Source organism: Streptomyces tateyamensis, assembly GCF_003205575.1.
Classification (GTDB): Bacteria; Actinomycetota; Actinomycetes; order Streptomycetales; family Streptomycetaceae; genus Kitasatospora; species Kitasatospora tateyamensis.
Genome location: NZ_PYBW01000011.1, coordinates 67,320 through 156,022 on the forward strand (window position 1 = coordinate 67,320; position 88,703 = coordinate 156,022).

General features: G+C 73.4%; 79 protein-coding genes, 1 pseudogene and 2 riboswitches (1 of these 82 only partly in view). Of the genes and pseudogenes, 27 read left to right on the plus strand and 53 right to left on the minus strand.

All coding sequences use genetic code 11. The features are described from left to right. Both C7C46_RS03065 and C7C46_RS03070 read right to left on the minus strand, forming a co-directional pair. Window positions 1–722, minus strand: partial view of an aspartate-semialdehyde dehydrogenase gene (locus C7C46_RS03065; protein ID WP_110665359.1) — the 5' portion only. The gene continues 307 nt to the left of window position 1, outside the view; only the first 722 of its 1,029 coding nucleotides appear in the window; its start codon is at window positions 720–722; its stop codon lies off the left edge, out of view. A 97-nt stretch (window positions 723–819) separates the two neighbouring features. After that, on the minus strand, window positions 820–1,782 hold the full coding sequence (locus tag C7C46_RS03070) for a dihydrodipicolinate synthase family protein (protein ID WP_110665361.1): 963 nt from the start codon (window positions 1,780–1,782) through the stop codon (window positions 820–822). A 72-nt stretch (window positions 1,783–1,854) separates the two neighbouring features. Here C7C46_RS03070 and C7C46_RS03075 point away from each other — a divergent pair, with 72 nt between their 5' ends. From C7C46_RS03075 to C7C46_RS03105, 7 genes are all read left to right on the plus strand, one after another. Further along, a complete protein-coding gene (locus C7C46_RS03075) occupies window positions 1,855–2,823 on the plus strand; it encodes a LysR family transcriptional regulator (RefSeq protein WP_110665364.1) in 969 nt (322 codons plus the stop codon). Window positions 2,824–2,910: 87 nt separating this feature from the next. After that, window positions 2,911–3,654, plus strand: a complete 744-nt coding sequence (locus tag C7C46_RS03080; protein WP_110665366.1) for an RDD family protein — start codon at window positions 2,911–2,913, stop codon at window positions 3,652–3,654. Window positions 3,655–3,770: 116 nt separating this feature from the next. Continuing rightward, entirely contained in the window at window positions 3,771–4,259 is a 489-nt protein-coding gene (locus C7C46_RS03085; RefSeq protein ID WP_110665369.1) for an ATP-binding protein, read from the plus strand. A gap of 96 nt (window positions 4,260–4,355) precedes the next feature. Further along, a complete protein-coding gene (locus C7C46_RS03090; RefSeq protein ID WP_110665372.1) occupies window positions 4,356–4,595 on the plus strand; it encodes a DUF397 domain-containing protein in 240 nt (79 codons plus the stop codon). Window positions 4,596–4,690: 95 nt separating this feature from the next. Continuing rightward, window positions 4,691–5,581, plus strand: a complete 891-nt coding sequence (locus C7C46_RS03095) for a JmjC domain-containing protein (RefSeq protein WP_110665374.1) — start codon at window positions 4,691–4,693, stop codon at window positions 5,579–5,581. A 150-nt stretch (window positions 5,582–5,731) separates the two neighbouring features. Beyond that, complete coding sequence (gene dnaE / locus C7C46_RS03100; protein WP_110665376.1) at window positions 5,732–9,280, plus strand: DNA polymerase III subunit alpha; 3,549 nt, start codon at window positions 5,732–5,734, stop codon at window positions 9,278–9,280. Window positions 9,281–9,395: 115 nt separating this feature from the next. Next, entirely contained in the window at window positions 9,396–10,112 is a 717-nt protein-coding gene (locus C7C46_RS03105) for a hypothetical protein (RefSeq protein WP_110665378.1), read from the plus strand. Window positions 10,113–10,119: 7 nt separating this feature from the next. On the opposite strand, the gene C7C46_RS03110 is transcribed toward C7C46_RS03105, so the two are convergent. The 4 genes from C7C46_RS03110 to C7C46_RS03125 form a co-directional block, all read right to left on the minus strand. Continuing rightward, entirely contained in the window at window positions 10,120–10,707 is a 588-nt protein-coding gene (locus C7C46_RS03110; protein WP_110665381.1) for a dienelactone hydrolase family protein, read from the minus strand. A gap of 115 nt (window positions 10,708–10,822) precedes the next feature. Continuing rightward, window positions 10,823–11,677 (minus strand): ABC transporter permease, encoded by an 855-nt coding sequence (locus tag C7C46_RS03115; protein WP_110665383.1) that lies wholly within the window; start codon window positions 11,675–11,677, stop codon window positions 10,823–10,825. Continuing rightward, window positions 11,674–14,400 (minus strand): alpha/beta fold hydrolase, encoded by a 2,727-nt coding sequence (locus C7C46_RS03120; RefSeq protein ID WP_110665385.1) that lies wholly within the window; start codon window positions 14,398–14,400, stop codon window positions 11,674–11,676. Before C7C46_RS03120 ends, C7C46_RS03115 begins: the two co-directional genes overlap by 4 nt. A gap of 72 nt (window positions 14,401–14,472) precedes the next feature. Continuing rightward, window positions 14,473–15,843: a helix-turn-helix domain-containing protein gene (locus C7C46_RS03125; RefSeq protein WP_110665388.1), complete on the minus strand. Its 1,371-nt coding sequence runs from the start codon at window positions 15,841–15,843 to the stop codon at window positions 14,473–14,475. Window positions 15,844–15,964: 121 nt separating this feature from the next. On the opposite strand from C7C46_RS03125, the gene C7C46_RS03130 reads away from it, so the two are divergent. Further along, window positions 15,965–16,972: a mechanosensitive ion channel family protein gene (locus tag C7C46_RS03130; RefSeq protein WP_245984071.1), complete on the plus strand. Its 1,008-nt coding sequence runs from the start codon at window positions 15,965–15,967 to the stop codon at window positions 16,970–16,972. Here the strand turns inward: C7C46_RS03130 and C7C46_RS03135 are convergent. The 5 genes from C7C46_RS03135 to C7C46_RS03155 form a co-directional block, all read right to left on the minus strand. Further along, window positions 16,969–17,457, minus strand: a complete 489-nt coding sequence (locus C7C46_RS03135) for an LURP-one-related/scramblase family protein (RefSeq protein WP_110665391.1) — start codon at window positions 17,455–17,457, stop codon at window positions 16,969–16,971. The two genes, C7C46_RS03130 and C7C46_RS03135, sit on opposite strands and share 4 nt — an antisense overlap. Before the next feature lie 80 nt (window positions 17,458–17,537). Beyond that, window positions 17,538–17,990, minus strand: coding sequence for a GNAT family N-acetyltransferase (locus tag C7C46_RS03140; RefSeq protein WP_110665393.1), 453 nt, complete (start codon window positions 17,988–17,990; stop codon window positions 17,538–17,540). Further along, window positions 17,990–18,928, minus strand: coding sequence for an RluA family pseudouridine synthase (locus C7C46_RS03145; RefSeq protein WP_110665396.1), 939 nt, complete (start codon window positions 18,926–18,928; stop codon window positions 17,990–17,992). Before C7C46_RS03145 ends, C7C46_RS03140 begins: the two co-directional genes overlap by 1 nt. A gap of 49 nt (window positions 18,929–18,977) precedes the next feature. Further along, complete coding sequence (gene lspA, locus C7C46_RS03150; RefSeq protein ID WP_425470013.1) at window positions 18,978–19,634, minus strand: signal peptidase II; 657 nt, start codon at window positions 19,632–19,634, stop codon at window positions 18,978–18,980. A 131-nt stretch (window positions 19,635–19,765) separates the two neighbouring features. Further along, window positions 19,766–20,287 (minus strand): TraR/DksA family transcriptional regulator, encoded by a 522-nt coding sequence (locus tag C7C46_RS03155; RefSeq protein ID WP_245984076.1) that lies wholly within the window; start codon window positions 20,285–20,287, stop codon window positions 19,766–19,768. Between the two features lie 570 nt (window positions 20,288–20,857). On the opposite strand from C7C46_RS03155, the gene ileS reads away from it, so the two are divergent. Next, window positions 20,858–24,034 carry an isoleucine--tRNA ligase gene (gene ileS / locus C7C46_RS03160; RefSeq protein WP_110665397.1) on the plus strand — a complete coding sequence of 1,059 codons (3,177 nt, stop codon included), beginning with the start codon at window positions 20,858–20,860 and terminating at the stop codon, window positions 24,032–24,034. A gap of 126 nt (window positions 24,035–24,160) precedes the next feature. Here the strand turns inward: ileS and C7C46_RS03165 are convergent, their stop codons facing one another. The 15 genes from C7C46_RS03165 to rsmH form a co-directional block, all read right to left on the minus strand. Beyond that, the gene (locus C7C46_RS03165) at window positions 24,161–25,465 is read right to left on the minus strand and encodes a DivIVA domain-containing protein (protein WP_110665399.1); all 1,305 of its coding nucleotides are present in this window, start codon (window positions 25,463–25,465) and stop codon (window positions 24,161–24,163) included. A gap of 49 nt (window positions 25,466–25,514) precedes the next feature. Continuing rightward, a complete protein-coding gene (locus C7C46_RS03170) occupies window positions 25,515–25,805 on the minus strand; it encodes a YggT family protein (protein WP_110665401.1) in 291 nt (96 codons plus the stop codon). 86 nt (window positions 25,806–25,891) lie between these two features. Next, complete coding sequence (locus C7C46_RS03175; RefSeq protein ID WP_110665403.1) at window positions 25,892–26,497, minus strand: cell division protein SepF; 606 nt, start codon at window positions 26,495–26,497, stop codon at window positions 25,892–25,894. Window positions 26,498–26,780: 283 nt separating this feature from the next. Further along, window positions 26,781–27,521: a YggS family pyridoxal phosphate-dependent enzyme gene (locus C7C46_RS03180; protein ID WP_110665406.1), complete on the minus strand. Its 741-nt coding sequence runs from the start codon at window positions 27,519–27,521 to the stop codon at window positions 26,781–26,783. Between the two features lie 87 nt (window positions 27,522–27,608). Continuing rightward, on the minus strand, window positions 27,609–28,805 hold the full coding sequence (gene ftsZ, locus C7C46_RS03185) for a cell division protein FtsZ (protein WP_110665408.1): 1,197 nt from the start codon (window positions 28,803–28,805) through the stop codon (window positions 27,609–27,611). Window positions 28,806–29,214: 409 nt separating this feature from the next. Continuing rightward, the gene (locus C7C46_RS03190) at window positions 29,215–29,994 is read right to left on the minus strand and encodes a cell division protein FtsQ/DivIB (RefSeq protein ID WP_110665411.1); all 780 of its coding nucleotides are present in this window, start codon (window positions 29,992–29,994) and stop codon (window positions 29,215–29,217) included. Next, a complete protein-coding gene (murG, locus tag C7C46_RS03195) occupies window positions 29,987–31,093 on the minus strand; it encodes an undecaprenyldiphospho-muramoylpentapeptide beta-N-acetylglucosaminyltransferase (RefSeq protein WP_110665413.1) in 1,107 nt (368 codons plus the stop codon). Before murG ends, C7C46_RS03190 begins: the two co-directional genes overlap by 8 nt. Window positions 31,094–31,099: 6 nt before the next feature. Then, complete coding sequence (gene ftsW, locus C7C46_RS03200) at window positions 31,100–32,461, minus strand: putative lipid II flippase FtsW (protein WP_110665416.1); 1,362 nt, start codon at window positions 32,459–32,461, stop codon at window positions 31,100–31,102. Window positions 32,462–32,489: 28 nt separating this feature from the next. Further along, window positions 32,490–33,905, minus strand: a complete 1,416-nt coding sequence (gene murD, locus C7C46_RS03205) for a UDP-N-acetylmuramoyl-L-alanine--D-glutamate ligase (RefSeq protein WP_110665418.1) — start codon at window positions 33,903–33,905, stop codon at window positions 32,490–32,492. Further along, window positions 33,905–34,966, minus strand: a complete 1,062-nt coding sequence (gene mraY, locus C7C46_RS03210; RefSeq protein ID WP_110665420.1) for a phospho-N-acetylmuramoyl-pentapeptide-transferase — start codon at window positions 34,964–34,966, stop codon at window positions 33,905–33,907. Before mraY ends, murD begins: the two co-directional genes overlap by 1 nt. Continuing rightward, on the minus strand, window positions 34,963–36,369 hold the full coding sequence (locus C7C46_RS03215; RefSeq protein ID WP_110665423.1) for a UDP-N-acetylmuramoyl-tripeptide--D-alanyl-D-alanine ligase: 1,407 nt from the start codon (window positions 36,367–36,369) through the stop codon (window positions 34,963–34,965). Before C7C46_RS03215 ends, mraY begins: the two co-directional genes overlap by 4 nt. Further along, window positions 36,366–37,943, minus strand: a complete 1,578-nt coding sequence (locus tag C7C46_RS03220) for a UDP-N-acetylmuramoyl-L-alanyl-D-glutamate--2,6-diaminopimelate ligase (RefSeq protein ID WP_110665425.1) — start codon at window positions 37,941–37,943, stop codon at window positions 36,366–36,368. Before C7C46_RS03220 ends, C7C46_RS03215 begins: the two co-directional genes overlap by 4 nt. Before the next feature lie 78 nt (window positions 37,944–38,021). Beyond that, window positions 38,022–40,151, minus strand: a complete 2,130-nt coding sequence (locus tag C7C46_RS03225; protein ID WP_110665427.1) for a peptidoglycan D,D-transpeptidase FtsI family protein — start codon at window positions 40,149–40,151, stop codon at window positions 38,022–38,024. Continuing rightward, window positions 40,148–40,747 carry a cell division protein FtsL gene (gene ftsL, locus C7C46_RS03230; RefSeq protein ID WP_181442161.1) on the minus strand — a complete coding sequence of 200 codons (600 nt, stop codon included), beginning with the start codon at window positions 40,745–40,747 and terminating at the stop codon, window positions 40,148–40,150. Before ftsL ends, C7C46_RS03225 begins: the two co-directional genes overlap by 4 nt. A 70-nt stretch (window positions 40,748–40,817) precedes the next feature. Next, window positions 40,818–41,801 (minus strand): 16S rRNA (cytosine(1402)-N(4))-methyltransferase RsmH, encoded by a 984-nt coding sequence (rsmH, locus tag C7C46_RS03235; protein ID WP_110665429.1) that lies wholly within the window; start codon window positions 41,799–41,801, stop codon window positions 40,818–40,820. 390 nt (window positions 41,802–42,191) lie between these two features. Here rsmH and C7C46_RS03240 point away from each other — a divergent pair, with 390 nt between their 5' ends. From C7C46_RS03240 to C7C46_RS03255, 4 genes are all read left to right on the plus strand, one after another. Continuing rightward, the gene (locus C7C46_RS03240) at window positions 42,192–42,728 is read left to right on the plus strand and encodes a beta-class carbonic anhydrase (protein WP_110665431.1); all 537 of its coding nucleotides are present in this window, start codon (window positions 42,192–42,194) and stop codon (window positions 42,726–42,728) included. A 214-nt stretch (window positions 42,729–42,942) separates the two neighbouring features. After that, window positions 42,943–43,890, plus strand: coding sequence for an AAA family ATPase (locus tag C7C46_RS03245; protein ID WP_110665527.1), 948 nt, complete (start codon window positions 42,943–42,945; stop codon window positions 43,888–43,890). A gap of 1 nt (window position 43,891) precedes the next feature. Then, window positions 43,892–45,232 carry a DUF58 domain-containing protein gene (locus C7C46_RS03250; protein WP_110665433.1) on the plus strand — a complete coding sequence of 447 codons (1,341 nt, stop codon included), beginning with the start codon at window positions 43,892–43,894 and terminating at the stop codon, window positions 45,230–45,232. Next, window positions 45,229–47,646, plus strand: a complete 2,418-nt coding sequence (locus C7C46_RS03255; protein WP_110665434.1) for a transglutaminase TgpA family protein — start codon at window positions 45,229–45,231, stop codon at window positions 47,644–47,646. Before C7C46_RS03250 ends, C7C46_RS03255 begins: the two co-directional genes overlap by 4 nt. 76 nt (window positions 47,647–47,722) lie before the next feature. Here C7C46_RS03255 and C7C46_RS03260 read toward each other — a convergent pair whose 3' ends face one another. From C7C46_RS03260 to C7C46_RS03270, 3 genes and pseudogenes are all read right to left on the minus strand, one after another. Next, window positions 47,723–48,109, minus strand: a complete 387-nt coding sequence (locus C7C46_RS03260) for a DUF3040 domain-containing protein (RefSeq protein ID WP_110665436.1) — start codon at window positions 48,107–48,109, stop codon at window positions 47,723–47,725. Between the two features lie 244 nt (window positions 48,110–48,353). Then, window positions 48,354–49,106: a methyltransferase domain-containing protein gene (locus C7C46_RS03265; protein ID WP_110665438.1), complete on the minus strand. Its 753-nt coding sequence runs from the start codon at window positions 49,104–49,106 to the stop codon at window positions 48,354–48,356. Window positions 49,107–49,134: 28 nt separating this feature from the next. Next, window positions 49,135–49,732 (minus strand): annotated as a pseudogene (locus C7C46_RS03270) (SAV_6107 family HEPN domain-containing protein). 32 nt (window positions 49,733–49,764) lie between these two features. Between C7C46_RS03270 and C7C46_RS03275 the strand changes: the two are divergent. Then, complete coding sequence (locus C7C46_RS03275; RefSeq protein WP_110665440.1) at window positions 49,765–51,153, plus strand: phytoene desaturase family protein; 1,389 nt, start codon at window positions 49,765–49,767, stop codon at window positions 51,151–51,153. Between the two features lie 22 nt (window positions 51,154–51,175). Here C7C46_RS03275 and C7C46_RS03280 read toward each other — a convergent pair whose 3' ends face one another. Beyond that, window positions 51,176–51,922: a hypothetical protein gene (locus tag C7C46_RS03280; RefSeq protein ID WP_110665442.1), complete on the minus strand. Its 747-nt coding sequence runs from the start codon at window positions 51,920–51,922 to the stop codon at window positions 51,176–51,178. A 110-nt stretch (window positions 51,923–52,032) separates the two neighbouring features. Next, window positions 52,033–52,947 carry a methylenetetrahydrofolate reductase [NAD(P)H] gene (gene metF / locus C7C46_RS03285; protein ID WP_110665444.1) on the minus strand — a complete coding sequence of 305 codons (915 nt, stop codon included), beginning with the start codon at window positions 52,945–52,947 and terminating at the stop codon, window positions 52,033–52,035. A 164-nt stretch (window positions 52,948–53,111) separates the two neighbouring features. On the opposite strand from metF, the gene C7C46_RS03290 reads away from it, so the two are divergent. Beyond that, window positions 53,112–54,218 carry a polyprenyl synthetase family protein gene (locus C7C46_RS03290; protein ID WP_245984079.1) on the plus strand — a complete coding sequence of 369 codons (1,107 nt, stop codon included), beginning with the start codon at window positions 53,112–53,114 and terminating at the stop codon, window positions 54,216–54,218. On the opposite strand, the gene thiE is transcribed toward C7C46_RS03290, so the two are convergent. Genes thiE through C7C46_RS03305 form a run of 3 tightly spaced genes read right to left on the minus strand, consistent with a single transcriptional unit; the run spans window position 54,212 to window position 56,497 of the window. Beyond that, window positions 54,212–54,886 (minus strand): thiamine phosphate synthase, encoded by a 675-nt coding sequence (gene thiE / locus C7C46_RS03295; protein ID WP_110665446.1) that lies wholly within the window; start codon window positions 54,884–54,886, stop codon window positions 54,212–54,214. The two genes, C7C46_RS03290 and thiE, sit on opposite strands and share 7 nt — an antisense overlap. After that, window positions 54,883–55,251: an Rv2175c family DNA-binding protein gene (locus C7C46_RS03300; RefSeq protein ID WP_110665448.1), complete on the minus strand. Its 369-nt coding sequence runs from the start codon at window positions 55,249–55,251 to the stop codon at window positions 54,883–54,885. The genes thiE and C7C46_RS03300 overlap by 4 nt, the downstream gene beginning before the upstream one ends. Window positions 55,252–55,270: 19 nt before the next feature. Next, window positions 55,271–56,497 carry an NAD(P)/FAD-dependent oxidoreductase gene (locus C7C46_RS03305; RefSeq protein WP_281278515.1) on the minus strand — a complete coding sequence of 409 codons (1,227 nt, stop codon included), beginning with the start codon at window positions 56,495–56,497 and terminating at the stop codon, window positions 55,271–55,273. Window positions 56,498–56,572: 75 nt separating this feature from the next. Beyond that, a riboswitch (TPP riboswitch) is annotated at window positions 56,573–56,685 on the plus strand. Between C7C46_RS03305 and thiO the strand changes: the two genes are divergently transcribed. The 4 genes from thiO (at window position 56,680) to pknB (ending at window position 60,868) form a co-directional block, all read left to right on the plus strand. Beyond that, the gene (gene thiO, locus C7C46_RS03310; RefSeq protein WP_110665453.1) at window positions 56,680–57,828 is read left to right on the plus strand and encodes a glycine oxidase ThiO; all 1,149 of its coding nucleotides are present in this window, start codon (window positions 56,680–56,682) and stop codon (window positions 57,826–57,828) included. Its footprint overlaps the riboswitch before it by 6 nt. Then, window positions 57,825–58,034: a sulfur carrier protein ThiS gene (gene thiS / locus C7C46_RS03315; protein ID WP_110665455.1), complete on the plus strand. Its 210-nt coding sequence runs from the start codon at window positions 57,825–57,827 to the stop codon at window positions 58,032–58,034. Before thiO ends, thiS begins: the two co-directional genes overlap by 4 nt. A gap of 3 nt (window positions 58,035–58,037) precedes the next feature. Next, window positions 58,038–58,835: a thiazole synthase gene (locus C7C46_RS03320; protein WP_110665457.1), complete on the plus strand. Its 798-nt coding sequence runs from the start codon at window positions 58,038–58,040 to the stop codon at window positions 58,833–58,835. 98 nt (window positions 58,836–58,933) lie between these two features. Then, on the plus strand, window positions 58,934–60,868 hold the full coding sequence (pknB, locus tag C7C46_RS03325) for a Stk1 family PASTA domain-containing Ser/Thr kinase (RefSeq protein ID WP_110665459.1): 1,935 nt from the start codon (window positions 58,934–58,936) through the stop codon (window positions 60,866–60,868). 12 nt (window positions 60,869–60,880) lie between these two features. Here the strand turns inward: pknB and C7C46_RS03330 are convergent, their stop codons facing one another. Next, entirely contained in the window at window positions 60,881–61,510 is a 630-nt protein-coding gene (locus C7C46_RS03330; RefSeq protein WP_110665461.1) for a sulfite oxidase-like oxidoreductase, read from the minus strand. Between the two features lie 201 nt (window positions 61,511–61,711). On the opposite strand from C7C46_RS03330, the gene bfr reads away from it, so the two are divergent. Further along, window positions 61,712–62,194: a bacterioferritin gene (bfr, locus tag C7C46_RS03335; RefSeq protein WP_110665464.1), complete on the plus strand. Its 483-nt coding sequence runs from the start codon at window positions 61,712–61,714 to the stop codon at window positions 62,192–62,194. A 15-nt stretch (window positions 62,195–62,209) separates the two neighbouring features. Here bfr and C7C46_RS03340 read toward each other — a convergent pair whose 3' ends face one another. Beyond that, window positions 62,210–62,482 (minus strand): (2Fe-2S)-binding protein, encoded by a 273-nt coding sequence (locus tag C7C46_RS03340; protein ID WP_110665466.1) that lies wholly within the window; start codon window positions 62,480–62,482, stop codon window positions 62,210–62,212. A 143-nt stretch (window positions 62,483–62,625) separates the two neighbouring features. Further along, window positions 62,626–63,960, minus strand: coding sequence for a class II 3-deoxy-7-phosphoheptulonate synthase (locus C7C46_RS03345; RefSeq protein ID WP_110665468.1), 1,335 nt, complete (start codon window positions 63,958–63,960; stop codon window positions 62,626–62,628). 305 nt (window positions 63,961–64,265) lie between these two features. Between C7C46_RS03345 and C7C46_RS03350 the strand changes: the two genes are divergently transcribed. After that, window positions 64,266–66,212 (plus strand): chorismate-binding protein, encoded by a 1,947-nt coding sequence (locus tag C7C46_RS03350; RefSeq protein ID WP_110665470.1) that lies wholly within the window; start codon window positions 64,266–64,268, stop codon window positions 66,210–66,212. A 30-nt stretch (window positions 66,213–66,242) separates the two neighbouring features. Here C7C46_RS03350 and C7C46_RS03355 read toward each other — a convergent pair whose 3' ends face one another. The 3 genes from C7C46_RS03355 to C7C46_RS03365 are packed head-to-tail and all read right to left on the minus strand — an operon-like array spanning window position 66,243 to window position 68,871. Beyond that, window positions 66,243–66,884, minus strand: coding sequence for a response regulator (locus C7C46_RS03355; protein WP_110665533.1), 642 nt, complete (start codon window positions 66,882–66,884; stop codon window positions 66,243–66,245). A gap of 17 nt (window positions 66,885–66,901) precedes the next feature. Beyond that, window positions 66,902–68,047, minus strand: coding sequence for a MacS family sensor histidine kinase (macS, locus tag C7C46_RS03360; RefSeq protein ID WP_245984081.1), 1,146 nt, complete (start codon window positions 68,045–68,047; stop codon window positions 66,902–66,904). Window positions 68,048–68,073: 26 nt separating this feature from the next. Then, entirely contained in the window at window positions 68,074–68,871 is a 798-nt protein-coding gene (locus C7C46_RS03365) for a lysophospholipid acyltransferase family protein (protein WP_110665538.1), read from the minus strand. A 186-nt stretch (window positions 68,872–69,057) separates the two neighbouring features. On the opposite strand from C7C46_RS03365, the gene C7C46_RS03370 reads away from it, so the two are divergent. Then, window positions 69,058–69,840, plus strand: a complete 783-nt coding sequence (locus tag C7C46_RS03370; protein WP_110665472.1) for an alpha/beta hydrolase — start codon at window positions 69,058–69,060, stop codon at window positions 69,838–69,840. 25 nt (window positions 69,841–69,865) lie between these two features. Then, entirely contained in the window at window positions 69,866–70,411 is a 546-nt protein-coding gene (locus C7C46_RS03375; protein WP_181442162.1) for a hypothetical protein, read from the plus strand. A gap of 30 nt (window positions 70,412–70,441) precedes the next feature. Here C7C46_RS03375 and C7C46_RS03380 read toward each other — a convergent pair whose 3' ends face one another. The 5 genes from C7C46_RS03380 to C7C46_RS03400 form a co-directional block, all read right to left on the minus strand. Further along, window positions 70,442–71,200, minus strand: coding sequence for an endonuclease/exonuclease/phosphatase family protein (locus C7C46_RS03380; RefSeq protein WP_110665475.1), 759 nt, complete (start codon window positions 71,198–71,200; stop codon window positions 70,442–70,444). Window positions 71,201–71,264: 64 nt separating this feature from the next. After that, entirely contained in the window at window positions 71,265–72,212 is a 948-nt protein-coding gene (locus C7C46_RS03385; protein WP_110665477.1) for an ROK family glucokinase, read from the minus strand. Window positions 72,213–72,435: 223 nt separating this feature from the next. Further along, on the minus strand, window positions 72,436–72,681 hold the full coding sequence (locus tag C7C46_RS37190; RefSeq protein ID WP_110665479.1) for a DUF5304 family protein: 246 nt from the start codon (window positions 72,679–72,681) through the stop codon (window positions 72,436–72,438). A 103-nt stretch (window positions 72,682–72,784) separates the two neighbouring features. Then, window positions 72,785–73,963: an ArsA family ATPase gene (locus C7C46_RS03395; RefSeq protein ID WP_110665482.1), complete on the minus strand. Its 1,179-nt coding sequence runs from the start codon at window positions 73,961–73,963 to the stop codon at window positions 72,785–72,787. Next, a complete protein-coding gene (locus C7C46_RS03400; RefSeq protein ID WP_110665484.1) occupies window positions 73,963–74,397 on the minus strand; it encodes an SRPBCC family protein in 435 nt (144 codons plus the stop codon). Before C7C46_RS03400 ends, C7C46_RS03395 begins: the two co-directional genes overlap by 1 nt. Window positions 74,398–74,686: 289 nt before the next feature. On the opposite strand from C7C46_RS03400, the gene C7C46_RS03405 reads away from it, so the two are divergent. Next, complete coding sequence (locus C7C46_RS03405; protein ID WP_110665487.1) at window positions 74,687–76,477, plus strand: AMP-dependent synthetase/ligase; 1,791 nt, start codon at window positions 74,687–74,689, stop codon at window positions 76,475–76,477. Window positions 76,478–76,545: 68 nt separating this feature from the next. Here the strand turns inward: C7C46_RS03405 and C7C46_RS03410 are convergent, their stop codons facing one another. Next, window positions 76,546–77,694: a glycosyltransferase family 4 protein gene (locus C7C46_RS03410; RefSeq protein WP_110665489.1), complete on the minus strand. Its 1,149-nt coding sequence runs from the start codon at window positions 77,692–77,694 to the stop codon at window positions 76,546–76,548. A gap of 166 nt (window positions 77,695–77,860) precedes the next feature. On the opposite strand from C7C46_RS03410, the gene C7C46_RS03415 reads away from it, so the two are divergent. Next, entirely contained in the window at window positions 77,861–79,231 is a 1,371-nt protein-coding gene (locus tag C7C46_RS03415) for a glycosyltransferase 87 family protein (protein ID WP_245984082.1), read from the plus strand. 17 nt (window positions 79,232–79,248) lie between these two features. Here the strand turns inward: C7C46_RS03415 and C7C46_RS34730 are convergent, their stop codons facing one another. The 6 genes from C7C46_RS34730 to C7C46_RS03445 form a co-directional block, all read right to left on the minus strand. Beyond that, window positions 79,249–80,454 carry a hypothetical protein gene (locus C7C46_RS34730; protein ID WP_181442163.1) on the minus strand — a complete coding sequence of 402 codons (1,206 nt, stop codon included), beginning with the start codon at window positions 80,452–80,454 and terminating at the stop codon, window positions 79,249–79,251. A 23-nt stretch (window positions 80,455–80,477) separates the two neighbouring features. Further along, window positions 80,478–81,548 (minus strand): C40 family peptidase, encoded by a 1,071-nt coding sequence (locus tag C7C46_RS03425; protein WP_110665495.1) that lies wholly within the window; start codon window positions 81,546–81,548, stop codon window positions 80,478–80,480. Window positions 81,549–81,713: 165 nt separating this feature from the next. Next, a complete protein-coding gene (locus C7C46_RS03430) occupies window positions 81,714–82,799 on the minus strand; it encodes a C40 family peptidase (protein ID WP_110665497.1) in 1,086 nt (361 codons plus the stop codon). Between the two features lie 3 nt (window positions 82,800–82,802). Beyond that, a riboswitch (cyclic di-AMP (ydaO/yuaA leader) is annotated at window positions 82,803–82,954 on the minus strand. 305 nt (window positions 82,955–83,259) lie between these two features. Then, window positions 83,260–84,240 carry a C40 family peptidase gene (locus C7C46_RS03435; RefSeq protein ID WP_342775363.1) on the minus strand — a complete coding sequence of 327 codons (981 nt, stop codon included), beginning with the start codon at window positions 84,238–84,240 and terminating at the stop codon, window positions 83,260–83,262. A 230-nt stretch (window positions 84,241–84,470) separates the two neighbouring features. Continuing rightward, window positions 84,471–85,925: an NYN domain-containing protein gene (locus C7C46_RS03440; protein WP_110665501.1), complete on the minus strand. Its 1,455-nt coding sequence runs from the start codon at window positions 85,923–85,925 to the stop codon at window positions 84,471–84,473. Window positions 85,926–86,099: 174 nt separating this feature from the next. Further along, a complete protein-coding gene (locus C7C46_RS03445; RefSeq protein ID WP_110665503.1) occupies window positions 86,100–86,345 on the minus strand; it encodes a hypothetical protein in 246 nt (81 codons plus the stop codon). Between the two features lie 189 nt (window positions 86,346–86,534). On the opposite strand from C7C46_RS03445, the gene C7C46_RS03450 reads away from it, so the two are divergent. Together C7C46_RS03450 and C7C46_RS03455 are read left to right on the plus strand one after the other, a co-directional pair. After that, window positions 86,535–87,335, plus strand: coding sequence for a rhomboid family intramembrane serine protease (locus C7C46_RS03450; RefSeq protein ID WP_245984085.1), 801 nt, complete (start codon window positions 86,535–86,537; stop codon window positions 87,333–87,335). Next, window positions 87,332–87,613 (plus strand): Lrp/AsnC ligand binding domain-containing protein, encoded by a 282-nt coding sequence (locus C7C46_RS03455; RefSeq protein WP_110665506.1) that lies wholly within the window; start codon window positions 87,332–87,334, stop codon window positions 87,611–87,613. Before C7C46_RS03450 ends, C7C46_RS03455 begins: the two co-directional genes overlap by 4 nt. Window positions 87,614–87,644: 31 nt before the next feature. Here C7C46_RS03455 and C7C46_RS03460 read toward each other — a convergent pair. Then, a partial coding sequence (locus C7C46_RS03460) for an aminotransferase class V-fold PLP-dependent enzyme (RefSeq protein WP_245984087.1) occupies window positions 87,645–88,703 on the minus strand: 1,059 nt, incomplete at its 5' end.

The following is an 88,703-nucleotide window of genomic DNA, read 5'->3' on the forward strand; positions in this document are numbered from 1 at the left end:
GCCACCTTGAGCTCCGGGATCTCCAGGATCTTGCGGCTCTCGAAGCGCAGCTTCTGCTCCTCGTCGGTCTCGTTCAGACCGTCGTCCACCAGCGAGCCGGCCAGCGGGACCACGTTGAAGGCGATCGGGCGGGCGTAGACCCTGGGCTCCGGGAAGGCCACCGCGGACCCGTCCAGGGCGAGGGCGGCGGCGCCGTCCACCACCTTGGCGGCCTGCTCCTGCAGCTCGGCCACGCCGGCCACGCCGCTGCCGGAGACCGCCTGGTAGGTGGCGACGACCAGCGCGGTCAGGCCGGCCTCGGCGTGCAGCGGGCGCAGCACCGGCATGGCGGCCATGGTGGTGCAGTTCGGGTTGGCGATGATCCCCTTGGGGCGGTCGGCGATCGCGTGCGGGTTGACCTCGGCCACCACCAGCGGGACCTCGGGGTCGCGGCGCCAGGCGGAGGAGTTGTCGATCACCACGGCGCCGGCGGCGGCGACCTTGGGCGCCAGCGCCTTGGAGGTGGCCCCGCCGGCCGAGAAGATCACGATGTCCAGACCGGCGTAGTCGGCCGTGCTCGCGTCCTCCACGGTGACCTCGCCGCCCTGCCAGGGCAGCGTCTTGCCGGCCGAGCGCGCCGAGGCGAACAGCCGCAGCTGCTCCACGGGGAAGGCGCGCTGCGCCAGGATCTCCCGGACGACGTGGCCCACCTGGCCGGTGGCCCCCACGATGCCGATCTTCATGCTTCCTCCTCGGTCAACCTGCTCTGACCCATCTTGCCTGTTCACCGCTTCCGCACCCGGCGGGTATTCACCTGGTGGACAGCTCCCTGGTACGGACTCACCGGACGGCCGGTGCGGTTGCCCGGCCCACCGCCGCGGTCGACCGGACGGCCGGTGCGGTCACCCGGTCCAGCGCCGAGGTCGCCGCCGCCACCGCCGCGGCGTCGGCCGGCAGCAGCGGCAGCCGGACCGCCAGGCTCGGGATCCGGCCCTGGGCGTGCAGCACGCCCTTGACCACCGCCGGGTTCGGCGCCGCGAAGCAGGCCGCCGAGAGCACCGCCAGCCGGTGCCCCAGCTCCCGGGCTCGCGCCGCCTGTCCGGCCGCCCACAGCTCGACCAGCTCCGCGAAGCGGTCGGTGGCCAGGTGCGCGGAGGCCATGATCCCGCCGGCCGCGCCGAGCGCCAGCAGCGGCGAGAGCAGCGCGTCGTCGGCGGCCAGCACCGCGAACCGGTCCGGCCGCGCCGCCAGCAGCATGACCGCGTCGGTGTCGATCCGGCCGCCGGCGTACTTCACACCCGCGACGCCGGGCAGCTCGGCCAGCTCCAGCAGCGCCGCGGCGTCCAGCTCCTGCCCGGTGCGGTAGGGGATGTGATAGATGATCAGCGGGACCGGGCTGGTTGCCGTCAACTCCTGAAAGTGCGCCAGCACGCCGGCCGCCCCGGGCCGGACGAACGGCGGCACCAGGGTCATCGCCAGCGTCCCCGCGGGCAGTGCACCCGGTCCGCCCAGCCCGGCGAGCGCGGCGACCACCGCCCGGGTGGACCCGCCCTCGACGCCGACCGTCAGCCGGGCGCCGCGCTCGCGGCACACCTCGGCGCAGATCCGCACCACCTCGGCCCGCTCCCCGGGCTCCAGCGCGGCCGGCTCGGCGGTGGTGCCGAGCGCGACCAGGCCGGCGGCGCCCTGGTCCAGCACCTCGTGGGCGAGCGCCCGCAGGGCGTCGGCGGCCAGCTCGCCGTGCTCGTCGAAGGGGGTGATCAGCGGGACGTGGATTCCGCGCAGTTCGGTGTCGGCGTTCATGGGGTCGACCCTCCCCCGCCCGGACTCTTCAGGTCTAGTTCGCTTTTCTGAGCCAACCCGTAAGCTGATCTGATGCTCGATGTCCGCCGCCTGCGCCTGCTGCGCGAACTCGCCCACCGCGGCACCATCGCCGCCGTCGCCGACGCGCTCGCCTTCACCCCTTCAGCCGTCTCGCAGCAGCTCACTGCCCTGGAGCGGGAAGCCGGGGTCACGCTGCTGGAACGCACCGGGCGCCGGGTGGCGCTCACCCCGGCCGCGCACCGCCTGGTCGGGCACGCGGAGGCGGTACTGGCCCGGCTGGAGCTGGCCGGCGCGGAGCTGGCCGAAGCCCGGCGCGGGCCGGCCGGACCGCTGCGGATCGGCACCTTCCCGTCCGCGGCCCGGGTGGTGATCCCGCCGGCCCTGGCGGCGCTCGCCCGGGACTGCCCGGACCTGGAGCCGATGGTCAGCGAGGTCGACCCGGCCGGGGTGGCCGACCTGCTGCGCTCGGGCGAGCTGGACGCGGCCCTGGTGCACGACTACGACTTCGCACCGTCCGAGCGCGACCCGGGGACCGAGCGCGAGCCGCTGTTCACCGAGCCGATGTACCTGGCCTCGCCGACGGCGCAACCGGCCGTCGCGGTGCCCGGGGCCGCAGCGGTGCCCGGCGCCGGAGCGGTGCCCGGCGCCGGGACGGGGACGGCGGAGGGGCTGGCGGCGCACCGCGACAGCGCGTGGATCGTGGCCAACCACGGCACCCGGTGCCACGCGGCGGCGATCGGGGCCTGCCGGGCCGCCGGCTTCACACCGCGGATCCGGCACCGGGTGGACGACTTCGACACCGTGCTGGCCCTGGTGGCGGCCGGCCAGGGGGTCGCCCTGGTGCCCCGGCTGGCGGTGCCGCAGCCGCCGGCCGCGGTCCGGCTGGAGCTGCTGGCGATGGAGCGGCGCACCGCGGTGGCGTTCCGCCAGGGGGCGGCGGGGCATCCGGCGGTCCGTGCGTTCACGGCGGCCGTGCGCGCCGCGCTTCCGCCCGATCTGTGCTGTTCAAGTAACAGTTGACACCCCGGTCTATCCGGCTGACGGTGCGTCCCGATAGAACATCAGGTGGCACAGTCGAGCAGATTCACCACCAGATGAGCGGGATTGATGAGCACTAACCAGCCCGGGTACGGCTACCCGTCGGATCCGAACAACCCCTACGGCCAGCAGCAGCCGCCGCAGTACGGTGGCGGTGCGCCTCAGGGCCCGTACGACCCGCAGCCGCCGCAGTACGGCCAGCAGCCGCCCGCCTACGGTGCGCCGCAGCAGCCGGGCTACGGCCAGCAGCCGCCGCAGTACGGCTACCCGCAGGACCAGGGGCAGCAGCCGCAGGCCCCGTACGGCTACCCGCAGGGCCAGCCGGGCTACGGCCAGCAGCCGCCGGTGGGCGGCCTGCCGCACTGGCTGCTGACCCCGAACCCGTACGGCCCGCAGCGCATCCTGGCCAGCCCCAGCGACCGCTTCCTGGCCCGCCTGATCGACTGGGCCGTGCTGATCATCCCGGTCATCCTGGTCCAGTTCGTGATCTTCGCCTCGGTCGGCACCTTCGTCAGCGGCATCTTCAGCGCCGTGGTCGTCTTCGGCTACGAGATCCTGATGCTGCTGACCCAGAACCAGCAGACCGTAGGCAAGAAGGCGATGAAGCTGCGCGTGGTCTCCGTCGCCACCGGCCAGCGCCCGACCGACAACGAGCTGTGGGCCCGCGCCGCGGTCTACGGCCTGCCCAGCGCCGTCTACTGCGTCGGCTCGCTGTTCAACCTGGTGAACGTGCTGTCGCTGCTCTGGGACAAGCCCCTGCAGCAGTGCTTCCACGACAAGGCCGCCAAGACCGTGGTGGTCAAGGAGTCCTGACGCTCCACCGGCCGATCCGGCCCCCGCCGCCCACCACGGGCGTCGGGGGCCGTTCCGTTGCCCGGCGCCCGACCACCAGCCCGCCCGTCCCGGCCGCGGCCTGGCCCCCGAGCACCATGGCGAGCACCGCGATCTCGGGCCCCTGGCCCCACAGCCACACCCCGAGCCCCGCCATCACCCCGACCGTGGCCACCCCGACCACCGCCACCCGGACCCGCACCGCCCACGCCCCGGACACCACCGCGGCCAACCAACCCACCACCGCCCCCGAGGCCACCTGCGAGGACCTCGAGGTGGCCATCTCCGAACTCGCCACGAACGCGGTGCGCGCCGCCGGTGCAGTCAACCGCCAAGGCGCCGCGTGGTCCTACCGGCTGACCGTCACGGCACACCCAGGTGCCCTGCACTTCGACGTCACGGACCCGAGCCCTGCCTTGCCCGTTCTCCGCGAGCCGGACCCGGTCGCCTGCCTCGACGCGCTCGCCGAGTCCGGGCGTGGCCTGCCCATGCTGCGCGGCTACGGGTTCACCTGGCGCCCCCTCCAGCACTACCGCTGGGGCAGCAAGACCATCCGCTATCAGCACCTGACCTCCCGGGCCCACTGAGCGCAGCACGCCGGGCCCACTCCGCTTTCCGCCGTCAACCGACAGCGGAATGGCAGGTCGCGCCTGCTGGCGCAACCAACCCGTGAAAGGTGAGACATGGACGACACCAGCCCCAACCTCTACGAGCGGGACGTGACCGGCCCCTTCGCCGCGCTGTGCGGCGGCGGGACCAACGACGGCTCCATGGAGGACTGCATCAGCGTGGCCGAGCTTGCCGGCGGCGGCTATGCCCTGGGAGACACCAAGGCCGACGGCGCGGGCCGAGAGCTGCGGATGACCCGCGACGAGATCACCAGCTTCGCCGAGGCCTGGCTGGCGCGGGAGCGCCAGGCCTGACCGGCTCGCCCGGCGAACGGCATCACCGTTCGAACCGTGGGGCGGCTGTGGCCGCCCCACGGCTCCTTCCACCTGACCCGAGCGAAGGACCAGCCATGTCCCTCACCTTTCTGATCGATGACCCCGAGGCCGTGCTTTCCAGTTGGCCGCGCGAGCCCAGGCGGTACCACCGTGACCCGCTCCTCTTCGAGCGTTACCTCACGCTCGCCGAGGTCGACCGGCTGATCGACACCAACTGCTTGGCCACACGCAACGTCTCCTTGCTCAAGAACAGCAAGATTTTGGAGCGCCACCTCTATGCGGACGAGGACCTCCCCCGGCCTGGCGCGCTACGGGAACACCTGAACGCCGGCGGAACGATCTCACTGCGCTCGCTGGAAAGGCTGGTCCCCGCCCTCGCGGACCTGCACCACGTGTTGCGCCAGGAGACCGGGTACGGAGTGCACGTCAACGCGTACCTGACGCCACCCGGGGCTCAGGGGCTCAAGTACCACTACGACCCGTACGTGACGCTGATCCTGCAGCTCTCCGGCCCCAAGGCATGGCCGGTGCACGATCCGTTCGTGGTGAACCCGGTCCGGGAGTACGGCTCCTACCACACCGACGGCTTCACGCCGGAGCAGTTGCGGTTCCTGGCCAACACTCCGCCGAAGGAGACATACACCCTCGCGCCAGGGGATGTCTTCTGGCTCCCGCGCGGCTATGTGCACTCTCCATACACGGTCGGTGACGCACCCTCCCTGCACCTGACCGTCGCTTTCAAAGAGCGCACGTATCACTGGGTGGCCGAGCGGATCGCTACCGAGGTACTGGCTCAAGCGCTGACCGATCCGGCGATGCGCGAAGAAGTACCACCTAGCACGATCACTGAGTACCCGGCCGGGGCCGTCCACCTGATGCGCAACTACCTGCTCGGTGCCTTGCTGCAGCTGAACGAGGACGAGATGTGCGCCCAGCTGGCAGCTGAGGCTCAGCGTCCGGTATGAGACGTCCGCGCGGAATCGGTGGCGCTCGGCGTGACAGACAACACGGGACGCCGAGCGTCCTCCACCAGGCCCACCGATTCGGGTGACAGGAGCAGGCTCCTGGCGCCGTTAGGGTGGGTATCTTCCCAGTGGTGTGTGAGGAGACCCCCTGTGCCAGATGGCTTTGTGCACCTGCACGTTCACACTGAGTTCTCGATGCTCGACGGGGCTGCCAAGAACAGCAAGCTGTTCGCCGAGGTCGAGCGGCAGGGGATGCCTGCGATCGCGATGAGTGACCACGGGAACATGTTCGGTGCCTACGAGTTCTTCCAGAAGTCCAAGGGGACCTCGGTCAAGCCGATCATCGGGATCGAGGCCTACCTCGCGCCCGAGTCCCGCTTCCACAAGAAGCAGGTGTTCTGGTCTCCTGGCGGCAAGCGGCCGGCCAACACGGACGGTGAGGGCGGTAAGGACGTCTCCGGTGGCGGGCGTTTCACCCACATGACCATGTGGGCGGAGAACGCCTCGGGCCTGCGCAACCTCTTCAAGCTCTCCTCGCTCGCGTCGATGGAGGGCTACTACACCAAGCCCAGGATGGACCGCGAGCTCCTGGCCCAGCATGCCAAGGGGATCATCGCCACCACCGGGTGCCCCTCCGGCGAGGTCCAGACCCGACTGCGACTGGGTCAGTACGAGGAGGCGATCGAGGCCGCCTCCACCTACCGCGACATCTTCGGGAAGGAGAACTTCTTCCTGGAGCTGATGGACCACGGCCTGTCCATCGAGCGGGACGTTCGTGCCGATCTGCTGCGGCTCGGCAAGCAGCTCGGACTCCCGCTGCTCGCAACCAATGACTCGCACTACGTCACCGAAGACCAGGCCGATGCCCACGACAACCTTCTCTGTGTCGGCACCGGCAAAAACAAGGACGACCCGAACCGGCTCAAGTTCGGCGGCTCCGGCTACTACATCAAGACACCTGCCGAAATGCGGGAGCTCTTCAGCGAGTTGCCGGAGGCCTGCGACAACACCCTGGTGATCGCCGAGCGGATCGGCGCCTACGACGAGGTGTTCGAATACGTCGACCGGATGCCGCAGTTCGACGTCCCCGAGGGCGAGACCCAGGCCTCCTACCTGCGTAAGAAGATCGAGCTCGGCCTGCACCGCCGCTACGGCGACAACCCGAGCCAGGAGGTGCTGGACCGGGTCGAACTCGAGATGGGCGTCATCACCCCGATGGGGTTCGACGCCTACTTCCTCGTGGTCGCCGACATCTGCGAGTACGGCCGCAACAACGGCATCCCCGTGGGCCCCGGCCGTGGCTCGGCGGCAGGCTCGATGGTCGCTTACCTCACTGGCATCACGCAGTTGGACCCGCTGGAGCACGACCTCCTCTTCGAGCGGTTCCTCAACCCCGAGCGCATCAACCCCCCCGATGTCGACATCGACTTCGACGACCGCCAGCGCGACCAGATGGTGCGTTACGTCACCGAGAAGTACGGCGAGGCGTACACCGCCCAGGTGAACACCTTCGGCACCATCAAGGCGAAGGCCGCGGTCAAGGACTCGAGCCGAATTCTCGGCTACCCCTTCGCGATGGGCGACCGGATCACCAAGGCGATGCCGCCGGACGTGATGGGCAAGGGCGTCCCGCTCGCCGATCTCTTCAACGAGTCGCACCCGCGGTACAACGAGGGCGCCGAGATCCGGCAGATGTACGCCAACGAGCCGGACGTCAAGAAGATCATCGACACCGGCATCGGCATCGAGGGCCTGATCCGCGGCACCGGCGTGCACGCCGCCGCGGTCATCCTCTCCTCCACGCCCCTGCTGGACCTGATCCCGCTGCACAAGCGGGACAAGGACGGCGTGATCATCACCGGATTCGACTACCCGTCGTGCGAATCCATGGGCCTGATCAAGATGGACTTCCTGGGTCTGCGCAACCTGGGCATCATCGATCACTGCCTGCAGATCATCCGGGCCAACCGGGGCGTCGAGGTCGACATCGAGAAGATCCCGCTCGACGACCCGACGACCTACCAGATGCTGGCCCGCGGCGACACGCTGGGCGTCTTCCAGCTCGACGGCGGCCCCATGCGCGCCCTGCTGCGCCTGATGAAGCCCACCGAGTTCGCCGACATCTCCGCCGTCTCGGCGCTGTACCGCCCGGGCCCGATGGGCATGAACTCGCACACGAACTACGCGCTGCGCAAGAACGGCCAGCAGGAGATCGTGCCGATCCACCCGGAGCTGGAGGAGCCGCTCAAGGAGGTCCTCGGCCCCACCTACGGCCTGATCGTCTACCAGGAGCAGGTGCAGCGAGCCGCGCAGGTGCTGGCCGGCTACAGCCTGGGCCAGGCCGACCTGCTCCGCCGCGCGATGGGCAAGAAGAAGAAAGAGGTCCTGGAGAAGGAGTTCGTCCCGTTCCACGCGGGCTGCAAGGAGCGCGGCTACTCGGACGAGGCGATCCAGGCGGTGTGGGACGTGCTGGTCCCGTTCGCCGGGTACGCGTTCAACAAGTCGCACTCCGCCGCTTACGGACTGGTCTCCTACCAGACCGCCTACCTCAAGGCGAACTTCCCGGCCGAGTACATGGCCGCCCTGCTCACCTCGGTGGCGGACGACAAGGACAAGATGGCCGTCTACCTGGCCGAGTGCCGGGCGATGGGCATCAAGATCCTCTCCCCCGACGTCAACGAGTCGGTGGTCGACTTCACCGCCGTCGGCTCGGACGTGCGCTTCGGCCTCAAGGCGGTGCGCAACGTCGGCGTCCCGGTGATCGAGTCGCTGATCAGGACCCGCAAGGAGAAGGGCAAGTACACCTCCTTCGCGGACTTCCTGGACAAGGTCGAGCTGGTCGCCTGCAACAAGCGCACCATCGACTCGCTGATCAAGGCCGGCGCCTTCGACTCGCTCGGCCACACCCGCCAGTCCCTGGTCGCGGTGCACGAGAACGCGATCGACGCCGTCACCGGGGTCAAGAAGCAGCAGGCGATCGGCCAGGACGACCTGTTCGGCGCGCTGGACACCGGCGGCGACACCCCCGCCATCGGCCTCGACTTCGAGCTCAGCGACCGCGAGTGGCCGCGCAAGCAACTGCTCGGCCTGGAGCGCGAGATGCTCGGCCTGTACGTCTCCAGCCACCCGCTGGACGGCGCCGAGCACATCCTGGCCCGCAACCGCGACGTCTCGATCGCCGAGCTGATGGGCTCGGGCCGCACCGAGGGCGAGGTGCGGCTGTCCGGCCTGATCACCAACGTGGACCGGCGGATCAACAAGGCGGGCAACGCCTGGGCGATCATCACCCTGGCCGACCGCGACGGCTCGGTCGAGGTGCTCTTCTTCCCGGCCACCTACAACCTGATGGCCGATCAGATGGTCGAGGACAACGTGGTCTCGGCCCGCGGCCGGCTCAACGAGCGCGACGGCGCGCTGAGCATCTTCGGCCAGGAGCTGACCACCCTGGACATCTCCTCGGCCGAGCACGGCGGCAAGCCCCCGGTGCAGATCACGGTGCCCTACCCGAAGATCAACGCGCACGTGGTCCGCGAGCTCAAGGCCACCCTGCAGGCGCACCCGGGCGACGTGCCGGTCCGGCTGCTGACCACCAGTCGGCAGCGGGACGTGCTCTACGAGCTGGGCTTCCTGGTGAACCCCGACACCGCCTTCGCCAGCGAGGTGAAGACGCTGCTCGGGCCCTCGGCCTGGAGCGCGTAACGAGCAGGTAGCAGAGCGCGGGGCGGCCCTGCCGGGGCCGCCCCGCGCGCGCTAGTCTCTCGGGTTGCGAGGAGTGGTGGATCGACCGCCGACCGCGCGTCCTGAGGGGGAGTCGATGAGTTACAGCCCGCCGGTCCAGCCGTTCGCCCCGGCGCCGTTCTCGCCACCGCGCCCGAGGGGCGGGGCGCTGCCGGGGCTGGCGGCGATCCTGGTCCTGGAGCTGCTGCTGCAGCTCGGGATCCTGGCCTTCGACCTGAACCGGGCGGGCGCCGGCTACCTGAAGTTCGCGCTCTGGGGCGACTACCACGGCGCCGTCGCCGACATCCCGGTCTTCTTCAGCCCCTGGGACACCGCCACCGCGGTGGCCCTGATCGTGATGATCGTCGCGGCCTTCAGCGGGCGCAGCTGGATCCGGGCGGGCGGCACCGTGCTGCTGCTGGCCGGCGGGTACGCGCTGGCGGTCAACGAGCTCAACCTGCTGACCTCGGGATCCGAGGGCCGGAACTCGTTCGGCTCGCCCCTGGTGCCGAACCTGCTGCTCAACCTGGACCTGGTGGCTCAGGTGCTGCTCGGCCTGGTGTTCGCCGTGGTGGTGCTCGCCACCCGGAGCGGCGCCACCGCCCCGCTCGCCCCGCTGCCCGGGCAGATGGGGCCGCCCCAGTTCGGCCGGCCCCCGTTCGGCCAGCCCTCCTTCGGCGCACCCCAGCCGCAGCCCCAGCCCCAGCCCCAGCCCCAGCCGCCCGCCGACCGCCCCGGCTTCGGCGGGCCCGTCCCGCCGCCGCCGGCGCAGCCGCCGGGCCAGCCGCCCTACGGCTACCCGCCGCGCGACTGACGGTCCGTCAGTCCTCCTGCGCCACCTCGTCGAGGAAGTCGAGCGCGACCGCCCAGGTCCGCTCGGCCGCCTCGGCGTCGTAGTCGGGCAGCTCGGGGTCGGTGTACAGGTGGCCGGCCCCGCGGTAGCGGTGCACCTCCACCTCGGCACCGGCCTTGCGCATGCCCAGGTACCAGGCGTTCTGCCAGTCCTCGGACTCGAACTGGTCCGGGTCGGCCAGGTGCAGCTGCACCTGGACTTCGGTCTGCGCACCCTCGCGGATGTCGGAGGTGCCGTGCAGCAGAAGCAGCGCGAGCGCCCGCTCGTCGGCCAGCGCGAGGTTCTGGGCCAGCGAGGCGCCCAGCGAGAAGCCCGCGTAGACCAGCCGGCCGCCGTCGGCGAGCAGCGGCGCGGCCGCGGCGACCGCCCGGCGCAGCAGTTCCTCGGAGCCGAGCTCCTCCTTGTACGCCATGCCCTCCTCGACGTCCTCGAAGGTCCGCCCGTCGTACAGGTCGGGCACGGTCACCTGGTGCCCGGCCGCCCGCAACCGGTCGGCGGCCTGGTGCACGGCGGGGCGCAGGCCGTACGCGGAGTGGAGCAGGAGGATCTGGGCCACGGGTTGGTTCTCCGAGACGTCGTTCGAGGACAGGTACGCGGTCCATCCTCCCCCACCGCGCGATCCCGCCCCGCGATCAGGACGCGCCACCAGGACATCCGGTCAGGACACGCGGTCAGGACACGATGTCCTTCACCCCGAACCGCCGGAAGGCCAGCGCCAGCAGCACCACCGCGTACGACAGCGACAGGGTGACCCCCTGGATCATCCCGCCCCACTCCAGCTGCGGCTGCAGGGCGTCCGCCCAGGAGTACTGCCAGTGGGCCGGCAGCCACTCGCGCAGACCGCCCAGCGCGGTGATCGCGTCCAGCACGCCGGTGATGATGGAGAGGAAGACCGCGCCGCCCACCGCGCCCAGCGGCGCGTCGGTGGCCGTGGACAGGAAGAAGGCCAGCGCCCCCACCACCACCTCGCTGAGGATCACGAAGGCCACCGCGATCGCCAGCCGTGGCAGCGCCTCCACCGCCGAGAGCGAGCCGCCGGTGGGCAGCTTCAGGTCGCCCCAGCCGTACGCGGCCGTGCCCACCGCCAGCCCGACCAGCGGCAGCAGCAGGATCGCCACCGCCGAGAAGGCCAGCCCGACCACCAGCTTGTTCACCAGCAGCCGGGCCCGCGGCACCGGCGCGGCCAGCAGGTAGCGCAGCGAGGACCAGCCCGCCTCGGCCGCCACCGTGTCCCCGCAGAACAGCGCGACCGGGATCACCAGCAGGAAGCCGGTGCCCATGAAGAGCAGCGTGGCGGCGAAATTGGGCCCGGAGGCGGTGGCCAGCTCGATGAAGGTGGTCCGGTCGGCCCGGGTCGGCGTGCCGCCGATCTGGAACGCGGCCAGCACGATCACCGGCAGCGCCACCAGCACCGCGAAGATCACCAGGGTGCGCCGGCGGCGCAGCTGGCGCAGCGCCTCCACCCGCAGCGGCAGGGTGTGCTGCGGGCGGTAGCCCGCCGCCCGGTCGTCCAGTACCGCGGTCACCCGTTTCCTCCGATCAGTGCCAGGAACGCGTCCTCCAGCCGGCGGTGCGGCCCGGCCCGCTCCACCGGCACGTCCAGCCGGACCAGCTCGGCGATCAGCTCGGTGGCCGTCATCCCGTCCAGGCGGACCAGCAGCCCGTGCCCGACCACCTCCACCTCGCCGATCCCGTCGAGCGCGCCGGCCTTCTCGGCCGCCGTGGCCAGCTCGGCGGGTCCGAACGAGGCCGGGGTGCCGACCAGCAGCAGCTCGCCGGCCCCGACGATCGCGCTGACCTCGCCCGCCGTGACCAGCCGGCCGCGGTCCATCACCACCAGGTGGGTGCAGGTCTGCTCCACCTCGGCCAGCAGGTGGCTGGAGACGATGACGGTCCGTCCGGTGGCCGCGTAACGGATCATCACCTCGCGCATCTCGCGGATCTGCGGCGGGTCCAGGCCGTTGGTCGGCTCGTCCAGGATCAGCAGGTCGGGCAGGCCGAGCATGGCCTGGGCGATCGCCAGGCGCTGCCGCATGCCCTGGGAGTAGGTGCGCACCGCGCGGTCCAGCGCCTCGCCGAGGTCGGCGATCTCCAGCGCCTCGGCCAGGTGGGCGTCGGCGGCGGGGCGGCCGGTGGCGCGCCAGTACAGCTCCAGGTTGGCCCGCCCGCTCAGGTGCGGCAGGAAGCCGGCCCCCTCGACGAAGGCGCCGACCCGGGAGAGCACCGGCGCGCCGGGGCGCACCGCGTGCCCGAAGATCCGGATCTCGCCCGCGTCCGGGCGGATCAGCCCCATCAGCATCCGCAGCGTGGTGGTCTTGCCGGCGCCGTTGGGGCCGAGCAGCCCGAGCACCTGGCCCCGCTCGACCCGCAGCGACAGCTCGCGCACCGCGTACCGGTCGGTGGACCCCTTGTACCGCTTGCTGAGCCCGGTGATCTGCAGCGGGACCTCGGCCAGCGCCGGATCCGGCGGCCCCACCGCGCGCCGGCGCCGGGCGGTGAGCAGCAGCGCGGCGGCCGCGGCCAGCGCGAGCAGCGGCAGCACCCAGGTGCGGGCCGGCAGCGGGGTGGGCTCGACGTGCAGGCCGGGGTCGACCGGCAGGGTGAGCGGGCCGGTCACGCTCACCCGGTAGGTGGCGGGAGCGGCCGGGGAGGCGTAGGCCAGGTCGGTGGCGGCCAGGACCAGGCGCAGCCGGTGGCCGGCCGCGAAGGCGTGGTCGACGGCGGGCAGCGCGACGGTGCCGCTGCCGCTGATCCGCACGGGGGCCGCCAGTTGCTGGGGCAGCACCTGCTTCCCGTCCGGGCCCAGGTCGTAGAGCTTGGCGAAGAGCACAGCGTCCGGCCGGTCGGCGGCCACGTCCAGCCGCACGGTCGGACTGCCCGTCAGCTGCACGCCGGTGGCCAGCGGTGCCGAGTCGAAGGTGGCGGACTGCCCGGGGAAGTCCAGCGAGAGGCCGAGCCCGAGCTGGGAGGCCTGGGCCAGGGCGCCCAGGCCCGGCAAGGTGGAGATCGCGGGCGGGGCACCGCCGGGCGGGTTGGCGACGGTCTGCTGGGCACCCGTCAGCTGGACCTGGCGGGTCTGGGTGCCGCCCAGCCCCGGGTAGTGGTCGGCGTCCGCGCCGCGCAGCACGGCCTGGAAGCCGGTGGAGTCGACGCCGCCGGTGCGGGTGACCCGGAAGGCCGGGCCGGTGTCGGCGCCGTTCTTCTTGAGGTAGTGGTCGAACCAGGCGGTGATCCGGCCGTTCACCCGGTCGCTGGTCTCGGTGCCGCCGTCGTGCCCGCCGGCGAACCAGTCCACCGAGACCGGCGCGCCGTTGGCGGCGATCGCCCGGGCCATCTGGTCGCCCTGGTCGAGCGGGAAGAGCGAGTCCTGCTGGCCCTGGACCACCAGGGTGGGGACCTTGATGCCGGAGGCGAAAGTCGAGGGGCTCGACTTCCTGAGCAGCGCGACGGCGTCGGCGTCCGGGCGCCCGGCGGTGGCCACCCGGTCGTACATCGCGCACAGCTCGTCGGTGAACCGGCCGCAGCCGGGCGGGCCCGCGGCGGGCCGGGCGGGGGCGGGCTTGCCGGTGGTGGAGGCGGTCAGGTCGCCGGCCGAGCCGGAGGTGAAGAAGATCCCGGCCCACAGCTTCTTGAACACCCCGTCAGGTGCGCCGGGGCCCTGCAGGTTCTGCGGGAAGAGCGCCTGGGACAGGTCCCACCAGGTGATCACCGGGGCGATCGCCTTGATCCGCGGGTCGGCGGCAGCGGCTAGCAGCGAGATCGCCCCGCCGTACGAGGCGCCGGTGATCCCGACGTCCGGGTCACCGGGGCCGTCCAGCTGCACCTCGGGCCGCTGGGCCAGCCAGTCCACCAGGTGCTTGACGTCCTGCACCTCGCCGTCCTGCGCGTTCAGCCCGATCTTCCCGGTGGACCGGCCGAACCCGCGGGCCGACCAGGTGAGCACCGCGTAGCCGGACCGGGCCAGCTGCTGGGCCTCCCCCACCTCGTCGGCCTTGCTGCCGCCGAAGCCGTGCGCGAGCAGTACCGCGGGGCGCGGCGAGCTGCCGGTGGTGAAGAACGAGGTGTCGATCGACACCGTGGCGGAACTGCCCGGTGCCTCGGGCATGGTGAGGAACCGCTCCTCGACCCGGACCGGTTGTTCACCACCGAACGCGACCGCCGCCCCGCCGAGCCCGACCAGCACCGCCAGGGCCAGCCCGAGGGCCAGTACCCGACGCCGCGTCACCTTGATCCGTCCCCGCAGCTCCACGGAAAACGATCCTAGGCCCTGTATGACAATTCCCGCCGAGCCGCCCCCTCGGCCGGATCGGCCGGGCCGGCTTCAGGCGCCGGGCTCCAGGGGCGGCGGGCCCAGAGTGGTGGTGCCCCGGGCGGTCAGCCGGGTCAGGCCCAGGCGGTAGGTGTCCAGCGCCTGCTCCGCCCGGCCGGTGCGCCGCAGCAGGTCGCCGAGCAGCCGGCACAGGTCGGCCAGGTCGCCGGTGGCCCCGGTGGGCCGCAGCAGGGCCAGCGCGGCCCGGTACTCGGCCTCGGCCGCCTCCTGCTCCCCCGCGTCCTCGGCGATCAGGGCGCGCAGCCGGTGCGCCGCGGCCCGGTGCACCGGGCCGACGGTGTCCGGCAGTCGGCCCAGCAGCCGGGCCGCCTCGGCGTGGTGCCCGCGCCGGCGCAGGACGTCGGCCAGTTCGACGTCCAGCTGTGCGGTGTAGAGCGAGCCGCGCGGACGGGCCAGCAGGGTGCGGGCGGTGCGCAGCTCCAGTTCGGCCTGGGCCGGGTCCCCGTCCTGGGCGTTCAGGTAGCCGCGCATCCAGTGGCAGTGGGCGAGCTCGGTGCGCAGGCCGAGCTGCTGGTACAGCTCCTGGGCCCGGGTCAGCGCGGCGTCCGCCTCCGCCGTGCGGCCCTCGGCCAGCAGGGTGCGGGCCACCCCGCGGTGCAGCCGGGCCAGCAGCGCCGGGTCGTCCACCTGCGGGGCCAGCGCCAGGGCCAGCTCGGCGGCCCGCGCCGCCCGGGTCGGCGCGCCGAGGTCCAGGTACGGGGTGATCACCGTGGCGTAGAGCAGCAGCAGCGCCGCCGGGTCCGGCAGCCCCGCCGCGGTCAGCTGCTCGATCGCGTTCTCCAACAGGTAGCAGGAGTAGCGCAGGTCGCCGGCCAGCAGGTGGGCCACCGCCCGGCCGCGGACGGCCGGCACCCGCTGCGGCAGCGGCGCGTCCACCAGCAGCAGCTCGGCCTGCTGGAACAGCTCGATCGCCCGTTGCAGTTCCCCGGTCTCCACCGCGCACTCGCCGAGCCCGGTCAGCGCCGCGGCCTGCTCGGCGGGCAGGTCGGCCGCCCGGGCCTGCGCCGCCAGCTCGGCGTACTCGTCGGCGGCCTGCTCCGGCTCGCCGTCGCTGAGCCGGCGGCGGATGTCGGCCAGCCGCAGCCGCAGCTCGGCGCCCAGCCGCTCGGACTGCCCGGTGGCCAGCTCCCGGGCGCTCACCCCGAGCCGCTCGGCGAAGTGCCGCAGCGCCGCCTCCGACGGGCGGGCCCGGCCCGCCTCGACGGTGGAGACGTAGGCGGCGGTGTAGGCGGGCTCGGCCACCGAACGCTGGGTCAGCCCGCGCTCGGTCCGCAGCCGCAGCAGCCGGCGGCCCACCGCCTCCTCGGCCGCGGCCGGATCGGCCCCGGATCTGCCGGCGGGGTCGGTGCTCTCGGTCGCCATCTGGGCCTCCTGGGACGGGCGGTTCCGGGCAACCGTAGCGCCCGGGGCCGTCCGGTGACCCCGGCCTGACACCAGGTCAGCAATGGGATGGTTTGTCAGCTTTCACGGCTATCGTGACCCTGTGCTCCGGCTCCTGCTGACCCTGCTCGCGGTCACCGCGGTCACCCTCGCCACCGGCTGGCTGGTGGACCGGTCGCTGCAGCGGGCCGCCGCCCGGCACCCCGAATCGCCGCTCTGGGCCCCGCTGCGCCGTTGCCGGGTCCCGCTCCAGTTCGTGGTGGCCACCGGCCTGCTGCTCGCCGCCCCGCACCTGGTGGACGACCCCGACCTGCGGCACGCCCTGGTGCTGGTGGCCCTCGCCGCCACCGGCTGGCTGGTCGTGCGGGTCAGCGCGGCCGTGCTGGACGGGGTGCTGCTGCGCTACGAGACGAGCGCCGGGGACCCGGCCCGGCTGCAGCGGGTCCGCACCCAGCTGGGCATGCTGCGCCGGGTGGTGAGCGCGCTGATCGCGGTGGTCACCATGGCCGTGATGCTGCTGACCTTCACCGCCGCCCGCACCCTGGGCGCCAGCCTGCTGGCCTCGGCCGGGATCCTGGGCATCGTGGCCGGCGTCGCCGCCCAGGGGACCCTGGGCAACTTCTTCGCCGGCCTGCAGATCGCCTTCAGCGACACGGTGCGGATCGGCGACACCGTGGTGGTGGAGGGCCAGCAGGGCACGGTGGAGGAGATCACCCTCTCCTACCTGGTGGTGCGGCTGTGGGACTACCGCCGGCTGGTGGTGCCGGTCTCCTACTTCGTCAGCAAGCCGTTCGAGAACTGGACCCGCCGGGACCCGGGGCTGCTCGCCTCGGTGCTGCTCCACCTGGACCACGCCACCCCGGTGCCGGCGCTGCGCGAGCGGCTGCGCGAGACGCTGGCCGCCAGCAGCCACTGGGACGGCCAGGAGTGGGCGCTGCGAGTGGTCGACGCCACCCCGAGCACCATCGTGGTGCGGGCCACCATGACGGCCCGCAGCCCGGACGAGACCTTCGAGCTGCGCGCCGCGGTGCGCGAGGACCTGATCGCCTACCTGCGCACCGAGCACCCCGAGGCACTGCCCCGGCTGCGCACCACCGCCGAGGAGGGCTAACGCTCCCTCAGGTCCTCCAGGGTGTGGTCCACGCAGACCGCCAGCACCAGGAGCAGGGTCGCCTCCTGCTGGCTCAGCACGTCCACCGCCCAGGTGTCGCGCAGGCTGAACCAGCGCCGGGAGATGTGCGCCAGCGTGGTCCCGTCGTGCTGGATGTCGAACTCGCGGTCCCAGTAGTTGCCGACGATCCTCAGCCGCCGGCCGTCCGCCAGCTTGACCTTGAACCGGTCGCCGAAGAACGAGAACATCCGCTTGCTGATCTTGGCGATGTGCTCGCCCTGATGGCTGATCAGGATCGTGTGGTGGATCGTCAGCGCCTTGCGCACGAGCGAGGCGACCACGGTGCCCTCGGTGTCCACCAGGTGGAAGGTGCTGCGCAGCCGCAGCAGCTTCTTGTTGACCCGGTAGACCTTCTCGCGGTGCTCGGTCTCGATCCAGGCCTCTTCGTGGAAGGCGAATATCCGGTCGCGCACCAGGTAACGCATGGGTCCCCCGTCCGGGTCGGTGGCTCGTTGCCGCCCCAGAGCGTAGTGGCAACGGGCGCGAGCCCCAACGGGGGTACGGGTCAGAGCGTGCGGACCATGGTGCGGTGCGGGATCCCGGCGTCCTGGTAGACCGGGCCCTCGGCGGTGTAGCCGAGCCGCTCGTAGAAGCCGAGCGCCTGCACCTGGGCGTGCAGTTCGCACTCCTTGGCGCCGAGTTCGCGGGCGGCCTGCTCGACCGCGCGCACCAGCGCCGCACCGAGCCCGGTGCCGCGGGCCGCCTCGACCACCGCGAGCCGGCCCAGCAGCACCCGGCCGGCCAGCCCGGTCAGTTCGTACGCCTCGGCGCCGCTGATCAGCCGGGCGGTGCCGAGCGGCGCACCGTCGGCGCCGAGCGCGAGCAGGTGCACCGAGGTGGCGTCGAGCGCGTCGTACTCGAGCTCCTCCGGGATCTCCTGCTCGACCACGAAGACCTCGCGGCGGACCTGCCGGGTCAGCTCCAGGTCGGCGGCCGAGGCGGCGATCCGGATCTCCATCAGCTCTCCGCCGCGATCGCGTCCAGCGCCCCGCGCAGGTCCTCGGGGTACTCGCTGGAGAACTCCACCCACTCGCCGTCCGCGGGGTGCTCGAAGCCGAGCGAGACCGCGTGCAGCCACTGCCTGGTCAGGCCCAGGCGCTTGGCCAGCGTCGGGTCGGCGCCGTAGGTCAGGTCGCCGACGCAGGGGTGGCGCAGCGCCGACATGTGCACCCGGATCTGGTGGGTGCGGCCGGTCTCCAGCTTGATCGAGAGCAGCGAGGCGGCCCGGTAGGCCTCGATCAGGTCGTAGTGGGTGACCGAGGGCTTGCCCTCCCTGGTCACCGCCCACTTCCAGTCGGAGCTGGGGTGGCGGCCGATCGGCGCGTCCACCGTGCCGCTCATCGGGTCCGGGTGGCCCTGCACCAGGGTGTGGTAGCGCTTGTCGGTGATCCGGTCGTGGAACTGGCGCTTGAGGTCGGTGTAGGCGCGCTCGGACTTGGCCACCACCATCAGGCCCGAGGTGCCGACGTCCAGGCGGTGCACGACGCCCTGGCGCTCGGCCGCGCCGGAGGTGGAGATCCGGTAGCCGGCGGCGGCCAGGTGGCCGATCACGGTCGGCCCGGTCCAGCCCGGGGACGGGTGGGCGGCCACCCCGACCGGCTTGTCGACCAGCACGATGTCCTCGTCGTCGTGGACGATCCGCATGCCCTCGACGTGCTGCGGCACCACCTGGACCGGGGCGGCGGGGGCCGGCATCTCGACCTCCAGCCAGGCGCCGGCGGTGACCCGCTCGGACTTGCCGACCGTGGTGCCGTCGATCCGGACCTTGCCCTCGGCGGCCAGCTCGGCGGCCTTCGTCCGGGAGAATCCGAACATGCGGGCTAGGGCGGCGTCGAGACGCTCGCCCTCGAGGCCGTCCGGTACGGGAAGCGTGCGGATCTGCGCTGCGGTACTCACCCGTACGAGTATGCCGCACCGGGCGCGGCCTCCCGCGCCGTCACGGGGCTCAGGCGGCGGTGCGGTGGGTGGAGCCGTCCGGGTTGCTGCCGCGGAAGGAGAGCAGCACCACCAGGATGCCGCCGCAGACGATCGCCGAGTCGGCCAGGTTGAAGACCGCGAAGTGCTGGACCGAGATGAAGTCCACCACGTGGCCGCGCAGCACCCCGGGCGAGCGGAACAGCCGGTCGGTCAGGTTGCCCAGCGCCCCGCCGAGCAGCAGGCCCAGCGCGACGGCCCAGGGCAGGCTGTACAGCCGGCGCGAGATCCGCCAGATCACCACGATCACGGCGGCCGCGATCAGCGTGAAGACGATGGTCAGGGTCTGGCCCATGCCGAAGGCGGCACCGGGGTTGCGGATCACCTGAAGGGTCATCACGTCGCCGATGATCCGGATCGGCGAGCGGCCCTCCAGCTTGGCCACCACCAGCAGCTTGCTGCCCAGGTCGATCAGGTAGGCGAGCAGTGCGACCGAGAACAGCACGCCGAGCCGGCGGCGCCGGGCCGCCTGGCCGCCCTCGACGGCACTGGCCCCGGCGCTCTCGGGCGCCTCCACGGCGGCCGGCCCGGTCGACTCGGCGCCGGTCGGACCGGCAGCGGCGGACGCGGCCTCGACGGGCCCGGTGGGCTCGTCCTGGGTCTGGGGGGAACCTGGGGTAGTGATGATCCGCTCCGCTGCCGAAAAGGGGGCCGACGTTACGGGGTCGAGGGTACGGCACGCAGGCCGCGCACCGGCTCGAACCCGGGCCCCCGGGACGCCGCCACTCCCCCGTCGACGGCGACCCTTGGGCGGTGCGGTCAGCGGCGCTCCTGCTTCGCCTTGCAGGACACGCACAGTGTGGCGCGCGGGAAGGCCTGCAGCCGGGCCTTGCCGACCGCCTGCCCGCAGGACTCGCAGACGCCGAAGCCGACGCCCTCCAGGCGCGCCAGCGCGCGCTCGGTCTGGTCGAGCATCTCCCTGGCGTTGTTGGCCAGCGCGAGTTCGCTCTCCCGGTTGATGTTCTTGGTGCCGGCGTCCACCTGGTCGTCGCCGGCGCCGTCGTTGGAGTCCCGCATCAGGCCGGTGAGCGCGGCCTCGGCGGCCTCGATCTCCTCCCGCAGCCGGATCAGCTCCCCGTTCAGCTCGGAGTGCAGCTCGGTGACCTCGGTCGCCGTCCAGGGCTCCTCGCCCGTGCGGACCGGCAGCTCGGCCGGGTCCACCGACTCCGCTCCGGCCCCCGCGGCGACGGCGCGCGCTCCGCTGCCGGCCGGGGTGTGGGTGCGGCTGGCGGCCGCGCCCCGCCCGGAGCTGGTGCTTGTCTTGCGCCGTGTCGTGGTCACGGAACCCTCCCCTTGGTCGCCTGCCACGGCCTTGCGGAGCCGCCGGGTGGCGGTTCCCGTGCCCGATGCCTTCTCAGCCATGGCTTCGACCCCATCTACGAATGACTCCGGCCGACGGTTCCCGTCGGCCACTGGTGCCGGAACGATAATCCTGATCGAAACCGGCCACAACGGGACATACCGATGCCAGTCGGTGATCCCACTCGGGCAGCCGCCAGGGGCTCCGACGGCTGGGCAGTGACAAGGTTGTGCCCAGATCACCACCGGCTAACCACCGCCGGCCCGGACGCCCCGCGCGGCTGGCCCAAACCGCTTGCGCGGTCCCTATAGACTGGGCCGGCAAGGCGCAGATGGGACGAGTACCGACGTACGCAGCCATGAGCGACCCGGGGACGGTGCGAGCCCGGGGGTGTGCGCGGCGGGAAGATCACCCCGGAGCCGCCGGAAGAACGGCCCGTCCGCGGGCCCGGTAGAACCGGCCGCAAACCCAAGGAGTGGGCCGTCGGCAGTGCCGCGGCGGCCAAGGAGGGTGGTACCGCGGGGCGCACGCCGCCTCGTCCCTCCGTCGGAATGCCCGTCCACGCATCCGCCGGAGGCGCAGTGACCACGTACAACCCCGTCCCCGCCCAGGTCGACCTGCCCGCCCTGGAGCACGGAATCCTCAGCTTCTGGCGCGACCAGAAAGTCTTCCAGCGCAGCCTGGAGCAGTCCGAGGGCCGTCCCGAGTGGGTCTTCTACGAGGGCCCGCCGACCGCCAACGGCATGCCGGGCGCGCACCACATCGAGGCCCGCGTCTTCAAGGACGTCTTCCCGCGCTACCGCACCATGAAGGGCTACCACGTGTCCCGCAAGGCCGGCTGGGACTGCCACGGCCTGCCGGTGGAGCTCGCGGTGGAGAAGGAGCTGGGCTTCTCCGGCAAGCCGGAGATCGAGAAGTACGGGATCGCCGAGTTCAACGCCAAGTGCCGCGAGTCGGTGACCAGGCACACCGGCGAGTTCGTGAAGCTCACCGAGCGGATGGGCTACTGGGTCGACCTGGACCAGGCCTACCGGACCATGGACCCGTCCTACATCCAGTCGGTCTGGTGGTCGCTCAAGCAGATCTTCGACAAGGGCCTGCTGGTCCAGGACCACCGGGTCGCCCCCTGGTGCCCGCGCTGCGGCACCGGCCTGTCGGACCACGAACTGGCCCAGGGCTACGAGACCGTGGTCGACCCCTCGGTCTTCGTGCGGTTCCCGCTCACCAGCGGCCCACTGGCCGGCCGGGCCGCGCTGCTGGTCTGGACGACCACCCCGTGGACCCTGGTCTCCAACACCGCGGCCGCCGTGCACCCGGAGGTGACCTACGTGGTCGCCACCGACGGCAGCGAGCAGCTGGTGGTCGCCGAGCCGCTGGTCGGCAAGGCGCTGGGCGAGGGGTGGGAGACCACCGGGGAGTCCTTCACCGGCGCCGAGATGGAGCGCTGGGCCTACCAGCGCCCGTTCGAGCTGGTGGCCATTCCTCCGGTCGAAGGGGGTCCGGACGCGCACTACGTGCTCAACGCCGAGTACGTGACCACCGAGGACGGCACCGGCATCGTCCACCAGGCCCCGGCCTTCGGCGCCGACGACCTGGCGACCTGCCGCAAGTACGGCCTGCCGGTGGTCAACCCGGTCGAGGCGGACGGCACCTTCGCGCCCGAGGTCCCGCTGGTCGGCGGGGTCTTCTTCAAGAAGGCCGACGAGGCGCTGGTCGCCGACCTGAAGGCCCGTGACCTGCTGTTCCGCCACCTCCCTTACGAGCACAGCTACCCGCACTGCTGGCGCTGCCACACCGCGCTGCTCTACTACGCGCAGCCGTCCTGGTACATCCGGACCACCGCGGTCAAGGACGCGATGATCCGGGAGAACGAGGCCACCAACTGGTACCCGGAGACGGTCAAGCACGGCCGCTTCGGCGACTGGCTGAACAACAACATCGACTGGGCGCTCTCCCGCAACCGGTACTGGGGCACCCCGCTGCCGATCTGGCGCTGCGAGCAGGACCACCTCACCTGCGTGGGCTCGCTGGCCGAGCTCTCCGAGCTGACCGGCACCGACCAGAGCGGCCTGGACCCGCACCGCCCGTTCATCGACGAGGTCACCTTCGACTGCCCGCAGTGCGCCGGCCCCGCGGTCCGGGTGCCCGAGGTGATCGACGCCTGGTACGACTCGGGTTCGATGCCCTTCGCCCAGTACGGCTACCCGTACCAGAACAAGGAGCTGTTCGAGCGCCGCTACCCGGCCCAGTTCATCTCCGAGGCGATCGACCAGACTCGCGGCTGGTTCTACACGCTGATGGCGGTCGGCACCCTGGTCTTCGACAAGTCGTCCTACCAGAACGTGGTCTGCCTGGGTCACATCCTGGCCGAGGACGGCCGCAAGATGTCCAAGCACCTGGGCAACATCCTGCAGCCGATCCCGCTGATGGACCAGCACGGCGCCGACGCGGTGCGCTGGTTCATGGCGGCCGGCGGCTCGCCCTGGTCGGCCCGCCGGGTCGGCCACGGCACCATCCAGGAGGTGGTCCGCAAGACCCTGCTGACCTACTGGAACACCGTCGCCTTCCAGGCGCTGTACGCACGCACCGCCGGCTGGGCGCCGAGCGCCGCCGACCCGGCCCCGGCCGACCGCCCGCAGCTGGACCGCTGGGTGCTCTCCGAGCTGCACCAGCTGGTCGGGGAGACCGACGCGGCGCTCGAGGCCTACGACACCCAGCGGGCCGGCAAGCTGCTCTCCGCCTTCGTCGACGACCTGTCCAACTGGTACGTGCGGCGCGGCCGCCGCCGGTTCTGGCAGGGCGACGCGGCGGCGCTGGCGACCCTGCACGAGGCACTGGAAACGGTCACCCGGCTGATGGCCCCGCTGACCCCGTTCATCACCGAGCGGGTCTGGCAGGACCTGGTGGTGCCGGTCGACCCGGCCGCCCCGGCCTCGGTGCACCTGGCCTCCTGGCCGGTGGCGGACGAGGCGCTGATCGACCCGGAGCTGTCCCGGCACATGGCGCTGGTGCGCCGCCTGGTCGAGCTGGGCCGGGCCACCCGCGCCGAGTCCGGGGTGAAGACCCGTCAGCCGCTCTCCCGGGCGCTGATCGCGGCCCAGGGCTGGGAGGAGCTGCCGGCCGACCTGCGGGCGCAGATCGCCGAGGAGCTCAACGTGGTGGCGCTGGAGTCGCTGGCCGCGGTGGGCGGTTCGCTGGTGGACACCACCGCGAAGGCGAACTTCCGCGCGCTGGGCAAGCGGTTCGGCAAGGGCGTGCAGGAGGTCGCCAAGGCGGTGGCCGCGGCGGACGCGGCGCAGCTGGCCGCCGACCTGCGGGCCACCGGCGAGGCCTCGGTGCTGCTGAACGGCGAGCCGATCGCGCTCTCCCCCGACGAGGTGGTCATCACCGAGACCCCGCGCGAGGGTTGGGCGGTGGCCAACGAGTCCGGTGCCACGGTGGCGCTGGACCTGGCGATCACCCCGGAGCTCAAGCTGCTCGGCATCGCCCGTGACGCGATCCGGCAGATCCAGGAGGCCCGGAAGAACTCCGGCCTGGACGTCGCCGACCGCATCGTGCTCCGCTGGCAGTCCGCCACCGCGGAGACCGTGACCGCCATCACGGAGCACGGCGCACTGGTGGCGGACGAGGTGCTCGCCACCGACTTCGCCCAGGGCCCGGCCGACTGGCAGTCGGACACCTTCACCGACGAGGGCACCGGCCTGGCCTTCCAGCTGCGCAAGGCCTGAGCCCGACGGGCCCGGCCCCCGCTCCGTGCGGGGGCCGGGCCCGCGGCCTGCCCGCTGCCCGCCGCCGAACACGAGGGCGCCCCCACCGCTGTGCGGTGGGGGCGCCCTCGTGGGTGCGGGCCGGGACTAGTTGTCGCCGTCCTCGTCGATCAGGAAGCCGCGCATCGGGGCCGGGGCCTGCTGCATCGGCTGCATGGGCTGCGGCGGCTGCGGGCGGACCGCGGCCATCGGCTGGGTCATCCCGGCCGGAGCCATCTGCGGGGCGCTCGGACCGCTCGGCTGACCGCCGAAGGAGGGCTGGCCGTTGCCGCCGAAGGAGCTCTGGCCGCCGAACGACGGGGCGCTCCCGCCGAAGGAGCTCTGGCCGCCGAACGACGGTGCACCGGTGGAGGCCATCGAGGACGCGGCCGGCGGCAGCGAGGCGGTGGCCGGGATCCGCGGCGGGGCCAGCGAGTCGTCCGCCTGCGACTCCAGCTGGCGCAGCTGGGTCTCCAGGTAGGACTTCAGGCGGGTCCGGTACTCGCGCTCGAAGGCCCGCAGGTCCTCGACCTTGCGCTCCAGGGTGGCCCGGGCGGACTCCAGCGAGCCCATCGCGACCCGGTGCTTCTCCTGGGCGTCCCGCTCCAGCGCGTCGGCCTTGGCGCGGGCGTCCCGCTCCAGGCCCTCGGCGCGGCTGCGCGCCTCGCCGACGATCTTGTTGGCCTCGGACCGCGCCTCGGAGATCGCCTGGTCGGCGGTCTGCTGGGCGAGCGCGAGCACCCGGGCGGCGCTGTCGCCACCGGGACCCTGCTGCTGCGGCATCGGCGCACCCAGCGGGCCGCCCATCTGCTGCTGCATCGGGTTGCCCATCGGGGCGAGCTGCTGCTGGCCGCCCATGGTGCCCATCTGCGGCTGCATCTGGCCCATCGGGTTGCCCATGGGCTGGAGCATCTGGCCGCCCATCGGCTGCACCAGCTGCTGCTGACCACCCATGGTGCCCATCTGCTGCTGACCCATCTGCTGCTGACCCATCGGCTGCTGCATCTGGCCCATCGGGCCGCCCTGACCGACCGGCAGCTGCGGCGCACCGGACGGCAGGCCGAGCGGCTGACCGCCCATCTGGTGCTGCTGCGACTGCTGCTGCTGGGACTGCTGCTGCTGGCCCGGCACCTGCTGGCCGGGGACCGGCGGGCCGGATATGGCGGCCGGCACGGGGGCGCCGGGGCGCTGCCCGTCCTGCGGCTGCTCCTTGCGCATGTTGGCCTGGTTCTGCGCGGCGGCCCGGGTCGCGGCGGCCAGCTTGGCCCGCAGGTCCTCGTTCTCGCGCAGCAGACGGGTCAGCTCGGCTTCGACCTCGTCGAGGAAGGCATCGACCTCGTCCTCGTCATAGCCTTCGCGCAGGCGGACGGTCGTGAACTGCTTGTTCCGGACGTCCTCGGGGGTCAACGGCATCTCTTCACCTCAACGTGATCGTCGGCACACTGGCATCCTGCCGCATCGCTCACCACGGCAGACGCTGCACGAGCGAGATCAGGACATACACAATGATCATCAGTACGAAGAAGGACAGGTCGAGCGCCACGCCCCCGAGACGCAACGGCGGGATGAACCGCCGAAGAAGCTTGAGTGGCGGATCCGTGACAGTGTACGTGGCCTCCAGGACCACGACCATGGCCTTGCCGGGTCGCCAGGAGCGGGCGAACTGGAAGACCCAGTCCATGACCAGGCGGAACAGCAGAATCACCAGGAAGACGGTCAGTGCGTAGTAGAGCACTGCCCCCACGATCCCCATCGGGTATCCCTCTCCCGGTTTCCACTAGTCGCCAACTGCCTTGTCACGCACTGTCCAACTGGTCCACACATGGCGTCGTGGCCGGGTCAGCTCTGGTTGAAGAACCCACCCTCGGCGATCCGAGCCTTGTCCTCCGCCGTGACATCGACGTTAGCAGGCGACAGCAGGAACACCTTCTGAGTCACGCGCTCGATACTGCCGTGCAGACCGAAGACGAGTCCAGCGGCGAAGTCTACGAGCCGCTTGGCATCGGTGTCGTCCATCTCGGTCAGATTCATGATCACCGGGGTGCCGCCGCGGAACTGTTCCCCGATGGTACGGGCCTCGTTGTAGGTCCTCGGGTGCAGCGTGGTGATGCGGTACGGCTCCCGCTCGTTCACGACCTTGGGCATGATCACCGGGCCACTCTTCTCCAGGTTCTGACGGCGTTCGGGTGTGATGGACGACACTGGTGCCATCCGCGGCGGCTCCTGCCGGATCGGCACGGCGGCCGGTACCGGTTGGGGCGCGATCGAGGCCACCGGGGCCGGCTGCGCCGGCGCGGCCGGCCGGGGCACCTCCTCGGTCCGCCCGGTCCGGATCGGCTCGGGGTCCGTGTCGTAGTCGTCGTCCGGGTCGTAACCCTGGCCGTCGTACGTCTCGTCCTCCACGAGGCCGAGGTAGACCGCCATCTTGCGCATTGCGCCGGCCATGCTCCTGTCCTCCGCTCTGTGGTGGATCGGCTTCGTCTCCGGCCCCGTCCCCGGGTGGACCCGGTACACCGGACTCTTCGAGTACGGTGGGCCCGTAGCCGAAGTGTGCGGGGTGGGACGTGCGGTCCGCTCACTTTCCGTCAGATTCGCGGCACTGGGCCCGAAATTCCGTCAGTCTGTGTGCGTGGCCGCGGACATACGATCCACGGTTGGTTCGGTTCGACCGGACGAATCGGTGCTTTGTCCTGATTTGTCCGGCAGTCTGATCTACTACCCGGTGACGTTACCCGAGGGGTGACCGCGCACCGAGCACCGCAGTACCGACGCGTACATGTGTCGCTCCGGCGGCAATCGCCTGCTCAAGGTCACCGCTCATCCCCGCCGAGACCATCGTGGCAGCAGGATGGGCCGCACGTACGGCGGTTGAGATTTCCGCGAGCTCGGCGAAGGCGGCGGCCGGGCGGCCGGCCAGTGCGCCGGTCAGCGGAGCGACGGTCATCACACCATCCAACCGCAGCCCGGGCGTGTCGGCGATCAGGTCGGCCAGCGCGGGCACCTGGTCCGGCGCCACTCCGGCCCGCCCCGCGCCGACCCCGGCGTCGAAGGCCACCTGCACCAGGCACCCCAGCTCCGCGCGCCCCTCCCGGAGCACCGCCTCGGACAGCGCGCTGACCAGCCGCGGCCGGTCGACCGAGTGAACATGGTGCGCATAGCGCACCACCGAGCGCGCCTTGTTCGTCTGCACCTGTCCGACGAAGTGCCAGACCAGCGGCAGGTCGGCGCAGTCGGCCGCCTTCGGCGCCGCGTCCTGGTCACGGTTCTCGGCCACCTCGCGCACCCCGAGCGAGGCGAGCAGCCGGGTGTCCGAGGCGGGGTAGGTCTTGGTGACCACCACCAGGGTGACCTCGGAGCGCGGCCGGCCGGCCGCGGCGCAGGCCGCCGCGATCCGCTGTTCGACCGCGGACAGCCCGCCGCGCAGCTGCGCCAGCCGGTCGGCGGTGTCGCCCTGCTGTCGGTCCGTCATCTCCGGTCACCTTCCCCGCTGCACACGACGGTGCCCACCCCGGCCGTTGGCGGGATGGGCACCGAACCCTGGAAAAAATCTTACAAACTACTTGAGGAAGTCCGGGACATCGAGCTCCTCGGCCTGGCTCTCCACGTAGGGCAGCCGGGCCGGCTGGACCTGCGGCGGGACCGGCGGGGCCACCGCGGTCTCGGCCTTGGCCGCCGCGGGCTCCTCGGCGCGGCCGGTGACCGCGCCCATCCCGCCGTACGGCCGGGTCGGCGCGTGCGCCGGACGCTCGGGCGCGGCCGGCGGAGTACTCGCCTTGACCACCGGGTCGCGCACGATGGCCGGCGGCTGGCCGCCGTCGAAGCCGGCCGCGATGACGGTGACCCGGACCTCGTCGCCGAGGGCGTCGTCGATCACCGCACCGAAGATGATGTTGGCCTCGGGGTGCGCGGCCTCGCTGACCAGCTGGGCCGACTCGTTGATCTCGAACAGGCCGAGGTCGGAGCCGCCGGAGATGGAGAGCAGCACGCCGCGGGCGCCGTCGATCGAGGCCTCCAGCAGCGGGGAGGAGATCGCCATCACCGCAGCGGCCTTGGCCCGGTCCTCGCCGCGCGCCGAGCCGATCCCCATCAGGGCCGAGCCGGCGTCCGACATGACCGACTTGACGTCGGCGAAGTCGAGGTTGATCAGGCCCGGGGTGGTGATCAGGTCGGTGATGCCCTGGACACCGGAGAGCAGCACCTGGTCCGCCGAACGGAACGCGTCCAGCACGCTGACCTGGCGGTCCGAGATGGACAGCAGGCGGTCGTTCGGAATGACGATCAGGGTGTCCACCTCCTCGCGCAGCGAGGCGATGCCGTCCTCGGCCTGGTTGGCCCGGCGGCGGCCCTCGAAGGTGAACGGGCGGGTGACCACGCCGATGGTGAGCGCGCCGAGCGAGCGGGCGATGTTGGCCACCACCGGAGCGCCGCCGGTGCCGGTGCCGCCGCCCTCGCCGGCCGTCACGAAGACCATGTCGGCCCCCTTGAGGACCTCCTCGATCTCCTCGCGGTGGTCCTCGGCGGCCTTGCGGCCGACCTCGGGGTTGGCGCCCGCGCCCAGGCCGCGGGTCAGCTCACGGCCGACGTCGAGCTTGACGTCGGCATCGCTCATCAGCAGGGCCTGCGCATCGGTGTTGATCGCGATGAACTCGACGCCCTTGAGCCCGACCTCGATCATCCGGTTGATGGCATTGACACCGCCGCCGCCGATACCGACGACCTTGATGACTGCGAGGTAGTTCTGCGGTGCTGCCACGTCGAAGGCCTCTCGCCTCGGATGTCCGGGTCGGCTTCCTGGGTCGCGGAAGCCGACGTTCAGAGGGGTTGGGGAGCCCGGTTCCTGACTGATTGTCCGAAATGGAGACCGGCGACCCGAACCCTAAACTTGACGTTGAGGGTTCACAGCGGACTGGTGCCGGGTTCCGAACGAAGCGTCAGGTACCTTCGGCACACCGCCTGGTGACACAGGACACTAAGTGTCGGACGGGTTTGTGTTCAACGAACACGCCGAGCTTCCCTTTTTTCTTTTGAGCCTATGTGATCACCACTCGGCGTCGAGCGCCGGGGGTGGGACCACCCAGGGTCGGCCACCCACCGACACGTCGTCAATGGTGCTGCCGACGGAGCGTCAGTGGTGCTCCTGTGAAGAGAACCTACCGGATCACTCAGCCGGAGATCGCCGGAGCCTGCGGCGCGCTCACGTCGTAGGTCCTGGCCTGCTGCTTCAACAGGGCCTTCAGGACCACCGACTTGCGCTCGGTGTCCTCCGGCGAGCCCCACCGCACCGTGGTGCCGTCGGCCAGATGCAGTTCGATGTCGTCATACGAACGGACCAACAGCGCCGGGGACCGCTGGGCCAGTTCGGGCGGCAGGCCGGCGGCCACCCGGACCGCACCGCGGACCAGTTCGGCCGGCGGCAGCACCGCCGAGGCGTCCTGGGCGGACTGGCTCAGCTGCAGCTCGACCACCGGCACCCCGGACGGCGGGGCGGCCTCGGTGGCGAAGCTCACTCCACTTGCATCTATTTGAGTGAACTTGCCATCAGAACCCTTGACAGCAGCGACGGCAGTCCGCTCAACCACCTTGACCCGCAGTGTGTGCGGCCAGCCGCGCCACACCTCGGCCTTGGCCACCCGCGGGATCGCCTCCACCCGGTGCTGCACCGCGTCGAGGTCGACCCGGGCCAGCGGCCCGTGCTGCACCGGTCCTATCGCGTCCCGGATCGCGTCCACCGTCAACTGGTCGTTGCGCAGGCCCTGGACGGCGACCGTGCGGACGTCGAGCACCGAGGAGAAGAAGACCAGCCAGCCGGCCGTCGCGAGCACCCCGGCGACCAGGGCGCTGAGCACCACGACCCCCCGCCGCGACAGCCGCAGCGGGGGGTGTTCCTGCTCGTCCTCCTCGAACTCGGTGTCCGGGGACGACGGGGCGAGCTGGTCAGCCACGGCGGCGGCCGGTCCTCGCCGCCTCGATCGCCTCGTAGACCATGCCGACCAGCAGGTCGTCGGCGTCCCGGCGGCCGAACTCGGCGGCCGCCCGGCTCATGTCCCACAGCCGCTGCGGGTCGGTCAGCACCGGCAGCACGTTGCGCAGCACCCAGTCCGGGGTCAGCTCCGCGTCGTCCACCAGCAGGCCGCCGCCGGCCTTGACCATCGGCTGGGCGTTCAGCCGCTGCTCACCGTTGCCGATCGGCAGCGGCACGAAGGCGGCCGGCAGGCCGACCGCGGCCAGCTCGGCCACCGTCATCGCCCCGGCCCGGCAGAGCATCAGGTCGGCGGCGGCGTACGCCAGGTCCATCCGGTCCACGTAGGGCAGCGCGCGGTAGGGCGGCATGCCCGGGATGTCGTCGATCTGCGGCAGCTCGTTCTTCGGGCCGACCGCGTGCAGGATCTGCACCCCGTACTGCTGCAGCCGCGGCGCGATCGCCTGCACCGTCTCGTTCAGCCGCCGCGCGCCCTGCGAGCCGCCGGAGACCAGCAGGGTGGGCAGGCGCTGGTCCAGGCCGAAGTAGTGCCGGGCCTCGGGACGGGTGGCGTTGCGGTCCAGGGTGGCGATGGTGCGGCGCAGCGGGATGCCGATGTACCGCGAGTCGCGCAGCTTGCTGTCCGGGGTGGAGACGGCGACGAAGTCGCTGTACCGGGCCCCGATCTTGTTGGCCAGGCCCGGGCGGGCGTTGGCCTCGTGCACCACGATCGGCACCCCGGCCCGCTTGGCCGCCAGGTAGGCGGGCATCGCCACGTAGCCGCCGAAGCCGACCACCGCGTCGGCCTTGACCCGCTCGATGATCTCCTGGGCGGCCCGCACCGTGCCGCGCAGCCGGCCCGGCACGGTGATCAGCTCGGGGGTCGGCTTGCGGGGCAGCGGCACCGCCGGGATCAGCTCCAGCTGGTAGCCGCGCTCCGGGACCAGCCGGGTCTCCAGGCCGCGCTCGGTCCCCAGCGCCGTGATGCCGATGCTGGGGTCGTGCCTGCGCAGTGCGTCCGCGAGCGCCATGGCCGGCTCGATGTGACCGGCGGTGCCTCCGCCGGCGAGTACGACATGCACCGAAATTCACCGCTCCCTGCGCGGCCCCGGGGCCGGCGCTGTGGTTCGTCGTCGTGGCAGCACCCGGCGCAGGCCTGTCCTGAACCGGGACTTCGAACTCCGGGCGGCCAGGGCCGCCTTGGCCCCCGGGACGCTGCGCGCGAAGCAGAGCAGTGTCCCGACGGCCGTCATGGCGGACAGCATGGCGGATCCCCCGTAGGAGAACAGCGGCAGGGGTACACCCGCGATCGGGAGCAGTCCCAGTGCCGACCCCAGGTTGATCACGGCCTGGGCCATGATCCACGTGGTGGCGGCGCCCGCGGCGTACCTGACGAAGGAGTCCCTCGTGCCGATGGCCACTCGGATACCCGCATACCCTAGTGCCGCGAAGAGACCGATCACCGACAGCGTCCCCACCAGACCGATCTCCTCGCCGGTGGCGGCGAAGATGAAGTCGGTGTGCGCCTCGGGCAGCTGACCCCACTTCTCGTAACCGGCCCCGAGGCCGGTGCCGAACGGACCGCCCAGGCCCAGCGCGTAGAGGCCGTGCAGCGCCTGGAAGCAGTCGTGGTCCGGGGTCTGCTTGGTGATCCCGATGCAGGCGAGCCGGTCCAGCCGGTGCGGCACCGTGATGATCAGCGCGGTGCAGGCCACCACGGCGATGCCCAGGGTGGCGACGAAGAGCCGCAGCGGGGCGCCGACCATCCACAGCAGCGCGAAGACCATGGCGACCAGGATCATCGAGGTGCCCATGTCGCCGCCGAGCATGATCAGCATCAGCAGCACCAGCGCGCCCGGGACCAGCGGCACCAGCAGGTGCTTCCACTGGGTCAGGGTGCCCGCCTTCTGCTTGCGGGCCAGCAGGTCGGCCGCCCAGAGCAGCAGCGCCAGCTTGGCGAACTCCGAGGGCTGGACCTGGAAGAAGCCGAAGTTCAGCCAGTTCCGGTTGCCGTTGACCTTCATCCCGATGCCGGGGATGGCCACCAGCACCATGAGGCCGATCGATCCGAGCAGCACCGGGTAGGCCAGCACCCGGTGCACGCCCACCGGCACCCGGGCCGCGGCCACCAGCAGCACCGAGCCGAGGATCACCGCGACCAGCTGCTTGCGGAAGTAGTACGGGCCCGGCAGACCCTGGTGGATCGCGGTGATGTTGGACGAGGAGAAGACCATCACCAAGCCCAGCACCAGCAGCAGCGAGGCCGAACCCAGGATCAGGTAGTACGGCGTCAACGGCCGGTTCAGGGTCCAGCGCAGCCGCTCCCGCAGCGCCTTGAGCCGCCCGATCGCGCCCTCGGTCTTGAAGACCGTGGTGGTCGCCGAGATCAGCGCCGGGCCCTGCTGCTGTTGCGGCGGCGCGGAGGCCTCCGCCCTGGTCTGACCCGCCACCGCGCCGCCCCTCCTGATGTCTGCCTCGTTACTGCGTCAGTCCCCGCACCGCCTCGGCGAACAGGTCGCCCCGTTCGCCGTAATTGGTGAACATGTCCATCGAGGCGCAGGCCGGGGCCAGCAGCACGGTATCGCCCGGTCTGGCGAGTTCGGCGGCGGCTCGGACCACCTCCGCCATCGCCACCGCGCCAGTGTGGCCCTCGGCCGCTTCGATCACCGGCACATCCGGGGCGTGTCGCGCCAGCGCCTGGCGGACCAGCGCCCGGTCGGCGCCGATCAGCACCACCCCGCGCAACCGGGCCGCCGCGCCCTGCACCAGCTCGTCGAAGGTGGCGCCCTTGGCCAGTCCGCCGGCGATCCAGACGATGGACTCGTAGGCGCGCAACGAGGCTGCGGCGGCATGGGTGTTGGTGGCCTTGGAGTCGTCCACCCAGCTCACCCCGGCCACCTCGGCCACCAGCGCGATCCGGTGCGCGTCGGGGCGGAAGGCGCGCAGCCCCTCGCGGACCGCCTTGGCGTCCACGCCGTAGGCGCGGGCCAGCGCGGCGGCCGCCAGCGCGTTGGTGATGTTGTGCGGGGCCGGCGGGTGGACGTCCGAGACGGCGCCGAGCTCGGCGGCGTTCTTGGCCCGGTCCGGCACGAAGGCGCGGTCCACCAGCAGGCCGTCCACCACACCGAAGTTGGAGACGCCGGGGGCCTGCAGGCCGAAGCCGATGGCCCGGCAGCCCTCCTCGACGTCCGCCTCGCGGACCAGTTCCTCGGTCGCGGGGTCGGCCAGGTTGTAGACGCAGGCCACCTGGTTGCCCTGGAAGATCCGGCCCTTGTCGGCGGCGTAGGCCGCCATCGAGCCGTGCCAGTCCAGGTGGTCCGGGGCCAGGTTGAGCACGGCTGCGGAGTGCACCCGCAGCGAGGGGGCCCAGTGCAGCTGGTAGCTGGACAGCTCGACCGCGAGCACGTCGTACGGCTCCTCGGCCAGCACCGCGTCCAGCACCGAGACGCCCACGTTGCCCACCGCGGCGGTCCGCTTGCCGGCCGCCGTCAGGATCGAGGCGAGCATCTGGACCGTGGTGGTCTTGCCGTTGGTGCCGGTGACGGCCAGCCAGGGGGCCGGCTCACCGGTGCCGGGCAGCGGCCTGCGCAGCTGCCAGGCGAGCTCGACGTCGCCCCACACGGGCACGCCGGCCGCCTCGGCGGCCTGGAAGAGCGGGCTGCTCGGCGGCCAGCCGGGCGAGGTGACGACCAGTCGGGTGCCCTCGGGCAGGCTCGCGCCGTCGCCCAGGCGCACCGTGATGCCCGCCAGTTCGGCGGCGCGGTCGCGCAGTACCGGGCTGTCGCCGCCGTCCACCACGGTGACCTCGGCGCCCAGGTCGCGCAGCACCCGGGCCGCGCTGACCCCCGAGACCCCCAGGCCGGCCACCACGACCGGAAGTTGCTGCCACTGCATCAGTTGGTCACCCAGCCCGCGTAGAAGAGGCCGAGGCCGACCGCGACGCACAGGCCCTGGATGATCCAGAACCGCACCACGATCAGCACTTCGCTCCAGCCCTTGAGTTCGAAGTGGTGTTGCAGTGGCGCCATCTTGAAGACGCGCTTGCCGGTCATCCGGAACGAGCCGACCTGGATGACCACCGAGAGGGTGATGATCACGAACAGGCCGCCGAGCAGCGCCAGCAGCAGCTCGGTGCGCGAGCAGATGGCCAGGCCGGCCAGCGCGCCGCCGAGGGCCAGCGAACCGGTGTCGCCCATGAAGATCTTGGCCGGCGAGGTGTTCCACCACAGGAAGCCGAAGCAGGAGCCCATCAGCGCGGAGGCCACCACCGCCAGGTCCAGCGGGTCGCGCACCTCGTAGCACTTGGCGGTGGCGGTGATCACGTTGGCGCAGCTCTGGTTGTACTCCCAGACGCCGATGAAGGTGTAGGCGCCGAACACCACCACCGAGGCACCGGTGGCCAGGCCGTCCAGACCGTCCGTCAGGTTCACGCCGTTCGACATCGCCGCGATCATGAAGTACGCGAACATCACGAACAGCACCGGCCCGATGGACCAGCTGAAGTCCTCGACGAAGGACAGGTGGGTGGAGGCCGGGGTGATCCCGCGGCTGTCGGAGAACTGCAGCGACAGGATCGCGAAGCCCAGGGCGACGATCGACTGGCCGGCCAGCTTCGCCTTGGCCCGCAGGCCCAGCGAGCGGCGCTTGACCACCTTGATGTAGTCGTCCAGGAAGCCGACCAGGCCGAGGCCGGCCAGCAGGAAGAGCACCAGCAGGCCGGAGGCGCGCGGCGCCGTCCCGACGATCGCCTTGGTCGCGAAGTAGGCGACCAGGGTGGCCAGGATGAAGGCGATGCCGCCCATGGTGGGCGTGCCCTTCTTGCTGTGGTGCGCCTTGGGGCCGTCGTCCCGGATGTACTGCCCGTAGCCGTTCTTGGCCAGCAGCTTGATCAGGGCCGGGGTGCCGAACAGCGACAGCACCAGTCCGATCATGCCGGAGAACAGGATCTGCTTCACCGGACGGCACCGTCCGCGAGCAGCGCCTCGGCCACCTTCTCCAGACCCACCGAGCGGCTGGCCTTCACCAGCACCACGTCCCCGGGCCGCAGCTGACCGCGCAGCAGCTCAACTGCCGCGTCCGCGTCGGACACCAGCACCGACTCCTCACCCCACGAACCTTCGTTCCTCGCGCCCAGTTCCATGCAGGCCGCCTCGCGTCCACCCACCGCCACCAGCTTGGTGACGTCGAGTCGGACCGCGAGCCGTCCGATGGCGTCGTGCTCGGCCAGGCTCTCCTCGCCGAGCTCCCGCATCTCGCCGAGCACCGCCCAGGTACGGCGGCGCTCCGAGCCGCGGCCGCCGATCGAGACCAGCGCGCGCAGCGCGGCCCGCATCGACTCCGGGTTCGCGTTGTACGCGTCGTTCACGACGGTGACCCCATCGGCCCGGTCGACGACCTCCATGCGCATGCGGGACAGCGCACCCGCCTCGCCGAGGGCTGCGGCGGTGTCGTCGACGGACAGTCCGAGCTCCATCGCCACCGCAGCGGCGGCGAGGGCGTTCGAGACGTGGTGCTCACCGTACAGGCGCAGCCGTACCGGAGCGGAACCGGCCGGGGTGGTCAGCGTGAACGATGGACGGCCGGTGGAGTCCAGGCGAACGTCCTGTGCTCTCACGTGGGCGTCCCGGCTCTCGCCGAAGTAGACCACCCGGGCCCGGGTGCGCTCGGCCATCGCCCGCACCAGCGGATCGTCGGCGTTGAGCACCGCGACGCCCTCGGCCGGCAGCGACTCCACCAGCTCGCCCTTGGCCTCGGCGATCGCCTCCTTGGAGCCGAACTCCCCCAGGTGCGCGGAGCCGACGTTGAGCACCAGGCCGATCGTGGGGCGGGCCAGCGAGCACAGGTAGGCGATGTCGCCCTTGTGCCGGGCGCCCATCTCCAGCACCAGGTGGCGGGTGGACTCCTCGACCCGGGTCGCGGTCATCGGGAAGCCCAGCTCGTTGTTGAGCGAGCCCTCGGTGTAGACGGTCGGGCCGGCCTTGCCGAGCAGTTGGGCGATCAGGTCCTTGGTGCTGGTCTTGCCGGCCGAGCCGGTCAGCGCCACCAGGTGGACCCCGCCGGCCTTGGCGATGACGGCTTGGGCCAGCCTGCCCATCGCGTCCTGCACGTCGGCGACCAGCACCGCGGGCACCCCGACCGGGCGCTGGGCCAGCACCGCGACCGCACCGGCCGCGACCGCGCGCCCCGCGTAGTCGTGCCCGTCCACCTGCTCGCCGCGGAAGGCCGCGAACAGCCCGCCGGGCGCCGCCTTGCGCGAGTCGATCGCCAGCGGCGCGGTCACCACGGTCTGCGGCTCGGCGCCGTCCACCAGCTCGCCGCCGGTCGCGGCGGCCACCTCGGCCAGGGTCAGTGCGATCACGGCTGCTCCACTCCTCGGTGCTCGGCCATCGCGGGCCGTTCGGGCTGTGCGTGCACGATCGCCTCGCGCAGCACCTCCCGGTCGTCGAACGGGCGGACCTCGCCCTTCACGTACTGGCCGAGCTCGTGGCCCTTGCCGGCCACCAGCACGGTGTCCCCCGGGTGGGCCCGGGCCACCGCGTCGGCGATCGCCTCGCTGCGGTCCGGCACCACCAGCACCTCGCCGCGCTCGCCCTCGGGCACCTCCACGGCACCGCCCAGCATGCTGGCCAGGATCGCCAGGCTGTCCTCGGAGCGCGGGTTGTCGCTGGTCAGCACGGCGGTGTCGGCCAGCCGGGCGGCGATCGCCCCCATCGGTGCGCGCTTGAACGGGTCCCGGTCGCCGCCGCAGCCCACCACCACGTGCAGCCGGCCCTTGGTGACCTCGCGCAGCGAGGCGAGTACCGCGCGCAGCGCGTCCGGCTTGTGCGCGTAGTCCACCACCGCGACGAACGGCTGGCCGGCGTCCACCCGCTCCAGCCGGCCCGGCACCCCGGGAACCGCGGCCACCCCGGCCACCGCCTGCTCCAGCGGCAGCCCGGCGGTGACCAGCGCGGTGATCGCGGCCAGCGCGTTGGCGACGTTGAACGGGCCGGGCAGCGGCACCGCGGCCGGGGCCGACTGCCCGTCAGGTCCGAGCACCCGGAAGGTGGAGCCGGTCGGGCCGAGCTCGACGTCGGCCACCCGCCAGTCGGCCTCCGGACGGCCGGTGGCCGAGAAGCCGACGACCGGGATGGCGGCCTCGCCGGCCAGCCGGCGGCCGTACTCGTCGTCGAGGTTGACCACGCCCACCCGGCTGCGCCCCGCCTCGAAGAGCCGGGCCTTGGCGCGGAAGTAGTCCTCCATGTCCGGGTGGAAGTCCAGGTGCTCCGGCGTCAGGTTGTTGAACACCGCCACGTCGTAGCCGACCCCGTCGGCCCGGCCGTAGACCAGCGCGTGGCTGGAGACCTCCATCACCACCGCGTCGGCGCCGCGCTCGCGCATCACCGCGAGGATCGCGTGCAGGTCGGTGGCCTCGGGGGTGGTCCGCTCGCTCTTGATCCGCTCGCTGCCGACCCGCATCTCCACCGTGCCGATCACCCCGGGGACGCGGCCGCAGCCGCGCAGGCCGCCCTCCACCAGGTAGGAGGTGGTGGTCTTGCCGTTGGTCCCGGTGATGCCGATGGTCAGCAGCGCCTGCGACGGGTCGCCGTAGACCCGGGCGGCCAGCCGGCCCATCCAGGCCCGCGGCTGGTCCACCACCAGCAGCGGCACCGCCAGGCCCGCCGCCTGCTCGGCGCCGGCCGGATCGGTCAGCACCGCGACCGCGCCGGCCGCGGCGGCCGTGTCGGCGAAGGCGGCGCCGTGGTGGTTGGCTCCGGCGAAGGCCACGTACACGTCGCCCGGACGGACCGCGCGGGAGTCGTGCGTGACGCCGGTCACCGGGGCGCCCTCGATCGGGGGCAGGCCCAGCAACTCGGCCAGCTCCGCCAGCGGGACGGGCGCGGTGGCGGCCGGCCGCGGCGGGCTCACCCTGGTTTGGTCTGATTTCGGCACGGCGGGCAGGGTATCCGGCCCGGGGCGGTGGAGGCCAAGCGAGGCGGATTCGGGCTGGGCGGATTCAGGCTGCACGGTTCAGGGCTTCCAGTCGACGGGCAGGTTGGGCGCCTGGCTTCCGCTCGGCGGCACCTGGAGGGATTTCAGCGCGAACTCCATCACCTGCTTGAAGACCGGTCCGCACAGCTGGCCGCCGAAGTGGCCGTTGACCGGGTTCTGGATGACGCAGGAGACGGTGACCCTGGGGGCCTCGGCGGGCGCGAAGCCGATGAACGAGGCGGTGTAGCCGGAGTACTTGCCGGTCTTGGGGTCCACCCGGTTGGCGGTGCCGGTCTTCCCGGCCACCCGGTAGCCCGGGATCTGTGCCGCGTTGCCGGTGCCCTGCTCGTCGGTGACCACCGATTCGAGCATCTCGGTCAGGGTCTTGGCGGTCTCCGGCTTGACCACCCGGGTCTCGGCCGGCGCCGGGGCCGGGGTGTAGCGGCCGTCCGGACCGGTGGTGCCGGCCAGCAGGCTCGGCGTCACCCGCACCCCGCCGTTGGCGATGGTGGAGAAGACCGAGGTGGCCTGCAGCGCGTTGACCGACAGGCCCTGGCCGAACGGGATGGTGTACTGCTGCGAGGTGCTCCAGTCGGCCGGCTTGGCCAGCAGGCCGCGGGTCTCGCCCGGGAAGCCCAGGCCGGAGGGGCGGCCGATGCCGAACCGGTCCAGGTAGCCGTTCAGCACCCGGTTGGAGTCCGCCTGGTCCTTGCCCAGGTGCTCGGCGGCCTCGATGGTGCCGATGTTGGAGGACTTGGCCAGCACTCCGGCCAGGGTCAGGTACCAGGTGTCGTGGTCCACGTCGTCGTGGAAGACGTGGTCGCCGCGCTTGAGCGTGCCCGGCACCGTGACGTGGGTGTCCCAGCCGGCCGTGCCGGTGTCCAGCACCGCGGCCATGGTCATCAGCTTGGCGGTGGAACCGGGCTCGTAGGCGTCCTGCAGCGCCGGGTTGCCGAGGTCGGCGGGCTTGGCACTGCCCAGGTCGTTCGGGTCGAAGCCGGGCGAGGTGGCCATCGCCAGCACCTGACCCGTCTTCACGTCCTGGACGACCACGTAGCCCTTGTCCGCGCCGGCCGCGCTCACCTGGTCGGTGATGGCCCGTTGGGCGGCCCACTGGATGTCCCGGTTGACGGTCAGTCGCAGGTCGCTGCCGGGCACCGGGTCCTGCCGGCTGCCGCCGACGGTGGGGATCAGCTGGTTGTTGTAGGAGGCGCCCAACTGCTGGCCGTCCACCCCCGCCAGCAGCTTCTGGTACTGCAGTTCCAGGCCGCCGGCCCCGGCGCCGTCCGCGTTGACGAAGCCGACCAGGTTGGCCGCCAGGCCGTCGGCCGGGTAGACCCGGGCGGTGGTGGGCTCGGAGAAGATCCCCTCCAGCGGGTTGACGCAGGTGTTGTCGACGGTTGTCCGGCCGCCCTTGTCCGCCGGCTTGCCGATCAGCGCCTTCTCGACCCGGCAGGCCCGGGTGTCCACCTTCTTGCGCAGCGCGGCGGCCAGGTCCGTCACCTGGTTGCGGGTCTGCGAGCTCTGCCGCGGGACCAGCACCAGGCCCTTGGTCCCGGTGGTGCGCAGCTTGGCGACCAGCTTGTCCCTGGGCACGCCGAGGATCGGCGCCAGCAGGTCGGCGGCCTGCTCCGGTCCGTCGGGGACGTGCAGCGCGTCGGGGGTGAACATGGTCGGGTCGGCGGTGATGTCGTAGGCGTCCACGGTGGTGGCCAGCGCGACGCCGTCGGCGGTCGTTATCGAGCCGCGGGCGGCGGGCAGCCGCTTGTCCACGTAGCGGTACTTGTTGGCGTCGGCGGAGAGCGAGGCCGAGTCCAGCAGTTGGAGCTGGAACAGCCGGGCGGCGAAGAGCGAGAAGACCACGGCCATCACCACGGTGATCACCCGCAGCCGGCGGCGCGGGTCGGCCAGGGTGAGCCGGCGCGGCTGCGGGCGGGCCGGCGGGCGGCGGTTGGCGGCAGGGGCGCCGGGGCGGGGTGCGGTGCCCGGGCGGCGGGCGGCGCCGGGGCCCGGGCGGCGCGGCTGGCCCTCGCGGCGGGGCTGGCCGTCCTTGCGCGGCTCGGCGGAGCGGCGCGGCCGCTCGCCGGAGCGCTCCGGGCCCGGGCGGCGCTGCTGCGGTGCGGCCGGGCGCCGCTCCCCCGGGGTGCGCGGGCGTCGGGGCTCGGTCACCGGGAGGCACCCCCGCTCGGGGTCACCGGGTCCACCCGCAGCGCGGGGCCGCTGCCGGACGGGTCGCCGGACGGGCTCGCCGACGGCTCGGGGCTGCCCGGGGCGGACGGGGCGGCGGCCGGCGGCCCGGCCGAGGCGCCCGGGGTGGGCGACCCCGCCCCGGGCCACAGGTCGGCCCCGGAGCGCTTGACCGGCGGGCTGTCCTTGGCCGCGCCGGGCGAGCCCAGCACCTTGCCGTCGTCCTGCAGGAAGGCCGGGTCGCCGCCGGGCACCATGCCGAGCCGGCGGGCCGCCCGCTCCAGCGCGTCCGGCGCCGCGTCCCGGTCGATCTCCTGCTGCGCCTGCTGCTGCTGCTCGGTCAGCACGGTGGTCTGCTGGCGCAGCTTGGCCAGCTGGATCGAGCCGTCGTTCAGCGAGGTGTTGAGCATCAGCAGCCCCAACAGCCCGACCGTCAGCAGCAGCACCACCAGGATCGCGAACGGCGCGCGCCCCCGCCCGCCGCGCGGCCGGCCGGGGCGCACGGTGATCCGTGCCCGCCCCAGCTGACCGGGCAGCAGTCTGCCCTGCTGGATGCCCTTGCCGGCCACCTGCGCCATCTCCTGAGTTCCCCTCACGCCCTCGCCCGCCGCCGTCGCCCCCCGCTCGGGCTCCTGGTGCCCCGGGTGCCTACCGCCTCCGGTCCGTGGACCGGGCGGCTCTGATCCTCTCCGCCACCCGCAGCCGCACCGGGGCGGCGCGCCGGTTCTCCTCGATCTCCGCCTCGGTGGCCAGCTCGGCGCCCCGGGTGACCAGCCTCAGCCAGGGCTGGTGCTCCTCGGGCACGAACGGCAGCCCGGGCGGCGCGGTGCTGGTGGCGCCGGCCGCGAAGCACTGCTTCACCAGCCGGTCCTCCAGCGACTGGTAGGACATCACCGCGATCCGGCCGCCGACCGCGAGCACGCCGAGCGCCCCCGGGATCGCCCGGTCGAGCACCTCCAGCTCGCCGTTGACCTCGATCCGCAGCGCCTGGAAGGTGCGCTTGGCCGGGTTCCCGCCGGTGCGCCGGGTCGCCGCCGGGATCGCGTTGCGGACCAACTCCACAAGACGCGCGCTGGTGGTGAACGGTTCCTTGGCCCGCTCCCGCAGGATCACCGAGGCGATCTTGCCCGCGAACCGCTCCTCGCCGTAGACCTTGAGGATCCGGGCCAGGTCGCCGTGGCTGTAGGTGTTCAGCACCTCGGCCGCGCTCAGCCCCCGGCTCTGGTCCATCCGCATGTCCAGCGGCGCGTCCTGGGCGTAGGCGAAGCCGCGCTCGGCCTCGTCCAGCTGCATCGAGGAGACGCCGAGGTCGAACAGCAGGCCCTGCACCTGGTCGATGCCCAGCTCGGCGAGCACCTCGGGGATCTCGTCGTAGACCGCGTGCACCAGGGTGGCCCGGTCGCCGAACGGGGCCAGCCGCTCGCCGGACAGCCGCAGCGCCTCCCGGTCGCGGTCCACCGCGACCAGCCGGACCTCGGGGAACTGGGTGAGCAGCGCCTCGCTGTGGCCGCCCAGGCCCAGGGTGGCGTCCACCACCACGGCCCCGGGTGCGGAGATGGCCGGGGCCAGCGCGTCCATGCAGCGTTGCAGCATGACCGGGACGTGCTTGGGTGCCGGACTGCCTGTGGCCATGCGCGCGGGCGCCTTTCCTTGGATACGGGCCGCCGACGGCCGCCAGCGCGGCGCCGGGAAGCGGGTGGATCCGCCCATTCTGTCCCACGGCCGTCCGGCCACCGACCACGCATGCGTCCGGGGCACCCGTGGTCCCCGCCCGCTCACGGGCCTGTCCGGCGGATGGTGCCGGGCAGGCCCCGGGGAAGGCGGTGCCGCCCGGCGCCGGGGAAGGTGCGTCAGGTGACACGGAGCGGGAGGAGGCCGCGGGCCGCGTACGGACCGTCAGCCTACCGCCCGGGCAACCGCCTCCCGACGGCGCCACGCGCGCCCTATGCACTCCGTCACACCGACCCCTGGGATCCGGTCCCGCTCCACCGCGGCTCGAGACTTCCTACTAACGTCGTACTCATGACAGTGACCCCTGAGCAGTCGTCCCCGCAGGACCCCACTGCCACCCCCACGATCACCGACCGCTTCGTCGCGGCCAACCGCGAGTACGCCGTCACTTTCCGTGACGGCGGCATGGACGCCCGCCCGGTCCAGCAGGTCGCCGTGGTCGCCTGCATGGACGCCCGGCTCGACCTGTTCGCCGCGCTCGGCCTGGAGCTGGGCGACGCGCACATCATCCGCAACGCCGGCGGCGTGGTCACGGACGACACGATCCGCTCGCTGACGATCAGCCAGCGCGCGCTCGGCACCCGGGCGGTGGTGCTGATCCACCACACCGGCTGCGGCCTGCTCGGCCTCACCGAGGACTTCCGCCGCGAGCTGGAGCTGGAGGTCGGCCAGCGCCCGCAGTGGGCGGTGGAGTCCTTCGTCGACCTGGACAGCGACGTGCGCCAGTCCATGCAGCGGGTGCGCACCTCCCCGTTCCTGCCGCACACCGAGGACGTCCGCGGCTTCGTCTTCGACGTGCACACCGGCCTGCTGCGCGAGATCCACTGATCCTGTCCGCTCCGGGCCCGGCCGGCGCCGGCCGGGCCCGCATCGCTTGATCGGGTGACTTTCCGGCACTGGTCAGGGAAGAATGCGCCCAACGGTCGGGGCCGGACAGGCGGGCCCGACGTGAGGAGGGGCGAGGAGCGTACGGGTGACGACCTACAACGAGCAGACCGGCATCGACCGCACCGGGTCGACCACGCCGGCCGCGGGGGCACCGTTGGGTCTGCCTGAGCTGAACGCGGTGATCGACCGGGTTCGGGCCTCGGTGGAGAGTGTGATCGAGGGCAAGCCCGAGGCCGTGCGCCTCGCGCTCACCGTGATGCTGGCCGAGGGCCACCTGCTGCTGGAGGACGTGCCCGGCGTCGGCAAGACCATGCTGGCCAAGGCGCTGGCCCGGTCGGTGGACTGCAGCGTGCGCCGAATCCAGTTCACCCCGGACCTGCTGCCCTCCGACGTGACCGGCACCAACGTGTTCGACCAGCAGCGGATGGACTTCGAGTTCCGCCCCGGCGCCATCTTCGCCCAGATCGTGGTCGGCGACGAGATCAACCGCGCCTCGCCCAAGACCCAGTCCGCGCTGCTGGAGTCGATGGCCGAGCACCAGGTCACCATCGACGGCACCACCTACGAGCTGCCCTCCCCGTTCATGGTGATCGCCACCCAGAACCCGGTGGAGATGGAGGGCACCTACCCGCTTCCCGAGGCCCAGCGCGACCGCTTCATGGCCCGGATCTCGATCGGCTACCCCAGCCCCGAGGCGGAGCTGGCGATGCTGGACGTGCACGGCGGCGCCTCGCCGCTGGACGACCTGCAGCCGGTCGCGCACGCCGCCGACATCCTCAAGCTGATCGAACTGGTGCGCACCGTGCACGTGGCCGACAGCGTGCGCCGCTACGCGGTCGACCTGGTCACCGCCACCCGCACCTCCCCCGAGCTGCGCCTGGGCGCCTCGCCCAGAGCCACCCTGCACCTGATCCGGGCCGCCCGGGCCGCCGCCGCCCTGCAGGGCCGCGACTACGTGGTGCCGGACGACGTCCAGGCGCTCGCGGTGCCGGTGCTGGCCCACCGTCTGCTGCCCACCGCGGAGGCCCAGCTGAACCGGCGCGGCGCCGAGCAGATCGTCCAGGAGCTGGTGCACCGGCTGCCCGTCCCGCAGGGCCGCTGAGGTGGCGGCGGACGGCGACCCGACCGGCTGGCGGACGGGTCTGCGCGGGCTGACCACCCGCGGCCGCTCCTTCCTCGCCGCCGGGATCACCGCGCTGCTCTGCGCCTACCTGCTCGGCCAGCAGGCGCTGCTGCGGGTCGGCCTGCTGCTGGGCGTGCTGCCGCTGGTGGCCGCCTTCCTGCTGCTGCGCACCCGCTACCGGGTGGCCAGCGGCCGCCGGCTCTCCCCGCACCGGGTGCCGGCCGGCCAGGAGGCCCGGGTGCACCTGCGGGTGGACAACATCTCCCGGGTGCCCACCGGCCTGCTGATGCTCGAGGACAAGGTCCCCTACCTGCTCGGTCCCCGACCGCGCTTCGTGCTGGACCGGGTGGAGCCGCGGGGCTTCCGCGAGGTCTCCTACCGGGTCCGCTCCGACCTGCGCGGCCGCTACCCGCTGGGCCCGCTGCAACTGCGGCTGACCGACCCGTTCGGGATGTGCGAGCTGACCCGCGCGTTCAACGCCGCCGACACCCTCACCGTGGTCCCGCAGATCCACCCGCTGCCCGCGATCAAGCTGGCCGGCGAGTGGGCCGGCTACGGCGACAGCGCCTCGCGCACGGTGGCGCTGGCCGGTGACGACGACGCGGTACCGCGCGAGTACCGGCACGGCGACGACCTGCGCCGGGTGCACTGGAAGTCCACCGCCAAGTACGGCGAGCTGATGGTCCGTCGCGAGGAGCAGCCGCTGCGCTCCCGGGCCACCGTGCTGCTGGACACCCGCGAGGTCGGGCACCGCGGCAGCGGGCCGGCCTCCTCCTTCGAGTGGGCGGTCACCTGTGCCGCCTCGGTCGGCGGCCACCTGCTGGAGCGCGGCTACCAGACCCGGCTGCTCACCGACACCGGTGTGCAGGTGCCGCAGGACGCCAAGAGCAGCACCGGCGGCTCGGTCACCGAGTCGATCGGGCTGCTGCTGGACAGCCTGGCGGTGGTCCAGCACTCCGCCGGCGGCGGCCTGGGCCGCGCCGAGGAGGTGCTGCGCCTGGGTGGCGAGGGCCTGCTGGTCGCGGTGCTCGGCGCGCTGGACGACGAGCAGACCGCGAGCCTGGCCCGGCTGCGCCGGCGGGCCGGGGCGGCCGTCGCCTTCGTGCTGGACACCGCCAGCTGGGTGGGCCTGGGCCAGCTGCTGCCGGGCCGGGTGGACGAGGCCGCCGAGCACCAGCTGCGGCTGCTGCGCGAGGCCGGCTGGACGGTGCTGCAGGCCCGGGCCGGCGACTCGGTGGCCGAGCTGTGGCGCCGCGCCGACGTGCGCGCGCAGGCCGACGCGGCCGCCTCCGGACCGATCGACAGGGGGGCGACCGCATGACCACCCGAGCCCGGCTGACCCTCTACTCGGCCCTGGCCAGCATGCTGGCCATGCTGGGCCTGTCACCACTGCTGCGCCCGGAGGGCTGGCTGCTGCCGGCCCTCGGACAGGTCGTGGTGGTGGCCGTGGTCGGCGCCCTGCTGCGCCGCTTCGGCACCCCGCGACCGCTGGTCCCGCTGGGCCAGCTGCTGGTGGCGCTCTACCTGCTGCTGCTCGGCTCGGTCGGCCCGTCCATGACGATGGGCGTGCTGCCGCTGCGGCCGGCCCTGTACGAGTTCGGCCAGCTGCTGGCCGGCGCCCAGGGCGACATCGCCAACTACGCCATCCCGGCCCCGGCCACCGCGAGCCTGCGGCTGCTGCTGGTCGGCTCGGTGGCCCTGGTCGCGATCATGGTCGACGCGCTCGCGGTGACCTACCGGCGGGCCGCGCCGGCCGGGCTGCCGCTGCTGGCGGTCTACTCGGTCGGCACCGGCCTGGCCGGCGACCAGACCGGGGCGCTGTGGCTCTGGTTCCTGCTCAGCGGCGGCGGCTACCTGATGCTGCTGTTCGCCGAGGGCCGGGACCGGCTCTCCCGCTGGGGCCGGGTCTTCCGCGGCGCCGGCACGGCCGACGACAAGGGCGGGCTGGCCACCGGCGGGCAGCTGATCGGCGTCCTCACGCTGACCGGCGCGGCGCTGCTCGGCGCCCTGGTCCCGCCCTGGGACGGCCTGAACATCGTGGACGGCAACGGCTTCGGCAACGGCGGCACCGGTGGCGGCCACGGCGGCAGCATCAACGCGCTCAACCCGGTGGTTTCGCTGGCCGACGGCCTGCGCCGCCCGGAGAACCAGGTGGTGATCCACTACCACGGCACCGACCCGGCGCTGCGCACCGCCTACCTGCGCACCACCGCCCTGGACGACTTCAACGGGACCGACTGGCTGCCCGGCAACCAGCCCGCCGACGCCATCCCCGACCCGATCCCGGCCCCCGAAGGCCTGGAGAAGGCGGTGGACGCCCCGGCGATGACCACCGAGGTCTCGATCTCGGACACCTTGAGCTCGCAGTGGCTGCCGGTGCCGTTCCCGCTGCAGCGCGCGACGGTCAAGGGCGACTGGCGCTTCGAGCCGGAGTCCGGCTCGCTGATCGGCGCCAAGAACCAGAAGTCCACCGGGATGCGCTACACGGTGACCTCGCTGGACGTCAGCCCGACCGCCGACCAGCTGCGCCAAGCCCCCGCCGCACCGACCGCGCTGCTGCAGAAGTACACCGCGCTGCCGAACAACCTGCCGGCCGTGGTGCACAGCACCGCGGTCAAGCAGACCGCCGACGCGCGGACCGCCTACGACAAGGCGATGGCGCTGCAGACCTGGTTCACCTCCACCGGCGGTTTCCTGTACAGCCCCTCGGTGGACCCGGGCACCGGCCCGGACGCGATCGCCAAGTTCCTCCAGGACAAGCGCGGCTTCTGCGTCCACTTCGCCGCCACCTTCGCGGCCATGGCCCGCACGCTGGGCATCCCGGCCCGGGTCGCGGTCGGCTTCGCCCCGGGCGACGACCTGGGCGAGGGCAACTACCAGGTCGGCACCAAGGACTACCACGCCTGGCCGGAGCTGTACTTCACCGGCATCGGCTGGACCAGGTTCGAGCCGACCCCGAGCCGCGGCGTGCTGCCGGCCTACGGCGCGCCGGCCCCGGGCAGCAGCCCGAGCGGCAGCACCGCACAGCCCTCGGCCCGCCCGACCGACAACGGCGCGGCCGCGCCCAGCGCCACCAGCAGCTGCGCGCCGAACCTGCGCCGCCAGGGCGGCTGCGACGACCAGCAGGCGCAGGCGCCCGACCTGACCCGCCCGGCGGACCGGGCGCTGCCCGCACAGCTGGTCGCCGGCCTGGCGGGCGGCGCGGTGCTGCTGCTCCTGCTGGCCACCCCGATGCTGTGGCGCCGGCGGCTGCGGCGGCACCGGCTCGGTGAGGGCCGCCGGCGGGCCGGCGGGCCGGGCGGCGGCGAGCTGACCGAGGCCCAGGTGCTGGCCGCCTGGGCCGAGCTGATCGACACCGCCTGGGACCTGGGCGTCGTACCGGACGACTCGCTCAGCCCGCGGCACACGGTGGACCGGATCAGCGAGGCCGGGCAGTTCGGCGAGCGCGCCCGGGCGGCGGCCGGACGGGTGGCGCTGGCCACCGAGCGGGCGCTGTACGCCCGCGATCCCGGCCCGTCCGCGCCGCTGGGTCCGGACGTGCGGACGGCCCGGGAGAGCCTGCGAGCCACCGCCGGGCGCCGGCGCCGGCTGCGGGCCGAGCTGCTGCCGCCGTCCACCGCCCGGGTGCTCTGGCGGGCCGGCGACGCCGTGCGGGCCCGGCGCGAGCGGCTCGCCGCCCGGGCGGCCCGGCTGGGCGAGCGGCTGACCGCACCGCTGCGGCGGCTGCGGAAGTGAGCGAAGGCGAAGGGGCGGGATCCCGCCCCTTCGCCTTGTTCCACCTGCCGCCCCGGGCCGCTCACCCGGGACCGGTTCAGAGTCCGTCGTGCTCGTCCCGGCGGCGCTGCCAGCGCTGCTCCATCCGGTCCATCACGCTCGCCTTGCGGCGGGCCGGCGGGGCGCTGTGCTGCCCGTTCGCCGCCCCGGCCACCGGGTGCCGCCGCCAACCGGCGACCGCCACCACCGCGCAGGCCAGCATCACCAGGAAGCCGACCACGCTCAGCCAGATGAGCTGCGTGATCATGCCTCCCATCAGGAGGCCGACTCCCACCACGAATCCCGCGGCCGCCAGGTACACCCGACGCCGGGTGTAGGTGCGCAGGCCTGTTCCCTCGAGTGCCGACGCGAACTTGGGATCTTCGGCGTACAGCGCTCGCTCCATCTGGTCGAGCAGTCGCTGCTCGTGCTCCGAGAGCGGCACGGAGTCCTCCTACTCGTCGGTCGCGGGGCGACCGGTCCGCCACCTGGCCTTGTCGTGGTCCATATGCCCCATGCGTTCGGCCGTCATGCGTTCTGGCTTTACCCAGATCATACGGTCCGTCGCCGGGATCCGGAGGGGGGGACGATCGGTCGTGTCCGCCACATCTGCCCCGCTCCGCACCCGGGGAACGCGGCGGCGGCCCGGGAAGTGCCCGGGCCGCCGCGAGGGCTCTCGACCGGCCGGATCAGCCCAGCGCGGCGAGCAGGTGGAGCTGGGTGGCCACCGCGTGGAAGGCGGGCTGGGCGGCGACCGCCTCCTCCAGCTTGAGCAGCGCCTCCATGGCGCCCGGCTCGGTGTCCACCAGGACTCCGGGCACCAGGTCGGCGAAGACCCGCACGCCGTGCACCGAGGCCACGGTCAGGCCCGCCGCGGCGGCCAGCGCGTGCAGCTCCGCACCGGTGAACCGGCGCGGCATCGGGTCGCCGGTGCCCCAGCGGCCGTCCGGGGCGTCCAGCACGGTGCGGGCCTCCTCGAAGTGGCCGGCCAGCGCGCGGGCCAGCACCGCGCCCGTGCGGTTGGCGGCCAGCAGCGAGACCAGGCCGCCCTTGTGCAGGGTGGCGGTCAGGTGGCTCAGCGCCTCGGCCGGGTCGTCCACCACCTCCAGCACGCCGTGGCACAGCACCGCGTCGACCGAGGCGGGGGCGACCACCTCGGGCAGCGTCTGGGTGTCGCCCTGGACGGCGCGGACCAGCTCGGTCACCCCGGCCTCGGCGGCCCGCCGCTCGAGCGCGAACAGCGCGTCCGGGCTGGGGTCGACCACGGTCACCCGGTGGCCGAGCCGGGCCACCGGCACCGCGAAGTTGCCGGTGCCGCCACCGGTGTCGAGCACGTCCAGCACCGGCTGGTCCAGCTCGGCGGACCGGCGCTCCAGGGCAGCTCGGACCACCTCCCAGACGACGGCGGTACGCAGGGCGCTGCGGGGACGCGTCGGGTACAAGGCGGGGCTCCTCGGGCGGATCGGGCAGCTACGAGCCCACCCTATTGCCTCCGTCCGGCCCCAGTTGGAGCAGCCGCTCCACCAGTCGCAGGAACAGGGCGGTGTTGCGGATCAGGTCGTCCGCGTCCCGGGCCGAGGCGGCGCCGCGCACGCCGGCCTCGGCGGCCGCCCGCTTGCGCGCGCCGGCCGCGAAGTAGACGGCCCACTCGCCCAGTTCGGGCGCGACCTCGGGCAGCACCTCCCAGGCGCTGCGGATCGCCTTGCGGCGGCGCGGGTTCTTCTCCGGGCGGCCGCGCACCGCGAGGACGGCAGCCGTGCAGCGCAGCGCGGCCAGGTGCGCGGTCGAGTACCGCTCCAACGGGTCCTCGGCCGCGTCGGCGGCGAGCAGCGTGCGGTGCGCCTGGGTCAGCAGGTCGCGGGCGGCCGGCGGTGCTCCGGCGCGCAGCAGCACCGGGTGCACGTCGACCGAGCGGAGCGGGATCGGCTGTTGCGGGACCGGGTGCTCGGGCAGGTGCTGGTCTGGGAGGTCGGTGACGGTCACGGTCGGTACTCCCCCAAAGTGCTCGGCGGTCGACTGGCGGGCCCCTCTGCCCACCTCCCCCATGCTCGCGCCGGGCACTGACAATTCCCGGGCCCCGGCCGATTAGGATCGACGCCCATGGCACGGATCGTCATCATCGGAGCAGGCATCAGCGGGCTGGCCGCGGCGGCGCGACTGGCCACCCTGGGACACCGGGTGACGGTCTGCGAGGCGGGCGACACCTTCGGCGGCATGCTCGGGCAGCTGCGCCGGGACGGCTTCGCCTTCGACACCGGGCCGACCCTGCTCACCCTGCCCGCGGTCTACCGGGACCTGGCGCTGAAGACCGGTCGCGAGCCGCTGGAGCAGTTGGTCGAGCTGACCCCGGTGGACCCGGAGAGCCGCCACCTGCTCCCCGGCGGCACCGTGCTCACGCTGCCCAACGCCTCCCGCGGCGGAGTGGCCCAGGCGCTGGACGCGGCGCTCGGTGCCGGGGCCGGCGAGCGCTGGGGCGCGGTGGTCAACCGCGGCCGCGCGGTCTGGGAGGCCACCCGGCGCCCGCTGCTGGAGGAGCCGCTGCCCGCCGACCCCCGTGCGCTGGCCACCGATCCCTACCCCGCCGCCCCCCGCCGCGGCCTGGCCCGCCTGCTCGGGCCCGGCGCCCCGACCCTGGACCAGGTGGCCGCCCGCGAGCTGGGCGGCGACCCGGCGCTGACCGCACTGCTCACCGAGTACGCGCTGCGCTTCGGCTTCGACCCGCGCACCACCCCGGCGGGGGCCACGGTGCTGCCGTACATGGAGCAGAGCTTCGGGGTCTGGTCGGTCGGCGGCGGACTGCGGGCGCTGGCCGAGGCGTTCTACCGGCGCTGCGAGCAGCGCGGGGTCGAGTTCCGGTTCGGCACCCCGGCCGAGCGGGCGCCGCGGGGCGAGGTGCTGCTGGCCCCCGGCCCGGGCGAGCCGACCGCGCCCGGGCGGTTCGGCGTGCTGCTGGCGCTGCGCGGCGCCCGGCCGGCCGACGCGGTGCAGCGGACCGTGCTGCACGCGGACGACCGGACGGCTGAGCTGGCCGCGCTGTTCGACGCCGTGCCCCGGCCCTACCCGCGCCCGACCGTGCAGGTGCTGCGGCCCGACGACCCGTCACTTCGCCCGGACGGGCAGCACGAGGCGGTGACCCTGACCGTCACGGTGCCCTCCCAGGCCCGGTTCGACTGGACCGCCCCCGGGGTCGCCGAGGCCTACGCCGACCAGTTGCTCGCCTGGACCGACTCGGCCGGCCTGGGCCTGCGCGAACGGGTGCTGTGGCGGGTGGTGCGCACCCCGGCCGACACCGAGCGCGAGACCCGCTCGCCGGGCGGCGCGGTGCCCCGCCCCGCGCTGGCCGGGGCGGGCGGCACGCTGCTGCGGCCGGCCAACGCCACCGGCACCCCGGGCCACTACCTGCTCGGCGGCGGCGCCCACCCGGGCGGCGGGCTGGCCCGGGCCGGCATGTCGGCCTGCGTGGTGGCGGGGCTGGTCGGACCCGCCTGAGTCCTCGTCGGCGGACGGGGCGTCAGCTGTGCCAGCCCTGCCAGTGCTGCTCCGGCTGCGGCTGGGCCTGCTGCTCGGGCTGCTGCTGCTCCGGGTAGTACGGGTAGGCCTGCTGCTGCGGGATCCCGTACTCGGGCTGGTACTGGGCGGGGTCGTAGGACTGCTGCTGCCACTGCGGCTCGTACGGCACGTACTGCTGCTGCTGCTGCTGCTGCTCGTAGTACCCGTACTGCTGGTACTCGTACTGCTGCTGCTCGGTGTAGGGGTAGCCGGCCTGGACCGGCTGCGGCAGCTGGGCGACCGGCTCCTGGTAGGCCTCGACGGTCTCGTAGATCCCGTACTCGACCGGTTCCTCGGCCGGCTCGGCGACCGGGGCCACCGGCGCCGGCTCCACCGGTCCGACCTCGCCGACCCGGTCCTGCTCCTGCTGGACCGCGGGCGCGGGGGCACCGCTGGTGGCCGCCGCGAGCAGTGGGACGCCGGCCAGCGGGCCCGGCAGCGTGCCGTCCGGACGGCGCAGCGACCAGCCGGCCCGGTACCCGCGCTTGACGGCGAGGGTGACCAGCAGCTGCCCGGCGGCGAAGGCCGCCGCGCCCGCCCCGATCACCAGCACGGAGGGCACCGCCATCCCGGCCACCACGGCCAGGAAGCCGCCCAGCGCGAGGGCCCGCCAGCGCAGCGGGGCGCGGTTCTGCAGCAGCAGCTCGGCGATCAGCCAGAGCGCCACCACGGCGAGGGCCGCGTACAAGGCCAGCATCCCGATGCCCATCTGCGTCCTCCACCACAGCCCGGCCGCGCAGCGCAGCGCGTGCCGCGACTGTACCGGGTTACCGCTCGGCGCCCCACCTGCCTGACGCGGCACCCGCCCGCCACGACGGGTCAGCCCCGGTGCAGGCCGAGGTTCTGGTAGATCTGCAGCGTGGCGGTGGAGCCGTTCAGCGTGATGAAGTGCAGGCCCGGCGCGCCCTCCGCGAGCAGCCGCTCGGACATGCTGGTGGCGTGCTCCATGCCGATCTCGCGCAGCGCCTGCGGGTCGTCCACCACCGCGCGCAGCCGCCGCTCCAGGTCGGCCGGGAACGGGGCGCCGCTCAGCTGCGGGAACCGGACCAGCTGCTTGGCGTTGGTCACCGGCATGATCTCCGGGATGATCGGCACCTCGCAGCCCGCCGCCTCGACCCGGTCGCGCAGCCGCAGGTAGTCCTCCACCTCGAAGAACATCTGGGTGATCGCGTAGTCGGCGCCGGCCCGGATCTTGGCCACGAAGTGCCGGATGTCCTGGTCCCAGTCGGTGGAGCGCGGGTGCATGTTCGGCGAGGCCGCCACGCCCACGCAGAAGTCGCCGATCCCCTTGATCAGCTCGACCAGCTGGTAGGCGTAGGTGACGCCCTGCGGGTGGGTGACCCACTCGCCCAGCGGGTCGCCGGGCGGGTCGCCGCGGACCGCGAGGACGTTGCGCACCCCCTGGTCGGCGTACTGGCCGATGATGTTGCGCAGCTCGGCCACGGAGTGGTCCACCGCCGTCAGGTGGGCCACCGGGGTCAGCGTGGTCTCGGCGGCGATCCGGCCCACCATGTTGACCGTGCGGCCGCGGGTCGAGCCGCCGGCGCCGTAGGTCATGCAGACGAAGTTGGGGTTGAGCCCCTCCAGGCGCCGGATCGCGTCCCACAGCTTGTGCTCGGCGGCCTCGGTGCGCGGGGGCATGAACTCGAAGGAGTAGGAGCGCTTCCCGGCCGCCAGGAGTTCGCGGACCGTCTGGGCGCGGTCTGGTCTGGTGGAGGGGACGCCGAGTGCCATGTCGGCAGGTTATCCGCCGCTGCGGTGGCGCGGACAAACTCTGCCCACCCAGTGAGACGGGACTGTCCAGCGCCGTGCGGTACTGAGACGGCGGCCGTCGTCACGGCCCGGCCGCCGCCGTGCGGTTAGTCTGATCACCGTTCCCTGTGACCACGGAGTGCCCAGTGACCTCGCCCAGCCCCGCGCCCGCCCTCCCGCTCGACGTGGAGGCGGTCCGCACCCGGGTCGACGCCGCGCTCGCCCGCTTCATGGCCGGCCAGCACGCCCTGCTCGCCACCATCTCGCCGGACCTGGTGGCCGCCGCCGACGCGCTGCGCGAGTTCCTGCTGGACGGCGGCAAGCGGCTGCGCCCGGCCTTCTGCTACTGGGGCTGGCGCGGGGCCGGCGGCGCGGCGGACAGCACCGGCATCGTGGACGCGGCCGCCGCCCTGGAGTTGCTGCAGGCCAGCGCCCTGGTGCACGACGACCTGATGGACCGCAGCGACACCCGGCGCGGCCTGCCCTCGGTGCACCGCCGGTTCGAGGCCCTGCACCGCGACAGCGGCTGGCGCGGCGACCGCGAGCAGTACGGGGCCGCGGCCGCGCTGCTGCTCGGCGACCTGCTGCTGATCTGGTGCGACGAGCTGTTCGTGCGCTGCGGGGTGGCGCCGGCCGCGGTGCTGGCCGCCAAGCCGGTCTTCGACCTGATGCGCACCGAGGTGATGGCCGGGCAGTACCTGGACGTGCTGGAGCCGGTCGCCGGGGACTCCACCGACGCGCGGGCGCTGGAGCGGGCGCAGACCGTGCTGCACTACAAGTCGGCCAAGTACACCATCGAGCGCCCGCTCCAGGTGGGCGCCCGGCTGGCCGGGGCGAGCGAGGAACTGGTCGCCGCCTACGGGGAGTTCGGGCTGCCGCTGGGCGAGGCCTTCCAGCTGCGGGACGACCTGCTCGGGGTGTTCGGCGACCCGGCGGTCACCGGCAAGCCGGCCGGCGACGACCTGCGCGAGGGCAAGCGCACCCTGCTGGTGGCCCTCGCGCTGCGCGGCCTCGACCCGGCCTCGGCGGCGCTGCTGGACCGTCGGCTCGGCGCGCCCGGGCTGACCGCCGAGGAGATCACCGAGCTGAGCGACCTGGTGGCCAAGAGCGGTGCGCCCGAGCAGGTCGAGGAGCGGATCGAGCAGCTGATGGACCGTTCGCTGGCCGCGCTGGCCGCCGCCCCGCTGGCGGACGAGACGGCCCGGGCCACGCTGCTCGCGCTGGCCCGGGCCGCCACCGTGCGTCGTTACTGAGCCGCCTCGCGCAGCCGGCGGGCCAGCTCGGCCGCCGCCGCGCCCGGGTCCTCGGCCGCGGTGATCGCCCGGACCACCACCACCCGGGTGGCACCCGCCGCCAGCACCTGGTCCAGGTTGCCCAGGTCGATGCCGCCGATCGCGAACCACGGCCGGTCGCTGTGCTGCCTGGCCGCGTACTCCACCAGGCCCAGACCCGGCGCGGGGCGGCCCGGCTTGGTCGGGGTGGGCCAGACCGGACCGGTGCAGAAGTAGTCCACGCCCGGCTCGACGAGCGCCGCGGCCACCTCCGACTCGGCGTGGCAGGACCGGCCGATCACCACGTCCTGGCCCAGCACCGCCCGGGCGGCCGGCACCGGCAGGTCGTCCTGGCCCAGGTGCAGCACCTGGGGGCGGGCGGCGTGCGCCACGTCCGCCCGGTCGTTGACCGCGAAGAGCTTGCCGTGCCGGGCCGCCGCGTCCGCGAACAGCTCCAGGTACTCGAGCTCCTGCCTGGCCTCCAGGTTCTTGTCCCGCAGCTGCACGACGTCCACGCCGCCGGCCAGCACCGCGTCCAGGAACTCCGGCAGGTCGCCCTGCTCGCGACGGGCGTCGGTGCACAGGTACAGCCTGGCCGCGGCCAGCTGGGCCCGGTACCCGGCGCCGGCGGTCGCCGGGCCGGCCGTCACAGCGACATCGCCTGGGCGCGCCGCTTCACCTCGGTGCCGCGGTTCTCCCGCAGCGCCTGGATCGGGCTGCCCGGCAGCGAGGGGTCCTCGGTGAAGAGCCACTCGAGGATCTCCTCGTCGGTGAACCGGCCGTCCCGCAGCACGGTCAGGGTGCCGGCCAGGTGCTTGACCAGGCCGTCGTCCTCGATGAACGCGGCCGGCACTTGGAGCGCGTTGTTGGGGCCGCGGCGAACCGCGATCAGCTTGTGGTCCTTGACCATCTGGCGGACCTCGGTGACCTGCACCCCCCAGCGCTCGGAGATGTCGGGCAGGTAGGTCCAGTCCTTGACCAGGCCTTCGATGGTGGATTCCGTCTCACTACTCACGGGACCAGCCTGCCATCCTTCAGGGCCGCCGCGCACCAACCGCCGATTTCAGCGGCACCTCGGGGTCCGCGGCCAGCGCCGGGTCGAGCTGCCCGCCCTGGTCGATCAGGCGGCGGGCCTGGGCCAGGTCGCGCGGGCGGTCGACGGTGAGCAGCGCGGTGAGCACGCCCTCGCGCAGCCACAGCGCGGTCCAGCCGGCCTCCTCGGGGCAGCCGCGCCGGATCAGCTGGTCGCCCGCCCGGTGGCGGCCGGCGTACTGGACCATGCGGCCGAACTGCTCGGACCAGAAGTACGGGACCGGGTCGTACGGCCGGTCGGCCCCGAGCAGCGCCTGGGCCACCGCGCGGCCCGAGTGCAGCGCGTGGTCCCAGTGCTGGACGTTGATCCGCTCGCCGAACCGGGCCGAGGGGTAGGAGACGCAGTCGCCGGCCGCGTACACACCCGGCAGCGAGGTGCGAAGGCGGTCGTCGGTCAGGATCGCTCCGGCGGCGTCCCGGGCGACCGGGCTGCCGGCCAGCCAGTCGGTGTCGGGGCGGGCGCCGATGCCGACCACCACCTGGTCGGCGGGCACCGCGGTGCCGTCGGCCAGCCGGACCGCGCCGGGCGCCACCTCGGCGACCCGGGCGCCGAGCAGCAGCCGCACCCCGGCCTCGGCGTACCAGCGCTGCATCGGCGCGGTCAGCTCGGGCGGCAGTGCGCCGGCCAGCGGGGCCGCGGCCGCCTCCAGGACGGTCACCTCGCAGCCCAGCGCCCGGGCGGCGGTGGCGGTCTCGGCGCCGATCCAGCCGGCCCCGACGAGCACCAGTCGCTGACCGGGGGTCAGGAGCTGACGCAGTGCCAGGCTGTCGTCGAGGGTGCGCAGCAGCCGCCCCCGGCCGCCGCCCGCGGCTGCCCCTGCCCCTGCCCCGCCCGTGCCGGGCAGCGGCAGCGCGGTGGCGCCGGTGGCCAGCACCAGGTGGTCGTAGGGCAGCTCGCCGGCGTCGGTGGCCAGCACGCCGTCCCCCAGGCCGGTCGCGGTGCGGCCGAGCGCCAGGTCGACGCCCAGCTGCGCCCAGTCCAGCTCGAAGGCGGTCCGGTCCGCCTTGCCCAGCAGCACGTCCTTGGAGAGCGGCGGCCGGTCGTACGGCAGGTGCTGCTCCGCGCCGACCAGGGTCACCGACCCCGACCAGCCGCCCTCGCGCAGCGCCACCGCGCACTGCGCCCCGGCCATCCCCGCCCCGACGATCACCACCCGCTCATCAGCCACCGGCCCACTGTAGCGGTGGGTGTCCCACCCCATGGGCGGTTGCTTCAAGCCGGTCCGGGACCGGAGTTAGGGTGGGGTCATCCTCACGGGAGCCCGGCGCACCGGGCTGAGAGGCAGGCTGCGACGGCCTGCGACCGTCCGAACCTGATCCGGGTCATTCCGGCGAAGGGAGAACCGTTCTCTTGTCACGCTCCGATGCGGACGTCCTGGTGGTGGGCGGCGGCCTGATCGGCCTCGCCGTCGCCTGGCGCAGCGCCGGTCGCGGCCTGCGGGTGGCCGTGGTCGACCCGGACCCGGGCCACGGCGCCGGCCAGGTGGCGGCCGGCATGCTCGCCCCCGTCACCGAGCTGCAGTACGGCGAGGAGCCGCTGCTCCGGCTGGGCCTGGCCTCCAACGCCCGCTACGCCGGCTTCGCGGCCGAGCTGGAGGCCGCGAGCGGTCTGCCGACCGGCTACCGCGCCACCGGCACGCTGGCCGTCGCCCTGGACGCCGACGACAAGGCCGAGCTGAGCGAGCTGCACGCCTTCCACCGGCGCCTGGGCCTGGACTCGACCTGGCTCACCGGCCGCGAGGCCCGCAGGCTCGAACCGATGCTGGCCCCGGGCATCCGCGGCGGCCTGCACGTGGCCGACGACCACCAGGTGGACGGCCGCCGGCTGCTGGCCGCCCTGCTGCGCGCCTGCGCGCACGCGGGCGTCACCGTGCACCGGGGCACCGCCGCCGAGCTGCTGGTCGAGCACGACCGCGCCACCGGCGTGCGGCTGAGCACCGGCGAGCTGCTGACGGCCGGTCGGACCGTGCTCGCGGCCGGCTGCCACAGCCACCTGCTGCCCGGTCTGCCGGACGGGGTGCTGCCGCCGGTGCGCCCGGTCAAGGGCCAGATCCTGCGGCTGCGGATCCCGCCGGCCTACCGCCCGTTCCTGAGCCGCAACGTCCGCGCGGTGGTCCGCGGCAGCCACCTCTACCTGGTGCCGCGCGCGGACGGCGAGCTGGTGATCGGCGCGACCAGCGAGGAGCAGGGCTACGACACCACGGTGACCGCCGGCGGCGTCTACGAGCTGCTGCGCGACGCGCACGAGCTGGTCCCCGGGATCACCGAGCTGCCGCTGGTGGAGACCGGTGCCGGCCTGCGCCCGGGCTCGCCGGACAACGCCCCGCTGCTCGGCCCGACCGCGCTGCCCGGCCTGGTCGCCGCCACCGGCCACTACCGCAACGGCGTGCTGCTCACCCCGGTCACCGCCGACCTGCTCGCCGACTACCTGGCCACCGGCGCCGTCCCCGCCCTCGCCGCCCCCTTCTCCCCCAGCCGCTTCGTCCGGAGCCCCGCATGAACCAGATCCCCCTGACCGTCAACGGCGAGCCGCGCGAGCTCGCCGGGCCCGCCACCCTGGCCGAGCTGGTCGCCGAGCTGACCGGCGCCCGCGCCGGGGTGGCCGCCGCGGTCAACGAGGCCGTGGTGCCGCGCGGCGCCTGGCCGACCACCCCGCTCGCGGCCGGCGACCGGGTGGAGATCCTCACCGCGGTCCAGGGGGGCTGACCCGTGGCCGACGACCTGCTGACCATCGGCGGCACCAGCTTCACCTCCCGCCTGATCATGGGCACCGGCGGCGCCCCCAGCCTGGAGGTGCTGGAGCAGGCGCTGCGGGTCTCCGGGACCGAGCTGACCACGGTGGCGATGCGCCGGGTCGACCCGGGCACCCAGGGCTCGGTGCTGGACGTGCTGGTCCGCAACGGGATCCGGGTGCTGCCCAACACGGCGGGCTGCTTCACCGCCGGCGAGGCGGTGCTGACCGCGCGGCTGGCCCGCGAGGCGCTGGGCACCGACTGGGTCAAGCTGGAGGTGATCGCCGACGAGCGGACCCTGCTGCCGGACCCGATCGAGCTGCTGGACGCCGCCGAGACCCTGGTCGACGACGGCTTCACGGTGCTGCCTTACACCAACGACGACCCGGTGCTGGCCCGCAAGCTGGAGGACGTCGGCTGCGCGGCGATCATGCCGCTGGGCTCGCCGATCGGCTCCGGCCTGGGGATCCGCAACCCGCACAACTTCCAGCTGATTGTGGAGAGCGCCGGCGTGCCGGTGGTCCTGGACGCCGGCGCGGGCACCGCCTCCGACGTGGCGCTGGCGATGGAGCTCGGCTGCTCGGCGGTGATGCTGGCCTCGGCCGTCACCCGGGCCCAGGAGCCGGTGCTGATGGCGGACGCGATGCGCCGGGCCTGCGAGGCGGGGCGGCTGGCCTACCGGGCCGGCCGGATCCCGCGCCGCTTCCACGCCGAGGCCTCCTCGGCGATGGCCGGCCGGGCCGACCTGGACCACCGCGAGCGGCCCGCCTTCTGACGCCCCGTGGGACGGGCGGCGCGGCGGACCGGGACGGGGTACCGAACCAGGACGTACGTGTCACCCAACCGTGCCCTGGCCGCCCCTACACTCCTACGGTGGACACGACGTTGAACGACCCCCTGATCGGAGCGCTGCTCGACGGCCGGTACCGGGTCGAGGAGCGGATCGCGGTCGGCGGCATGGCCACCGTGTACCGCGGCACCGACACCCGGCTGGACCGGGCGCTGGCGCTCAAGGTGATGCACCAGGCGCTGGCCGGCGACGACGGGTTCACCGAGCGCTTCATCCGCGAGGCCAAGGCGGTGGCCCGGCTCTCGCACCCCAACGTGGTCAACGTGTTCGACCAGGGCGCGGACGGCGGCGTGGTCTTCCTCGCCATGGAGTACGTGCCCGGGCGCACCCTGCGCGACCTGCTCGACGACCGCGGCGCGCTCTCGGTGCGGGCCGCCCTGGACGTGCTGGAGCCGGTGCTGGCCGCGCTCGGTGCCGCGCACCGGGCCGGCCTGGTGCACCGGGACGTCAAGCCGGAGAACGTGCTGATCACCGACGGCGGCCTGGTCAAGGTGGCCGACTTCGGCCTGGTCCGCCAGCTCACCGGCGCCTCGGTGACCGACACCACCACGCCCGGTCAGATCATGGGCACCGTCTCCTACCTGGCGCCGGAGCAGATCCAGCCGCAGGACGGCACCGACCAGCGGGTGGACGTCTACGCGGCCGGCATCATGCTGTACGAGCTGCTGACCGGCAGCAAGCCCTACGTGGGCGAGAACCCGCTGCAGGTGATCTACCGTCACCTCAACGAGGACGTGCCCGCCCCCTCGCTCACCGTGCCCGGCCTGCCGCCGGAGCTGGACGCGATAGTGCGCGCCGCGACCGCCCGGGCGCCGCTGGCCCGCCCGTGGGACGCGGTCGAACTGCTGGCCACCCTGCAGCGGGTGCGCCGTCAGCTGACCCCGGCCCAACTGGACGTGGAGCCGCCGGCCGCCACCCGCCCGACCCCGCGGTTCGGCAGCAGCGAGCCGACCTCGGTGCTGTCCGTCCCGCCGGAGCGGACCAGCGTGCTGCAGCAGCCGCTGCTGCCGCCGGTGCGCCCGTACCACGAGGTGGAGCCGCCCGCGCCGGCGCGCCCGCCCCGGGCCAAGCGGTCCCCGCGGTCCCGGCGCGGCCTGGTCTGGGGCGTGGTGCTGGCGGTGCTCGCCGCCGTGGTGGCCACCACCAGCTACCTGCTCTCGGGGGCCGTCTACACCACCGTGCCCGGCGTGCTCGGGCAGACCAGGCAGCAGGCCCAGACGACGCTGGACGGGGTCGGGCTGACCGGCCACTTCGTGCAGGCGTTCAGCGAGACGGTGCCGGCCGGGCAGGTGGTCGCCACCGATCCGGCGGTGGGTCAGAAGGTGCAGAAGAGCGACGGGGTGAAGGTCACCGTCTCCAAGGGCCCGGAGCGGATCGCGGTGCCGGACCTGGCCGGCAAGCCGCTCGACCAGGCCCGCGCGGCGCTGGGTGCGGCCCGGCTGACCCCGGGCACCACCACCGAGGACTTCAGCGCGAGCGTGCCGCAGGGCTCGGTGATCTCCAGCTCGCCCGCCGCCGGCCAGGCGCTGGCGCCGAACGCGCCGGTGGCGCTGGTGGTCTCCAAGGGCGCGGCCCCGGTGCCGGTGCCGGACGTCACCGGCAAGCCGATCGACCAGGCGCAGTCGCTGCTGACCGGTGCGGGCTTCAAGGTGGCGCTGGCCACCGACCAGGCCTACTCGGACAGCGCGCCGGCCGGTGCGGTCGCCTCCCAGGACGTGAGCGGCACCGCCGCGCCCGGCAGCACCGTGACGCTGACCGTCTCCAAGGGCCCGCAGCCCGTCCAGGTGCCGAGCGTGACCGGGATGAACGAGACGGACGCCACCAAGGCGCTGACCGCGGCCGGGTTCAAGGTGAAGAGCACCGGGCTGAACTTCTTCGGCCTCAGCTCGGTCTCCGGCCAGAGCCCGCAGGCCGGGTCGACGGCGCCGAAGGGCAGCACGGTCACCATCAGGTTCTGAGGCCCTGGGCGCCTAGCTGAGCGGCCCGTCGCCGGGCTCCTCCTGGTAGGAGTAGCGCTGCTCCTGCCACGGGTCGGCGCGGTTGTGGTAGCCGCGCTCCTCCCAGAAGCCGCGCCGGTCGGCGGTCATGTACTCCACCGCGCGCACCCACTTGGGGCCCTTCCAGGCGTACCGCCCGGGGACCACCAGGCGGACCGGGAAGCCGTGCTCCAGGGTGAGCGGCTCGCCGTCGTGGTGGGTGGCGAAGACGGTGCTCGGGTCCGCGAAGACGGCCAGCGGGAGGTTGGCGCTGTAGCCGTACTCGGCCCAGACCATCACGTGGGTGGTCCCGGGGTCGGGCGGCACCAGGTCGAGCAGGGTGGCCGCGGCGATCCCGCTCCACTCGGCGTCCAGCATGGAGAACCGGGTCACGCAGTGCAGGTCGACCCGCACCGTGGTGCGCGGCAGCCGGTGGAAGCCCTCGTGGTCCCAGCTGTGCTTGTCGCCCGAGGCGGTGGCACCGAACACCTGGAGGTCCCAGCTGAGTGGTTTGAACCGGGGCACCGGCCCGTAGTGCAGCACCGGCCAGCCGCGCTGCAGCCGCTGGCCCGGAGGGAGCCTGGGGTCCGACTGACCTGCTGCTGCTTCCGCGGACTGACCCATGGCTCCATGGTGACAGACGGCGGGCAGCGCTCGGTGCACGCCCCACGGGAGGCCTGCGCGCCCCCCGAATGCCCCAGTCGCCAGTAAATCGGTCAAACCGACACATAAACGAGTGAGTGTGAACTTACTGGAAATATCACCCGTTGCGGTGCCAGGATGCGTCCAACCAGAGCGTCCAGCCAGCCAAGGAAGGCATCCGCCATGAAGGGCGACCCCGAGGTCATCGAGTTCCTCAACGAGCAGCTCACCGCCGAACTGACCGCGATCAACCAGTACTTCCTGCACGCGAAGATGCAGGAGAACTTCGGCTGGACCAAGCTCGCCAAGTACACCCGGCACGAGTCCTTCGACGAGATGAAGCACGCCGAGGCGCTCACCGACCGGATCCTGCTGCTCGACGGACTGCCCAACTACCAGCGGCTGTTCCACGTCCGGATCGGGCAGACGGTCAAGGAGATGTTCGAGGCCGACCGGCAGGTGGAGGTCGAGGCGATCGACCGGCTGCGCCGCGGCATCGTGGTGATGCGGGCCAAGAACGACATCACCTCGGCCAACCTCTTCGAGTCGATCCTGGCCGACGAGGAGAACCACATCGACTACCTGGACACCCAGTTGGAGCTGGTCGAGCGCCTGGGCGAGCCGCTCTACCTGTCCACCCTGATCGAGCAGCCCGAGGAGAGCTGAGCCCGGACGGCCCGGTCAGGCCACCCGGCGGCCCGGCACCAGCGGCGCGGGCGCGTTGCGCTCAGCGGTGAGCTCCGGATCGGCCAGCCCCAGCTTGGCGGCCAGCCGCGCGGTGGGGCACGGTCGGCCACCGTGTTCCCCCAGCAGCGCCTGGATCCGCCGCACGCAGGACCCGCAGTCGGTCCCGGCCTTGCAGCCCTGGGCTATCCGGCGCGGGGAGTCGGCACCCGCGTCGATCGCCTGCTTGACCTGGTCCTCGGTGACCGCATGGCACATGCACACGTACATCGCGGTCTCTCCCGGGTGGTGCGGGGGCTCGGAAGCCCGGCGAGCATTCAGCTAAGCCTTACCTTACCTGGAAGCCCGGAAACGCAGAAGACCCTGCTCCGCGGTACGGAGCAGGGTCTTCGTCACACTCGGGCCGGTCCGCCTCAGTGGCCGCGGTACATCTCCGCCACCAGGAAGGCCAGGTCCAGCGACTGGCTGCGGTTGAGCCGCGGGTCGCAGGCCGTCTCGTAGCGCTGGTGCAGGTCGTCGACCAGCACCTCGTCGCCGCCGCCGACGCACTCGGTGACGTCGTCACCGGTCAGCTCGACGTGGATGCCGCCCGGGTGGGTGCCGAGCGAGCGGTGCACCTCGAAGAAGCCGCGCACCTCGTCCAGCACGTCGTCGAAGCGGCGGGTCTTGTGCCCGGTCTGGGCCTCGAAGGTGTTGCCGTGCATCGGGTCGCAGATCCACACCGGCTGCGCACCGGAGGCGGTGACCTTCTCCACCAGGGTGGGCAGGTGGTCGCGGATCTTGCCCGCACCCATCCGGGTGATGAAGGTGAGCCGGCCCGGCTCGCGGTCCGGGTCCAGCCGCTCGATCAGGGTCAGCGCCTCGTCCACCGTGGTGGTGGGGCCGAGCTTGATGCCGATCGGGTTGCGGATCTTGGAGGCGAACTCGATGTGCGCGCCGTCCAGTTGGCGGGTGCGCTCGCCGATCCAGACCATGTGGCCGGACACGTCGTACAGCTCGCCGGTGCGGGAGTCCACCCGGGTCAGCGCCGTCTCGTAGTCCAGCACCAGCGCCTCGTGCGAGGAGTAGAACTCGACGGTCTTGAACTCCTCCGGCGCGACGCCGCAGGCCTGCATGAAGCTGAGCGCGTTGTCGATCTCCTTGGCCAGCCGCTCGTAGCGCTGGCCGGCCGGCGAGTTGCGCACGAAGTCCTGGTTCCAGGCGTGCACCTGGCGCAGGTCGGCGTAGCCGCCGGTGGTGAAGGCGCGGACCAGGTTCAAGGTGGCGGCCGAGGCGTGGTACATCCGCTTCAGCCGCTCCGGGTCGGGGCGGCGGGCCTCGGGGGTGAACTCGAAGCCGTTCACCGAGTCGCCGCGGTAGACCGGCAGCGTCACGCCGTCGCGGGTCTCGGTCGACTTGGAGCGGGGCTTGGAGTACTGGCCGGCGATCCGGCCCACCTTGACCACCGGCACCGAGGCGGCGTACGTCAGCACGGCCGCCATCTGCAGCAGGGTCTTGAGCTTGTTGCGGATCTGGTCCGCCGAGACGGCGTCGAAGGCCTCGGCGCAGTCGCCGCCCTGCAGCAGGAACGCCTCACCACGCGCGACGGCGGCAAGCCGGGCGCGCAGCTGGTCGCACTCGCCGGCGAAGACGAGCGGCGGATACGAAGCGAGGTCCGCAAGAGCGGTGCGCAGCGCCTCGGAGTCCGGCCATTCGGGCTGCTGCGCCGCGGGCAGGGTCTGCCAGGTGTGGAGAGAGTTCACGGTCACACAGGCAAGGCTACGGGGTGCCACAACCGATTTGTGCGCCTTGCCCGCGTGCTGAGACGCGCCGCGGACAATCGCCGGGACCCCGTCCATTCCCGGTGCCGCAGCCACCCGGCGGCCCCGCGATGGGCTAGCGTCACAGCCGTGAACACGCCGCACCCCTTCTCCTGGTGGTGGCCCATCCCCGTGGTGGCCCACTGATCGCGCGTGACTGACGACAGACCGGCCGCCCCACGGGGCGGCCGTCGGCGTACCAGGACGGCTCTCCCCGAAGCGCGGACCTCCCTCCGAACGGAAAGAAGCCGCACGTGACGAGTTCCACCTCCGCCGCAGCCCTGATCCAGCGGCTCACCGCCCCCGGCGCGCCCGCCTTCGCGCTGCTGCACCGCCGAACCCCGCGGCTGGCGCCCGACACGGTCGAGCTGCTGGTCGGCGAGGTCGGCGAGTACGACACCCTCGCCGAGCTGCCGCTGCCCGCCGGCGCACCCGCCGACGCCCGTCCCCGGCACGACCTGCTGGCCCTGGTCCCCTACCGGCAGATCCGCGAGCGCGGCTTCGAGGCGCACGACGACGCCACCCCGCTGCAGGCGCTGCGGGTCACCGAGCAGTACGCGCTGCCGCTGGCCGAGGTGCTGGCCGCGCTGCCGCAGCTGCCGGTGGCGCTGGCCGAGGGCGCCGCCTTCGACATCGACGACGAGGAGTACGCCGGGATCGTCCGCCGGGTGATCGCGGACGAGATCGGCAACGGCGAGGGCGCCAACTTCGTGATCCGGCGCGACTTCCGGGGCCGGCTCGCGCACTACTCCCCGTCGCTGGCGTTCAGCCTGCTGCGCCGACTGCTGGACCAGGAGCGCGGTGCCTACTGGACCTACCTGGTGCACACCGGCGAGCGCGTGCTGGTGGGGGCCTCCCCCGAGGTCCACGTCCGCCAGTCGGGCGGGACCGTGGTGATGAACCCGATCTCCGGCACCTACCGGTATCCGGCCGGCGGCCCGACCCTGGCCGGCCTGCTCGACTTCCTGCACGACCCCAAGGAGCTCGAGGAGCTCACCATGGTGGTCGACGAGGAACTCAAGATGATGTGCACGGTGGGCGACCTCGGCGGCCAGGTGCTCGGGCCGCGGCTCAAGGAGATGTCCCACCTCGCGCACACCGAGTACGAGCTGCGCGGGCGCACCTCGCTGGACGTGCGCGAGGTGCTGCGGGAGACCATGTTCGCGGCCACCGTCACCGGCAGCCCGGTGCAGAACGCGACCCGGGTGATCCGCCGCTACGAGCGGACCGGGCGCGGCTACTACTCCGGCGCGCTGGCCCTGATCGGCCGCTCGGCCGGCGGCGGCCAGCTGCTGGACTCGCCGATCTGCATCCGCACCGCGGACATCGACCCCGCCGACGGGTCGCTGGTGGTCCGGGTCGGGGCCACCCTGGTGCGGCACTCCGACCCGGACTCCGAGGTCGCCGAGACCCATGCCAAGGCAGCCGGGGTGCTGGCCGCGATCGGCGCCCGCCCGGCCCCGGCCCGCTCCGGGGCGGCCCAGGGGCCGCGGCTGGCCGACAGCCACCTGGTGCAGGCCGCGCTGGACGCCCGCCGGGCCGACCTGGCGCCGTTCTGGCTGCGGATGCAGCAGCCGCTGGCGGAACCGCAGGGCGAGCCCACCCTGGTGGTGGACGGCGAGGACACCTTCACCGCGATGCTGGCGCACCTGCTGCGCTCGCTCGGACAGCGGGTGAGCGTGCTGCGCTACGACGCGGCGGGGCTGCGCGAGCGGGTGGCGGCGCACCGCGGGCCGCTGGTGCTGGGCCCCGGGCCGGGTGACCCGGCGGACCCGGCGGACCCGAAGATGGCGCTGCTGCGGCCGATCGTGGCCGAGGCGCTGGCGGCCGCGCGCACCGGCACCCGCCAGGCGCCGCTGCTGGCGGTCTGCCTCAGCCACCAGCTGCTCTGCGGCGAACTGGGCCTGGGCCTGCACCGCAAGGCCCGGGTGTACCAGGGGGCTCAGGAGAGCGTCGACCTGTTCGGAACCGCCCGCACGGTCGGCTTCTACAACACCTTCACCGCCCGCTGCACCGACGCGGACCGCGTCCGGCTGGCCGCCGAGGGCGTCGAGCTGGCCGCCGACCCGCTCACCGGCGACGTGCACGCCGTGCGCGGCCCGGGCTTCGCCACCCTGCAGTTCCACCCGGAGTCGGTGCTCACCCTGGACGGCGTGGGCATCGTCGCCGACCTGCTGCGCACCGCGGCCCCGGTCCACTGACCCACCGGCCGGACGGGGACCGACCGACCGTCAGTCCCCGTCCAGCCCCTGCTCGATCGCATACCGGGCCAGCTCCACCCGGTTGTGCAGCTGGAGCTTGCCCAGGGTGTTCTGCACGTGGTTCTGGACCGTGCGGTGCGAGAGCACCAGGCGCTCCGCGATCTGACGGTAGGACAGGCCCTTGGCCACCATCCGCAGCACCTCGGTCTCCCGGCCGGTCAGCTGCGGGACGGCGGCGGCCGGGGCGGGCGCGGGGGGCGCCACCGCGAGGCGGCGGTACTCGCCCAGCACCAGCCCGGCCAGCCCCGGGGTGAAGACCGGCTCGCCCGCCGCGGTGCGCCGCACCGCGTCCAGCAGCTCGTCCCGCCCGGCCGACTTCACCAGGTAGCCGGTGGCCCCCGACTTCACCGCCGCCAGCACGTCCGCCTGCTCCCCGCTGGCCGAGAGCACCAGCACCCGCACCGCCGGGTCGGCCGCCACCACCTGCCGGCACACCTCGGCCCCCGCCAGCAGCGGCAGGTTGAGGTCCAGCAGCAGCACCGCGGGGCGGGCCGCCCGGGCCCGCCGCACCGCCTGCTCGCCGTCCCCGGCGGTGGCCACCACCTCGAACCCGGCCTCCGCCAGGTCCCGGGCCACCGCCTCGCGCAGCATCGGGTGGTCGTCCACCACCATCACCCGCACGGCACCGGTCACGTCCGCTCCCTGGGTACTCGCAGTTCCACCTCGACGCCCTCCCCCGGCAGGCTGTGCAGCACCGCGGTGCCGCCCAGGTCGCGCATCCGGCCCTCGATCGACTGGGACACCCCGAGCCGCCCGGCCGCCCGCGCCTCGGCGAGCCGGCCCGGCGGGTAGCCGGGCCCGTCGTCGCGCACCGAGACGGTCACCGTGTCCGGCTCCTCCTCCAGCAGGATCCAGGCCCGCGCGGTCGGCCCGGCGTGCCGCGCCACGTTGTCCAGCGCCGCCCCCACCGCCGCCGCCACCTCGCCGGCCACCGGGACCGGCAGCAGCACCGGGCTTGCCGGACCGGCCAGGGTGACCCGCTCGGCCTGGTAGGGCCCGAGCAGCTCGCGCAGGTCCCGGGCGCCGCCCTGGGCCTGACGCGGCAGCACCGCACCCGCCATCAGCACCCGCAGCGCCCGCTCCTGCTCCCCCGCCAGCCGGGACAGTTCGCCCTCGTCCTGACGCTGGACCAGCGCGAGCACCTGGAGCACCCCGTCGTGGATGTCCCGGGAGAGGCGCTCGCGCTCCCGGGTCGCCGCCTCCACCCGCAGCGCCTCGGTCAGCGTGGCCTCGCCGGCCCGGGCCACGTCCATCACGTACCCGATCGCGCCGCCGACCAGCAGCAGCAGCACCGCGTCGTGCAGGTTGTCGCCGTCCAGCCCGCCGTGCCACAGCACGTTGGACCCGGCCAGCAGCAGCACGGCCGCCGTGGCCGGCTTCCAGCCGCCCTTGCCGGCGCAGCCCAGTACGGTGCCGCAGACCCAGATGCCGGGCAGGGTCAGCGAGCCGGCGGCGACCCGGGCCGGGGAGTCGTAGGCCCCGCTCAGGGCGATGCCGGTCAGCCCGACCACCAGGTCCACCGCCAGCACCGGCCACTTCAGCCGCCGCGGGTCGCCGAACGCCCGCATGGTGGCCAGCGTCCAGAGCACCAGTGCGCCCAGGTAGATCCAGCCGGCCACCGGGTGCAGGAAGCGGTGGAACGAGCCGGCGTACCGGGCCAGCGAGTAGGCCAGCGCCAGCACCCGGAAGACGCTGATGGCCCGCCAGAGCGGCAGCTCGACCGACATCCCGCCGGCGCCGACCGCCCCGTCCGGGCCACTGCGCAGTACTGCCATTCCCCGCTCCCCCGGTGCGGACCGCACTACTCGTGCGGCTGCTCCTGCTCCGCTGCCTTCTCCGCCTCGGCGGCGGCGGCCTTCTCGGCCGCCCGCTCCGCGGCCCGCTCGGCGCGCTGCTCGGCCCGGCGCTCGGCGTCGGCCCGCTTCTTCTCCTCGGCGATCTGCCGCTTGGCGGCGGTCGCGTAGATGTCCACGTACTCCTGGCCGGACAGCCGCATGATCTCGTACATCACCTCGTCGGTGACCGAGCGCAGGATGAAGCGGTCGTTCTCCATGCCCTGGTAGCGGGAGAAGTCCATCGGGCGGCCGATCCGGATGCCGGGCCGGATACCGAAGTTGGGGACCACCTGGCCGGGCGGCTGCACCTTCTCGGTGTCGATCATGGCCACCGGGATCACCGGCGCGCCGGTCTGCAGCGCGACCCGGGCCAGACCGCCGACCTTGCCGCGGTACAGCTTGCCGTCCGGCGAGCGGGTGCCCTCGGGGTAGACCCCGAACAGCTCGCCGCTGTCGATCACCGCTACCGCGCTGCGGATCGCCGCCTCGCCGGCTCCGCGCACGCCGGAGCGGTCCACCGGCAGCTGGCCGACCCCCTTGAAGAAGGCTGCGGTCAACTTGCCCTTGATGCCAGGCGTGTTGAAGTACTCCGCCTTCGCGATGAAGGTGACCCGGCGCTTGATCAGCGCGGGCAGGAAGAACGAGTCCGAGAACGAGAGGTGGTTGCTCGCGATGATCGCAGGACCCTCGTCCGGGATGTTCTCCGCACCTTCCATCCACGGCCGGAAGAAGATCCGCAGCATCGGCGCCACGATCATCTTCATCAGTCGGTAGAACAACCCGGACCTCCTGTATTGCAGACCGCACGATCCTAATGCCCCGGCGCGGCCCCGGGCGCACCCGGCGCCGTCCCACCCGGGCCGCCGGGTCTGTACGGGCCGCCGGCCACGTGGGACGATGCGGCTCCCGAGGCCGTCCGCCGCCGTGCCGTCTTCCCCGAGGAGCGTCAGATGCCGCTGCTGCCAGGTGCCGAGCCCTTCCACCACCGCGGCGGTCCCACCGGCGTGCTGCTCTGCCACGGCTTCACCGGCTCGCCGCAGTCGCTCCGTCCGTGGGCCGAGCAGCTGGCCGCGGCCGGGCTGACCGTCTCGCTGCCGCTGCTGCCCGGCCACGGCACCCGTTGGCAGGACCTGCAGGTGACCCGCTGGCAGGACTGGTACGCCGAACTCTCCCGCGAGCTCGCGGCGCTGCACGAGACCTGCACCGAGGTCTTCGTCTTCGGCCTGTCGATGGGCGGCGGCCTGGCCCTGCTGCTGGCCGCGGAGCACGGCGAGCGGGTGGCCGGCCTGGTGCTGGTCAACCCCTCGGTGCGCGCGGACAATCCGGCCGCCGTGCTGCTGCCGGTGCTGCGCCACCTGGTGCCCACCCTGCCCGGGGTGGCCGGGGACATCGCCGAGCCCGGGGTCGAGGAAGTCGGGTACGACCGGGTGCCGTTGAACGCGGCCTGGTCGCTGAGCCGCCTGTGGCGCCGGGTGCAGGAGTCACTGCCCCGGGTGAGCCAGCCGGTGCTGCTGCTGCACAGCCCGCAGGACCACGTGGTCTCACCGGCCAACTCCGCCCTGGTGCTCGCCCGGATATCCTCGGTCGACGTGACGGAGCGGCTGTGCGAGCGCAGCTTCCACGTGGCGACGCTGGATCGCGACGCCGGACTGATTTTCGAGGAATCCCTCGGGTTCGTCCGACGGTTGTCCATGGCGACGCAGCCCACCGAGGCCACCGATCAGCGGGGCTAGGGCCACCAGGAGCGAAGGGCCGGCAGTGCACGAGCACGAGCAGGAGAACACCCCCGCGGGCGACGGCGAGGAGCGCCCCCAGGAGAGTCAGCGGCGCCCCGCGCCGGTCCCCGGCAGCCAGGCCGAGCAGGATGCCATCTTCGCCGCGCTGGTCGCCCAGTTCGACGACCCGGTCGACCTGACCCGCCCCGACTGGCCGGAGATCGAGAACCTGCGGGCCCGTACCGAGGCCCCCGACCTGTCCGGCTTCACCCCGCAGCCGCGCCCGCGGGTGCCGGCCGAGGGCCCGCGAGACTGGGCCGCCGCCGAGGACCCGGACGAGGGGCACTACGTCCCGCCGGAGCCGCCCCCGCTGCCCACCGGCGACACCACCGCCAAGTTCGCCTGGATCGCCGTGCTCGGCGGCCCGGCCCTGCTCCTGTTCGACGCCCTGGTCTGGCGCGAGGTGGCCGGCTGGCCCGCCTGGGTCGGCCTGACCGCCTTCCTCGGCGGCTTCGTCACCCTGGTGGTCCGGATGAAGGACCGCAACGAGGACGAGCCCCCGGACCCGACCGGCGGCGCGGTGGTCTGACCCGCCGTCGGCCGCGCCCCCGCCAGGTCGTCAGGCCGCCGGGGGCAGCCGGAGCACCGCGAGCACCGGGAGGTGGTCGGTGGCGGCGAGCAGATCGGCCTGCGGGAGGCTGGGGACGCCGCTGGCCAGGACCTCGATGCCGGGGGAGGCGAAGACGGCGTCCAGGCGTTGGAACGGGTCGCCGGGGCGGGAGGTGTACTCGCCGCCCCAGGGCGCGGTGGCCCAGCCGTCCTGGTACTGCTCGGCCAGTTCGCGCCAGTCCCGGTCCTCCGGGTGCGCGTTGAAGTCGCCGCCGATCACCGAGTGCGCCAGACCCAGCCCCTGCTCGGGCAGCAGCCGGAACTGGGCCAGCCGCTCCTCGGGCTGCACGCTCAGGTGACAGCTGGTCAGGGCGAACGGCACCGCGCCGCCGATCCGCAGCACCGCGGTGGCGAAGCCGCGCGCATGCAGGCCGCGGCGCTTGGGCAGCAGGCGGTCGGCCCGGCGCTCCACCCGCACCGCGAGCCGGCCGAGCAGCAGCGGGCCGGCCGCGGTGCGACCGCCGCCGGACAGCACCACCGTCCCGGTGGACCGGGCCAGCCAGGAGGCCTGCCCCTCGGGGCGCCAGTACCGGGGCGACTCCTGGATGCAGACCAGGTCCGGCGCGCAGGCCCGGACCACCCGCACCAGGGCGGCCCGGTCGTCGCGCTGCGAGCGGATGTTGTAGCTGAGCACCCGTACCACCTCGCTCCCGTCGGGCAGCGGTCCGGACGGCGGCAGTTCGGCGATCACTCCATCGGCGGTGGGCATCCTGACACGCTACCGGCTCCGCCGAGGCGGAGCCGGTAGCGTGCGGACCGAAGTTGACGTCGGGTCAGGCGTGGGTGCGGGCCAGGTCGCCGGCGCCCACGATGCCCGCGGCCGAGCCCATCGAGGCGAGCACCACCTCGGCGCGCGGCCGGTGCACCCCGCCGGTCAGGTACGTCTCGAAGGCCTTGGCCACCGGGTCGAGCAGCAGCCGCCCGGAGTCCGAGACGCCGCCGCCGAGCACGAAGACGCCCGGGTCGAAGAGCGCGGCCAGGTCGGCCATGCCGCGGCCGAGCCAGTCGGCCACCTCGTCGTAGACCTCCAGGGCCAGCGGGTCGCCGGCCTCGGCCGCCTCGGTGATGTGGATGCCGCGGATGGTCTCGGCCACCCCGTCGTTCAGCTCCAGCATCCGCTTGCCGGCCACCGGGTCGGCCGCCGCCTTCTCCCGGCCGTAACGGCGCAGCGCCCGCCCGGAGGCGTACTGCTCCCAGCAGCCCTTGCCGCCGCAGCCGCAGAGCAGGCCGTCCGGGACCATGTTGAGGTGGCCGATCTCGCCGGCCACGCCGAACCGGCCGCGGTGCAGCCGCCCGTCCAGCACGATGCCGCCGCCGATCCCGGTGCCGACCGTGATCAGCACCATGTCCTCGTGCTCGGCCGCGGCGCCGAAGCGGAACTCGGCCCAGGCCGCGCAGTTGGCGTCGTTCTCCACCACCGCGTCCAGGCCGGTGAGCTCCTCGACCCGGCCGCGCAGCGGCTCGTTCTCCCAGGCGATGTTCGGCGCGAAGATCACCGTGGAGCGGTCGCGGGAGATGAAGCCGGGCGCACCCACGCCGACCGCGGTCACCGCGGGGTGCTGCTCCTTGAGGTCGCGCACGGCCTGGGCGATGGCGTCGACCGCCCACTGGGGGTCGGCCGGGGTGGGCACCCTGGTGCGGGCGAGGATCGCGCCGCTCTCGTCGACCACGCCGGCCGCGATCTTGGTGCCGCCGACATCGACGCCGATGGTCAGAGCCATGTGTCCCTCAGCAATTCGCTCGTGCCCGATGGGTGGAACGGTATCCGCCCGGCAGTACTCCCGTACAGACTTGGCCATACATTAACCGAAGACAAGCTCCGGCGAACCCCGCCGCGAGGCTTCAAAAGTCGTACGATCCGATCCGTTCGGTAGGCGCTGGGTCTCCCTCGGTAGTGAGGTCCAGACAACTTGTACCGAGGCTGCGCGCGGCTTCAGCTGCCGCTCACTCCTCGACGTCGATCGGCTCCGACTCGGCCGGGTCCGGTGCCGACCAGCGCTTCTCGTGCCCGGCCACGGCCGCCCGGTAGGCGGCCGCCAGCTCGCCGCCGGCGGCCTTCAGGTGGTCGAACACCTCGGGGTTGTCGGCCTGCAGCCGCCCGAAGAGCTGCTGGGCCTGCTCGCCCAGCGCGGTGGCCAGCTTGCGGACCTCGTCGACCAACGGGTTGTCGACAGGTTCTGAACTGCTCATCACGCGGCTCCCTCTCCCGCCCGCCGGTCGGCGGGCCCTGCTGTCGAAGCTACCGCCCTTGCCGGGTGAAGGGACTCAAGCCACTCGAGCCATGAGAAAGGACTCAGCCGCCGCTCGGCCAGAGCCCGGGGTCGGGGGCGAAGCGCAACGTCAACTCGCCGTCCCGCAGCGCGGCCCCCGCCACCGTGCAGCGCCGCAGCGCGCCGGGCAGCGGCAGGATCCGGCGGTACGGCCCGAGGGCGACCACCAGCTCGTCGCCGCGCCGGACCAGCTCCAGGTCGGCCCGCTCGGCGCCGGGCGCGGCCAGCCGCCAGACCAGCACCCCCTCCTCGGCCCGCCGGTCCTCGGCCCGCCAGGGCCAGCGCGCGGCGGGCTCCGGGCCGGCTCCGGGCAGCCCCGGGTACAGCTGGGCGGCCACCTCGGCCGGCGTCGCCGCGCTCCGGTCGGCCACCAGCAGCGGCACCCCGAGGTCGACCGCGGCCAGCCGGGCCCGCTCGGCCGCCGCCTGCTCGGCCAGCCACGGGTCCGCGGAGTGCGCGGCGGCGGCGGGCAGCGCCCGGTGCGCGGCCACCGAGTCAAGCCGGTGCCCGAACAGCGCCAGCCCGGCGGCGGCCCGGCGCAGCGCGGCGGGCGCGCAGGCACCGGCCTCCACCGCCAGGCGCACCGAGGTGTCCGGGGACTCGATCACCGCACGGGTGGCGGCCAGTTCGGCCGCGGCCCAGGACTTGGCCGAGTAGATCCAGTCGGCCGGCATCGGCACCCCGGCCACCGCGGCCAGCAGCGGGCGCAGCGCCCGGGCCGCCTGCTTCTGCTCGGGCACCAGCCGGGCCAGGTAGCGGTCCAGCTGCTCGGGCAGCGCCAGCGCCGCGGTCAGTGCGGCCGGCGGCGGGGCGGCCACCACCAGCAGGTCGTAGCTGCCCTCGGGCAGCCGCAGCGCGCGCAGCAGGGCGAGCTGGCCGGTACCGGGCAGGGCGGTCAGCTCGTCGCCGTCCAGCGGGTCGACGCCGAGCAGGTCGAAGCCGGTGCGCAGCCTGCCGTCCAGCGCGGCGACCGCGTGCCGGAACGCCTCCTGCTCGTCCAGCCGGACCGCCCACAGCCGCTCGGCGGCCCGCTCGGCCTTGCCGGTCAGCCGCAGTCCGAGCGGCTCGTCGAGCTGCCGGTGCGGGTCGTCGGCGGCCAGCAGCAGGGTGCGCAGGCCCTGGCCGGCGGCGTGCAGCCCGGTCGCGGCGGCCACCGCGGGCACCGCCGTGGCGTCCCCGGTGACCAGCACCACCCGGGTCATCAGGGCGTCTCGACCCGCTTCTTCAGCCCGGCCAGCGCCCGGTCGATGATCACCTTCTCGGCCTTGCGCTTGATCATCCCGAGCATCGGGATCTTCACGTCCACGGCCAGCTGGTACGTCACCTCGGTGCCGCCGGCCACCGGGGCCAGCGCGTAGGAGCCGTCCAGCGAGCGGAGCATCTGGCTCTTCACCAGGGTCCAGGAGACCTCGCGGTCCCCGTCCCAGGTGTAGGCGAGCACGTGCTCGTCGCGGATCGCCCCGGCGTCCAGCAGCAGCCGGACCTCGGTGGCCCGACCGGCCTCGCCGCGGCCGAGCACCTCGACCTCCTTGACCTCGCCCGTCCAGGCCGGATACGCCTCGAAGTCGGCGATCACCGCCATCACCTCGGCCGGGGTCGCCGCGATGACGATGCTCGACCTGGTGTGTTCCGCCATGGGTGGGCCTCCGCTGTGTCCCGGGCCGGCTGTGGGTGCCAGTCAGTGCCTCCGAAGGCTATCGCGGCCGGGCCTGCCCGCCGCTCGTGCGGGGCCTACCCACGGGTCACCCGGCGGCTGTCGTAGGGTTCGACCGGCGGTCGGCGGCGTTCGGCCGGGGTTCGTCCGCGTTCGGCCGGGGTTCGTCCCGGGATGTGACACTTCGAACACCGAGCCGGATCCCCTATCCGAACCTCCCTACTGGGCAGTAACGTCCTGCCGTCCCGCAGCGTCGCAGACAGGAGCAGTGGTGCTCGAGTTCAGCCTTCCGGCCCTTTACCAGGTTCCGAGCGGGGGCAACCTCTCCGACCTGGTGCACCAGAACGCCGAGCGACGCCCCGACGCCGCGGTCGTGGCCCGCAAACTGGGCGGGGACTGGCAGGACCTGACCGCGCGTGAGTTCCTCGCCGAGGTGCACCAGGCCGCCAAGGGCCTGATCGCGGTCGGCGTGCGCCCGGGCGACCGGGTCGCCGTGATGTCCCGCACCCGCTACGAGTGGACCCTGCTGGACTTCGCGATCTGGTGCGCCGGCGCGATCACCGTGCCGGTCTACGAGAGTTCCTCGGCCGAGCAGGTGCAGTGGATCCTCGGCGACTCCGGCGCGGTCGCGGTGGTCACCGAGACCGACGGCCACGCCGCCGTGGTCGAGTCGGTGCGCGAGCGGCTGCCCGAGCTGGCCCACAGCTGGCAGATCGAGCGCGGCGCGCTGGCCGAGCTGGCCAGGCTGGGCAGCGGCGTCAGCGACGCCACCGTGACCGAGCGCCGCTCGGTGCCCACCGAGGACTCGATCGCCACCATCGTCTACACCTCGGGCACCACCGGCCGCCCGAAGGGCTGCCAGCTGACCCACGGCAACTTCCTGGCCGAGCTGGGCAACGTGACGGCCCGGATGCCGGAGCTGTTCGTCGCCGGCCGGAGCTCGGTGCTGCTCTTCCTGCCGCTGGCCCACGTGCTGGGCCGGATCGCCGAGATCGCCGCCGCGATCTCCGGCACCAAGATCGGCCACGTCTCCGACATCAAGGACGTCACCGCCGAGCTGGCCTCGTTCCGCCCGACCCTGATCCTGGGCGTGCCCAGAGTCTTCGAGAAGGTGTACAACACCGCGCGGGCCAAGGCGCAGACGGCCGGCAAGGGCAAGATCTTCGACCGGGCCGCCGACACCGCGATCGCCTACAGCCGCGCGCTCGACCTCGGCGGCGCGGGCCTGGGGCTGAAGCTGCGGCACACGCTCTTCGACCGGCTGGTCTACCGCAAGCTGCGCGCCGCCCTGGGCGGCCGGGCCACCCACGCGATCTCCGGTGGCGCCCCGCTGGGCGAGCGGCTGGGCCACTTCTACCGCGGCATCGGCTTCACCGTGCTGGAGGGCTACGGCCTGACCGAGACCTGTGCGGCCACCGCCTTCAACCCGCACGACCGGCCGAAGATCGGCACCGTCGGCCAGCCGCTGCCGGGTTCCGCGGTGCGGATCGCCGAGGACGGCGAGGTGCTGCTCCAGGGCCCGCAGGTGTTCACCGGCTACTGGAACAACCCGACCGCCACCGCCGAGGCGCTGCGCGAGGGCTGGTTCGCCACCGGTGACCTGGGCGCCCTGGACCAGGACGGCTACCTGACCATCACCGGCCGCAAGAAGGAGATCATCGTCACGGCCGGCGGCAAGAACGTCGCGCCCGCGGTGATCGAGGACCGGATCCGGGCCCACCCGCTGATCGGCGAGGTGATGGTGGTCGGCGACCGCAAGCCGTTCATCGCCTGCCTGGTCACCATCGACGAGGAGTTCCTGCCCAAGTGGCTGGAGCTGAACGGGCGTCAGCCCGCCACCCTGGCCGAGCTGACGGGGGACCCGCAGCTGCTGGCCGCCGTCCAGGAGGCGGTGGACGAGGGCAACAAGGCGGTCTCGCACGCCGAGGCGGTGAAGAAGTTCAAGGTCCTGGACACCGTCTTCTCCGAGGCCAACGGCTACCTGACGCCCTCCCTCAAGCTCAAGCGCAACGTGGTGCTCAAGGACTACGCGGCGGACGTCGAGGCGCTCTACCAGAAGTAGACCGCGGAGCCGGCGGGCAACCCCCGCCGGCCGACCCGGTCACGCCGCCCGGACGCCCGCCGTGCCCCTCACGCCGCCCGGTCACCCGTCAGCAGGCCCGTCAGCCGCTCGGCCAGCAGGTCCCAGCGCCAGGCCTGCTCGACCCAGCGCCGCCCGTTGGCCCCCAGCCGCCGGCGCAGCGCCTCGTCGCCCAGCAGCAGGATCAGCTTCTCGGCCACCGCGCCCGCCGAGCCGCCCGGCACCACGTACCCGGTCTCGCCCTCCAGCACCGCGTCCGGCGCGCCCCCCGAGTCCCCGGCCAGCACCGGCAGCCCGGTCGCGGAGGCCTCCAGGTAGACGATGCCCAGCCCCTCCACGTCCAGCCCGCCGCGCCTGGTCCGGCACGGCATGGCGAACACGTCGCCGGCCCCGTGGTGCGCGGCCAGCTCCGCCCAGGGCACCGGCCCGGTGAAGACCACCGAGCCGGCCACCCCGCGGGCCCGGGCCAGCTTGTGCAACTGCGGCAGGTAGGGCCCGCCGCCGACCACCAGCAGCACCGCCTGCGGGTGCGCGCGCAGCACCGCGGGCCACGCCTCGATCAGCGTGTCCTGCCCCTTGCGCGGCACCACCCGGGAGACGCAGACCACCACCGGACGGTCCGTCAGCCCGAGCCGCGCGCGTACCTCGGCCCCGCCGGAGCCGGGGTGGAAGGCCTTCTCGTCCACCCCCGGCGGCAGGTGCGCCATCCGCGCGGCCGGCCCCGGGCCGACGGCGGCGGCGATCCGGGCGCGGGTGTACTCCCCCAGGTAGGTCAGCGTGTCGGTGCCCTCCCCGATCCGGCGCAGCAGCTGACGGGCCGCCGGCAGCTGGGCCCAGGCCGCCTCGTGGCCGTGCGTCATGCCCAGCAGCCGGCCGGCGCCGGCCCGGCGCAGCTGCGGCGCCATCAGCCCGAGCGGGGCGGCGGCGCCGAACCAGACCGTGTCGCAGCCCTCGGCCCGCAGGATCTCGGCCGCCCGCCTGGTCACCCGGGGGGTGGGCAGCAGCATCGTGCTGCGGTCGCGGACCACCGGGAAGGGCTGCTCCGCGTCGAACGCCGCCACCGCTGCACCGTCCCGCCAGGACGAGGCGTACACCACAATCGAACCGGCCGGCTGGCGGACCGCCATGTTGTGGATGAACTGCTGGATTCCCCCTTGCCGCGGGGGAAAGTCGTTGGTGACGATGAGGGTTTTCGGCATACTGGCCACGGCTCGCTCGGTCGGGGGGTGCGCGGTACACCGCTCGCTGATCCGTACCATAGGTCACCATGCCGACGCGGCGGGAACGGAGCGCAAGCCCGGAACCGTTGGTCCGCTGGGATCAGTCCTGGTCGGTGGAGTGTCGGCGAAGAGCGAGGGAGCGGTGGTGTTGGCGCAGGACGGCCAGGCCGGTCAGACCGGCAGCGGTGGGGTCGCCGTCGCCGTACCCCCCTCCCTGGGTGCCACCGCGGTCTCCGCGGCCGCCCCGGGCCGCGGCGCGCTGTGGGGGCTGGGAGCCGGCTGGTTCACCACCCGCACCCTGCTGCTGCTCATCGTGCTCGGCGTGCTCAAGGTCACCAGCCTGGACGTGACCACCGACGTCTCGGTGATCTACCACGGCTGGTACGAGGTGCTGCAGACCGGCACCTTCCCGATGGACGACGTGACCTGGCAGTACCCGCCCGGCGCCGCACTGGTGATGCTGCTGCCCGGGCTGCTGCCCTGGTCCTACCTGATCTCCTTCTACGTGCTCTGCGCCGTCTTCGACGCCCTGGCGATCGGCATGCTGGTCCGCAGCGGCATGCGCAAGGGCCGCAGCTTCCTGGGCGCCTGGGTCTGGGTGGCCGGGGTCCCGCTGCTCGGGCCGACGGTCTACTGCCGCTACGACATCATGGTCACCGCGATCGCGGTGGCCGGACTGCTGGTGCTGCTGCGCCGGCCGGTGCTGGGCGGGTTGCTGCTCGGCTTCGGCGGGCTGATCAAGATCTGGCCGCTGCTGGCGCTGGCCGGCACCCCGCGCGGGCGGCGCACCCGGCGCTCCTGGACGGCGGCGCTGGCCGCGCTGAGCGGGCTGGCCTTCCTGCTGGCGGCCGGCATGAACGGTGCCTTCCAGTTCCTCACCTTCCAGGCCGACCGCGGCATCGAGGTCGAGTCGGTGGGCGCGCTGCCGCTGCACTTCGCCCGGCTGTTCGGCGGCTGGCACGGGCTGGTCTCGATGAACTACGGCTCGGTCGAGCTGCTCGGGCCCTGGGTCACGGTGATCTCCAAGGTCTCGATGGCGGCCACCCTGGCGGGCTTCGCCTGGCTGCTCTACTGGCGGCTGCGGGCCCGGCGCTGGCAGCCGTCCACCACGTACGACGCGGCGCTGGCCACCCTGCTGGTCTTCACCGTGACCAGCCGGGTGATCAGCCCGCAGTACCTGGTCTGGGTGGTCGGGCTGGCCGCGGTCTGCCTGACGGTGCGGGGCACCAGCCAGCGGCCGGTCGCGGTGATGGTCCTGGTGGCCACGCTGCTGACCACGCTGGAGTTCCCGATGGCCTTCGGCCAGGTGGTGAACAGTCAGCCCTGGGGCGTCACCGTGCTGGCCCTGCGCAACCTGCTGCTGGTGGCGGCCACCCTGCTCTCCTGCCGCCGGCTCTGGCTCTCCACCCGCGGCGACCAGACCGCCACCCTGGTGCTTCCCCCCGCCGAGCAGCCTGAGCGCGGCTACCCGGTCCGCCCGGGCATCGCCTACGAGCAGAGCCTGCTGGACGACTGAGTCCGCGGGGCCCGCGGTCAGGCCTGCGGGGCCAGTTGGCGCTCGGTCCAGGCCTGCCAGCGCTGGGTGAACTCGGCCAGTCCGTAGCCCAGTCCGGCCCGCAGTTGGGCGTCCAGCTGGGCGTCCCGGCCGGCCCCGGGGCCGGCCGCGCCGATGCCCCGGTACAGGGCCACCAGGGCGGGGCGCCCGTGCTGCTGGGCGATCAGGTCGCAGGCCAGCCACGCCTGCTCGTACGCCTGCGCGATCCCCTGGGACCCGGCCGCGAAGTCGGCGTCGGCCGGCAGCGCGCCCGGGATCCGGCCGGCCGCCACGTCCCGGGTGAGCTCCGGGGCGATCTGCCGGGCGGTGCGCCCGGTGTCGAGGTAGCCGGTCCAGTCCGCCACCCCCTCGGAGAGCCAGAGCGGGGTCCACGGGTGGGTGTCCGCCCGGGTCGCCACGTGGGTGCACTCGTGCGTCACCACCACCTGCCGCCCGACCGCGCTGAGCTGCCGGAACGCCTCGGGGTTCAGCATCACCCGGTCCGCCGCGGTGCGCACCGGCGCCCCGGCGGCGGCGCTGGTCACCGCGGCTATCCCCTGGTAGCCGCCCGGGTCGACCCCGAGCAGCCGGGCGAACTGCTCCTCGGTGGAAGGCAGTTGCAGCACCAGCCGCTGCGGCCACCCGGTCCCCCAGACCGCGCTGACCGCTGCCACCGCCTGGTCCGCCGCCCCGGCCACCGTGCTCAGGTCGCCCGGCTCCCCCGGCCCCAGCACCAGGCAGCGCGCCCCGCGCACCGGCCGCACCGGCCCCAGGTCCCAGGGGGCGGCCGCCCCGCCCGGCTGGGCGCTCTCCGCGCCCAGCGCCCCGGTGCCGTCCCAGGCCAGGCTCCGCTGCAGCACCGCCGGGTAGTCGTCGAAGCCGCGCAACCGGTAGTCCAGCTCGGCGCGCACCTCACCGGCCGTCAGCCCGGTCACCCGGTAGCCCAGCTCGGCCAGGTCCAGCTCGGCCAGCACACCGGTCCGCAGCGCCTGGGCGTGCGCCGCCAGCAGCGCGGCCGCCCGGTCCTGGGCGGCCGGTGCGGCAGAGCGCGGCGCGGGCGGGGCCAGGCGGGGCAGCGAGAGCTGGGCCGCCCCGCCGGCCACCAGCAGCAGTACCGCCCGCCGGGACAGCCCGCCGCGCCTGGCGGCCGGCGCGGCCGGCGCCGGCTCGGGGGCGGGTCCGGCGCCGGGGTCGGCGAGCCGCACCACCGGGAGGGACTGCTCGACGCTCAGGGCCGGACCACCGCCGCCACCGGCATCGCCGACACACTCTCGAAGCGCACCCGGGCACCGGGGTGCGGCGCGTGCACCACCGTCCCGCCGCCGGCGTACATCCCGACGTGGTGCATGTCGTTGAAGAAGATCACCAGGTCTCCCGGTCGCGCCTCGGACAGGCTCACCCGCTGCCCCCCGAAGGCCTGCTCCTGCGAGGTGCGCGGCAGGGTCACTCCGGCCTGCCGCCAGCTCCAGTACATCAGACCCGAACAGTCGAAGGTGCTCGGACCGGTCGCCCCGTACACGTACGGCGAACCGATCCGGCTCAGCGCGGCGGCCAGCGCCACCGCGGCCCGGTCGGAGGAGGCGGGCTGGGTGCCCAGGTCGATCCGGTCGGTGCCGCGGGTGGCCCGCTGCTCGGCCTCCTCGGCGTCCTGCGCGACCAGCTGGGCGCGCTCGGCCGCGGTCAGCCCGTTGAGCAGCTCCTGGGCGCTCTTCAGCTTGGCCTGCACCTGCTGCTTGCTCTGCGCCAGCGCGGCCCGCACCGCCTCCAGCTCGGCGAGCTTGCCGGTGGCCTCGGTGCGCCGCTGGTCGAGCCTGCGCTGCTGCTCGCGCACCTCGCGCAGCGTGTCGGCCCGGCGCCGCCCGTCCTGGGCCAGGTTGCGGGCCCGGGCCAGGTAGCCGTCCGGGTCGGAGGAGAGCATCAGCTGCACCCCGGGGCCCATCCCGCCGGCCCGGTACTGCGCGGCGGCCACCTCGGCCAGGTCGGAGCGCATGGTGTTGAGGGTGTTCTGGGCCACCGCCACCTGCTGCTGCAGGCTGGTGGCCTCGCCCTGCAGGCGGGCGGCCTCCTGCTCGGCCGCGGTGGACCGCTGCGAGGCCTGCTCGGCCTCGCCGTAGAGCTGGTCCACCTGGGCCTGGACGTCGTTCTTGTCGGGGCGCGGTGCGGCCTGCGCACCGGGCCCGGCCGTTATGGCCAGCGCGGTGGTCGCGGCGGCGGTGACCGCCAGCACTCGCACGAGCCGGCGGGCGGCCCCCTGCTGCGGAGAACGGCCCGGGGAAACCGGGCGCTGCGGCATCGCCATCGCCTGACGACTCCAATCGTCCAACTGAGGTCCGAGCGCAGACGTTAGCGAGTCAGGACGGACGAGTCCAAACCCTCACCGATACGAATATTTGATCCTCAATCGGACACGGATCCGAAAAAGGCCCGGCTCCCTGGTGGGAGCCGGGCCTTCGCTGGCCGTTCGTCAGGGGCGCACGATGGCGGCGATCGGCATCACGGTGGCCGACTCGTAGTGGACCACGGCGCCGGTGTGCGGGGCGTGCAGGATCTGCCCGCCGCCCACGTACAGACCGACGTGGTGCAGGTCGTTGAAGTACAGGATCAGGTCACCCGGCTGCGCGTTGGCGATGTTGGTGCCGACGTTGGTACCGGCCGAGGCCTGCTCCTGGGAGGTGCGCGGCAGCGAGACGCCGGCCTGCGCGTACGCCCACTGGGTCAGCCCCGAGCAGTCGAAGGCGGACGGACCGGCGGCACCGTAGACGTACGGCGAGCCGAGCTTGCTGACGGCGGCGGCGATCGCGGCCTGCGCATGCGAGCCGGCCGCGGCCGGCACGGCCGACAGGGCAGGGCGGCTGGTGTCCCGGGAGGCCGCGGGCGGGCTCGCGACCTTGGCGGCGGCGGCCTGCGCATCGGCGGCGGCCTTGGCCTCCTGCGCGGCGATCGCCTGCTTCTGCTGCTCGGTCAGCGAGTTGAGCAGGTCCTGGGCCTTCTTCAGCTTGGCCTGGACGTCGTCCTTGGCGCCCTTGAGCTGCTGGGTGGTGGCGTCCAGTTCGGCGAGCTTGCCCTGCGCCTCGGCCTTGTCCTGGTCCAGCTTGCGCTGCTCGCCCTGGAGCTGCTTCAGCGTCGAGGTCTGCGAGCTGCTCAGCTCGTTGAGCGAGCCGGCCTGGTTGAGGAAGGTGTCCGGGTGCGAGTTGAGCATCAACTGCACGGTCGGCGAGATCCCGCCGGAGGCGTACTGGTCGGCGGCGGCGGCCGCCAGGCCGTACTGCAGGTTGGTCACCTGGTCCTGCTGCCGGGCCACCTGGTCCTGCAGGTCGCCGACCTGCTTCTGCAGCGTCTGCTGCTTGGCCTGAGCGCCCTCGTAGGCCTGACTGGCGGCCTCGGCCTGGTTGTTCAGGTCGTCGACCTGGGTCTTGACCTGGTCGATGGTGGGAGTCGGGTCGGCGTGCGCCGCGCCCTGGCTGGAGAGGGCGACTGCGGTGGCGGCTGCGGCGGTCAGGATCGACGCGCGTGTTCGGCCGACGGGCTTGGGACGACGATGGGACGCCACGAATCCTTCTTCCTACGACCGCCTACCGGGTGAGCTGACGGGTTCGGGCTGGAAGTTGCCCTACGGCGCCTCACCGGCCTTGCGGCCGGCCTGGCGCCGATTCACCCCGGAGGAACGTGTGGTTCCCCGGCTCCGGTCCACGGCTGCCCCCGCAGGGACTCCCCGTCGGGCAGTCAACTGCCCGTGCCGCTTTCCGGACTCGGCGGTAACCCCCGCTGCCACCCGGTCGGGTGGACGCCAAGACGGTGGGTCCGGGTGATGACAGTAGTAACAGGTCCGTGATCTGTTCAAATCTTTGTCGGAAGAAACGCCCAACTTTGACTGTGGGTGATATGCGCGTCACCGGGCGCTGATCACGGACACTCGAAAAGGTGTCCCGGATCACAGAGTTGAACGTGACGGGCCTTCAAGCCGCGGCCCCGACCGCCGAGTGGACGGCGGGTCAGGGCCGGGCAGGGCGTCAGGGGCGGCGGATCGCCGAGATGCTGCCGATCGAGGTGGCGTTGGCGACCCGGACCACGTCGCCGGTGTGCGGGGCGTGCACCACCTGGCCGTTGCCGATGTACATCGCCACGTGGTGCAGGTCGGAGCCGTAGAAGACCAGGTCGCCCGGCTCCGCCTGGGCCAGCGACGGCACCGCGGAGCCCACCGAGACCTGCTCGTAGGTGGTGCGCGGCAGCGAGACGCCGGCCACCCCGTAGGACCACTGGGTCAGGCCCGAGCAGTCGAAGGTGTTGGCGCCGGAGGCGCCCCAGACGTAGGAGTGGCCCAGCTTGCCCAGCGCGGCCTGCACCGCGGCGGCCGCGTAGCCGGAGGCCGGCGGCAGGTTGAGCGGCGGGCGGACGTCGCTGCGCGAGGCGCGGTCCTCGGCCAGCAGGGCGGCGCGGTCGGAAGCGCTGAGCGAGTTCAACAGCTTCTGCGCGGCGGCCAGTTTGGTCTGGATGTCCGTCTTGGCCTGGTTCAGCGCCTGGGTCGAGCGGTCCAGCTCGGCCAGGATGTCGGCCGCTTCCTTCTTCTCCTGGTCCAGCTTGCGCTGCTCGCCCTGCAGGCCCTTGAGCGCGTCGGTCTCGCTGGTGGTGGCCATCTGCATGCTGGAGGCCTGGGCCAGGTAGGACTGCGGGTCCGAGTTGAGCATCATCTGCACCGAGGGGTCGATGCCCCCGTTGCGGTACTGGTCGCCGGCCACGGCCGCCAGGCCGCCCTGCAGCTCGGTCACCTGCTGCTGGGTGCGGGCCACCTGGTCCTGCAGCTGGGCGGCCTGCTGGCGCAGCTGGTCGCCGCGCTCCTTCTCACCGTTGTACTTCTCGGTGGCGGCTTCCTGCTGGTTGTTCAGGTCGTCGATCTGGGCCTTGACCTGGTCCTTGGTCGGCTTCGGATCGGCGAAGGCGGCGCCGGTCTGCGCGGACAGCGCGACCGCGGTCGCCGCAGCGGCGGTGAGCACGGAGACCGTTGCACGGCTCGGCTGCTTCGGACGGCGGTGCGACGCCACAGGGGCTCCTTCTTCTACCGGTCTCACCCGATCGGATGAGTGACCGGAAAAATAGGTTTGACGCCGACCCTAGTGAACATCAGATCGTCGCGCCACTCCCTCTTGGGGACGAACTACCTTTGGCGCAGCGTCCTTCACCAGGTTTTCACGCCCCCGCCGCCGCTCCGCGGTCGAACGACCCCTCAGGTCCGGGACAACCGGTTCAGCAGCAGGACCGAGGAGACCGGGCGCGCTCCCGCCTTGCGCACGCCGTCCGCCACCTCCCGGTCGGCGGAGACCACGACCACCGGGCGGCCCTGCGGCTCGGCCCGCACCAGCGAGCGGATCAGCTCGTCGGCGGTCTGCCCGGTCTTGCTGAACCTTACCCGCACCCCGCGCGGCGGTGCCATGATGACCGGCACGTCGAGGTCCTGGCCGTCGAAGACGCAGGTGACCTCGGCCTGGGTGCGCTGGGCCAGCATCGCCAGCCCGCCCAGCAGCCGCAGCCGCTGCTGCTCCAGCGGCAGGGTGGGGTAGCCGGTCTTGGTGACGTTGTAGCCGTCCACCACCAGGTGCACCTGAGGGATCGCCAGCAGCTGGTCCAGCAGCGCCGGGTCGTCCTCGGCCAGCCCGCGCCGGGCCACGTCGTGCGGCGAGGCGGAGCCGGGCACCACCGCGTCCACCAGGTCGGCCGGGTGCAGCTGGGTGACCGGCAGCGCCAGCTCGCGCTGCAGGCCCTGGGCCGACTGCAGCACCGTGTCCAGCAGCAGCCGCAGCCGCATGTCCTCCACGCTGCGGCCCTCCCTGGCGGTGCGCCGGCCGGCCTCCAGGGTGCCCTCCAGCTCGGTCACCCGGTGCCGCAGCCGGCGGTTCTCACCCTCCAGCGCGCTGCGCTCGCCGGCCGCCGCCGCGCGGGCCTCGGCCAACTCGGCGGCCAGCTTGCGGGTCTCGGCCTGGGCCCGGCGGGTGTCGCTCTCCAGCGAGCGCAGCTTCTTGCGCAGCGACTCCAGCTCCTTGCGGACGCCCTCGCCCTCGGCCCGCTGGCGCTCCAGGTCGGCCTTGGCCAGCTGCCGGGCGGCGGCCAGCTCCTCCTGCAGCTTCTCGGCCTGCCGGACGGCCTCGGCGGCCGCGTCCCGCTCGTCGGCCCGCTCGACCTCCTCGCCGGCCTCGGCCACCAGCCTGGTCCAGCCGCGCGGGCGCAGCAGGTAGGCGGCGGCGGCCACGTCCAGCGGCTCGGCGGCGCCGGGCACCTGGCCGGCCTCCAGCGACGTGACCAGCTCGGGCTGGCCGGCCCGCAGCCGGTCCGCTATCCGGGTACGGAAGACCGGGTCGGCCTCCAGCGCGGCGGCCAGCGCGGTGCCCGCGTACCGGGCCCGGCGGGCGGGGGTGAACTTGGCGTACGGGCGCAGCGAGGCGGGCAGGTCGGCGGCGGGCAGCCCGCCCAGCGCGTCGGCGGCCAGCCCGACCACCCGGCGGCGCACGCCTTCGGGCAGCGGGCGGTCCAGCTGCTCGACCACTCCGCCCGGTGGGGCGGAACCCTGCTCGGGCCCGTACTGCTGCTGCGCCTGCTCGGCCTGCCCAGGCCCGTGCTGCTCGGCCTGCGCCGCCGGGGCGGCCTGCTGCTCAGGGGCGCCGTGGGCCTGACTCGCTGCGTCCATGGCGTCCTCGGCTCCGTTCCCTGGTCTGCTGGCTCTCCCCCGGTCCTCGGCCGGGAGGTGCCCCCATCGGTGGCGCGGTCACGGCGCACCACTTCCGGCAATTGTCTCGTGCGCGGCACCGCGGGGAACACCGCACCGGGATCCGGCGTGGCCGACCGATGGGCGGGCGGGTGGTCAGCCGGTGGTCTCGGCGTCCGGCCGCGCGACCAGCTCGACCTGGTCGACCGCGTTGCACCAGCGGCAGCGGATCGACTCCAGGCTCTCGCTCAGCACCTCGCGCTCCTCGACCTTGGCCTCGCCCGCCAGGTCGAGGTGCAGGTACTCCACCACCCGGGAGGACCGGGTCACGTCGAACCGGGTCAGGTTTCCGCACAGGGTGCAGCGCCAGCGGGTCTCGGCGGTGGGCACGGGGACGGTCATGGGCACGGGTCCTCTCGACGGGCTCCCTGGTCCGGGCCGATCGCCGGCCAGGGCTCAAGATTAGGGCCTGGAGCCGCGGCCCCAGCCACCGCCTTCCGCACTGTGGACAGTGACTGACCACCCCTCGGACTCACCCGAACGCCGCAGCGGGCGGTGTCGGCGCGCGCCCGGCGCGGAATGGATCCGGCCATGTTCCTCTCCCGGGCGCGGTCGGCGCCCCTGGTCAGCTACCTGCTGATCGCCGTCAACTGCGTGGTCCTGCTGGCCGGACCGAGCGGGCCCGCCCCCGGCTACGGGAGCACCCCCGCGCAGCGGGCCTGCGCGGCCCAGCGCTACCAGCAGCGCTGGGGCGCGGTGCCGGCCGAGCTGCTGAGCGGCCGCCCACTGACCACCGCTCAGCTGGAGCGGGCCGCCGCGCAGCTGCCGGACTGCCCGGCGCGGGCCACCCCCGGCAAGCGGCCCGCGCTCTCGGTGCTCAGCTCGCTCTTCGTGCACGGCGGCTGGCTGCACCTGTTGGGCAACATGCTCTTCCTCTTCGTCTTCGGGCCCGGGGTGGAGCAGCGGCTGGGCCGCACCCGGTTCCTCCTCTTCTACCTGGCGGCCGGCGCGCTGGCCGCCTACGGCTACGCGGTCACCACCGGGACGGGACCGGCGGGACTGCGCCCGCTGGTCGGTGCCTCCGGGGCGATCGCCGGGGTGCTCGGCGGCTACCTGCGGCTCTACCCCAAGGCCCGGGTCACCGCGCTGGTGCCGCTGCTCTTCTTCCTGCCGCTGCGCTTCCCGGCCTGGCTGGTGCTCGGCCTCTGGTTCGCGGTGCAGTGGTGGTCGGCGCACGACGGATCCCCGGGCGTCGCCTACCTGGCCCACGTGATCGGCTTCACCGGCGGCTTCCTGGCGGTGTGGGCGGCCGGACTGCGCGCCCGCTACGCTGACCCGACGTCCCCCGGCCTCCGACCGGGAGCACCGCCGCACCAGGGAGCGCCCTCGTGATCACCGCCATCGTGCTCATCAAGACCAGCGTGGACCGGATCCCCGAGATCGCCGAGGCCATCGCCGCCATCGAGCAGGTCAGCGAGGTCTACTCGGTGACCGGCGGCTACGACCTGGTGGCCATGGTCCGGGTGCGCCGGCACGAGGACCTGGCGGACGTGATCCCGGGCCGGCTCAACAAGGTCCCCGGGGTCGCCCACACCGAGACCCAGATCGCCTTCCGCACCTACTCCCAGCACGACCTGGAGACGGCGTTCGCGATCGGCCTGGAGGGCTGACCCCGGCTGGCCCCGCTCGCCCGACGCGCCGTCAGCGCCGGGTGTCGGCCACGCAGCGCCCGCCCTCGTTGCGGTAGTTCCACTGCGCGCCGGAGGTGGTCAGCTCGCGCACCGCGGCCAGGAACCGGTCGATGTGCTCCTCGGGGGTGCCGGCGCCGAAGCTGACCCGGATCGCGTTCAGGCTGCGCTCGCCCGGACGGGCCGGCTCGGGCGCACCGCACTCGGAGACCTGGCCGCGCTGGCGGTCCGACTGGTCGCCGAGCAGGGTGCGCACCAGCGGGTGCGCGCAGAACAGCCCGTCCCGCACCCCGATCCCGTACTCCGCCGAGAGCGCCGCCGCGAAGTGCGAGCTGTTCCAGCCGCGCACCACGAAGGAGAGCACCCCGACCCGCGGCGCGCCGGCGCCGAACAGGCCGAGCACGGTGACCTCGGGGATCTCGGCCAGCCCGGCCTCGAGCCGCTCGATCAGCTGCTGCTCGCGGCGCTGCAGCACCTCGAAGCCGGCCTCGGTCAGCGCCCGGCAGGCCGAGGCGATGGCGTAGGCGCCGATCACGTTGGGCGAGCCGGCCTCGTGCCGGGCCGGGCCCGACTGCCACTCGACCGACACCGAGCCGTTCGCCTCGCGCGCCACGGTGCGCGAGGCGCCGCCGCCGGCCAGGTACGGCTCGGCCGCGTCCAGCCAGTCCGTCCGCCCGGCCAGCACCCCGGCGCCGAACGGGGCGTACAGCTTGTGGCCGGAGAAGGCGACCCAGTCCACGCCGAGCTCGCGCACCGAGACCCGGTGGTGCGGGGCCAGCTGGGCCGCGTCCAGCACCACCCGGGCACCGCGCCGGTGCGCCACCCGGGTCAGCTCGGCCACCGGCCACAGCTCGCCGGTCACGTTGGAGGCGCCGGTGACGCAGAACAGCCGCGGGCCGGCGGCGTGCGCGGTCAGCGCGGCGTCCAGCGCGGCCACCGCCTCGGCGTGCGAGCGCGGCGCGCGCAGGTACATCACCTCCAGGCCGGCGTGCTGCCAGGGCAGCAGCGACGCGTGGTGCTCGGTCTCGAAGGCGAACACCCGGGTGCCCGCCGGGACCGCGCCGGCCAGCAG

Excerpts from the sequence above, each read along its gene's own strand:
- C7C46_RS03070 (WP_110665361.1), bottom strand. The coding sequence starts at position 1,782 with ATGAACGCCGACACCGAACTGCGCGGAATCCACGTCCCGCTGATCACC.
- C7C46_RS03075 (WP_110665364.1), top strand. The coding sequence starts at position 1,855 with ATGCTCGATGTCCGCCGCCTGCGCCTGCTGCGCGAACTCGCCCACCGC.
- C7C46_RS03080 (WP_110665366.1), top strand. The coding sequence starts at position 2,911 with ATGAGCACTAACCAGCCCGGGTACGGCTACCCGTCGGATCCGAACAAC.
- C7C46_RS03085 (WP_110665369.1), top strand. The coding sequence starts at position 3,771 with ATGGCGAGCACCGCGATCTCGGGCCCCTGGCCCCACAGCCACACCCCG.
- C7C46_RS03090 (WP_110665372.1), top strand. The coding sequence starts at position 4,356 with ATGGACGACACCAGCCCCAACCTCTACGAGCGGGACGTGACCGGCCCC.
- C7C46_RS03095 (WP_110665374.1), top strand. The coding sequence starts at position 4,691 with ATGTCCCTCACCTTTCTGATCGATGACCCCGAGGCCGTGCTTTCCAGT.
- C7C46_RS03105 (WP_110665378.1), top strand. The coding sequence starts at position 9,396 with ATGAGTTACAGCCCGCCGGTCCAGCCGTTCGCCCCGGCGCCGTTCTCG.
- C7C46_RS03125 (WP_110665388.1), bottom strand. The coding sequence starts at position 15,843 with ATGGCGACCGAGAGCACCGACCCCGCCGGCAGATCCGGGGCCGATCCG.
- C7C46_RS03135 (WP_110665391.1), bottom strand. The coding sequence starts at position 17,457 with ATGCGTTACCTGGTGCGCGACCGGATATTCGCCTTCCACGAAGAGGCC.
- C7C46_RS03140 (WP_110665393.1), bottom strand. The coding sequence starts at position 17,990 with ATGGAGATCCGGATCGCCGCCTCGGCCGCCGACCTGGAGCTGACCCGG.
- ileS (WP_110665397.1), top strand. The coding sequence starts at position 20,858 with ATGCCCGTCCACGCATCCGCCGGAGGCGCAGTGACCACGTACAACCCC.
- C7C46_RS03165 (WP_110665399.1), bottom strand. The coding sequence starts at position 25,465 with ATGCCGTTGACCCCCGAGGACGTCCGGAACAAGCAGTTCACGACCGTC.
- C7C46_RS03170 (WP_110665401.1), bottom strand. The coding sequence starts at position 25,805 with ATGGGGATCGTGGGGGCAGTGCTCTACTACGCACTGACCGTCTTCCTG.
- C7C46_RS03175 (WP_110665403.1), bottom strand. The coding sequence starts at position 26,497 with ATGGCCGGCGCAATGCGCAAGATGGCGGTCTACCTCGGCCTCGTGGAG.
- C7C46_RS03180 (WP_110665406.1), bottom strand. The coding sequence starts at position 27,521 with ATGACGGACCGACAGCAGGGCGACACCGCCGACCGGCTGGCGCAGCTG.
- murD (WP_110665418.1), bottom strand. The coding sequence starts at position 33,905 with ATGCAGTGGCAGCAACTTCCGGTCGTGGTGGCCGGCCTGGGGGTCTCG.
- ftsL (WP_181442161.1), bottom strand. The coding sequence starts at position 40,747 with ATGGCGCAGGTGGCCGGCAAGGGCATCCAGCAGGGCAGACTGCTGCCC.
- rsmH (WP_110665429.1), bottom strand. The coding sequence starts at position 41,801 with ATGGCCACAGGCAGTCCGGCACCCAAGCACGTCCCGGTCATGCTGCAA.
- C7C46_RS03240 (WP_110665431.1), top strand. The coding sequence starts at position 42,192 with ATGACAGTGACCCCTGAGCAGTCGTCCCCGCAGGACCCCACTGCCACC.
- C7C46_RS03255 (WP_110665434.1), top strand. The coding sequence starts at position 45,229 with ATGACCACCCGAGCCCGGCTGACCCTCTACTCGGCCCTGGCCAGCATG.
- C7C46_RS03275 (WP_110665440.1), top strand. The coding sequence starts at position 49,765 with ATGGCACGGATCGTCATCATCGGAGCAGGCATCAGCGGGCTGGCCGCG.
- C7C46_RS03280 (WP_110665442.1), bottom strand. The coding sequence starts at position 51,922 with ATGGGCATCGGGATGCTGGCCTTGTACGCGGCCCTCGCCGTGGTGGCG.
- metF (WP_110665444.1), bottom strand. The coding sequence starts at position 52,947 with ATGGCACTCGGCGTCCCCTCCACCAGACCAGACCGCGCCCAGACGGTC.
- thiS (WP_110665455.1), top strand. The coding sequence starts at position 57,825 with ATGAACCAGATCCCCCTGACCGTCAACGGCGAGCCGCGCGAGCTCGCC.
- C7C46_RS03330 (WP_110665461.1), bottom strand. The coding sequence starts at position 61,510 with ATGGGTCAGTCCGCGGAAGCAGCAGCAGGTCAGTCGGACCCCAGGCTC.
- bfr (WP_110665464.1), top strand. The coding sequence starts at position 61,712 with ATGAAGGGCGACCCCGAGGTCATCGAGTTCCTCAACGAGCAGCTCACC.
- C7C46_RS03340 (WP_110665466.1), bottom strand. The coding sequence starts at position 62,482 with ATGTACGTGTGCATGTGCCATGCGGTCACCGAGGACCAGGTCAAGCAG.
- C7C46_RS03355 (WP_110665533.1), bottom strand. The coding sequence starts at position 66,884 with ATGGTGGTGGACGACCACCCGATGCTGCGCGAGGCGGTGGCCCGGGAC.
- macS (WP_245984081.1), bottom strand. The coding sequence starts at position 68,047 with ATGGCAGTACTGCGCAGTGGCCCGGACGGGGCGGTCGGCGCCGGCGGG.
- C7C46_RS03365 (WP_110665538.1), bottom strand. The coding sequence starts at position 68,871 with ATGAAGATGATCGTGGCGCCGATGCTGCGGATCTTCTTCCGGCCGTGG.
- C7C46_RS03370 (WP_110665472.1), top strand. The coding sequence starts at position 69,058 with ATGCCGCTGCTGCCAGGTGCCGAGCCCTTCCACCACCGCGGCGGTCCC.
- C7C46_RS03380 (WP_110665475.1), bottom strand. The coding sequence starts at position 71,200 with ATGCCCACCGCCGATGGAGTGATCGCCGAACTGCCGCCGTCCGGACCG.
- C7C46_RS03385 (WP_110665477.1), bottom strand. The coding sequence starts at position 72,212 with ATGGCTCTGACCATCGGCGTCGATGTCGGCGGCACCAAGATCGCGGCC.
- C7C46_RS37190 (WP_110665479.1), bottom strand. The coding sequence starts at position 72,681 with ATGAGCAGTTCAGAACCTGTCGACAACCCGTTGGTCGACGAGGTCCGC.
- C7C46_RS03395 (WP_110665482.1), bottom strand. The coding sequence starts at position 73,963 with ATGACCCGGGTGGTGCTGGTCACCGGGGACGCCACGGCGGTGCCCGCG.
- C7C46_RS03400 (WP_110665484.1), bottom strand. The coding sequence starts at position 74,397 with ATGGCGGAACACACCAGGTCGAGCATCGTCATCGCGGCGACCCCGGCC.
- C7C46_RS03410 (WP_110665489.1), bottom strand. The coding sequence starts at position 77,694 with ATGCCGAAAACCCTCATCGTCACCAACGACTTTCCCCCGCGGCAAGGG.
- C7C46_RS03425 (WP_110665495.1), bottom strand. The coding sequence starts at position 81,548 with ATGGCGATGCCGCAGCGCCCGGTTTCCCCGGGCCGTTCTCCGCAGCAG.
- C7C46_RS03440 (WP_110665501.1), bottom strand. The coding sequence starts at position 85,925 with ATGGACGCAGCGAGTCAGGCCCACGGCGCCCCTGAGCAGCAGGCCGCC.
- C7C46_RS03445 (WP_110665503.1), bottom strand. The coding sequence starts at position 86,345 with ATGACCGTCCCCGTGCCCACCGCCGAGACCCGCTGGCGCTGCACCCTG.
- C7C46_RS03450 (WP_245984085.1), top strand. The coding sequence starts at position 86,535 with ATGTTCCTCTCCCGGGCGCGGTCGGCGCCCCTGGTCAGCTACCTGCTG.